This is a genomic window from Pseudaminobacter soli (ex Zhang et al. 2022) (genome assembly GCF_014595955.1).
Taxonomy (GTDB): Bacteria; Pseudomonadota; Alphaproteobacteria; order Rhizobiales; family Rhizobiaceae; genus Kumtagia; species Kumtagia pseudosoli.
In genome coordinates this window covers 1-113,317 of record NZ_JABVCF010000001.1, presented here as the reverse complement: position 1 = coordinate 113,317, position 113,317 = coordinate 1, and the positions used below count along the sequence as shown (strand labels likewise).

Annotated in this window: 104 protein-coding genes, 2 tRNA genes and 3 pseudogenes (1 of these 109 cut by a window edge); 44 read left to right on the top strand and 65 right to left on the bottom strand. The window is 63.2% G+C overall.

The window, feature by feature from the left end; all coding sequences use genetic code 11:
- The 3 genes from HUI96_RS00540 to mazG all read left to right on the top strand — a co-directional run.
- Positions 1-372, top strand: partial view of a TatD family hydrolase gene (locus HUI96_RS00540; RefSeq protein ID WP_188252679.1) — the final stretch only. 423 nt of this gene lie to the left of the window's left edge; only the last 372 of its 795 coding nucleotides appear in the window; its start codon lies beyond the left edge, outside the window; its stop codon occupies positions 370-372.
- 3 nt (positions 373-375) lie between these two features.
- Positions 376-1,194 (top strand): MBL fold metallo-hydrolase, encoded by an 819-nt coding sequence (locus tag HUI96_RS00535; protein WP_188252678.1) that lies wholly within the window; start codon positions 376-378, stop codon positions 1,192-1,194.
- A gap of 72 nt (positions 1,195-1,266) precedes the next feature.
- Positions 1,267-2,103 (top strand): nucleoside triphosphate pyrophosphohydrolase, encoded by an 837-nt coding sequence (gene mazG, locus HUI96_RS00530; RefSeq protein ID WP_188252677.1) that lies wholly within the window; start codon positions 1,267-1,269, stop codon positions 2,101-2,103.
- 102 nt (positions 2,104-2,205) lie between these two features.
- On the opposite strand, the gene hflX is transcribed toward mazG, so the two are convergent.
- The 9 genes from hflX to dusB form a co-directional block, all read right to left on the bottom strand.
- On the bottom strand, positions 2,206-3,603 hold the full coding sequence (gene hflX, locus HUI96_RS00525; protein ID WP_188252676.1) for a GTPase HflX: 1,398 nt from the start codon (positions 3,601-3,603) through the stop codon (positions 2,206-2,208).
- Positions 3,604-3,852, bottom strand: a complete 249-nt coding sequence (gene hfq / locus HUI96_RS00520) for an RNA chaperone Hfq (protein ID WP_188252675.1) — start codon at positions 3,850-3,852, stop codon at positions 3,604-3,606.
- 140 nt (positions 3,853-3,992) lie between these two features.
- Positions 3,993-4,856 (bottom strand): D-amino-acid transaminase, encoded by an 864-nt coding sequence (locus HUI96_RS00515; protein WP_188252674.1) that lies wholly within the window; start codon positions 4,854-4,856, stop codon positions 3,993-3,995.
- A 100-nt stretch (positions 4,857-4,956) separates the two neighbouring features.
- Positions 4,957-6,333 carry a Trk system potassium transporter TrkA gene (gene trkA / locus HUI96_RS00510; RefSeq protein WP_188252673.1) on the bottom strand — a complete coding sequence of 459 codons (1,377 nt, stop codon included), beginning with the start codon at positions 6,331-6,333 and terminating at the stop codon, positions 4,957-4,959.
- Positions 6,334-6,367: 34 nt separating this feature from the next.
- The gene (locus tag HUI96_RS00505) at positions 6,368-7,729 is read right to left on the bottom strand and encodes a sigma-54-dependent transcriptional regulator (RefSeq protein WP_188252672.1); all 1,362 of its coding nucleotides are present in this window, start codon (positions 7,727-7,729) and stop codon (positions 6,368-6,370) included.
- Entirely contained in the window at positions 7,719-10,004 is a 2,286-nt protein-coding gene (locus tag HUI96_RS00500; RefSeq protein WP_188252671.1) for a sensor histidine kinase NtrY-like, read from the bottom strand. Before HUI96_RS00500 ends, HUI96_RS00505 begins: the two co-directional genes overlap by 11 nt.
- 122 nt (positions 10,005-10,126) lie before the next feature.
- Positions 10,127-11,584 carry a nitrogen regulation protein NR(I) gene (ntrC, locus tag HUI96_RS00495; protein ID WP_188253160.1) on the bottom strand — a complete coding sequence of 486 codons (1,458 nt, stop codon included), beginning with the start codon at positions 11,582-11,584 and terminating at the stop codon, positions 10,127-10,129.
- Between the two features lie 8 nt (positions 11,585-11,592).
- On the bottom strand, positions 11,593-12,720 hold the full coding sequence (locus HUI96_RS00490) for a two-component system sensor histidine kinase NtrB (protein WP_425299176.1): 1,128 nt from the start codon (positions 12,718-12,720) through the stop codon (positions 11,593-11,595).
- Positions 12,717-13,733 (bottom strand): tRNA dihydrouridine synthase DusB, encoded by a 1,017-nt coding sequence (gene dusB, locus HUI96_RS00485; RefSeq protein WP_188252670.1) that lies wholly within the window; start codon positions 13,731-13,733, stop codon positions 12,717-12,719. Before dusB ends, HUI96_RS00490 begins: the two co-directional genes overlap by 4 nt.
- 138 nt (positions 13,734-13,871) lie before the next feature.
- On the opposite strand from dusB, the gene HUI96_RS00480 reads away from it, so the two are divergent.
- Together HUI96_RS00480 and HUI96_RS00475 are read left to right on the top strand one after the other, a co-directional pair.
- The gene (locus HUI96_RS00480) at positions 13,872-15,086 is read left to right on the top strand and encodes a bifunctional 2-C-methyl-D-erythritol 4-phosphate cytidylyltransferase/2-C-methyl-D-erythritol 2,4-cyclodiphosphate synthase (RefSeq protein ID WP_188252669.1); all 1,215 of its coding nucleotides are present in this window, start codon (positions 13,872-13,874) and stop codon (positions 15,084-15,086) included.
- Between the two features lie 3 nt (positions 15,087-15,089).
- Entirely contained in the window at positions 15,090-15,593 is a 504-nt protein-coding gene (locus HUI96_RS00475; protein WP_188252668.1) for a CinA family protein, read from the top strand.
- Here HUI96_RS00475 and HUI96_RS00470 read toward each other — a convergent pair.
- The 3 genes from HUI96_RS00470 to HUI96_RS00460 all read right to left on the bottom strand — a co-directional run bounded on the left by HUI96_RS00470 (position 15,569) and on the right by HUI96_RS00460 (position 17,864).
- Positions 15,569-16,030, bottom strand: a complete 462-nt coding sequence (locus HUI96_RS00470; RefSeq protein ID WP_188252667.1) for a type II toxin-antitoxin system RatA family toxin — start codon at positions 16,028-16,030, stop codon at positions 15,569-15,571. The two genes, HUI96_RS00475 and HUI96_RS00470, sit on opposite strands and share 25 nt — an antisense overlap.
- Before the next feature lie 6 nt (positions 16,031-16,036).
- Complete coding sequence (gene lipA, locus HUI96_RS00465; RefSeq protein ID WP_337917782.1) at positions 16,037-17,017, bottom strand: lipoyl synthase; 981 nt, start codon at positions 17,015-17,017, stop codon at positions 16,037-16,039.
- Between the two features lie 97 nt (positions 17,018-17,114).
- Positions 17,115-17,864: a cytochrome c biogenesis CcdA family protein gene (locus HUI96_RS00460; RefSeq protein ID WP_188252666.1), complete on the bottom strand. Its 750-nt coding sequence runs from the start codon at positions 17,862-17,864 to the stop codon at positions 17,115-17,117.
- A gap of 297 nt (positions 17,865-18,161) precedes the next feature.
- Here HUI96_RS00460 and HUI96_RS00455 point away from each other — a divergent pair.
- Positions 18,162-18,237: transfer RNA gene (locus HUI96_RS00455), tRNA-Lys, on the top strand.
- Positions 18,238-19,511: 1,274 nt separating this feature from the next.
- On the opposite strand, the gene HUI96_RS00450 is transcribed toward HUI96_RS00455, so the two are convergent.
- Complete coding sequence (locus HUI96_RS00450) at positions 19,512-20,093, bottom strand: NUDIX domain-containing protein (RefSeq protein WP_188252665.1); 582 nt, start codon at positions 20,091-20,093, stop codon at positions 19,512-19,514.
- Positions 20,094-20,255: 162 nt separating this feature from the next.
- Here HUI96_RS00450 and HUI96_RS00445 point away from each other — a divergent pair, with 162 nt between their 5' ends.
- On the top strand, positions 20,256-20,738 hold the full coding sequence (locus tag HUI96_RS00445) for a BA14K family protein (protein ID WP_188252664.1): 483 nt from the start codon (positions 20,256-20,258) through the stop codon (positions 20,736-20,738).
- 58 nt (positions 20,739-20,796) lie between these two features.
- Here the strand turns inward: HUI96_RS00445 and glpK are convergent, their stop codons facing one another.
- The 12 genes from glpK to HUI96_RS00385 all read right to left on the bottom strand — a co-directional run bounded on the left by glpK (position 20,797) and on the right by HUI96_RS00385 (position 33,890).
- On the bottom strand, positions 20,797-22,290 hold the full coding sequence (gene glpK / locus HUI96_RS00440) for a glycerol kinase GlpK (RefSeq protein WP_188252663.1): 1,494 nt from the start codon (positions 22,288-22,290) through the stop codon (positions 20,797-20,799).
- Between the two features lie 459 nt (positions 22,291-22,749).
- Positions 22,750-24,471: an ABC transporter substrate-binding protein gene (locus HUI96_RS00435; protein ID WP_188252662.1), complete on the bottom strand. Its 1,722-nt coding sequence runs from the start codon at positions 24,469-24,471 to the stop codon at positions 22,750-22,752.
- Positions 24,472-24,548: 77 nt separating this feature from the next.
- Positions 24,549-24,956 carry a DUF2160 domain-containing protein gene (locus HUI96_RS00430; RefSeq protein WP_188252661.1) on the bottom strand — a complete coding sequence of 136 codons (408 nt, stop codon included), beginning with the start codon at positions 24,954-24,956 and terminating at the stop codon, positions 24,549-24,551.
- The gene (locus tag HUI96_RS00425) at positions 24,956-25,774 is read right to left on the bottom strand and encodes a carbohydrate ABC transporter permease (RefSeq protein ID WP_188253157.1); all 819 of its coding nucleotides are present in this window, start codon (positions 25,772-25,774) and stop codon (positions 24,956-24,958) included. Before HUI96_RS00425 ends, HUI96_RS00430 begins: the two co-directional genes overlap by 1 nt.
- Positions 25,775-25,871: 97 nt before the next feature.
- Positions 25,872-26,738, bottom strand: a complete 867-nt coding sequence (locus HUI96_RS00420; protein ID WP_188252660.1) for a carbohydrate ABC transporter permease — start codon at positions 26,736-26,738, stop codon at positions 25,872-25,874.
- A gap of 3 nt (positions 26,739-26,741) precedes the next feature.
- Positions 26,742-27,809, bottom strand: a complete 1,068-nt coding sequence (locus HUI96_RS00415; RefSeq protein ID WP_188252659.1) for an ABC transporter ATP-binding protein — start codon at positions 27,807-27,809, stop codon at positions 26,742-26,744.
- A 13-nt stretch (positions 27,810-27,822) separates the two neighbouring features.
- Positions 27,823-28,902, bottom strand: a complete 1,080-nt coding sequence (locus tag HUI96_RS00410; protein WP_188252658.1) for an ABC transporter ATP-binding protein — start codon at positions 28,900-28,902, stop codon at positions 27,823-27,825.
- A gap of 28 nt (positions 28,903-28,930) precedes the next feature.
- The gene (gene glpD, locus HUI96_RS00405; RefSeq protein WP_188252657.1) at positions 28,931-30,454 is read right to left on the bottom strand and encodes a glycerol-3-phosphate dehydrogenase; all 1,524 of its coding nucleotides are present in this window, start codon (positions 30,452-30,454) and stop codon (positions 28,931-28,933) included.
- 144 nt (positions 30,455-30,598) lie between these two features.
- Positions 30,599-31,387, bottom strand: coding sequence for a DeoR/GlpR family DNA-binding transcription regulator (locus HUI96_RS00400; RefSeq protein ID WP_188252656.1), 789 nt, complete (start codon positions 31,385-31,387; stop codon positions 30,599-30,601).
- Positions 31,388-31,466: 79 nt separating this feature from the next.
- A complete protein-coding gene (locus HUI96_RS00395; protein WP_188252655.1) occupies positions 31,467-32,897 on the bottom strand; it encodes a pyridoxal phosphate-dependent decarboxylase family protein in 1,431 nt (476 codons plus the stop codon).
- A gap of 168 nt (positions 32,898-33,065) precedes the next feature.
- Positions 33,066-33,344, bottom strand: coding sequence for a DUF1236 domain-containing protein (locus tag HUI96_RS29235; protein WP_188252654.1), 279 nt, complete (start codon positions 33,342-33,344; stop codon positions 33,066-33,068).
- 3 nt (positions 33,345-33,347) lie between these two features.
- Positions 33,348-33,890 carry a hypothetical protein gene (locus HUI96_RS00385; RefSeq protein ID WP_188252653.1) on the bottom strand — a complete coding sequence of 181 codons (543 nt, stop codon included), beginning with the start codon at positions 33,888-33,890 and terminating at the stop codon, positions 33,348-33,350.
- A gap of 157 nt (positions 33,891-34,047) precedes the next feature.
- Here HUI96_RS00385 and HUI96_RS30215 point away from each other — a divergent pair, with 157 nt between their 5' ends.
- The 4 genes from HUI96_RS30215 (at position 34,048) to HUI96_RS00365 (ending at position 39,832) form a co-directional block, all read left to right on the top strand.
- Complete coding sequence (locus tag HUI96_RS30215) at positions 34,048-34,440, top strand: BA14K family protein (RefSeq protein ID WP_425299175.1); 393 nt, start codon at positions 34,048-34,050, stop codon at positions 34,438-34,440.
- Between the two features lie 181 nt (positions 34,441-34,621).
- Positions 34,622-36,355 (top strand): type I secretion system permease/ATPase, encoded by a 1,734-nt coding sequence (locus HUI96_RS00375; RefSeq protein ID WP_188252652.1) that lies wholly within the window; start codon positions 34,622-34,624, stop codon positions 36,353-36,355.
- Positions 36,356-36,441: 86 nt separating this feature from the next.
- Positions 36,442-37,761, top strand: coding sequence for an HlyD family type I secretion periplasmic adaptor subunit (locus tag HUI96_RS00370; RefSeq protein WP_188252651.1), 1,320 nt, complete (start codon positions 36,442-36,444; stop codon positions 37,759-37,761).
- Positions 37,762-37,957: 196 nt separating this feature from the next.
- Entirely contained in the window at positions 37,958-39,832 is a 1,875-nt protein-coding gene (locus HUI96_RS00365; protein ID WP_188252650.1) for a DEAD/DEAH box helicase, read from the top strand.
- Positions 39,833-39,846: 14 nt separating this feature from the next.
- Here the strand turns inward: HUI96_RS00365 and HUI96_RS00360 are convergent, their stop codons facing one another.
- The gene (locus HUI96_RS00360; protein WP_188252649.1) at positions 39,847-41,469 is read right to left on the bottom strand and encodes an ABC-F family ATP-binding cassette domain-containing protein; all 1,623 of its coding nucleotides are present in this window, start codon (positions 41,467-41,469) and stop codon (positions 39,847-39,849) included.
- A gap of 512 nt (positions 41,470-41,981) precedes the next feature.
- Here HUI96_RS00360 and HUI96_RS00355 point away from each other — a divergent pair.
- The 4 genes from HUI96_RS00355 to HUI96_RS00340 all read left to right on the top strand — a co-directional run bounded on the left by HUI96_RS00355 (position 41,982) and on the right by HUI96_RS00340 (position 45,773).
- A complete protein-coding gene (locus tag HUI96_RS00355) occupies positions 41,982-42,968 on the top strand; it encodes a sulfate ABC transporter substrate-binding protein (protein WP_188252648.1) in 987 nt (328 codons plus the stop codon).
- Positions 42,969-43,040: 72 nt separating this feature from the next.
- Entirely contained in the window at positions 43,041-43,862 is an 822-nt protein-coding gene (gene cysT / locus HUI96_RS00350; protein ID WP_188252647.1) for a sulfate ABC transporter permease subunit CysT, read from the top strand.
- A gap of 1 nt (position 43,863) precedes the next feature.
- On the top strand, positions 43,864-44,760 hold the full coding sequence (cysW, locus tag HUI96_RS00345) for a sulfate ABC transporter permease subunit CysW (protein WP_188252646.1): 897 nt from the start codon (positions 43,864-43,866) through the stop codon (positions 44,758-44,760).
- The gene (locus tag HUI96_RS00340; protein WP_188252645.1) at positions 44,757-45,773 is read left to right on the top strand and encodes a sulfate/molybdate ABC transporter ATP-binding protein; all 1,017 of its coding nucleotides are present in this window, start codon (positions 44,757-44,759) and stop codon (positions 45,771-45,773) included. The genes cysW and HUI96_RS00340 overlap by 4 nt, the downstream gene beginning before the upstream one ends.
- A gap of 58 nt (positions 45,774-45,831) precedes the next feature.
- On the opposite strand, the gene HUI96_RS00335 is transcribed toward HUI96_RS00340, so the two are convergent.
- Entirely contained in the window at positions 45,832-46,293 is a 462-nt protein-coding gene (locus HUI96_RS00335; protein WP_188252644.1) for a nuclear transport factor 2 family protein, read from the bottom strand.
- 292 nt (positions 46,294-46,585) lie between these two features.
- Between HUI96_RS00335 and HUI96_RS00330 the strand changes: the two are divergent.
- Positions 46,586-46,795 (top strand): annotated as a pseudogene (locus tag HUI96_RS00330) (Orn/Lys/Arg decarboxylase N-terminal domain-containing protein); the annotation flags it as partial.
- A 121-nt stretch (positions 46,796-46,916) separates the two neighbouring features.
- Here HUI96_RS00330 and HUI96_RS00325 read toward each other — a convergent pair.
- From HUI96_RS00325 to HUI96_RS00315, 3 genes are all read right to left on the bottom strand, one after another.
- Positions 46,917-46,992, bottom strand: a tRNA-Val gene (locus HUI96_RS00325).
- 209 nt (positions 46,993-47,201) lie between these two features.
- Positions 47,202-49,085 (bottom strand): L,D-transpeptidase family protein, encoded by a 1,884-nt coding sequence (locus HUI96_RS00320; protein ID WP_425299174.1) that lies wholly within the window; start codon positions 49,083-49,085, stop codon positions 47,202-47,204.
- Positions 49,086-49,282: 197 nt separating this feature from the next.
- Entirely contained in the window at positions 49,283-50,194 is a 912-nt protein-coding gene (locus HUI96_RS00315; protein ID WP_188252641.1) for an alpha/beta hydrolase, read from the bottom strand.
- Positions 50,195-50,241: 47 nt separating this feature from the next.
- On the opposite strand from HUI96_RS00315, the gene HUI96_RS00310 reads away from it, so the two are divergent.
- Positions 50,242-50,694, top strand: a complete 453-nt coding sequence (locus HUI96_RS00310) for a MarR family transcriptional regulator (RefSeq protein WP_188252640.1) — start codon at positions 50,242-50,244, stop codon at positions 50,692-50,694.
- Positions 50,695-50,733: 39 nt separating this feature from the next.
- Here HUI96_RS00310 and HUI96_RS00305 read toward each other — a convergent pair whose 3' ends face one another.
- The 4 genes from HUI96_RS00305 to HUI96_RS00290 all read right to left on the bottom strand — a co-directional run bounded on the left by HUI96_RS00305 (position 50,734) and on the right by HUI96_RS00290 (position 54,820).
- Positions 50,734-51,351, bottom strand: coding sequence for an ABC-type transport auxiliary lipoprotein family protein (locus HUI96_RS00305; RefSeq protein ID WP_188252639.1), 618 nt, complete (start codon positions 51,349-51,351; stop codon positions 50,734-50,736).
- Between the two features lie 89 nt (positions 51,352-51,440).
- Complete coding sequence (locus HUI96_RS00300; protein ID WP_188252638.1) at positions 51,441-52,814, bottom strand: MlaD family protein; 1,374 nt, start codon at positions 52,812-52,814, stop codon at positions 51,441-51,443.
- A 13-nt stretch (positions 52,815-52,827) separates the two neighbouring features.
- On the bottom strand, positions 52,828-53,649 hold the full coding sequence (locus tag HUI96_RS00295; protein ID WP_188252637.1) for an ABC transporter ATP-binding protein: 822 nt from the start codon (positions 53,647-53,649) through the stop codon (positions 52,828-52,830).
- Between the two features lies 1 nt (position 53,650).
- A complete protein-coding gene (locus HUI96_RS00290) occupies positions 53,651-54,820 on the bottom strand; it encodes an ABC transporter permease (protein WP_188253155.1) in 1,170 nt (389 codons plus the stop codon).
- Positions 54,821-54,897: 77 nt separating this feature from the next.
- On the opposite strand from HUI96_RS00290, the gene dgcA reads away from it, so the two are divergent.
- Positions 54,898-55,881, top strand: a complete 984-nt coding sequence (dgcA, locus tag HUI96_RS00285) for an N-acetyl-D-Glu racemase DgcA (protein ID WP_188252636.1) — start codon at positions 54,898-54,900, stop codon at positions 55,879-55,881.
- Positions 55,882-55,893: 12 nt separating this feature from the next.
- Here the strand turns inward: dgcA and tgt are convergent, their stop codons facing one another.
- From tgt to coaD, 6 genes are all read right to left on the bottom strand, one after another.
- Complete coding sequence (gene tgt, locus HUI96_RS00280) at positions 55,894-57,072, bottom strand: tRNA guanosine(34) transglycosylase Tgt (protein WP_210319979.1); 1,179 nt, start codon at positions 57,070-57,072, stop codon at positions 55,894-55,896.
- A complete protein-coding gene (queA, locus tag HUI96_RS00275; RefSeq protein WP_188252635.1) occupies positions 57,065-58,147 on the bottom strand; it encodes a tRNA preQ1(34) S-adenosylmethionine ribosyltransferase-isomerase QueA in 1,083 nt (360 codons plus the stop codon). Before queA ends, tgt begins: the two co-directional genes overlap by 8 nt.
- Positions 58,147-58,596: a DMT family transporter gene (locus HUI96_RS00270; protein WP_188252634.1), complete on the bottom strand. Its 450-nt coding sequence runs from the start codon at positions 58,594-58,596 to the stop codon at positions 58,147-58,149. The genes queA and HUI96_RS00270 overlap by 1 nt, the downstream gene beginning before the upstream one ends.
- A gap of 18 nt (positions 58,597-58,614) precedes the next feature.
- Positions 58,615-59,127 (bottom strand): peptidylprolyl isomerase, encoded by a 513-nt coding sequence (locus HUI96_RS00265; protein ID WP_188252633.1) that lies wholly within the window; start codon positions 59,125-59,127, stop codon positions 58,615-58,617.
- Positions 59,128-59,192: 65 nt separating this feature from the next.
- On the bottom strand, positions 59,193-59,774 hold the full coding sequence (locus HUI96_RS00260) for a peptidylprolyl isomerase (protein ID WP_188252632.1): 582 nt from the start codon (positions 59,772-59,774) through the stop codon (positions 59,193-59,195).
- Positions 59,775-59,797: 23 nt separating this feature from the next.
- Positions 59,798-60,298: a pantetheine-phosphate adenylyltransferase gene (coaD, locus tag HUI96_RS00255; protein WP_188252631.1), complete on the bottom strand. Its 501-nt coding sequence runs from the start codon at positions 60,296-60,298 to the stop codon at positions 59,798-59,800.
- 203 nt (positions 60,299-60,501) lie between these two features.
- Between coaD and HUI96_RS29795 the strand changes: the two genes are divergently transcribed.
- Positions 60,502-60,636: a hypothetical protein gene (locus HUI96_RS29795; protein ID WP_273032179.1), complete on the top strand. Its 135-nt coding sequence runs from the start codon at positions 60,502-60,504 to the stop codon at positions 60,634-60,636.
- Positions 60,637-60,798: 162 nt separating this feature from the next.
- On the opposite strand, the gene HUI96_RS00250 is transcribed toward HUI96_RS29795, so the two are convergent.
- From HUI96_RS00250 to gyrA, 3 genes are all read right to left on the bottom strand, one after another.
- Positions 60,799-62,130 carry a tetratricopeptide repeat protein gene (locus HUI96_RS00250; protein WP_188252630.1) on the bottom strand — a complete coding sequence of 444 codons (1,332 nt, stop codon included), beginning with the start codon at positions 62,128-62,130 and terminating at the stop codon, positions 60,799-60,801.
- A gap of 140 nt (positions 62,131-62,270) precedes the next feature.
- Positions 62,271-62,741, bottom strand: a complete 471-nt coding sequence (locus HUI96_RS00245) for a GNAT family N-acetyltransferase (protein WP_188252629.1) — start codon at positions 62,739-62,741, stop codon at positions 62,271-62,273.
- 7 nt (positions 62,742-62,748) lie between these two features.
- Positions 62,749-65,529 carry a DNA gyrase subunit A gene (gene gyrA / locus HUI96_RS00240; protein WP_188252628.1) on the bottom strand — a complete coding sequence of 927 codons (2,781 nt, stop codon included), beginning with the start codon at positions 65,527-65,529 and terminating at the stop codon, positions 62,749-62,751.
- Between the two features lie 259 nt (positions 65,530-65,788).
- On the opposite strand from gyrA, the gene HUI96_RS00235 reads away from it, so the two are divergent.
- Positions 65,789-66,433 carry a MarC family protein gene (locus HUI96_RS00235; RefSeq protein ID WP_188252627.1) on the top strand — a complete coding sequence of 215 codons (645 nt, stop codon included), beginning with the start codon at positions 65,789-65,791 and terminating at the stop codon, positions 66,431-66,433.
- A 247-nt stretch (positions 66,434-66,680) separates the two neighbouring features.
- Positions 66,681-67,109 (top strand): nucleoside diphosphate kinase regulator, encoded by a 429-nt coding sequence (gene rnk / locus HUI96_RS00230; RefSeq protein ID WP_188252626.1) that lies wholly within the window; start codon positions 66,681-66,683, stop codon positions 67,107-67,109.
- Between the two features lie 472 nt (positions 67,110-67,581).
- Here the strand turns inward: rnk and ssb are convergent, their stop codons facing one another.
- On the bottom strand, positions 67,582-68,106 hold the full coding sequence (gene ssb / locus HUI96_RS00225) for a single-stranded DNA-binding protein (RefSeq protein WP_188252625.1): 525 nt from the start codon (positions 68,104-68,106) through the stop codon (positions 67,582-67,584).
- A 1,164-nt stretch (positions 68,107-69,270) separates the two neighbouring features.
- On the opposite strand from ssb, the gene uvrA reads away from it, so the two are divergent.
- The 3 genes from uvrA to HUI96_RS00210 all read left to right on the top strand — a co-directional run bounded on the left by uvrA (position 69,271) and on the right by HUI96_RS00210 (position 74,096).
- A complete protein-coding gene (gene uvrA, locus HUI96_RS00220; RefSeq protein WP_188252624.1) occupies positions 69,271-72,198 on the top strand; it encodes an excinuclease ABC subunit UvrA in 2,928 nt (975 codons plus the stop codon).
- A 316-nt stretch (positions 72,199-72,514) separates the two neighbouring features.
- Positions 72,515-73,120, top strand: coding sequence for a BRCT domain-containing protein (locus HUI96_RS00215; RefSeq protein ID WP_188252623.1), 606 nt, complete (start codon positions 72,515-72,517; stop codon positions 73,118-73,120).
- A 214-nt stretch (positions 73,121-73,334) separates the two neighbouring features.
- Complete coding sequence (locus HUI96_RS00210) at positions 73,335-74,096, top strand: three-Cys-motif partner protein TcmP (RefSeq protein ID WP_337917774.1); 762 nt, start codon at positions 73,335-73,337, stop codon at positions 74,094-74,096.
- On the opposite strand, the gene HUI96_RS00205 is transcribed toward HUI96_RS00210, so the two are convergent.
- Positions 74,093-74,845, bottom strand: a complete 753-nt coding sequence (locus HUI96_RS00205) for a DUF5131 family protein (RefSeq protein WP_188252621.1) — start codon at positions 74,843-74,845, stop codon at positions 74,093-74,095. The two genes, HUI96_RS00210 and HUI96_RS00205, sit on opposite strands and share 4 nt — an antisense overlap.
- A 348-nt stretch (positions 74,846-75,193) precedes the next feature.
- Here HUI96_RS00205 and HUI96_RS00200 point away from each other — a divergent pair, with 348 nt between their 5' ends.
- The 3 genes and pseudogenes from HUI96_RS00200 (at position 75,194) to HUI96_RS00190 (ending at position 78,425) form a co-directional block, all read left to right on the top strand.
- On the top strand, positions 75,194-76,153 hold the full coding sequence (locus HUI96_RS00200) for a hypothetical protein (protein ID WP_188252620.1): 960 nt from the start codon (positions 75,194-75,196) through the stop codon (positions 76,151-76,153).
- 178 nt (positions 76,154-76,331) lie between these two features.
- Positions 76,332-77,138 (top strand): DUF72 domain-containing protein, encoded by an 807-nt coding sequence (locus tag HUI96_RS00195; protein ID WP_188253153.1) that lies wholly within the window; start codon positions 76,332-76,334, stop codon positions 77,136-77,138.
- Positions 77,139-77,273: 135 nt separating this feature from the next.
- Positions 77,274-78,425 (top strand): annotated as a pseudogene (locus HUI96_RS00190) (GGDEF domain-containing protein).
- A 25-nt stretch (positions 78,426-78,450) separates the two neighbouring features.
- Here the strand turns inward: HUI96_RS00190 and HUI96_RS00185 are convergent.
- Positions 78,451-78,714 (bottom strand): hypothetical protein, encoded by a 264-nt coding sequence (locus tag HUI96_RS00185; protein WP_188252619.1) that lies wholly within the window; start codon positions 78,712-78,714, stop codon positions 78,451-78,453.
- A gap of 161 nt (positions 78,715-78,875) precedes the next feature.
- Here HUI96_RS00185 and HUI96_RS00180 point away from each other — a divergent pair, with 161 nt between their 5' ends.
- The 3 genes from HUI96_RS00180 (at position 78,876) to HUI96_RS00170 (ending at position 81,776) form a co-directional block, all read left to right on the top strand.
- Positions 78,876-79,931, top strand: coding sequence for a LacI family DNA-binding transcriptional regulator (locus HUI96_RS00180; protein WP_188252618.1), 1,056 nt, complete (start codon positions 78,876-78,878; stop codon positions 79,929-79,931).
- 154 nt (positions 79,932-80,085) lie between these two features.
- Positions 80,086-80,421 carry a Grx4 family monothiol glutaredoxin gene (gene grxD, locus HUI96_RS00175; RefSeq protein WP_188252617.1) on the top strand — a complete coding sequence of 112 codons (336 nt, stop codon included), beginning with the start codon at positions 80,086-80,088 and terminating at the stop codon, positions 80,419-80,421.
- Between the two features lie 101 nt (positions 80,422-80,522).
- Positions 80,523-81,776, top strand: coding sequence for a multidrug effflux MFS transporter (locus tag HUI96_RS00170; protein ID WP_188252616.1), 1,254 nt, complete (start codon positions 80,523-80,525; stop codon positions 81,774-81,776).
- Positions 81,777-82,104: 328 nt separating this feature from the next.
- Here the strand turns inward: HUI96_RS00170 and HUI96_RS00165 are convergent, their stop codons facing one another.
- From HUI96_RS00165 to rpsD, 4 genes are all read right to left on the bottom strand, one after another.
- Positions 82,105-82,932 (bottom strand): inositol monophosphatase family protein, encoded by an 828-nt coding sequence (locus HUI96_RS00165; protein WP_188252615.1) that lies wholly within the window; start codon positions 82,930-82,932, stop codon positions 82,105-82,107.
- Positions 82,933-82,947: 15 nt separating this feature from the next.
- Positions 82,948-83,787, bottom strand: coding sequence for a tRNA 2-thiocytidine(32) synthetase TtcA (ttcA, locus tag HUI96_RS00160; RefSeq protein WP_188252614.1), 840 nt, complete (start codon positions 83,785-83,787; stop codon positions 82,948-82,950).
- 265 nt (positions 83,788-84,052) lie between these two features.
- Positions 84,053-84,655: a hypothetical protein gene (locus HUI96_RS00155; RefSeq protein WP_188252613.1), complete on the bottom strand. Its 603-nt coding sequence runs from the start codon at positions 84,653-84,655 to the stop codon at positions 84,053-84,055.
- A gap of 268 nt (positions 84,656-84,923) precedes the next feature.
- Positions 84,924-85,541, bottom strand: a complete 618-nt coding sequence (gene rpsD / locus HUI96_RS00150) for a 30S ribosomal protein S4 (protein WP_188252612.1) — start codon at positions 85,539-85,541, stop codon at positions 84,924-84,926.
- A gap of 423 nt (positions 85,542-85,964) precedes the next feature.
- Here rpsD and HUI96_RS00145 point away from each other — a divergent pair, with 423 nt between their 5' ends.
- Complete coding sequence (locus tag HUI96_RS00145; protein WP_188252611.1) at positions 85,965-86,150, top strand: hypothetical protein; 186 nt, start codon at positions 85,965-85,967, stop codon at positions 86,148-86,150.
- A gap of 125 nt (positions 86,151-86,275) precedes the next feature.
- Here the strand turns inward: HUI96_RS00145 and HUI96_RS00140 are convergent, their stop codons facing one another.
- From HUI96_RS00140 to HUI96_RS00120, 5 genes are all read right to left on the bottom strand, one after another.
- On the bottom strand, positions 86,276-86,464 hold the full coding sequence (locus tag HUI96_RS00140) for a DUF3008 family protein (RefSeq protein WP_188252610.1): 189 nt from the start codon (positions 86,462-86,464) through the stop codon (positions 86,276-86,278).
- A 62-nt stretch (positions 86,465-86,526) separates the two neighbouring features.
- On the bottom strand, positions 86,527-87,345 hold the full coding sequence (murI, locus tag HUI96_RS00135) for a glutamate racemase (RefSeq protein WP_188252609.1): 819 nt from the start codon (positions 87,343-87,345) through the stop codon (positions 86,527-86,529).
- A 101-nt stretch (positions 87,346-87,446) separates the two neighbouring features.
- Positions 87,447-88,298, bottom strand: a complete 852-nt coding sequence (locus tag HUI96_RS00130) for an RNA methyltransferase (RefSeq protein ID WP_188252608.1) — start codon at positions 88,296-88,298, stop codon at positions 87,447-87,449.
- Positions 88,299-88,388: 90 nt separating this feature from the next.
- Complete coding sequence (locus HUI96_RS00125; RefSeq protein WP_188252607.1) at positions 88,389-88,694, bottom strand: type II toxin-antitoxin system RelE/ParE family toxin; 306 nt, start codon at positions 88,692-88,694, stop codon at positions 88,389-88,391.
- Entirely contained in the window at positions 88,691-88,978 is a 288-nt protein-coding gene (locus tag HUI96_RS00120) for a type II toxin-antitoxin system ParD family antitoxin (RefSeq protein WP_188253152.1), read from the bottom strand. The genes HUI96_RS00125 and HUI96_RS00120 overlap by 4 nt, the downstream gene beginning before the upstream one ends.
- Positions 88,979-89,170: 192 nt before the next feature.
- Between HUI96_RS00120 and HUI96_RS00115 the strand changes: the two genes are divergently transcribed.
- Together HUI96_RS00115 and HUI96_RS00110 are read left to right on the top strand one after the other, a co-directional pair.
- On the top strand, positions 89,171-90,382 hold the full coding sequence (locus HUI96_RS00115) for an NADP-dependent isocitrate dehydrogenase (protein ID WP_188252606.1): 1,212 nt from the start codon (positions 89,171-89,173) through the stop codon (positions 90,380-90,382).
- 5 nt (positions 90,383-90,387) lie between these two features.
- Positions 90,388-91,026, top strand: a complete 639-nt coding sequence (locus HUI96_RS00110) for a glutathione S-transferase family protein (RefSeq protein WP_188252605.1) — start codon at positions 90,388-90,390, stop codon at positions 91,024-91,026.
- A 19-nt stretch (positions 91,027-91,045) separates the two neighbouring features.
- Here HUI96_RS00110 and HUI96_RS00105 read toward each other — a convergent pair whose 3' ends face one another.
- The gene (locus tag HUI96_RS00105) at positions 91,046-92,248 is read right to left on the bottom strand and encodes an MFS transporter (RefSeq protein ID WP_188252604.1); all 1,203 of its coding nucleotides are present in this window, start codon (positions 92,246-92,248) and stop codon (positions 91,046-91,048) included.
- 157 nt (positions 92,249-92,405) lie between these two features.
- Positions 92,406-93,221, bottom strand: a complete 816-nt coding sequence (locus tag HUI96_RS00100; protein WP_237683895.1) for a UDP-2,3-diacylglucosamine diphosphatase — start codon at positions 93,219-93,221, stop codon at positions 92,406-92,408.
- A gap of 118 nt (positions 93,222-93,339) precedes the next feature.
- Between HUI96_RS00100 and HUI96_RS00095 the strand changes: the two genes are divergently transcribed.
- The 3 genes from HUI96_RS00095 to HUI96_RS00085 all read left to right on the top strand — a co-directional run bounded on the left by HUI96_RS00095 (position 93,340) and on the right by HUI96_RS00085 (position 97,718).
- Positions 93,340-94,119, top strand: coding sequence for an SDR family oxidoreductase (locus HUI96_RS00095; protein WP_188252602.1), 780 nt, complete (start codon positions 93,340-93,342; stop codon positions 94,117-94,119).
- A 56-nt stretch (positions 94,120-94,175) separates the two neighbouring features.
- Complete coding sequence (locus HUI96_RS00090; RefSeq protein WP_188252601.1) at positions 94,176-96,488, top strand: NADP-dependent malic enzyme; 2,313 nt, start codon at positions 94,176-94,178, stop codon at positions 96,486-96,488.
- Positions 96,489-96,587: 99 nt separating this feature from the next.
- The gene (locus tag HUI96_RS00085) at positions 96,588-97,718 is read left to right on the top strand and encodes a DUF2865 domain-containing protein (protein WP_188252600.1); all 1,131 of its coding nucleotides are present in this window, start codon (positions 96,588-96,590) and stop codon (positions 97,716-97,718) included.
- On the opposite strand, the gene gltX is transcribed toward HUI96_RS00085, so the two are convergent.
- Complete coding sequence (gene gltX, locus HUI96_RS00080) at positions 97,681-99,054, bottom strand: glutamate--tRNA ligase (protein ID WP_188252599.1); 1,374 nt, start codon at positions 99,052-99,054, stop codon at positions 97,681-97,683. The two genes, HUI96_RS00085 and gltX, sit on opposite strands and share 38 nt — an antisense overlap.
- A 125-nt stretch (positions 99,055-99,179) precedes the next feature.
- Here gltX and HUI96_RS00075 point away from each other — a divergent pair, with 125 nt between their 5' ends.
- The 3 genes and pseudogenes from HUI96_RS00075 (at position 99,180) to HUI96_RS00065 (ending at position 100,499) form a co-directional block, all read left to right on the top strand.
- Positions 99,180-99,494, top strand: coding sequence for an ArsR/SmtB family transcription factor (locus tag HUI96_RS00075; protein ID WP_188252598.1), 315 nt, complete (start codon positions 99,180-99,182; stop codon positions 99,492-99,494).
- Complete coding sequence (locus HUI96_RS00070) at positions 99,491-99,865, top strand: SRPBCC family protein (protein WP_188252597.1); 375 nt, start codon at positions 99,491-99,493, stop codon at positions 99,863-99,865. Before HUI96_RS00075 ends, HUI96_RS00070 begins: the two co-directional genes overlap by 4 nt.
- Positions 99,866-99,901: 36 nt before the next feature.
- A pseudogene (locus HUI96_RS00065) lies at positions 99,902-100,499 on the top strand (ATP-dependent Clp protease proteolytic subunit).
- A 24-nt stretch (positions 100,500-100,523) separates the two neighbouring features.
- On the opposite strand, the gene HUI96_RS00060 reads toward HUI96_RS00065, so the two are convergent.
- Together HUI96_RS00060 and HUI96_RS00055 are read right to left on the bottom strand one after the other, a co-directional pair.
- Entirely contained in the window at positions 100,524-102,218 is a 1,695-nt protein-coding gene (locus HUI96_RS00060) for an NAD+ synthase (protein WP_188252596.1), read from the bottom strand.
- Positions 102,219-102,366: 148 nt separating this feature from the next.
- Positions 102,367-103,080, bottom strand: a complete 714-nt coding sequence (locus tag HUI96_RS00055; RefSeq protein WP_188252595.1) for a DNA-3-methyladenine glycosylase I — start codon at positions 103,078-103,080, stop codon at positions 102,367-102,369.
- A gap of 202 nt (positions 103,081-103,282) precedes the next feature.
- Between HUI96_RS00055 and HUI96_RS00050 the strand changes: the two genes are divergently transcribed.
- Entirely contained in the window at positions 103,283-103,891 is a 609-nt protein-coding gene (locus tag HUI96_RS00050) for a DedA family protein (RefSeq protein ID WP_188252594.1), read from the top strand.
- Between the two features lie 14 nt (positions 103,892-103,905).
- Here the strand turns inward: HUI96_RS00050 and HUI96_RS00045 are convergent, their stop codons facing one another.
- From HUI96_RS00045 to HUI96_RS00035, 3 genes are all read right to left on the bottom strand, one after another.
- On the bottom strand, positions 103,906-104,265 hold the full coding sequence (locus HUI96_RS00045; protein WP_188252593.1) for a diacylglycerol kinase: 360 nt from the start codon (positions 104,263-104,265) through the stop codon (positions 103,906-103,908).
- Positions 104,266-104,380: 115 nt separating this feature from the next.
- A complete protein-coding gene (locus HUI96_RS00040) occupies positions 104,381-105,178 on the bottom strand; it encodes a dioxygenase family protein (protein WP_188252592.1) in 798 nt (265 codons plus the stop codon).
- A gap of 98 nt (positions 105,179-105,276) precedes the next feature.
- Positions 105,277-105,696, bottom strand: coding sequence for a GFA family protein (locus HUI96_RS00035; protein WP_188252591.1), 420 nt, complete (start codon positions 105,694-105,696; stop codon positions 105,277-105,279).
- A 389-nt stretch (positions 105,697-106,085) separates the two neighbouring features.
- Here HUI96_RS00035 and HUI96_RS00030 point away from each other — a divergent pair, with 389 nt between their 5' ends.
- The gene (locus HUI96_RS00030) at positions 106,086-107,111 is read left to right on the top strand and encodes a GGDEF domain-containing protein (RefSeq protein ID WP_337917766.1); all 1,026 of its coding nucleotides are present in this window, start codon (positions 106,086-106,088) and stop codon (positions 107,109-107,111) included.
- Between the two features lie 53 nt (positions 107,112-107,164).
- On the opposite strand, the gene HUI96_RS00025 is transcribed toward HUI96_RS00030, so the two are convergent.
- Both HUI96_RS00025 and HUI96_RS00020 read right to left on the bottom strand, forming a co-directional pair.
- Positions 107,165-108,538, bottom strand: a complete 1,374-nt coding sequence (locus HUI96_RS00025) for a class II 3-deoxy-7-phosphoheptulonate synthase (protein ID WP_188252589.1) — start codon at positions 108,536-108,538, stop codon at positions 107,165-107,167.
- 180 nt (positions 108,539-108,718) lie between these two features.
- Entirely contained in the window at positions 108,719-110,731 is a 2,013-nt protein-coding gene (locus HUI96_RS00020; protein ID WP_188252588.1) for an acetyl-CoA carboxylase biotin carboxylase subunit, read from the bottom strand.
- Between the two features lie 246 nt (positions 110,732-110,977).
- On the opposite strand from HUI96_RS00020, the gene HUI96_RS00015 reads away from it, so the two are divergent.
- From HUI96_RS00015 to HUI96_RS00005, 3 genes are all read left to right on the top strand, one after another.
- Positions 110,978-112,171 carry a hypothetical protein gene (locus tag HUI96_RS00015; protein ID WP_188252587.1) on the top strand — a complete coding sequence of 398 codons (1,194 nt, stop codon included), beginning with the start codon at positions 110,978-110,980 and terminating at the stop codon, positions 112,169-112,171.
- Positions 112,168-112,659, top strand: coding sequence for a M15 family metallopeptidase (locus tag HUI96_RS00010; RefSeq protein WP_188252586.1), 492 nt, complete (start codon positions 112,168-112,170; stop codon positions 112,657-112,659). Before HUI96_RS00015 ends, HUI96_RS00010 begins: the two co-directional genes overlap by 4 nt.
- 179 nt (positions 112,660-112,838) lie before the next feature.
- On the top strand, positions 112,839-113,317 hold a 479-nt coding region (locus HUI96_RS00005), incomplete at its 3' end, for an alcohol dehydrogenase catalytic domain-containing protein (protein WP_188252585.1).

Here is a 113,317-nt window from a genome sequence, read left to right as displayed (position 1 = left end):
GACGAAATGGGGAAGGGGGCCTTCCCCTTCGTTCTCCATTGCTTCTCCTCGGGCCGCGAACTGGCGCGGACGGGTGTCGAACTCGGAGGTTTCATATCCTTCTCAGGGATTGTAACCTTCAGGAATTCCGAGGAAATCCGTGAAATCGCACGCGAAATCCCGCTCGATCGCATTCTGGTGGAGACCGACGCACCGTATCTGGCGCCGGTGCCGCATCGCGGTCGCAGCAACGAGCCGGCCTTTGTGGCTGATACCGCACGTTCGCTTGCCGCGACGCTCGGCATCGACCCCGCCGAACTGGCGGCTCTGACGACCCGCAACTTCTTTCGGTTGTTCAGCAAGATGCCGGCGCCGGCGAATGTGAGCGGGTAAGGCGTGGGAGCGCGGCTGCGGTTTACAGTCCTTGGCTGCGGTTCCTCGCCCGGAACGCCGCGCATCACCGGCGACTGGGGCAATTGCGACCCTTCCAATCCGAAGAACCGGCGCATGCGTCCGGCGGCCATGGTCGAGCGGATCTCTGCCGACGGCCATGTGACCCGCGTGGTGATCGACACCGGGCCGGATTTCCGCGAGCAGATGCTGATGACGGGGGTCACCCGGATCGACGGCGTGGTCTATACGCACCCGCATGCCGACCACATCCACGGCATCGACGACCTGCGCGGCTTCGTGCTGGAGCAGCGCAGGCTGATGGACATTTACGCCGATGCGCCGACACTCGAGCGGCTGAAGCAGGCCTTCGGCTATTGCTTCGAGACGCCGCCCGGAAGTTCGTATCCGCCAATCCTGCTAGGGCGCAGGATCGATCATGCACGGCCGGTCGTCATCGAAGGCAGCGGCGGCGCGATCTCGCTGCAGCCATTGCCTCAGGTCCATGGCGACATTATCTCGCTCGGCTTCCGGATCGACGGCATCGCTTATTGTCCGGACGTCAGCGACTTTCCGCCGGCGACCGCCGAACGGCTTGGTGGCCTCGACTTGCTGGTCGTCGACGCGCTTCAGTATCGAACGCATCCGAGCCATTTCTCGCTGGAGGAAGCGCTGGCGTGGATCGAGCGGCTGAAGCCCAAGCGGGCCATCCTGACCCACATGCACATACCGTTGGACTACGACGTCGTGTCGGCCGAGACGCCGGATCATGTGCAGCCGGCATATGACGGCATGATAGTTGAGATCCCATTGGAAGACGGATGACGCCGCCCCTCGCAACCGCACGTCAGTTCAGTTCCATAATCTATCTTATGCGACTTTCGGATCGAGGCCCCCATGCAGCCCTCACGTGACATACAGCGCCTCATCGAGATCATGGCCGCGCTGCGGAATCCCGAGACCGGCTGCCCCTGGGACGTCGAGCAGAACTTTCGCTCGATTGCGCCCTATACGATCGAAGAAGCCTACGAGGTGGCCGACGCGATCTCGCGTGGCGATTTCGACGAGCTTCGCGACGAGCTCGGCGATCTGCTGCTCCAGGTTGTCTATCACGCCCGAATGGCCGAGGAGATCGGCGAGTTCGCATTCGGCGACGTCGTCGAGGCAGTCACGCGCAAGATGATCCGCCGGCATCCGCACGTCTTCGGGGACGCCGAGGCCCGCAGCGCCGGCATGGCGAAGGGCCAGTGGGAGAAGATCAAGGCCGAGGAGAAAGCGGAGAAGCGCCGGGCGGCGGAGGCGCGCGGACGAGACGGCGACGTGCCGGAGGGCTTTCTCGACACGGTGCCCGTCGCCCTACCCGCTCTGACCCGCGCGCTGAAGCTGCAGCAGCGCGCTGCGAAGGTCGGCTTCGACTGGTCGGAGGCCGCGCCGATCCTCGACAAGATCGAGGAGGAAATCGGCGAACTGCGCGAGGCCATGGCCGTTAAGGACCGCGCGGCGATCCAGGACGAATTCGGCGACGTGTTGTTCGCGCTCGTCAATTTCGGCCGACATCTCGGGATCGATGCAGAAGCCGCGCTCAGCGGCACGAACGACAAGTTCCGCAGCCGCTTCCACACCGTGGAGCGGGAGTTGCGTGCACAAGGCAGGGCGCTGGACGACGCCACCCTCGATGAGATGGAAGAGCTGTGGCAGCAGGCCAAACGCGCCAGGCGATCTCAGGAAACCTGAGCCGAGTTCAGGTGCGTCCTTCGAGGCTCGCCCGCCAAGGTTTACGCCTCTATTCCAACGCCGTGCGGGCTCGCACCTCAGGATGAGGAACGTTGTGGCTGCTCAGTGATGCTTTGCCCGGCCGGCATGGAGCCTGTGCTCAAGCTCATCTTTCGCCGCACTGGTCAGCGTCATTTCAAAGCTGACGCTGCCGTCCTCGTTGTCCTTACGTGCCAGCACGTCGCCGTTGCCGTATATCCAGTCGACGAGACCGGCTTGCTCGGGCTTCAGAGTCACTTCTACCGTGCTGAGGGCGCCGGAGAGACGCCCCTCGATCGCGGCGGCAAGTTCATCGAGTCCTTCACCGGTGATTGCCGAGACCGGAATGGGAGCACCCTCCCCGTTGGCATGGGCATCTGAGGTCAGCCGGTCGTGGGTCGTTTCGTCGAGTTGATCGATCTTGTTCCAGACCTCGATGATGTGGCTGCGATCGGCGGTGTCGACGCCGAGTTCCTTCAGGATGCGCTCGACATCTTCGGCCTGGGCAGCGGTGTCCGGGTCGGAGATGTCGCGCAGGTGGATGATGAGATCCGCCTCCAGAACCTCCTCGAGCGTGGCGCGGAAGGCCGCGACCAGATGGGTCGGCAGGTCCGAGATGAAGCCGACGGTGTCGGACAGGATGATTGGCGTGCCGTGTGGCAGCCGCACGCGCCGCAGCGTCGGGTCCAGCGTGGCGAAGAGCATGTTCTCGGCGAGCACCCCTGCCCCTGTCAGCCGGTTGAACAGCGTCGACTTGCCCGCATTGGTGTAGCCGACGATTGCAACGACTGGGAACGGCACCTTGCGCCGCTTGGCGCGATGCAGGTCGCGCGTGCGGCGTACCTTTTCGAGCTCGCGCTTCAGCCGGACGATCTTGTCCTGCAGCGCCCGGCGGTCCGCCTCGATCTGCGTTTCGCCGGGGCCGCCGAGGAAGCCGGCGCCGCCGCGCTGGCGCTCAAGGTGGGTCCAACTGCGGACCAGACGGCCTTTCTGATAAGTCAGATGGGCAAGGTCAACCTGCAGCGTGCCTTCCTTGGTGCGCGCCCGGCGGCCAAAGATCTCGAGGATGAGTCCGGTCCGGTCGAGGACCTTGGTGTCCGTCTCCTTCTCCAGGTTCCTTTGCTGCACCGGTGTGAGCGGGTGGTCGACGATGAGCAGACCCGCCTTCGTCTCCTTCACGAGATCGCCGAGTTCCTTGACCTTACCGCTGCCGAGCAGAGTGGACGGGCGTGGCTCGTTGACGGTGACGACTGATGCGTCCACGATCTCGAGGTCGATCGCCCGCGCCAGTCCGACGGCTTCGTCGAGCCGCGCCTGGGGCGACCGGGAAAGACGCGGTCGGCTGCGGTCATCGTCGCCTCCGCTCGCGGGTAGAAGCGGGACGACGACGAGCGCCCGCTCCGTCGTCCCGGCTGCAGCCTGGCTGGTGGAAACATGCCCGGTGCCGGGCGCCCCGTCGCCCGTCGAATTGCTTCGGGTCAATTAGGAGCCTTGCGAATTCTCTTCGGCGTCGAACATCTGAACCGGCTGGCTCGGCATGATCGTGGAGATCGCATGCTTGTAAACAAGCTGCGAGTGCCCGTCGCGCCGCAGGAGCACGCAGAAATTGTCGAATGACGTTACGACACCGGTCAGTTTCACGCCGTTGATCAGGAATATTGTGAGCGGATTCTTGCTCTTGCGAACCGAGTTCAGGAATAAGTCCTGAAGATTTTGCGATCGTTCCGCCATTTTCTTTTCTTTCGCCGGTCCCCTCAATTGCGAGCCAGTGCGCCAAATCTAGACGCAAGTGTCAAGCACGCAAATTCACCCTGCCCCACCGAACGGGGCAAATCAATTGGGCTCTTCATACAACCACAAGTGTCGCGGTATCAGGCAAGCCGTTTTTCCGCAATGTCAAAAAATGCTTCCCGCAGCGAAAGAGCCGTCGACCCCGGGTGGCCATTCGCCACTGGTTCGCCGTCGATCTCCACCACCGGCATCACCACCATACTGGCGGCCGTGATGAAGGATTCGCGCGCGATCTTGGCTTCGTCCACGGTGAAGGCTCGCTCTTCTATGCGCAGTCCGAGCGTGTCCGCCACCTTGAACACGGTGCTGCGGGTGATCCCTCGCAGAATTCCGCGGTCCGCTGGCCGCGTGACAAGCACGCCGTCTGGCGTAACGATCCAGACGTTCGTGGCAGCACCTTCCTTGACCGTGCCGTCCGGATCCACGAACCACGCTTCGTAGGCGCCAGCCTCACGCGCCTTCTGGCGGGCCAGCACATTGGGCAGAAGACCGACGGTCTTGATATCGACTCGCTCCCAGCGATTCTCCGGCAAGGTGATGACTTTCACGCCGGATTCCGCGCGCCTGGCTCCGAGTTCCGGGTTCGTCTTCTTGGCCGTGACCACCAGAGCCGGGGGAACCGGCTTGGCTGGAAAGAAGTGGTCGCGCGGCGCGACGCCGCGGGTCACCTGGACGTAGACGATCCCGTTGCGCACGCCGTTGCGGCGGACCACCTCGCCCATCACGATCTCCAGAGCGGCGCGATGCATCGGCCAGCCTATGGACAGTTCACTAAGCGAGCGGTTGAGGCGGTCCAGGTGACCCGGCATGTCGATGATGAAGCCGCGCGCTACTTCGCAGACCTCGTACACGCCGTCTGCGAACTGATACCCGCGGTCCTCGATGTGAACGGACGCGCGGGAATGGGGCACATAGCGACCGTTCACGTAAGCGATACGGGGCATCTTCGTTTCCTTCAGTCGTGACTACCTAGCCGATTCCCCCTTGTCTCAACAGGCACGGAAGGGATTGCGGAAGGCGCCGAGTGGGCAGGTGCCAGACGGTTCAGAAGAACTCGAGGCTGACGCGGAACATCTGCTCGACCTGTTTGACTGCCTTTTCGAGGGCGAAGATCACCACCCTGTCCTTCGCCCTGACCCTGAAGGATCCACTAGGCTTCAGGACCACGCCGTCGCGATAGATGGCACCGATGCGGATCCCGTCCGGCAATTCCAGGTCGCGCAGCGCGCCGCCCACGAGCGGTGACGTCTCGAGCGCCTCGGCTTCTATGATCTCAGCGCCGCCCCTCTGCAGCGTCTGGACGGCGCGGATGCGCCCTCGCCTCACATGCTGCAGCACACGCGAGACCGTGACCGAGCCGGGGTTCACCGTGGCGTCGATGCCGACGCTCTGCGCTATGTCGAGAAAGCTGGGGTTGTTGATGAGCGCGAGGCTCGCTTTGCAGCCCAGTCGCCTCGCCATCACGCAGGAGAGGATGTTCACCTGGTCGTTGTTGGTCAAGGCGACCATCAGTTCGGCATTGTGAATGTCGGCTTCCTGCAGAAGCCGCTGGTCGAGCGCGCTGCCGTTGAGCACCACGGTGCGGCGAAGAATATCTGCGGCTGCGACGGCGCGTTCGCGGTTTGATTCGATGATCTTGATCTTGGTGCGGCTCTGCTTCTCCTCGATCGTGTGCGCCACGTAGAGGCCGACATTTCCGCCGCCGGCGACCACGATGCGTGTCGCCTCCGGCTCCTCATGGCCGAATAGCCCCATCGTCCGGCGAACCTGATCGGTCGTGCTGACCACATAGGCGAGATCGCCCACCAGCAACTGGTCGGCGGAGCGCGGGATGAAGAGGTTTCCGCCGCGACTGACGCCGACGACGGTCGCGGGCAAGTCGGGAAAGAGCTGACTGAGCTGCGCCAGCGGCGTGTTGACGACCGGACAATCCTCGAGGCATTCGAGCGCCACGGCGGCGATCTTGTTGTCCCCGAAGCGCATGACGTCGGTCGCACCTGGAAGCGCAATGCGCCGCAATACGACGTCTCCGACCTCCATTTCCGGCGAGATGATCACGTCGATGGGCAGGTGTTCGCGGGAAAACAGGTCCTGGTAGTGGGGCTGCAGGTAGGAACGCGCACGGATCCGCGCGATCTTCATCGGTACATTAAACAATGCATGCGCCACCTCGCAGGCGACGATGTTGACCTCGTCGTGCAGGGTCACGGCGATGATCATGTCAGCCTGCTGCGCACCGGCGCGTTCCAGCACGTCCGGATGGGAGCCATGGCCGACGAAGCCGCGCACATCGAGCGCGTCCCGGATTCTCTGGATGAGTTCCGGAGACGTGTCGATGATGGAGATGTCGTTCTTCTCGGCGGCCAGGCGCTCGGCTATGCCGTAGCCGACCTGGCCCGCACCACAGATGATTACACGCATTCAGGTGCCGCCGTGGCAGGAAGATCTTCTATCATCAAACGCCTAGTGACTTGAGCTTTCGGTGGAGCGCCGAACGCTCCATGCCGATGAATTCCGCGGTGCGGGAAATGTTGCCGCCGAATCGGTTGATCTGCGCCACGAGATATTCCTTCTCGAACATTTCGCGCGCCTCTCGAAGCGGCAGAGCCATGATGTGATGGTCCGACTGCGTCGGCGTGCGCGGCATGACGTCACCGATCTCGGACGGCAACAGGTCGGCCGTGATCGGTGCATCGGCGTCGTCGCCCTGTACCAGGATCATCAGCCGCTCGATGTTGTTGCGCAACTGACGAACATTGCCGGGCCAGCCGTGCGCCTGCAGGACCGCCATGGCGTCGTCGGCGATCCTGCGCGGCCTGATGCCGGCATTGCGGGCATACTGCTTCATGAAGCTGTCGACCAGATAGGGGATGTCCTCCCGACGATCGGCGAGCGCCGGCACCATGACGGGTACGACGGCGAGGCGATGATACAGGTCCTCCCGGAATCGCCCTTCCGCGATCATCCCCTCCAGGTTCTGGGCGGTTGACGAGATGATGCGGACGTCGACCTTGACCCGCTTCGTCCCCCCTACCCGCTCGAACTGCTGTTCGACCAGCACTCGAAGGATCTTCGCCTGCGTCTCCTTCGGCATGTCCGCCACCTCGTCGAGGTAGAGCGTTCCGCGGTGAGCCTCCTCGAGCGCGCCAACCTTGCGCTCGCCACCGTTCGATTCCGTACCGAAGAGCTCGATCTCCATGCGCTCGGGGGTGATAGTCGCGGCATTCAGCGAGACGAAGGGGCCGGCCTTGCGCGCCGAACCGCCATGGATTGCCCGCGCCACCTGCTCCTTGCCGGATCCGGACGGGCCGATGATCATGATGCGGCTGTTGGTCGGCGAGACGCGCTCGATGGTCTGGCGAAGCTGGCTCATCGCCGACGACATGCCGATGAGTTCGAAGGTATCGGCGCTTCGGCTGCGCAATTCGGTCACTTCGCGCTTCAGCTTGGAGGTTTCGAGCGCACGCTCTGCGATAAGGATCAGCCGATCGGCCTTGAACGGCTTCTCGATGAAGTCGTAGGCGCCCCGGCGGATCGCCGATACGGCCGTCTCGATATTGCCGTGGCCCGAGATCATCACGACCGGAAGATTGGGATGCAGAACCTTGATCTCGTCCAGCAGGGCCAGCCCGTCGAGGCGCGACCCCTGCAGCCAGATATCGAGGAAAACCAGACGCGGCACGCGATCGGCGATCGATGCGAGCGCGCTGTCCGCGTCGCGGGCGGTGCGCGTCTCGTGTCCCTCATCGCTTAGAATGCCTGCAACCAGTTCGCGGATGTCTTCTTCGTCATCAACGACCAGAATATCAGATGCCATGCCCGACCTTTTCAGCCTCTTGTAGTGTTTCCCTATTCGGGCCCCTCTCTCCTGAGGCCTCATCACCGGCTGGAAGGAACAGGCTTACCATTGCCCCCCTGCCGTCGTAAAAATCTCGCGGTGCGTCGTGGAGTTCGAGATGGCCGCCATGGTCCTCGCAGATCTTCTTGACGATCGCCAAGCCGAGCCCGGTGCCTTTCTCGCGTGTGGTCATATACGGTTCGAGCAGCCGCTGGCGATTTTCGCGCGGCAGTCCCTTGCCGTTATCCATCACGTCGACCCGGATCATTCCGCCCTGCGGGCGCGAGACGATCCGCACGACGCCCGCCTCGCCTCCGCCACGCTCGGCCGTGTCAATGGCTTCGGTGGCATTCTTGATGACGTTGCCGAAGGCCTGTGCCAGCAATCTGCTGTCGAATTTTCCCATCAGCGGAAGGCTACCGTAGTCGCGCTCGAAGGAGATCTCGGATCGGCTGACCTCCACGAGGAAGGAGGCTTCGCGCAATGATTCGCGCAGATCGATCTCCCGCATCTCCGGCTTCGGCATGCGCGCGAAGGCGGAGAACTCGTCGACCATCCGGCCGATATCCCCCACCTGCCTGATGATGGTATCGGTGCATTGGTCGAAAACCTCACGGTCTTCGACGATGACCTTGCCGTAGCGCCGCCGTATGCGCTCGGCCGAAAGCTGAATCGGGGTCAGCGGGTTCTTGATTTCGTGGGCGATGCGACGCGCAACGTCCGCCCAGGCCGAGGAACGCTGCGCCGTTACCAGGTCGGTGATGTCGTCGATGGTGACCACGTAGGAGTTGTCGACGTCCTGATCGCCCTGCTCTATGGTGACCTGAACGTCGAAGGTACGTTCCGAACCGCCTCGGTAGAATGTGACTTGGTCGCGGTAGACCGGTCTGCCTGACGAGCGGCCCACCTCGAAGACCTGGCCGACCTGCGGCAGCAGTCTCGAGAGATTCTCCCCGACGGTCTCTTTCGCCGAGAGCGCCAGCATGGTTTCTGCTGAGCGGTTGACGATGGTGATCGTGCCGTGTCTGTCGACGCCGATAACGCCAGCGCTGACGCCGGCAAGGACCGCCTCCGAGAAGCGGCGGCGCTCGTCGATCAGGTCCTTCGCCGAGACCAACTCGTTGCGCTGCGACTTGAGTTCCAGAAGCATCTTGTTGAAGGTATCACCGAGCGATGCGACGTCGCCGTCCGAGGCCCTGACTGGAACGGAGACATCGAGGTTTCCGGTGGCGACCTCGTCGGCCGCCCCGATCAGTTGGCGGATCGGCCGCACCAGCCTGTCAGCGACGGCAATGCCGGTCCAGATCGCGGCAAGTACGATCACCAGGGTCACGCCGAGATAGAGAAGTCCGAAGGCAAGTTGCGTCGGTCGGCGATTGTTCTCCAGGCCACGATAGGCATCGCTGTTCGCCGTCACGATTTGGCGGGCCTTGATCACCTCCGGATCGACAAGGCGGATCGTGTAGAGATAGGTGTCCTCGAACTCCTGAAGCTTCACCACCGCACCGACGATGTTACGTGTCCGCGGCTCTATCAGCACCGGCTTGCCGTCCGCGGCGGTCGCTACCGCCTGGATGGGCGGCTCCGGCATTTCGAAGTCGGCCGGCGTCTCCGCGGACATGATGAACGAGCCGTCGGAGCGGATGAGGGCAGCATGCGCGAGCGCCCTCCCAACCGCCTGCTGGCTCAGGAAATCGCGAAAACCGGTCCTGTCCAGGTTGTAGAGCGTGCGCGCATTGGCGAGGTCGTACGCCATGGAAAGCGTAGTGCCCTGAAGGTTGCGCGCATTCTCCAGGACATAAGCCTCGGCGATCGACAGCGACGAGTTGATGATCGTCTTCGTCCTGATCTCGAACCAACGGTCGAGGCCGACGTCCAGCGTGATCGATGCGAACACGGCTACGAAAATGGCCGGAATCGCCGCCACCGCTGAAAACAGAGCGACAATCCGCACATGCAGGCGCGACGCCGCCTTGCCATGCCTGCGCGCCGTGAGGATGCGCCGAATCTCCCGCGCGATCAGGCCGATTAGGAAGATCACGAAGGCCGCATTGATGCCGATGATGGCGGCGAGCGTGGTGGTGCTGTCAGGCGACAGGCGGGTTGCACCCACCAGGACCGCGAAGGACAGCGCAGCGGTGACCAGTGCGCCGACGACGGCGACGATACCCGTGAGCGCAAGCAGGCGGCGCCCCTCGAACGCACGTGCGTTCTGGAACATGACAGGGGGAGCCGGTGGAACTTCGATGGCCATGATCCGCCGCGGTTGTGGTCGCACTCGCTCTATGCAACGCATTGTGGCGATTATGCAACAAAACCGCGAGAGCAGGAATCAATGTTCCGCCGAGGGTAGAAGAATCCTGTGATCTTCGGGATTCAGCCCTGCTTGGCGCCCCGGTAAACGTTCACGCCGAGCTCGCGGATCTTCTTGCGCAGCGTGTTGCGATTGAGCCCCAGAAGGTCGGCTGCCTTGATCTGGTTGCCGCGAGTCGCGGTCATGGCCGCCAGAACCAGCGGAAACTCAACCTCGGCGAGCACACGCTGATAGAGGCCGGCCGGGGGCAGGTCGCCCCCGAATGCCGAGAAGTAGCGCTGAAGATAGTGCTCGACCGCTCGACCGATCGAAAGATCGTCGGGCAGCAGACGACCTTCAGAAGACTGCGGCTGCTCGCCGGTCTTGAGCTCTGCGTCGATGATCTCTGCCGAGATCTCGTCCTGCGCATAGAGCGCGGCGAGCCGGCGCACGAGATTTTCGAGTTCGCGCACGTTCCCCGGCCAGGGATAGCGCTTCATCAACTCGATACCGCCACTGGCGATCCGCTTGGCCTGCAGGCCCTCCTTCTCGCCCTGCTTGAAGAAGTGCCGGACGAGGTCGGGGATGTCTTCCGTCCGCTCGCGCAAAGGTGGAAGACGCAGCGGTACGACATTGAGTCGGTAGAACAAATCCTCGCGGAACAAGCCTTGGTTGATGAGCGCTCGAAGGTCCTTGTTCGTCGCTGCGACAATGCGCACGTCCGTCTTGATCGGAGTGCGTCCGCCGACGGTCGTGTACTCGCCCTGCTGAAGCACGCGAAGCAGACGCGTCTGCGCTTCCATCGGCATGTCGCCGATCTCGTCCAGGAACAGCGTGCCGCCCTCGGCCTGTTCGAATCGCCCACTCGAACGGTTCTGCGCGCCGGTGAAGGCCCCCTTCTCATGGCCGAACAGCTCAGATTCGATCAGGTCGCGCGGAATGGCTGCCATGTTTATGGCCACGAATGGCCCGTTGCGGCGGCGGCCATATTCGTGGAGCGCGCGCGCAACGAGTTCCTTGCCGGTCCCTGATTCGCCCATGATCATCACCGTCAGGTCGGTCTGCATCATACGGGCGAGCATGCGGTAGATGTCCTGCATGGCCGGCGAGCGGCCGATCAACGGCATCGCCTCGGGCTGTTCGTCAGCCCCACGGTCCGGGGAGGATCGTTTCGGCTCGGATAGTGCTCGATTGACGATGCCCAGCAACTCGTTGAGGTCAAAGGGCTTGGGCAGGTACTCGTAGGCGCCGGCTTCCGAGGCGCGAATCGCCGTCATGAAGGTGTTCTGCGCGCTCATGACGATGACCGGGAGGTCGGGGCGGGCCTTCTTGATTCGCGGCAGGATGTCGAAGGCATTCCCGTCGGGCATCACCACATCGGTTATGACGATGTCGCCCTCCCCGGCCGATACCCAGCGCCAGAGCGTTGCCGCATTCGAGGTCACACGGACCTCGTGGCCGACTCGCGAAAGCGCCTGGTTGAGCACAGTGCGAATGGCGGCATCGTCATCCGCTACAAGGATGTTGCCGCGCGGCCTCATCTCGCCTCTCATTCGCCACTCCCTTCTTGTGGAGGAGCCGCCTGCTTCCAGGCGGGCATGAGGACGCGGAACGTAGCGCCACGCGAGTTCGAATCGCATTCGACGATGCCGCCGTGCTCGCCGACGATCTTTGCGACCAGCGCGAGCCCCAGTCCCGAGCCGTTCGGCTTCGTGGTGATGAAGGGATCGAACAGGATGGGCAAAAGATCGTCGGGTATGCCCGGCCCGTTGTCACGGACACAGAATTCCATTGGCAGCGATACCCGGTCTTGCGAGCCCGGAACGGAAACGCGGATGCCGGGCCGGAAAGCCGTGGACAGCGTGATTTCGGCCGACGAAAGGTTGCCGGTCGCCTCGGCGGCGTTCTTGACGAGGTTCAGAAACACCTGAACGAGTTGGTCACGGTTCGCGTAGACCGAAGGAAGCGAGGGGTCATAATCCTCGATGAGCTTGATCTTGCTAGCAAACCCATTGCGGGCGATTGCCTTCACATGGTCCAGCACGACATGGATGTTCACCGGATAGCGATCGATCGGCCGCTCGTCGGAAAACACCTCCATGCGGTCGACCAGCGAGACGATCCGGTCCGTCTCGTCGGTGATCAGACGCGTCAGTGCCCGATCCTCATCCGACACGACACTCTCAAGGATCTGCGCCGCCCCTCTGATCCCGGACAGCGGGTTCTTGATTTCGTGCGCAAGCATGGCCGCAAGGCCGGTGACTGAACGGGCAGCGCCCCGGTGAGTCATCTGGCGGTCGATCTTGTCGGCCATTGACCGTTCCTGGAACATGACGACCACCGACCCCGGCAACTCCGGCACGGGAGCTACGTAGAGATCGACGATCTTCTCCACGCCGAGCCGCGGCGAGGAAATGTCGACGCGGTATTCGTTCACGGGCGCATTGCGCTCGCGAACCTGATCGATCAGAGTCAGAAGCGGGCTGCCGAATGGAACGAGCCTGTCGAGTGTGTAGCGCGACAGCACCGCCGTGCTCGACAGGAAGAAATCCTCCGCGTCGGCGTTGGCATAAGTGATCAGGCCATCCGGCCCGACCATAACGACCGGCCGGCGGATCGTGTTGAGCACGATCTGCGCGGCGGCATCCTGCGCCGAAGAAGGTGCCTTCATCTTCATGCCGCGCTCCGAAGCTCGGCGGCCACAAAGGCGCGCCGCAGCGCGTCCTTCACGTCGCTCGGATCGAGGGATCGCATGACGGCGGACCGCGACTCCGGGTCCGTGCTCGGGGCGTGCTTGTCGAGATACCAGCCGAGATGCTTGCGTGCCTGGCGCAGCCCGCTCTCGGCGCCATAGAAGCTAAGCATGTCCTCGTAGTGGCCGATGACGTAGTCGGCCAGAGCCGACAGGGTGGCAGCCTCGCTGCTCTCCTCGCAACCCGACGCCATGCGGGCGATGCTGCCTGCCGTCCATGGCGCACCATAGCCCGCGCGCCCCACCATCACTGCGTCGGCCGCGGACTGCTCCAAAACCTCCTTAGCGTCCGCAAGGCTTGCCACATCACCGTTCGCAACGACCGGGATCGAGACGGCTTCCTTGACGCGACGGATTGCCCGCCAATCCGCCCTGCCCTCGTAGAACTGGCAGCGCGTGCGCCCATGCACGGTCACCATCGCCACCCCTGCGGCCTCCGCCCGGCGCGCCAGGCTCGGCGCGTTCAAGGCGGCGTCGTCCCAGCCTAGCCGCATCTTCACGGTAACCGGAACTTCCACGGCACTCACCACCGCCTCGATCAGCGCTTCGGCGTGGTCGAGGTCGCGCATCAAGGCTGACCCGGAGTAGCCGCCTGTCACCTTCTTGGCCGGGCAGCCCATGTTGATGTCGATGATGTCCGCCCCCTCGCCCGCGGCGATCCGCGCTCCCTCGGCCATATGCATGGCCTCGCGACCGGCGAGTTGAACGACATGGATGTCCTCGCCGGAACGGTGGATGCGGCGCCGCGATTCGTCCCGGCCCTTCGCCAGTTCACCGCTTGCCACCATCTCCGACACGACGAGCCCAGCGCCATGCTCGTAGGCGCGCCTCCGGAAAGGGAAGTCCGTGATGCCCGACATGGGCGCCAGGAACACGCGATTGCGGATCGTCAGCCCTCGCAAGGTCAGGGGGTCGGAAAGTCTGGTCGTTCCACTCATGCACAAAAACAAAGCAGATTATGGCGATGCCTATTGCCTAGACAGATTTGCTTCGCACCGCAACGCTGGAGTTGTGTGAAAGCCTTGCAGCCAAGGAAATCGCTGGCCCCCGGACGACCTTGCGACTAAGCGTCTGGCATGCCTACCGACAGCCGACATACTGCCAACGACAGCGTAGCCGCCATCATCGTCGCCGCCGGCCGGGGCGAGCGCGCCGGCAGGGAGGGCGGTCCGAAGCAATACCGGCAGATCGGCGGCAAGGCCGTCATCGCCCGATGCCTGGAAGTGTTCCTTTCGCATCCCCGCATTTCGCATATCGTGGCCGTGATCCACCCTGATGACCACGAACTGTTCCGAGCCGCGGTGGGAGACCTTGCCGACAGGATTGTCACCGTAGAGGGTGGCGCCACACGACAGGAATCGGTGCTTGCCGGGCTCGAAGCGCTTAAGAACGCCGCCCTGGCAGCCGTGCTCATCCACGATGCGGTGCGCCCGTTCGTCACTGCCGACCTTATAGATCGCGTTTCGGCGACCGCCTTGAAAGGCACCGCGGCCCTGCCGGCGATTCCCCTGGCAGACACGGTGAAGCGCGCGGACGAGCGACTTTTCGTGACAGCGACTGTCTCCCGCGAGGACCTCTACGCCGCGCAGACACCGCAGGGCTTCCCCTATCGCACGATCCTCGATGCTCATCGGCGCGCGGTCGCGGAGAGGCTGCTGGATTTCACCGACGATGCGGCGATCGCCGAATGGGCCGGGCTCCCGGTCAGGATCGTCGAGGGCTCGCCGGACAACCGTAAACTCACCTGGACGAGGGACATCGAGATGGCCGATCGGCAGCTTGCGGGAAATAGCTTTCCCGACGTGCGTACCGGAAACGGGTATGACGTGCATGCCTTCGAGCCCGGCGAGCACGTGACGCTCTGCGGCGTCGCGATCCCGCACGACCGCCGTCTGATGGGGCATTCCGACGCCGATGTGGGGCTGCACGCGCTCACCGACGCGTTGCTGGCGACCTGTGGTGCCGGCGACATCGGTACGCATTTCCCGCCCTCCGACCCGCAATGGAAAGGGGCGGCGTCGCACCTGTTCGTCGAGCATGCGGCGAGCCTCGTCCGTTCCCATGGCGGCCGGATCGCCAATGTCGACGTGACCCTCATCTGCGAGGCGCCCAAGATCGGTCCGCACCGGGAGGCGATGACCGCAGTTCTTGCCGGAATACTGGGAATCCGGGAGAGTCGCATCTCGGTCAAGGCGACCACAAACGAGCGTCTCGGCTTCATCGGCCGGCAGGAGGGCATCGCCGCCATCGCCACGGCGAGCGTCGTCTTCCCCGGGCAGTTGGAGGACTGAGCGATGCGAGGACTAGCGGTGCGGTTCCTCAACGCTTGCGACGCTCGCGGCATCATGGCGGTCACTGCGGAATCCTGTACCGGCGGTTTGATTGCCGGCGTGCTGACCGACGTTCCCGGCTCGTCCTCGGTGGTCGACCGCGGTTTCGTGACCTACTCCAACGAGGCAAAGACGGAAATGCTCGGCATTTCGGCCGAGACATTGGCCGCCCATGGGGCGGTGTCGCGCGAGACCGCGCTGCAGATGGCGGAAGGGGCGCTCGCCCGCTCACGCGCAGGACTAGCTTTGTCGGTGACAGGTATAGCCGGTCCCGAAGGCGGCTCGGCCGACAAGCCTGTTGGGCTCGTCTGGTTCGGGGTTGCCGTGTCGGGCGGGTCGACACAGGCGGAACGGCGGGTGTTCCCGAACCGCGGACGCGCCTTCATCCGGCGCGAGGCGGTGCGGACGGCGCTTGAACTCGGGCTCGCCGCCCTCGGTGAAGCTCAAACCTCGGCCGGCCGTCCGTAAATCTGGTCCGCCCGCTTCTCGAACGCTTGCGAGAACATCCGGAACGCACGATCGAACATGGTGCCCATGACGGCGCCGAGCATCCGGCTGCGGAACTCGTATTCGATGAAGAAGTGGATGTCGGAGGATGCAGGCCCAGTCGCCTCGAAGCACCATCTGTTGGTGAGATATTTGAACGGGCCGTCGATGTATCTCACATCGATTCGATTCTCTTCAGGCTTGAGATGTACCTGGGTCGTGAAGGTCTCGCGGATGGCCTTGTAGCCCACCGTCATGTCCGCGACGAGGATGCTCTGCCCGTCCCGGTCACGGCGCGATCGCACCGTGAGCGCCTCGCAAAGCGGCACGAACTCGGGATATTTTTCGATGTCGGCCACCAGCGCGAACATGTTCTCTGCTGAGTGGCGGACATGTCTGACCGTCTCGAACTGCGGCATGAAACGTCAGACTGCCCTGTTCAGCATCGCCTCGCGCGCAGCCCTGAGGCGGGCGAAATCGTCGCCGGCATGGTGCGACGAGCGTGTCAGCGGGCTCGAGGCGACGAGGAGGAAGCCTTTCGACAAGCCGACCGTTTCGTACGACTTGAACTCGTCTGGCGGCACGAACCGTATCACCGGATGATGCTTCTTTGACGGCTGCAGGTACTGACCGATGGTCATGAAATCCACGTCGGCCGAGCGCAGGTCGTCCATGAGTTGCAGGACCTCGTTCCTCTCCTCGCCGAGGCCGACCATGATGCCGGACTTCGTGAAGATCGAAGGATCGATTTCCTTCACACGCTGCAGCAGCCGGACCGAATGGAAGTAGCGGGCGCCGGGCCGCACCGTGAGGTAGTTCGACGGCACCGTCTCCAGATTGTGGTTGAAGACGTCAGGCTTCGCCTCGACCACCACCTCCAGCGCTCCATCCTTGCGCAGGAAATCGGGCGTGAGGATCTCGATCGTTGTACCAGGATTCAGCGCGCGAATGCTGCGGATCACCGCCGCGAAATGGGCGGCACCGCCGTCGGATAGGTCGTCGCGGTCGACCGAGGTGATCACCACGTGGGACAGTCCCATCTTGTGCACGGCGCGCGCCACGCTCTCAGGCTCGGCCGGATCGAGCGGACCGGGAAGGCCGGTGGCGACATTGCAGAAGGCGCAGGCGCGCGTGCAGATCTCGCCCATGATCATGAAGGTGGCGTGCTTCTTGTCCCAGCACTCGCCGATGTTGGGGCAGCCCGCCTCTTCGCAGACTGTGACGAGATTGTGCGAACGCACGATCTCGCGCGTCTCGGCATAACCTTTGGAGTTCGGCGCCTTGACCCGTATCCAGTCCGGCTTGCGCAATACCTCCTGGTCCGGCCGATGCGCCTTTTCAGGGTGTCGCGGCCGGGCTTGGCCCAGATTGCGTGGATCCTTGTTCAAGAGGTCGATGGTGACCACTGCGGCTGTCTCCTCGGTGACTCTCGACTTAGTCACCGGCTGGCGATTGAGCAAGCCGAAACCCGCAGGAGAGGCCTGCGCGCGGCGCAGTTCGGATTCAGCCGAGCCTGCCGAGCACCGGAAAGGTTTCCAGCAGCCAGTAGGACATGCTCTGCACGCCTCCGGTCATGAACAGCACGCCGGCCACGACCAGGAGCGCGCCGATCGCCTTCTCGACGAGGCCGAGATGGACCCGGAAGCGCCCCAGGAAACGCATGAACGCGCCCGAGAAGAGCGCCGCCACCAGGAACGGGATGCCCAGGCCCACGGAATATGCCGCCAGCAGCAGTGCCCCCTCGCCCACCGTCGCGCTGCCGCCGGCCAGCGTCAGGATCGGACCGAGCACGGGCCCGATGCAGGGCGTCCAGCCGAAGGCGAAAGCCAGGCCCATTACATAGGCGGCGACGGCGCTGGCAGGCCTGCCCTGCGCCTGGAAACGGGCCTCGCGGAACAGCAGCGGGATTCTTATCACGCCCAAGAAGTTGAGGCCCATCAGGATGATGACGATACCAGCCGCGATTGCCAGCGGCTCCTGCCAAATCCTCAGCAACCGTCCGATGGTGGAGGCGCCGGCGCCGAGCGCCACGAACACGGTTGAGAAGCCGAGCACGAAGGCGAGCGATGTGACCAGCAGAAGTTTTCGCGTGCGAGTCGGTGCGAGGGGGCCATCTGTGCCCTTGCCGAAGTCGTCCACAGAAACCCCCGCCATGTAGCAGAGATAGGGGGGAACCAGCGGCAGCACGCAGGGAGACAGGAACGACAGCGCGCCTGCCCCCAGCGCGGTGAGATATCCTACGTCCAGTGCCATCCCTGCCCGAGCCCGTTTGAATTTCGGGCATATAGCCGCCCTTTCGTGCCTACTCCAATCACCTTGCCGTGGCGGATCGTCGCCGCCGAAGCGCCCAGATAGCGGATATGCTCCTATTCGAGCCGGTCGAATGACGCTTCACGCGGCGGGCAATGGTAGTGAATCGCCGATCGTGGTTCGGACGGAATACGGGAATGGAACGATACTGTTCGATCACGGATTCAGCGATTGACCCGCCATGCCGCTGCCCCTATGTTCCGCCGCACTTTCCGGGGCAGCGCAAACATGCCCCCCTGAGAGCGCGTAGCTCAGCCGGTAGAGCAACTGACTTTTAATCAGTAGGTCCTGGGTTCGAATCCCAGCGCGCTCACCAAAAAAATCAAGAGTTTGTTGAAATTCCGATTGCTACACGAGAGCAACCGGCGTTGCCGCAGGTGGTCGATGTAGCCGGCCAGCACGGTTCAGGGAAATATGACGTCGAGCAGGATCATCGGGCCAAATCTGCGGCCGGCCTAGTGGTTGAGTACGATCCGATACTCGCGACCGTAAGATTTCGCCTCCAGCGCCGTAGCTCAGTTGCCGACATTCCCCGGCTCGGATTTACCTCCGCCAACATGAGGGACCGGCCGGGGTTGATGATTTGCGGACTTCAGGCGCTAGGCCATGTCAAGGCGACCGTCCCTCAGTAGGACGCCGGGCAATCGACATACCGGCCGAGTCCGGTTCCGTCTTGGTGGCCGCCCCTCCAGCATAGACCGCTATCGGGCGCCCCCCTGTAATAGGAGCGTTCGCCCAGGGTCGGTGGCATGGAGGTGTAGTCGCCGCCATACGTATCGAAATTAGGCGGAGGGTCTCCGCCTCCGCCGGCAGACGGGCCCATGCCGCCCTGGCCGCCTATTCCGCCGCTGCTCTGCACCTGTATGACCGGGGACCGTCCGTCTGACGCCTGGACAGAGTCCGACGGGGATTGGGACATCGAGAGGCCTTTCAGTGGCGCAGCAACTACGCTGCCCGTAAAAGCCGTCATCATGCCGAGCGCCATTACGCCCGCGCGTGTTAGCTTCGAGAAACGCGTTTTCATTATTCGAACTCCAGTAGCGAGGTCAAACCTCTCCTGGATGTTCCGACCCTAGAACCGGTATCGTCATACCAGGATCACCCCCGCGCTTTGATCCATGTCAGTGACGCCGGAATTCTGCCCTTTGAGATAGGCGCACTTTGCTGTCCGTTTGCTCCTTAAGCCTTTCGGTGAAAGGGCCCACTCTACCGCACTTCCTTCAGTGTCACGCGGCGGAGGGTCTCCCCGCCTTTGAATGCCTGTCCCTGTGCTGCCGGCTATGTACGGGCAAAAAAAGCCGGGCTCGAATGCGGCCCGGCAAGATTGAAGGTCAAAACCTCCAGAGGGGAACACCATCCGGCGAAAATGGGAGGAGAACCGCCGGATGATAAACCCTATATGGGGCCTGCGGCGGGGATTTCAAAACCCCAGTTTTCCTAAAAAGCCGGATTCCAAGGAAAAGTCCTCCGCCTTTAGTCTAAATCGTGGGTTGCAGTCGCTGAATGGGACGATTGTACAGGGTGCTGTGGGTATGCGGTGCCCCGGCAATCGCTCGCGAAGGCACTGAGATCAATGCCCGATGATTCGGGCTATTCGCCTCGCGCCTGATCGATCACGAGATGCTGGATCAGGACGATCGTCTTGGCATCGCTGATCCGGCCGTCGCGGGTCGCACGGTAGGCCTCCTCGAGAGTCATCTCGACCACCTCTATGTCTTCTCCTTCGTGGATATGGCCGCCGCCTGCGGAAACCCGGTCCTCCTGCGAGTAGCGCGCGACGAAACAGGCAAGGCGCTCGGTGACGCTGCCGGGGGTCATGAACGGCACGCAGATCAGTTCGAGGTCGTGCAGTTGATAGCCGAGTTCCTCCTGCGCCTCGCGGCGGGCACAGGTCTCCGGATCGTCCTCGTCGAGCAGACCGGCGCATGCCTCCAGCAGCGGCTCCGGATGGCCCTGGAGGTAGGCGGGGAATCGGAACTGCCTCACAAGCAGCACCGTGTTACGGGCCGGATCGTAGGGCAGAACCGCAGCGCCATTGCCGCGATCGTAGGTCTCGCGAGTCTGTCGCTCCCAGTTGCCGTCCAGCCGGCGGTAATCGAAGACCGTGCTCTTGAGGACGCCCCATGCGTCGGAGAGAACCTCGGAAGATATCACGCGCACGCGGTCGTCCATGGCCGTCTCCAATCGATCTGCCACGGGCGTCGGCATACACGATGAGAGACGATCGTACCACTCGCCACCCGGGCGCTGACGGAGCGTAAGTGGGAGGGAACCGAATTCGAGCCTGTTCGTTGCCGGGCCATAGGGACGAATACGTAAACCGAGGAGACCACCATGAGGAAAATGCTGACAGGGATCTGCGCCTCGGCGCTTGCTGTCTCGATGGGGGTTACGGGCCTGCTCCCAGCGCAGGCCGCGCCCGTCTATGTCCAGACCACGGCGCCTGAGGCGAGCAGCGATGTCGTCAAAGTGCAGTCACGCGAGGATTACCGGAAGTGGCGTCGCCACATGCGCCAGGATCGTCGCGAGGCGCGCCGTTGGGACAACGATCGGCCGGGCTACTATCGCGGTTATCGCGGCTCCCGCTACCATCGCCACGGCTGGCGGCGTCACGGCGACTACTGGTTCCCGGCGGCTGCCTTCGTTGCCGGCGCGCTGGTGACGGGTGCGATCGCAAATTCGCAGCCCCGCGTCGTCTATCGCAGTGGGAACGCCCACACCCAGTGGTGCGCCAATCGCTACCGGTCGTACCGGGCTTACGACAACACATTCCAGCCCTACAACGGCCCGCGCCAACAGTGCGTTTCGCCGTATTGATTGCTCGGCTGAGGTCAGGCATCGATGGAACCCGCGCTCCGGCGCGGGTTCTTCGTTTTCAGCTTTGCGTCAGTGTCCGGCGCACGGCGTCGTGCCAGCCCTGCAGCTTGGCCGCGCGCGTCTCATGATCCATCCGCGGTTCGAACCGCCGCTCCAAGGCCCAGCTCTTCGAAAACTCCTCCGGACCGGGCCAGACGCCGGCCTGGTGGCCGGCAAGCCACGCCGCGCCGAGGGCGGTCGTCTCCAGAACGATCGGACGATCCACCGGCGCATCGAGGATGTCGGCCAGCCGCTGCATCGTCCAATCCGAGGCGACCATGCCGCCGTCGACGCGAAGCACGGTGCCGCCGGCTGGCGCGCCCCAGTCCCTCCTCATGGCCTCAAGCAGGTCGCCCGTCTGGAAGGCCACCGATTCGAGGGCGGCGCGGGCAAACTCGGCGGGCCCCGTATTGCGGGTCAGCCCGAAGATCGCGCCGCGCGCCTCCGCGTCCCAGTGAGGTGCGCCCAGACCGACGAAGGCGGGGACAAGATAGACGTTCTGTGCCGGGTCTGCCTCGGCTGCGAGTTCGCCGCTCTGTCGCGCGGTGCTGATGAGTTTCATGCCATCCCGCAGCCATTGAATGGCTGCCCCGGCGATGAAGATCGACCCCTCGAGGGCATAGGTGGTCCGGCCCCCTATCCGGTAAGCCACCGTCGTCAGAAGGCGGTTCGTAGAAGCCACCATGTCGGTCCCGGTGTTGAGAAGCGCGAAGCAGCCGGTTCCGTAAGTGGATTTCATCATTCCCGGCCGAAAGCACGCCTGCCCGATCGTCGCCGCCTGCTGGTCGCCGGCGACCCCGCGGATCGCGATCGGAGCGCCGAATAGCGAAGCGTCCGTGATGCCGAAGTCGTCCCCGCAGTCCTTCACCTCGGGCAGAAGGCTGCGTGGAATGTCCAGTATCGAGAGAAGCTCGGAATCCCATTGCTGCGTGGCGATGTTGAAGACGAGCGTACGCGAGGCGTTGGTCGCGTCGGTCGCGTGCACCCTGCCGCCCGTGAGCCGCCATATGAGGTAGGTGTCGACCGTGCCGGCAAGCAGTTCGCCGCGTTCTGCTCTCTCCCGCGCGCCGGAGACATTGTCGAGCAGCCAGGCGATCTTGGTGCCGGAGAAATAGGGGTCGAGCAGGAGCCCGGTCCTCGCAGTGAACAGTTCCTCCAGCCCCTCGCCTCTCAGCCGCGCGCAGAGCGGCTCGGTGCGGCGGTCCTGCCAGACGATGGCATTGTGAACCGGACGGCCGGTGGATCTTTCCCAGATCACCACGGTTTCGCGCTGGTTTGTAATGCCGAGTGCCGCGATCTGCGAGGGCTGCAGCCCCGCCTTGGCGATCGCCTCCCCGGCGGTGGAGACCACAGTTTCCCAGATATCCTCCGGGTCATGCTCGACCCAGCCGGAAGCGGGATAAAGTTGCGTGAACTCCTTCTGACTGGTGGCGACGGGCTTCATGGAGCCGTCGAAGACGATGGCTCGCGTCGATGTCGTGCCCTGATCAATGGCGAGGATGCACTCGTTCATTCCCTGATCTCCTCGCGAAGCGCATGGAGAGCATTCGCCACCCGCGCCATTCCGCGATCAGTCAGGCTGAGAATTCCGGAATCGTGATCGAAGTTCATGTCACCGCTTCGAATGGATGCCCGAACCACAGAATGATCCGGGCGAAACCACCTGCAATCCTCTGTGGGAACGCCCCGGGGATGAATCCCGTCTCCAAATATCATCGAGTAAGCTGCGAGGAATGCGGTGGAGCGCGGCGTCTCCATCTTAATATCTTCTGGCCCTTCGAGCCACTTGGACCTCACCATAAGCTCATCGAAGGGTTGGTCCTGAATAGTACACGCGGACGCGCCGTCTCGAGCGCGGCTGTCGGGATTCAGGAGATATCCGAAGGAACGGACCAGCCGCTCGATATTTTCTGAGTGCATTGCCCATCTCGCGAAAAGGGGACCGGGTCGATGCCCGGTCCCCCTGTAGGTTCTACTGCCAGCTCTTCACCAGTTCGTCATAGTTGATGGTGATCGGCTGTTCCTTCTCGTTCGCGATCTTGAGCTGCGGCGCGAGGTTGCCCTTCGAGACGGCATCCTTGTTCCAGTATTCGAGATCGTGCTCCTCCGCGAGCTTCGGCCCGATGTCGCCCTGGACGCCGGCGCGCTCGAGGCGCTCCAGCACCTTCTCCTGCTGGGCGCAGAGCGAGTCCATGGCCTCCTGGGCGGTCTTTGCGCCGGAGGAGGCATCGCCGATCGCCTGCCACCAAAGCTGCGCCAGCTTCGGATAGTCGGGCACGTTGGTGCCGGTCGGCGACCACTGCAGGCGGGCCGGCGAGCGGTAGAACTCGATCAGGCCGCCGAGCTTCGGCGCGCGATCGGTGAAGGACTTGTGGTCCAGCGTCGACTGGCGGATGAAGGTAAGGCCGACATGGCTCTTCTTCACGTCCACGGTCTTGGAGGTGACGAACTGCGCATAGAGCCAGGCGGCCTTGGCGCGATCCTCCGGCGTGGACTTCATCAGCGTCCAGGAACCGGCGTCCTGATAGCCGAGCTTCATGCCGTCCTTCCAGTAGACGCCGTGCGGCGACGGAGCGAAACGCCACTTCGGCGTGCCGTCCGCGTTGACGACCGGCAGTCCGTCCTTGACGAAGTCGGCTGTGAAGGCCGTGTAGGTGAAGATCTGCTGGGCGATCTCACCCTGCGACGGAACCGGCCCGGACTCCGAGAATGTCATGCCCTGTGCGGCGGCCGGAGCGTAGGCCTTCATCCAGTCAAGATACTTCTGGATGGAGTAGACCGCAGCGGGTCCGTTGGTGTCTCCGCCTCGAGCGACGCACGAGCCGACCGGACGCGAGTTCTCGTCGACCTTGATGCCCCACTCGTCGATAGGCTTGCCGTTCGGAATGCCCTTGTCACCATTGCCGGCCATGGACAGCCACGCGTCGGTGAAGCGCCAGCCGAGCGAAGGGTCCTTCTTGCCGTAGTCCATGTGGCCGTAGACCTTTTTGCCGTCGATCTCGCGGCCGGTGAAGAACTGGGCAATGTCCTCATAGGCCGACCAGTTGACCGGCACGCCGAGGTCATAGCCGTACTTGGCCTTGAATTCGGCCTCGTTCTTCTCGTCGTTGAACCAGTCGTAGCGGAACCAGTAGAGGTTCGCGAACTGCTGGTCGGGCAACTGATAAAGCTTGCCGTCCGGTGCGGTCGTGAACGACTTGCCGATGAAGTCGTCGACATTGAGGTTTGGATTGGTGACGTCCTTGCCTTCGTTGGCCATCCAGTCCGTCAGGTTCCGGACCTGCTGGTAGCGCCAGTGGGTGCCGATCAGGTCGGAGTCGTTGATGTAGGCGTCGTAGATGTTCTCGCCCGACTGCATCTGGGTCTGCAGTTTCTCGACGACGTCGCCCTCGCCGATCAAATCATGAGTAAGCTTGATGCCGGTGATGGCGGTGAATGCCGGGGCCAGCGTCTTCGATTCATATTCGTGCGTGGTGATCGTCTCCGACACCACCTTGATGTCCATGCCGGCGAAAGGCTTGGCGGCGTCGATGAACCACTGCATCTCGGCTTCCTGCGCCGCCCGGTCGAGCGTCGATATGTCGCCGATCTCCGAGTCGAGGAATTTTTTCGCTTCATCCATGCCCGCCCACGCATTTCCTGCCGCGAGCAGCAGGGCAAGCGCGGTGCTTGTCGCAAATAGGTTCGGTCTCATGCGTAGTCCTCCCTGTTGATCAAGTTCCAGACATCGCCGATCCAGCCGATGGAGGCCGGAACGTTAGTTTCCTCTCCCTAGACATAGCGGAACACGCCGATCGCGTAGACCGCCGAGAGGCCGAGTGCCCACCACAGGTTGGGCCCGACCAGGCCCAGCCAAGCGAGATGGATGAAGGCGCTGCCGAGCAGCGAAATGAAAAGACGGTCACCGCGCGTCGTCTCGAAGCGCAATATGCCGACGCGGGGATTTCCCCCGGGCGAGGCGTATTCCCATACCGCCATGAGCGCGAGCAGCAGGGCGATGGTGAGGAAGAACAGCGCGGTCGGGAATGACCAGGCCATCCAGCCTCCCGCCCTGAGCGGCGCGAACCAGTCGATGGCGCCGTTCTTGAGCGGCAGCACACTGGCGAGCAGAGCGGCCGTCGCGAGATAGGCGATCAGCACCACGATCAGCGGAATCTGCCAACGGCGGGTTGCGGTCATCACACCCTCCCCAGGGCAAAGCCCCTGGCGATGTAGTTGCGCACGAACCAGATCACGAGCGCGCCAGGGATGATGGTGAGCACCCCGGCGGCCGCCAGCACGCCCCAATCGAGCCCGGAGGCTGAAACCGTGCGCGTCATGATCGCCGAAATCGGCTTGGCGTTCGTGGTGGTCAGCGTGCGGGCGATCAAAAGCTCCACCCACGAGAACATGAAGCAGAAGAATGCAGCGACGCCGATGCCCGACGCGATCAGCGGCATGAAGATCTTCGTGAAGAAGCGCGGAAACGAATAGCCGTCGATATAGGCGGTTTCGTCGATCTCCTTGGGCACGCCGGACATGAAGCCCTCGAGAATCCAGACCGCCAGCGGCACGTTGAACAGGCAGTGCGCGAGCGCGACCGCAATATGCGTGTCGATGAGGCCGAATGCCGAGTAGAGCTGGAAGAAGGGCAGCGCGAACACCGCCGGAGGGGCCATTCGGTTGGTCAGAAGCCAGAAGAAGAGGTGCTTGTCGCCAAGGAAGCGGTAGCGCGAGAAGGCGTACGCCGCCGGAAGTGCCACGGCAATGGAGATCACAGTATTCAGAACGACATAGATGATCGAATTGATGTAACCCTTGTACCAGGACGGGTCGGTGAAGATCACCATGTAGTTGTGAATGGTCGGATCGCGCGGCCAAAGCGAAAGCGTACCGAGAATCTCCTGGTTGGTCTTGAAGCTCATGTTGACCAGCCAGTAGATCGGCAGGATCAAGAAGGCGATGTAGAACGCCGGGATCAGCCACCAGAAGCGGGATTGATCTCCGCGACGGCGCATTGCCCGGGCGACGTCGCCGGAGCCTGCCTTGGTAACCGCCGGCCCCGGCGCAGGGAGGCTGCCGGCTCGGGGAGACGTAACGTTCGCGTCCGCCATCTCAGCGCTCCGAGCCCGAGTTGGTCATGACGGTGTAGAACACCCATGAGAACAGAAGGATGATCAGGAAGTAGATGATCGACATCGCCGCGGCGGGGCCGAGGTCGAACTGGCCGACCGCCATCTTGACGAGATCGATCGACAGGAAGGTCGTCGAATTGCCCGGCCCCCCACCGGTGACCACGAACGGTTCCGTGTAGATCATGAAGGAGTCCATGAAGCGCAACAGCACCGCGATCAGCAGCACCCGCCTGATCTTCGGAAGCTGGATATGGCGGAAGATCGACCAGCGGGAGGCGCCGTCGATCTTCGCGGCTTGGTAGTAGGCATCCGGGATGGAGACCAGGCCGGCATAGCAGAGCAGGACGACGAGGCTCGTCCAGTGCCATACATCCATGACGATCACTGTTACCCAGGCATCGAGCGGATCGTTGACGTAGTTGTAGTCGACGCCGAGCGCGTTCATGACGTAGCCGAGAAGGCCGATATCGACGCGGCCGAACACCTGCCAGATCGTGCCGACGACGTTCCACGGGATGAGCAGCGGCAGGGCCATCAGCACGAGGCACACCGGAACGCCCCAGCCTGATCGAGGCATGTTCAGGGCGATCACGATGCCGAGCGGGATCTCGATCGCCAGGATCACGAACGAGAAGATCAGACTCCGCGCCATGGCCTGCCAGAAGCGGTCGGAGTGGAGCATCTCCTCGAACCACTCCGTGCCCGCCCAGAAGAACTGGTTGTTGCCGAAGGTGTCCTGCACGGAGTAGTTGACCACCGTCATCAGCGGGATCACCGCCGAGAAGGCGACCAGCAGCAGCACCGGCAGGACCATGAACCAGGCCTTGTTGTTCCAGGTCTTGTCCATGGTTCAGACCCCCGTCTCTATGCGCCAGGAGTCCTGGTAGAGATTGATGCCGACCGGATCGAAGCTGACGCGCGCATCCGCCGGGAGGGTCTCGTCCTCCCCCAGGATTGCCGCGATCTCGCGCCCTTCCAGGCTGGCGCGCACGATCTTGTGCCGCCCGACATCCTCCACCTTGGTGACGCGGACCGGAAGCCCGCTTCGGCCGATGCGCACATATTCCGGCCGGATGCCGAGCTCTATCCGCCCGGAAGCGTTCGCAGGAGGAAAGGGCAATTCGATGATCTGCGATCCGAGACGTGCCCGCGCGCCTTCGAGTTCGACCGGCATCACATTCATGCCCGGCGAACCGATGAAATAACCGACAAAGGTATGGCTGGGCCGTTCGAACAACTCGTCCGGGGTTCCGATCTGCACGATCTCGCCGTCGTACATGACCACCACCGTCTCGGCGAAGGTGAGCGCCTCCGTCTGGTCGTGCGTCACATAGATCATGGTGTAGCCGAACCGCCGATGCAGCTGCTTCAACTGCGAGCGCAGCACCCATTTCAGGTGCGGGTCGATCACCGTCAGCGGTTCGTCAAAGAGGATTGCATTGACGTCGGAGCGCACGAGCCCGCGGCCGAGCGATATCTTCTGCTTGTCGTCGGCCGTCAGGCGGCGCGCACGCGAGCCGGCTCGCTCGGAGAGTCCCAGCATGGCGAGGGTCTCCCGCACCCTGCCGTCCACTTCCGCTTCCGGCACGCCCCGGTTCCGCAGCGGGAAGGCAAGATTGTCGTAGACCGTCATGGTATCGTAGACGACCGGGAACTGGAACACCTGCGCAATGTTGCGCTCCTGGGTCGACAGGTCCGTTACATCGTGGCCGTCGAAGAGCAGGCGCCCGTGTGAGGGATGGAGCAACCCTGATATGATGTTGAGCAAGGTCGTCTTGCCGCATCCGGATGGACCCAGGAGCGCATAGGCGCCCCCGTCCTTGAACGAATGGTTGACCTGTTTCAGGGCAAAATCCGACGGTGCCTTTGGATTGGGGCCGTAGGCGTGGCGAATATGGTCGAGATCGATGCGCGCCATGCCGTCCTCCCTCTCACGCAGCCGCCTTTGGTGCAGGCTGGACCGCCCTGCCCTCGTGGTCGAAGACCATGAGATGGCGCGGATCGATGAACACCTCGATCATCTCTTCCGGTTGGTAGCTGTGAATGCCGGATGCCAGCATCACCCAGCGCACGTCGGCGAACTGGACGTGGACGAAGCTTTCCGAACCGGTGATTTCGGTGACAAGGACCTTCGCTGGAAGGACGATCGCGTCGGCGTTCGGGCGTGTCGCCCGTAGATGATGAGGCTGGAATCCGATCGCATATGTTCCTTCGGGAATGGCCTTCATCCCGGCAGGAACCGGCAACGCTCCGCCGTCCAACTGGAAGCTATCACCCTGCTTGCGAAGGATGACGGTATTCAATGGCGGATCGGCAAAGGTTCTGGCGGTGACGAGATCCTTCGGCCGGCGGAACACCTCGATGGTCGGGCCGAACTGCGTCACCCGCCCCTCCGAGAGGGTCGCCGTATTGCCGCCCAAGAGAAGCGCCTCCTGCGGCTCCGTCGTCGCATAGACGAAGATCGCCCCCGTTTCGGCGAAAATCTTCGGCAGTTCGGCCCTGAGTTCCTCGCGCAGCTTGTAATCGAGATTTGCGAGCGGTTCGTCGAGAAGGACCAGGCCGGCGTTCTTGGAGATGGCTCGCGCGAGTGCCGTGCGTTGCTGCTGGCCGCCGGAGAGGCTGAGCGGCATACGGTCGAGATAGGGGATGAGCCTCAGCAGTTCGGCCGCGCGTTTGACTTCCCGGTCGGTGCGAGCGGCGTCCGCACCTGCGACTCGGAGCGGCGAGGCGATGTTCTCGTAGACCGTCATCGCCGGATAGTTGATGAACTGCTGGTAGACCATCGCGACATTGCGCTTCTGGACCGGCACGCCGGTCACGTCCCGACCGTCGAACCAGATTGATCCGGAGGTAGGAGCATCGAGGCCTGCCATCAGGCGCATGAGGCTGGTTTTGCCGGAAAGGGTCGGCCCGAGGAGTACGTTGAGTGAGCCGTGCTCGAGGGTGAGCGACACGTCGCGGATGTGGTCCGCGCCGGCGACCGTCTTGGTGACATTCCGAAGTTCCAGCATTCCGCCTCCTCCCAGGCTTATGCTTTCCCTATTCTGCGGCGGCCTTTTCCTTGTTGGCCGCAGCCATGTAGTCCTGCAGTCTCTCTGTCTCGTCCTCGCTGAAGCGCAGCCCTAGCTTGGTGCGCCGCCACAGCACGTCATAGGCCGTCATAGCCCATTCGTGCCGCATGAGATAGCGGAGCTCCGCCTCATGGAGATCGGCACCGAAATGCGCCCCGAGATCGGCCTCGCAACGAGCCGCCCCGAGCAGCGCCCGCGCCCGGGTTCCGTAGAGCCGAGCTAGCCGCCTCGAGTGAGATGGCTCAAGGAACGGATAGGACGCCCTCAATTGCGCCACCTGTTCTTCGAATCCGGTCACGGGGAAGTCGCCCCCTGGCAATGGTGGATCGGCGGTCCACGGCCTGCCGCGGTCTCCGAGGTGCTCCGAAACCTTCTCCAGCGCCGCCTCCGCCAACCGGCGGTAGGTCGTGATCTTGCCTCCGAAGATGTTAAGGATGGGCGGCCCGCCGGCACCACCGTCCAACTTCAGGACGTAGTCGCGGGTCGCTTCCTGCGCCTTCGAGGCACCGTCATCGAAAAGCGGCCGCACCGCAGAATAGGTCCATACGATGTCGGCGCGCCCAACCGGCTCGGCGAAATACTCGCTGGCCGCCTCACAGAGATAATCGACCTCGGCGTCGGTGATGCGGACATCCTTGGGATCGCCGACGAAGTCCTGGTCGGTCGTTCCGATGAGGGTGAAGTCCTCCTCGTAGGGAATCGCGAAGATGATCCGGCCGTCCCGGTTCTGGAAGAAATAGGCGCGCGGATCGTCGAACTTCTTCCTGACCACGATGTGGCTGCCGGCCACCAGCCGGACATTGCGGACCCGTTCCTGTCCGACAACACCGTCGAGCACCCGGTCCACCCACGGCCCGGCGGCGTTGACTAGAAGCCGCGCCCTCACCTCTTGCGTTTCCAGGCTTTGCAAATCGCGGATTGTGATCCGCCACTCCCCGCCTTCGTGCCGCGCGCTTTCCACTCTCGTTCGTGTGCGGATGACTGCGCCACGATCGGCAGCATCACGGGCATTCAGTACCACCAGCCGCGAGTCGTTGACCCAGCCATCCGAATATTCGAAAGCGCGCCTGAACAGCGGCTTCAGCGGCTTGCCGGCCGGATCGCTTCTCATGTCGATCGAACGGGTGGGCGGCAACAGTTTGCGACCGCCAATGTGGTCGTAAAGGAAAAGCCCGAGGCGCAGCAGCCATGCGGGCCGCAAACCCTCCGCATGCGGCAGCACGAAGCGCATCGGCCGGATGATGTGAGGCGCGATCCTCCACAGTACCTCGCGTTCCATCAACGCTTCGCGCACAAGACGGAACTCGTAGTGCTCGAGGTAGCGCAGGCCGCCATGGATCAGCTTGGTCGAACTGGATGACGTACCGCTCGCCAGATCGTCCATCTCGCACAGATAGACCGAGTAGCCACGTCCTGCGGCGTCCCGGGCGATCCCACATCCGTTGATGCCGCCGCCTATGATGAAAATGTCATGTATGGAGGCGTCGGCCACCGACCCGGTTCCACATTCGCACCACAGTATTTCTGCAGCTTTCGAAACTGTATCGCGATTATTCCGCGGTAAAAACGAATGTCAAATGAAAAGACAAAGGGGAGGTCTAGAGCCCTGGTGTCTTAGCGCCGCCGGGGCGCCTTTTCAGGCGGGCTCCGTCGCCGCACCCACGCGCGAGGTCTCGATGAGTTGGACTTCGCCCTCCTCGCAGACGCGGCGGATCGCCGGGATATCGCAGCGGTCGGTGATGAAGCTGTTGACTTGCGAAAGGTGCCCGATCCGGACTGGAGCGGTGCGCTCGAACTTGGTCGAATCGGCAACGAGGATGACGTGGCGGGCATTTGCGATGATCGCCTGGGCAACCTTGACCTCGCGGAAGTCGAAGTCCAGCAACGCCCCGTCCTCATCGATCGCCGAGGCACCAATCACCGCATAGTCCACCTTGAACTGCTTGATGAAATCGACCGCGGCCTCGCCCACCACACCGCCGTCCGAGCCGCGCACGATGCCACCGGCGATCACCACCTCGATGCCCGGATAGACGCGCATCCTGTTCGCCACGTTGATGTTGTTGGTGATGACCATGAGCCCGGTGTGGTCGAGCAGTGCGCGCCCGACCTCCTCGGTGGTGGTGCCGATATTGATGAAGAGCGAGGCGTTGTCGGGCACCATGCGCGCGGCGGCGCGGCCGATCGCCTCCTTCTCCGTAGCGGCGATCTTGCGGCGCGCTTCATATTCCAGATTGGCGATACCTGACGGGAACAGGGCGCCGCCGTGGATGCGGCTGAGTAGGCGCTGCTCGCAGAGGTCGTTCAGGTCCTTGCGGATCGTCTGTGGCGTCACGCCGAAATGACCGGCCAGATCGTCCACCAGCACGCGGCCATGTTCCTTCGCCATCTGCATGATCTCGGAATGGCGGGCCGAAAGGTACATGGCGTTGCTCCCGTATTTTCGTTTTTTCGCAGCTTAGCCGAAAACGAAAGTCCACGGAAGCGCGAATACGAAAGTTTCGCTATCGCCCCGATCCATAGCCGCCAAGCGCCTGAGCGCATCCGGTGATCGCGTCGTAGGCCACGTCGATGTCCCCGGCTGCGGTTTCGAATTGTCCCACCTGGAACCGTATCGCAACCTTGCCGTCCACCCGGGTCTGCGTGAGATAGATCCTGCCATCGGCATTGATCGCCTCCAGCAGAGCGAGATTGTGGGCGTCTTCGTCGACACCTGACGGCGCACCGTGACGGAAGGTGAACAGCGAGAGCATCGGTTCGGTGACGATCTGAAAGCCCTGCGCGCCCCGGAGCCGGTCGGCGAGGTTCTCGCTCCAGGCCACATGGTTGCGGATCATCTGCCGCAATCCGGAAAGACCATGGGCTCGCAGCAGAAACCAGAGTTTTAGCGCCCGGAAGCGCCGGCCGAGCGGTATCGACCATTCGGAATAGTTGATGATGCCATCCCGGCCATGCGTCTTCAGATATTCGGGGCGGATCGCCAGCGTCCTGACGAGATCGTCCGGTTCGGCCACGAACTGGATCGAACAGTCGAACTGGGCGCCAAGCCACTTGTGCGGATTGAAGACGATCGAGTCGGCATTTTCCACGCCCGCCCAGAAGTGGCGGAATTCGGGGCAGATCATCGCCGAGCCGGCCCATGCGGCGTCCACGTGGAGGTAAAGGTCGTGCCTGCGCGCCACGTCCGAGAGGGCGCCAACGTCATCCGTTCCGCCGACGCTCGTGCCGCCGACGGACGCGACGATGCCACAAGGCAGATATCCCGCACGCTTGTCCGCCTCGATCGCGGCCTCAAGGGCATCCGCTTCCATGCCGCGCAGCGGTCCGCTTCCGGGCAACTTGACGAGGTTCTCTTCGCCTATGCCGGCGATCCAGATCGCGCGATCGATGGAAGTATGCACTTGATCCGAACAATAGACCCTGAGCCGCCGATTGCCGGACAGGCCGGACTTGTTGCCCTCCCAGGAAAGCGCCCGCTCGCGCATTGTGAGGATCGCCGCCAGCGTTGCCGATGACGCCGAATCCTGAATGACGCCGGCAAAGCGTTGCGGCAGACCCAGCGCCTGCCGCATCCAGTCGACCATCCTCGTTTCGAGTTCGGTCGCCGCCGGCGAGGTCTGCCATAGCATGCATTGTGCCGCCATCGCGGACACGAGGTATTCCGCGATGACTGAGACCGGCGCGGCGTTCGCAGGAAAATAGGCGAAAAAGCGCGGATGCTGCCAATGGGTCATGCCGGGCAGGATCTTGGCCTCGAAATCGGCGAAGATCTCCTCCATCCGCTCCGGTGTCTCCGGAGGCGATGTGGGAATCTGCGAGGCGATCTCCCCCGGGCCCGCCTTCGGCCGCACCGGATGCTGGCGGATCTCCTCGCGATAGCGGGCCCCCCAGTCAGCGGCCTGGCGCGACCAGTCCCGGAATTCGTCGTGGTTCATGACAAGGCCCTCGGCAAAGCACCGAACCATTAGAAGCGGTCATCGTCGGTGCCAATGCGACAGAACCGCGATGATTGGCTGCCAGGCTAGAAGCGCGACGTCTGGTGAATGCTAGATGCTAGGCGGCCCCGCTAGGCGGGGCCGCGATGTAGTCGTTGCTTGTGACCGTCAGGCGGTCAGGACGTAGACAACCTTGTAGGTCTTCGGCTGCACGATGATGATCCGACCGTCCGCGAGCACGAAGAACTGGTAGCTTCTATACTGCGGCACGATCTCGATCACACGCGGGGGCAGCGGCCGCAGTTCCACGGTGCGGGGCACCTCCACGCCGACCGAGACATTGATGTCGAGATCGACGGGCGGAGGCGCGTCCTGGACGATGACCTCGTGGATTTCGGTCCTCTGTTCCGTGGTGATGTTCACGCTGGCTGTCGTCTCGTCGGACACATCCTATTCGTCGTTCGCCTGCGCCGCATTGTCGGTCGCGCTATTCTGGTCGTCCGATTGGGCCGTGTCAGCGTTCACCCTGTCCTGCTTGGACTCTGATGCGGTTCCGTTCTCGTCCCGCTGAGCTTCAGCCGCGTTCTGATCGTTGGGCTGTTCGGATGTCGAAGCGGCATCCTTCGAGGCATCGCCGTTCTGCTCATCGGAGTTGGATGCGGCGTTCTGGTTATCACTTTCCTTTTGCTTGACGCCCGCAGCGTCCTCGGCGTTCTCTTTAGGCTGATCCGCCGCGGCGGCATCGTTCGAGTTGTCCTCCTTCGGCTGCTCGGCGCCGGCAGTGTTCGACTGCTGGTTTTTCTGCTGCTCTGCAGCACCTTGCGCCTGGTCTTGGGTCGCATCCTGCTGCTTCGATGCAGCCTTGTTCGAGGGAGCGGCTCCGGTTTCAGGCTGGTTCAGCAGAGGCTGTTCGGAGGCCTCCTGTGCGTAAGCGGGCATTGCGAATACCGACGACAGCAGAGCCGCGGCAGCCAGGGGAAGTATCTTGCGCATGCTAGTTCACCTCTCACTCAGTTTGAGAATTGTCGTCCCGGGTTCGGAACTCCGAAGCATTGTTGTCTGTTCCCTAACCGAGTGAAGTGGACGCGCCGCGATACCAGACCCGGAAAGGCAACGGACGGATGCGGCGCGCGGGGCGGAGTTGAAGGTCGTGAGCTATCGTCGGAATGCAGATCCTGAGATCAGGGTGGGTGGCGGACTGGTATTTGCCTTCCTGATGATTGTCGCGGCCACAATCGCAGCCATCTACGCCAGTGGCGCTGGTGCATTTGACACAGCCGCGCAAGGTAAGTTGCAGTTGGGAGAGACGTTCCCGAAGTTCCTTAGCGCTGAGGAGATCGCCACTGCCAAGCCCAATACGAGCACAGCCGCCGATGCGAGTACAATGGTCGACATGACCGTCACCTCGTCCGTTTCGCCGAAGCCAAAGACTGCAACGCCTCAATGCAACTTCGACGCCTGCGCGGCGGCTTACCGCAGCTTTGATCCGTCGGATTGCACTTACCAGCCCTACGAAGGTCCGCGCCGGCAGTGTCGGCGGTAAGCCGGAACTGAGAAAGTAGAAGTTCCAGTTGGTTAACCGCGGCAAATTCGCGCGCTTTCTAGCCCAGCCGTATTGTCGCTCGATTTCATCACGAGTATTATCCTCATGTACCGCGGCGGGGGGAAACCATGCTGACTGCCCGGATGCATAAGATGAAAAAGAAAAACCGGACGCAGGAGTCATGGTGCCGAATAGTCAGGCAACGCCGAATATTTTTGGGCAAGCACTTCGGACTTACCGAAACATAGTGGGTTCCGTGCTGGTTTTCAGCGCGGCGATAAACGTTCTCATGTTCGTCGGCCCGCTCTACATGCTCCAGGTCTATGACCGGGTATTGCAGAGCCGCAGCGAGATGACACTTGTGGCGCTCACCGGCATCGCTGTCGCACTGCTTGCCGTGTTCGGCATTCTTGAGTGGATCCGGTCGCGAGTGCTGGTACGCGCGGGGTTACGTTTCGACAACATCCTCGCCGGCCCACTGTTCTCACGTGTGGTGTCTTCGATACTGGCTCAGCCCGGCAACAAGTCCGAATTTGCGCTGACTGACGTCGACCGGCTTCGGGATTTCCTCACCGGCGCCGGTCTGATCGCCATCTGTGACGTGCCGTGGGTGCCCGTGTTTCTGGTCGTCTGCTTCGTCTTCCATCCCTGGATCGGCTGGGTCGCCACAATCGGTGCCGTGGTCATCTTCGTGCTGACGATTCTCAATGAGATAACCACGAAGAAGACGCTGCAGGAGGCGAATGCCAGCGGCCAGGCGGCTCAGCATTTCGCCACCACTACCCTTCAGAACGTGGAAGTGATCCGCGCCCTGGGCATGGAACAGAGCCTGCGCGGCCGCTGGTCGGCGATGCACCGTCGCATGCTGGAACTGCAGGCCACGGCGAGCGACCGTGCGGGCGTGCTGCTGTCTACTTCGAAATTCTTCCGCATGGTGCTGCAGATTGCGATCCTGGGCGTCGGTGCCTACCTCGCTCTCAAGAACGAGATCACGCCCGGCGTGATGATCGCGGCTTCTATCATGATGGGCCGAGCACTCGCGCCGGTCGACCAAGTCGTCTCGCAATGGAAGCAGTTCGTCGGAGCCAGGCAGGCCTATGGCCGTCTGAAGGACCTGTTCGCCAGTGTCCCGGAGAATCTGGAGCGTACGAAGCTTCCGCGCCCCGAAGGTGCGCTTTCGGCTGACCAGATTGCGGTGGCCCCCCCGGGCACACGCACGCCCATCGTAAGCGGCGTGACATTTTCTCTCGAGCCGGGCGAGGCCTTGGCGCTGGTCGGACCGAGCGGCGCCGGCAAGTCGAGCCTGGTCAGGGCGTTAGTCGGGGTGTGGACGCCACTCGGTGGAGGGGTGCGCCTCGACGGCTCCGAACTGTCGCACTGGAACCTGGACGAACTGGGCGAACATGTCGGTTACCTGCCACAATCCGTGGAACTGTTTGCCGGTACGATTGCGGAGAACATTGCGCGGTTCAGGGAGGCCAAGTCGGAAGAGATCATCCTTGCTGCCCACCGGGCGGGTGTACATCACCTTATCCAATCGCTGCCGGATGGCTACGAGACGCAGATCGGCGTCGGCGGGCGACAGCTTTCCGGCGGTCAGCGCCAGCGCATCGGCTTGGCTCGTGCGCTGTTCAATGATCCCGCGTTGATCATCCTCGACGAGCCCAACTCGAACCTCGACATGGAGGGCGAGGAGGCGCTTTTGCGGGCGCTCAAGGATCTAAAGGCGCGCAAGCGCACCGTCGTCTTCGTCAGCCACAAGATCGGCCTGCTCGCATTGAGCGACAAGACGATGATCCTGGCCGAGGGGCGCATGCGTGCCTTCGGCCCGACGAGAGACGTACTGCAGCCGAAACCGGTTCCGCAGGCCCAGGTATCACAGAGCGCGCCGTCCAATATGGTCGCGGCCAAGTAACGAAAATGGCGTTTCAGTTGACTAAGTTCGATCTGTCCAGGCGTCTCAATCTGAGGACGCGGGTAGCCCCGATTATGGATGCCGCAATGAGCGACAACAAGAATCTTGAAGGGTCCGACAAGGCCTTCTCGCCCAGGCGCTACATCGCGCTCGGATACGCGACGATAGCCTTGACCTTCGGCGTGTTCGGCACCTGGGCGGCCACGGCGCCGCTTGCCAGCGGTGTCGTCGCGCATGGGATGGTCGTCGTGTCGAGCAATCGGAAGACGATCCAGCACCTGGAAGGTGGCATCATCTCCGAAATCGTTATCAGAGACGGCGATATGGTCGATCGCGGCGACGTCCTGGTGCGGCTGGACCCAACCCAGGCGGAGGGCAACTATACGGTCCTTATAGATCGGCTGGCGCTTCTGCGTGCGACCGAGGCGCGCCTGCAGGCCGAGAGCGTCGATGCCGACGAAGTCGCCTTTCCGAAGGACGCCCAGGCGGCCACTGCCGGCGAGGAGCCGGCCTATGTGGCTTTGCAGCGCCAGCAGTTCCGCGACCGCAAGGCCACCAAGGACGGTCAAATCGGTATACTGGAAGCGCGCGTGAAGCAGCTCGAAGGCGAGGTGTCCGGCCTGGATGCACAGGAGAAGTCCCTTACGGAGCAGCGCGATTCGCTGGCGGAGCAGACCGGCCGGATGGAAGCGGGCCAGAAGAAGGGCTACGTCTCGGCCAATCAGCTCGCTGAGTTGATGCGCGGCGGAATGGAGATCGAGGGCAATCTCGGACGCCTTCTGGCCGACAGGGCCAAGGCGAACGAGGCGATCACCGAGACGAAGCTGCGTATCCTGCAACTCGACCAGGAGTTCATCGAACGGGCAAGCACCGAATTGCGCGACATCCGCGACAAGATCAGTGAAGTGGCGGAACGGGTTAAGCAGGCGCAGGACGTCCTCGACCGAACCGTCATACGCGCCCCGGTGCACGGAATGGTCCAGAACGTGAAGATCCACACCAAATCCGGCGTCGTCCGCCCGGCCGAGCCTCTCATGGAGATCGTACCGCTTGATGACGAACTGATCATCAATGCCCGCGTGCGCCCGCTCGACGTCGACGAGGTGGCAGTCGGCGGCACGGCGGAGGTCCGCTTCCCGGCAATCTCGGGCAGGAAAACGCCGGTGATCTTCGGTTCCGTGCAGGTCGTGTCGCCGGATGTCATCCAGCCCGACAATCCGCAGATCGAACCGTACTACAACGCCCGCATCGCAGTCAGCGAGAAGGAGATACCGCAGGAAGTTCGCAAGCGTCTGCAGGCCGGCATGCCGGCTGAGGTGATCGTAGCCGGAGGCGAGCGCACGATGGTGCAGTACCTCGTCCGGCCGCTGACGGACGCCTTCTCGAAAGGCTTGCTGGAGAACTAGGCGGTCGGGCTCGATTCCAGCGAGCCGCTCTTGGCCGGCTCGCTGGTGAGCGATGCCGACATCTTTGCTCTAAGCGAGGAGCTTGGCGCTTAGAGCATTGATCGTTCTGGCCGCGGCTGACGCGTTGGTTCCTTTTCATTCCGGTTGGTGCCAAGCAGCGGCTGTGGTATGCGGCGCGCTCACAGAGACCGCCACCATGACGCCTACCGACGACGCAGCCAGCGCATCCCTGCCGGCTGCCATCCACCCCGCCCTCGCTTCGGCCCTCGCGGCCAAGGGCTACAGCCAGTTGACGCCGGTTCAGATCGAGATGGCAAGCGGGGGCCATGGCGAGGCTGACCTCCTCGTATCGGCACAGACCGGCTCGGGAAAGACGGTCGCCTTCGGCATCGCGATCGCATCGACGCTGCTCGGTGAGGGCGAGCATTTCGGAGCGGCCAGCCAGCCGCTGGGCCTCGTCATCGCTCCGACCCGCGAGCTAGCGATCCAGGTGCAGCGGGAACTCGACTGGCTCTACGCGGCGACCGGCATGGTGACCGCGAGCTGCGTCGGCGGCATGGACATGCGCAAGGAGCGCCGGGCGCTGGAGCGCGGTGCGCATCTCGTCGTCGGAACACCCGGACGCCTGCGCGACCACATCACCAGGGGCGGGCTGGACCTGAGCGCACTGCGCGCCGTGGTGCTCGACGAGGCCGACGAAATGCTGGATCTCGGTTTCCGCGAGGATCTCGAGTTCATCCTGGGCGCAGCCCCGCAAGAGCGCCGGACGCTGCTGTTCTCCGCGACCGTCCCGCGAGGCATCGCCGAACTGGCCAAGACTTTCCAGCGCGACGCGGTGCGCATCGCAACGACAGCGTCGACCGAACAGCATGCCGATATCGACTACCAGTTGATGCTGGTGCGGCGCGACGAGCGCGAACGCGCCGTCATCAACACGCTGCTCAATTCAGATTCCACTAGCGCATTGATATTCTGCCATACGCGCGAGGCGGTGCGCCACCTTACGGCGCGCCTCGCCAACCGGGGATTCTCGGTCGTCTCGCTTTCGGGCGAGATGGCGCAGTCCGAGCGGTCGAACGCGTTGCAGTCCATGCGTGACGGCCGGGCGCATGTCTGCGTGGCGACCGACGTCGCGGCGCGCGGCATTGACCTGCCGAACCTCGACCTCGTGATCCATGCCGACGTGCCGAGCAATCCGGCGACCCTGCTTCACCGCTCCGGTAGGACGGGGCGCGCGGGCCGCAAGGGCATCTGCGTGCTCATCGTCCCCGAGCATAGGCGCGGAGCCGCCCAGCGCGTCCTGGCATTGGCGAAGTTGGTGGCGACCGTTCGCGCGGCGCCCGGCATAGCCGAGATCGAAGCACGCAACCGCAGGGAGATTCTGGATACCGCCCTCTCCGCGGCCCCACCCGACGAGGCGGAAGCTGCCTTCGTGGCCGAGTTACTGGACCAGGTCGACGTGGAACGGCTTGCCGCAGCCTTCCTTCGCCAGCAGCTCGCCGCTCGCCCGGTTCCGGAGGACATCTTCCCCCTCCCCGTCGCCGACATGCAGACCAGAAAGCCCAAGCGCGACAGGCGGTTCGAAGAGGACGGCGTCCCGGCAGCGGTCCGCGAGCCGAGCGGCCCGCGCATGGAGGGCGGCGTCTGGTTCACCCTTTCACTCGGGCGCAAGCAACGCGCCGACCCGAAATGGCTGCTGCCGATGATCTGCAAGGCTGGCGGCGTGTCGAAGCGCGATGTCGGCTCGATCAGAATCGACGACACCGAGACCCGCTTCGAGATATCCACCGAGAAGGCCGCGGATTTCGCCACCCGGATCAGAGAGCCGGGCAACTCGGAGCGCGGCATCGTGATCGCGCCGGCCCGCGAGGCAGGCGAGCGGCAGTGGCAGGGCAAGCCGAAGTTCAAGGGCAAGTCCGACTCCAGGCCGGACTTCAAGGGCGGGCCGAAACCGTTCAAGAAGCCGCACCGCAAGGGCGGATCGCCGGACGGCAAGCCTTTCGCAGGGAAGCCGGCGAGCGGCAAGCCGTGGGGCAAACCCGGCGGCAAGAAGCCCAAGCGCCCAGAGTGATCCGGGCGTAGCGTCTAGCTGCGCAGGCCCGGCGCCTCCTGGCCGGTGCGCTCTACATATTCGGTATAGCCGCCGCCATAGGTGTGCAGACCGTCCGGGGTCAGTTCCAGCACGCGGTTGGACAGAGCGGCGAGGAAATGCCGGTCGTGGCTGACGAACAGCATGGCGCCCTCATAGCGGGAAAGTGCCTCGATCAGCATCTGCTTTGTCGCGATGTCGAGATGGTTGGTCGGCTCATCGAGAACCAGGAAGTTCGGCGGATCGAACAGCATTCTCGCCATGACGAGGCGCGCCTTCTCGCCGCCGGACAGAACCCGGCACTTCTTCTCGATCTCGTCGCCGGAGAAACCGAAGCAGCCGGCGAGCGCGCGTAGCGGTGCCTGGCCGGCCTGCGGGAACGAATCCTCCAGGAACTGCAGCACGGTGCGATCGCCGTCGAGCACTTCCATCGCGTGCTGCGCGAAATAGCCCATCCTCACGCTCGGACCGCGTGCGACGGAGCCCTGGTCGGGCTTCGACTCGCCTGCCACGAGCTTGAGGAGCGTCGACTTGCCGGCGCCGTTGACGCCCATCACGCACCAGCGCTCGCGTCGGCGGATCTGGAAGTCGAGGCCCTCATAGATTTTCCGGGCGCCGTAGCTCTTGTGGATGTTCTTCAGCGTCGCGACGTCCTCGCCTGACCGCGGCGCAGGCTGGAACTCGAAGCGCACCGTCTGCTGGCGTTTCGGCGGCTCGACCCTGTCGATCTTCTCTAGCTTCTTGACTCGGCTCTGGACCTGCGCGGCGTGACTGGCGCGCGCCTTGAAGCGCTCGATGAAGGCGATCTCCTTGGCGAGCATGGCCTGCTGGCGCTCGAACTGGGCCTGCTGTTGCACCTCGGCCACGGCACGCTGTTGACGGTAGAACTCATAGTCGCCGGAGTAGGAGGTGAGCGAACCACCGTCGATCTCGACGATCTTGCCGACGATGCGGTTCATGAACTCGCGGTCGTGCGACGTCATCAGCAGCGCGCCGTCGAAGCCCTTCAGGAAATTCTCCAGCCAGATCAGGCTCTCGAGATCGAGATGGTTCGACGGTTCGTCGAGCAGCATCACGTCTGGCCGCATCAGGAGTATCCGGGCTAGCGCTACGCGCATCTTCCAGCCGCCGGAGAGTTTCGCGACGTCGCCGTCCATCATCTCCGGGCTGAACCCCAGACCGCCAAGGATTTCGCGCGCGCGGCCGTCCAGCGCATAGCCGTCAAGCTCGTCGAAACGCCCCTGTACTTCGCCATAACGGGCCAGGAGATCGTCCATATCGTCGGCACAATCGGGATCGCCCATCGCGGCTTCCAGTTCGGCCATCGCCGCGGCAAGCTCGCTGACCGGCCCGACACCGTCAATGACCTCGAGCACGGCGCTCTTGCCGGACATGTCGCCGACGTCCTGGCTAAAATAGCCAATGCTCACGCCGCGATCGACGGAGACTTGCCCCTCGTCCGGCAGTTCCTCCCCGGTGATCATGCGGAACAGTGTTGTCTTGCCCGCACCGTTCGGCCCCACCAGGCCGATTTTCTCGCCGCGTTGAAGCGCGGCCGAGGCTTCGATGAAGACGATCTGCTTGCCGTTCTGCTTGCTGATATTCTCGAGGCGGATCATGGATTTCCGATGCGTTGAGGTTAGTGGACACCGACGAACCTGCCGCCGCTAAATCATCGCGACCGCACCAGCGCAAGGGTGTCGATGTCGCAATCGCGATTCCGCGTCAGTGACAACCTTGTCAGGCCGCGCACTGTTGTGCTCTTGAACTTACAGCGGCCCTTTATGTCCGCTATGGGCGTCAACTCGTCGCCCTGCGCACTCCTGCGGAAGCCCGCTCCGGAGACACGCCGGAAGCGGTCATACAGGCTTCGATTTCATCAATGGCGGCACCCAGAACGAGGAATGCGTCGTTGAGTGTCTTTGCCGCTAGCCTTGATGTGCGCCTCCCAAGCGTGCCGGGTAGACCGCCACCGGTGAGAGGAGCCACAACATCAGTCCCGAACCGGGTGGTTCAACGGAATGATGTTCTAAGATTGGAGGGAACACAGCGCGCCTGTTCCTCTCTTGGCACCGTGATCCCGAGTATCTTGCGAGCGATTGCACAGTGCACTATCGCTTGGGAATTCCAGATGAAGAAACTCCTCCTCGTCGGCGCCGCGCTCTATGCGCTTGTCGCCGCGCCCGCCTATGCCCAGTCGGCTGACAAGATCCTGAACGCGTCCTACGATATCTCGCGGGAGCTCTTTGCACAGATCAACGAGGCGTTCGTCGCCAAGAACCCTGGCAAGACGATCGACCAGTCGCATGGCGGCTCGTCGCGTCAGGCTCGCGCCATCCTGGAAGGCCTCGAGGCCGACGTCGTTACCTTCAACCAGGTCACCGACGTCGACGCACTCGTGAAGGGCGGCTTCGTTTCGGAAGACTGGCAAAGCGAATTCCCGAACCAGGCCTCGCCCTTCTATTCGCTGCCCGCCTTCCTCGTGCGCGAGGGCAATCCCAAGGGCATCAAGGACTGGGGCGACCTTGTCCGCGAGGACGTGAAAGTCATCTTCCCCAATCCCAAGACCTCCGGGAACGCGCGCTATACCTACCTCGCAGCCACGGCCTACGCGAAGGAAGTGTTCGGCAACGACCAGGCCAAGGTCAGCGAATTCATCGGCAAGCTGTTCGGCAACGTCCCGGTGTTCGACACGGGCGGCCGCGCAGCGACGACGACCTTCGTCGAGCGCCAGATCGGCGACGTGCTGATCACGTTCGAGGCGGAAACGCGCGGCATCGCCAAGGAGTTCGGCGAGGACAAGTTCGATACCGTCGTCCCCTCCGTCAGCCTGCTCGCAGAGTTCCCCGTTGCGATCGTCGACATGGTCGTCGACAAGCGCGGCTCCCGCGATCTGGCCAAGTCCTATCTCGATTTCCTCTACACCCCCGAGGGCCAGAAGATCGTCGCCGCCAACGGCAACCGTGTGAACGACGAGGCAGTCGCGGCCGAATTCAAGGATCAGTTCCCTGAAGTCCGTCTCGTGACGGTGGAGGACGTCTTCGGCGGATGGGAGAAGATCCAGGCGGAGCACTTTGCCTCCGGCGCCCTCCTCGACCAGATCTACGGCGAACGCTGAACCTTCCTCACTTAACCGCGGGCCGGCGGGTCTTGACTCGCCGGCCATCTCTGTTTGCGAAAGGTAGTCTGCGTGCGCCGTCGCGTCCTGCCGGGTCTCACCCTATCCCTTGGCATCACACTCTTATATGTCGGCCTGATCGTCGCGCTGCCGCTCGGCGCGCTGATCTTCAAGGCCGCGAGCCTCGGTCCCGAGGATTACTGGCGCATCATCTCGTCAGGCCGGGCCTTGGCCAGCTATCGGGTGACGGTCCTCTCCGCCGCCGCCGCGACCGTCTTCAACCTTGTCTTCGGACTGGCGCTCGCCTGGGTGCTGGTGCGCTATTCCTTCCCCGGCAAACGGCTCGTCGACGCCATTGTCGACCTGCCGTTCGCGCTGCCTACAGCAGTGGCGGGAATAGCACTCACGACGCTCTTCGCGCCGAACGGCTGGTTCGGGTCCTGGCTGTCGGAAGCCGGGATCCGCGTAGCCTATACCCCGCTCGGCATCATGATCGCGATGGCTTTTACGAGCCTCCCCTTCATCGTGCGGACCGTGCAGCCGGTGCTGGAGGATCTCGACCCGGCGCTTGAGGAAGCCGCCCAGTCTTTGGGCGGATCCGACGTTGCCATCTTCCGTAAGGTCATCCTGCCGCTGCTCGTCCCCGCACTCCTCGCCGGCGTCTCGCTGGCATTCGCCCGCAGCCTCGGGGAGTTCGGCGCGATCATCTTCATTGCCGGCAATCAGCCTTTCGAGACCGAGATCACGGCGCTCCTCGCCTTCATCCGTCTCGAGGAATATGACTATCAGGCGGCTGCCGCGATCGCTTCGGTCCTGCTGATCACGGCCTTTGCCATGCTCGCCGTGACAAACTTCCTGCAGGCGCGCGCCCTGCGCTACACGGCGAGGTCGTGACGTGAGCAAATACCTCCGGAAGGCCAAGCCGCCCCGCGTCGGGGACGCGCCGGCGGTCCGGCGCAGCCTCATCGCCTTCGTGCTCCTCGTGGGCGCGGTGCTCATTCTCGCACCGCTCGTGGTTATCTTTGTCCAGGCGTTTTCGCAGGGCTTTTCGACCTTCGCCCGGACAATTGCGCAGCCCGACACGCGTCACGCGATCTTCATGACGGTGGCGACGGCGTTGATCGCCGTTCCCATCAACACGGCGTTCGGCATCGCGGCCGCCTGGGCGATCACCAAGTTCGATTTCCCGGGCAAGCGACTGCTCACCGTGGTGATCGAGATTCCCTTCTCGATCTCGCCGATCGTCGCGGGCGTAGCCTATCTGTTCGTCTACGGGCTGCAGGGGGTGTTTGGTCCGGCGCTGCAGGCAGCCGACATCAAGATCCTCTTCGCGCTCCCCGGAATCGTGCTTGCCTCAATGTTCGTGACCGCGCCGTTCGTCGCGCGTGAACTGATCCCGCTGATGCAGGCGCAGGGACGCGACCTTGAAGAGGCCGCAACCTCGCTCGGCGCTTCCGGCTGGCGGACATTCTTCTCCGTTACGCTGCCCAATATCCGCTGGGCCATGCTCTATGGCGTGGTGCTCTGCAACGCCCGCGTCATGGGCGAGTTCGGCGCCGTCTCGGTTGTCTCCGGCAACATCCGCGGCCAAACCAACACGCTGCCGCTCCACGTCGAACTGCTCTACCACGACTACCAGACCGTCGGCGCCTTCGCCGCCGCATCGATCCTCACCGCTCTGGCTCTCGTCACCATCGTGGCGAAGGTGATCCTGGAGCACCAGGGTGCTGGCCGTGCCGGCCGGCCGATGCTCGCCGGTCCTGCAGTCGAGGCAAAGGAAACGCACCAATGAAGATCACGCTCGACACTGTCGTGAAGACCTTTGACACCTTCCGCGCCGTTCACGGGGTCTCGCTCGAGATCGAGAGTGGCGAACTGATCGCTCTGCTCGGGCCGTCCGGCTCGGGCAAGACGACGATCCTGCGCATGGTTGCAGGCCTGGAATATGCCGACAGCGGGAGCATCCTGTTCGGCGACAAGGATGCGACCGACATTCCCGTTCGCGACCGCGGCGTGGGCTTCGTGTTCCAGCACTACGCGCTGTTCCCCCACATGACGGTTGCGGAGAACATCGCCTTCGGCATGAAGGTCTCGAAGCGGAAGCGGAGCCGGGAGGAGATCGCCACTCGCGTGACGGAGCTTCTCGCCCTCGTCAGACTCGAAGGGCTCGGCGACCGGTTCCCGACGCAGATCTCCGGGGGCCAGCGGCAGCGCGTGGCGCTCGCCCGCGCGCTTGCCGTCGATCCGCGGGTGCTTCTCCTCGACGAGCCGTTCGGCGCGCTCGACGCCAATGTGCGCCGCGACCTTCGCCGCTGGCTGCGCGAGATCCACGACCAGTTGGGCATCACGACATTGTTCGTGACCCACGACCAGGAAGAAGCGCTCGACCTCGCTGATCGCGTGGTCATTCTCGAGCAGGGACGCATCGTACAGGAAGGGACACCCGAGGAGGTCTGCCGGCGGCCGAATTCGCCTTTCGTAACCAAATTCCTCGGCGACGCGCACCGTCTTGTCGGCCCCGTGACCTCCGGCTCGGCCCGGGTTGCCGGTGGAACGGTCGCGGTCCCCTCGCTGCCCGATGGCCAGGCGGAAATCTTTGTGCGCCCCGCGGATCTGAGCTGGGGCGAAGGAGACATTCCGGCGGAAGTGACCCGTGTCATCGATCGCCCCGACGGGCGGCGCGTCGTCGTGCGGCTCGAAGACGGCACCACCTTGGAGCTCGACATGCCGCCAGAGACGCGGATCGAGAAGGGCGACCGCCAAACCCTGCGCGTGCGCCGCGCCCACGCCTTCCCCCTCGCCTAGCAAGTTGTTGCTCCCGTCAGTGACGGCAATCGCACTTGAACTCTTGGAACGACATGGGTCAGTCCGGGGAGCAGGCCTCGGCGATCGACAGGCTGTTCTCGTAGAGGTGGTGTCGGGTGATCCGGCCGTCCTCGACGGTAAGGCGCAGTGCAAACGGGCCCTGGAAGGACTTTCCCGTCGCGCGCACGGTCCCCGACAGGTGCCCCATCAGGACCGCGTCGGCGCCGTCGACGAGGAAGCTGTCGACAGAGGCGCGCGCGTCCTCGGGCACGGTATACTCCATCAATTCCGTGAACTGGGCAGCACAGTCGGCGGCGGTGGACCGCGGGCGGATCCACGGCGCGGCGGGGTTCTCGGCGAGCATCCAGTCGACCTCATCGGCGAACAGCGCGACGAGCCGCTCGGTGTTCCCGGCCAGCCGCGCGGCGAGGAGCTCCTGCACGACAGCCCGAGTGGTTTTGGAGGTGGAACTCGCGGTTCTGGCTGAACTCTCCCTGACGGCGGTGAAATTGGCGGACATGGTGCTCTCCTCTTTGCGCCGGGTTCCCGGTGGGGGCGTCGATGTGTTTGCTTCTGCCAGGGAAGCGGAGAGCGGTCGATTACGTCGGAGGTAATGAGCACCAGACAGTGATCCGGCGCACCTTCTCATCTAAGTGCGCCGCTGCCGTCTAGCTTAGAGATCGACTTGCCCGGAAATCGCGATCACGTCTCGACCTCGATCCGGAGACATCGCACGGTGCTCTCCAGCTTCGTGTGCTCGAGCAACAACCGGACGGCCCGGGGTGCTCACCAGCGCCAGACGCCCCGACCGGTTGGGCGAGCCTCATAAATCCATCATAGACGAAGACTATGAGGGCAGGCATTCCGCCGGACGCGGCATGCAGCAATTGGCTGCCGCAATTGAGAAGGAAGGTTTCCGCATCGTCGGCGGCATCAATTACAAGGACGCCCGGCGGCTCGCCGAGATATTCAACAGCAAGTCCTGCTGGCTGATCTCGGTGGACGGCTCGGAAGACGAGAGCCCGTTCCCGCCGGAAGCCTAGGATGGCCGCACCCCGGCGTTTTCCGCGGCTTTCGGCCTGCCACGCCTTCAGGGGCACGTGGCGGCGTTCTTCCGCTGTCCCGCTAAGTTGTTGAAAAAATTGGTGGGCGATGACGGACTCGAACCGCCGACATCTTCGGTGTAAACGAAGCGCTCTACCAACTGAGCTAATCGCCCGACGCGTGCCGGAGCTTTAAGCACTTCCCTCCGGCAGCGCAAGGGCAGTCTGGCAGCTTCGCTGCGAGTTGTTCCCTCCCCCCTTCTCAGGTGCAGGGACCACCCGAAGCCTTCCGCCCGCCGATCAGTGACCGATCTTGCCGGGAGCAAGCCCGCGCGGAAGGAGCGGCAGTTCACGAGCGCCAGCCAATGGCGGGACGCTCGCCTGCTCAAGAAGTGGGTGCCCTCGTCTCAGCGGTGAGTTCCAGCGCCGTCTTCAGGTGTTCGTCCCGCTCATACACATCCGCGAAATACTCCACCTTGCCGGTCGCCGTCGGCCAGGCGGTGAAGTAGGCGACGTAGACCGGGATTCTCCCGGTCACCTTCTCCACCGAATGACCGTTCTTTAGCTTCTCCGCGACGTGATCGACCGATGTGCCGAGCACGGCAGCGGCCATGCCGCGCGGGTCCTCCAGACGGATGCAGCCATGGCTGAAGGCGCGCATGTCACGCTGGAAGAGATGCTTGGTCGGCGTGTCGTGCATGTAGATGGCGTGCTTGTTCGGGAACAGGATCTTCAGTTCGCCCAGAGCGTTCGCCTCGCTCGGTATCTGGCGTACCGAATAAGGAACCTTCGAGCCGAACCGGTCCCAATCGATGGCCGTGGACGGAATGCGCCGGCCCTTCGCGTCGAGCACCTCGTAGCCGGCCCTGTCGAGATAACCCGGATCGCTGCGAAGCCGCGGCAGCATCTCGTTGACGATGATCGACTGCGGCACGCCCCAATAGGGATTGTAGTCGACCTGTTCGATCTCGTCTGCGAAGAAGCTGGTCTGTGTGGAAGGGGCGCCGATGACGACGCGCATCTTAAGCTTCTCGTCGCCGCCGTCGATATAGCTCGCCGTGAAGGCGGGCTGGTTGACGAAAACGCGCGGGCTGCCGAGATCGGATGGCAGCCAGCGCAGTTGCTCCATCGCGAGCCGCACCTTTTCGATACGCTCCGGCGTCGGAGTCCCCGCAATTGCACGAACAGTGCGCGGCCCGATGACGCCGTCCGGCCTCAGACCGTGGCGCTTCTGGACAGCCTTCACCAGCGGCACGAGTTCCTTGGAATACTTCTCGCTTTGGCCGTGATTCGACAGAGTTTCGCCGAAGCCCCCGCCGAGGTCGCCGAGGTCTCCGGCAATCACGCCGAGCAGTTTCGGCAGTTCCGGGCTGCTTTCGCCGGGTTTCAGCAGAAGCTTGGGATCGACGGATATCTCGGTCTCGGCACTCGCCTCCAGCGCCTTCAGTTCGGCCTGAAGGGCTTGGAATTCCGGATTCTGCGGATGACGCGATTGAAGATAGGCGCGCAGGTCGTTGCTGTGCGCCACTATGTTAAGCACTCCCGCGAGCTTGAGCGGCTTGCGCGGCAGGTCATGGTAACCGGAGATTCGGTTGGGGTCGATGCGCCCCTGGGTTGCGTCTTGGACATAGCGCAGCAGGCGTGCCGAGAGTGCCATCTCGAAACGAATGAACTCATTGGCCCGGGCGTCAGGTGTCGACGCTAGTCCCCCAGGGTCCGGCAATGACACCGCATAGTCTGCCGGGTCCAGGCCATAGCTCGCTGCGTCGCTGAGAACTTGCAGCGCGTCTTTCGCGGCGGGGCTCGCTGCCCCCTGCTCGATCCAGATGAAGGCGCGATTGGCCGAATAGTAGCTGGTGAGAGCCTCGGCGATGTCGCGCTCAGCAAGCAGCTTGTAATCCTGCAGCCCCGGAAGCGAAGCGTCGAAGGAGGCCGGCTGCGCCGATACGCTATAGGCTGCTGGCACTGCCGCCTCGAGCAAAGGCGCGAAATCCACCTTCACCAGACGGTCCGGCTTGTAGGCATAGTAGACAGGTCCGGTGATCTTCTGCAGGGGAGCCGAGCGCTGCGCCTTCCTGGGCGCGGGGCGGCCTTGCCAGTACTGCTGCTGGTATTGTTCTCTGTAGAGCGGCCTGTATTCCGGACGATACACCGGCTGGCGGTATCGGTAGCCGCCGCCAAATATGAAATCAAAGATGTTGGCAGCTCGCGCTTCGGGCGCTGATACGGCGAGCGCAGCTGTGGCTGCCGTCAGCAGAAGGATTGACACCCATCGTGGCCTTGGCGTCATCGCTCTCCCCCATTCGCCTTTATGCCGCAATCGCGGCAGAACCAAGACTGGCGCCGCGGCTGTCCCCGTCGAAGCGCCGCTGCAGATAATACCCAGTCCGACTCACACCGTTTAACATGAAGTGAATGCGCGGCACTGTGGCTATGTTCCGCCTCGTTCTAAGAATCCACTCCGCGTCATCCGGCCAGCGCCAAAGGCGCCGGGCTGCTTACGAAGTTGACGATCCGCGAGATGACTGCTGCGTCCGACAAAATTCGCCGATGGCCGAGCCCGGCCGCCCAGTGCAGTTGAACGTGTTCGCCCGCGGCAGCGTAGGAGCGGGCCTCCTTCGCGGGCACCTCGCGATCGTCTGGCGCATGGATGACGAGCGTCGGCAGGCGACTGCGTGCGACAAGCCGCGAGCCGTCGAAGTCCTGAAGCGGGCGACCCGCCAGGCGCTCAATGCGCCCGGCCATTGCGGCTCGCGAGCGGTCGCCGATTCCAAGCTGACTCGAAAACCAATCGATGATGTTCGAGATCGAATCGGGCGCCGCAATCAAAACAAGTCTCGCTGCCCGCGTCGGCGGAACCGCATCCAGGGAGCCGGCTGTGGCATTCGCGGCAACCGCGCCGCCGAAGGAATGTGCCACGACCGCGGCAAACGGGCCGAACCATTGATCCACCTGCCCGACCACCTCCACCGCTTTCATCATCGTCAGCCGGCGGCCACCCGAACGCCCGTGGCCGGGCAGATCGATCGAGAATACACGAAAGCCGGCCGCCCTGAGGCCCTCTATGATCCCCATCATGAATTCAGTGCGCGACCGCCAGCCATGGAGGACCAGGACCCGACCGGCCTCGCGTGCAGAATTCTCCGGACGGAACTCATGTACGCAAACGCAGTCGCGCCCGACCGCGACGCGATGATGTCGCGCCGTCTGCATGAAGGCGTCGGCGCGTGCGATCGCCCGTCGCTCGCCTTCGGTCTGCCTGCGCGGGTCCGGTGTGCGGGCGAAGAGTGCGAATGCAGCGCGGCCAGCAAGTTCCGGTGAGAGCTTTTCCCCAATGCGGAAGGCTGCACGAATGACCTTCAAACCCATTGATGTCATAATCGGCACCCATCAGTTAGTTCAAGCATGAACAGGTTAGTTCAATCGTGAACAAAAGACAACAGCTGCCCTGGGACAACCCGCGATTCCGCAACTGGGTCGCGGTCGCTCGCGCCTGCCACGCCGTCGAGCGGGCGCTTGGCGCGGCCTTGCAGCCGCTCGAACTCAAACCGGCGCAGCTCGATGTCCTGATGAACCTCTACCGGCATCCGGGCATGGCGCAGAACGAGTTGGCCCGCAAATTGCTGGTGGGACGCTCCAACATAACCATGCTGGTACCACAGTTGGAGGAGCGCAGCCTCGTGAAGCGAGAGGGGGACGAGAAGGACCGCCGCGTCAACCGGCTGTCGCTGACCTCTCAAGGCGAGGCTTTGCTGATGAAGGCCCTGGAGGTCCACATGGCGCTGATCGAGAAGGCCATGAGTGCCGTCCCGCCTAACGAGTGCGATCTCGTCGGCGAACATATGCGCCGAATCACTGAAGTTCTCAGTGCGGATTGAGCTCTCTCAAACGCGCGCGATCGACCGGGCCATGCGAAGCTAGCTTGTGCTGGCTCCAACCAACTGTGACTCGACCCACCGCACGATCTCGGACCCGGCCTCGTTGAAGGCCGCGTCCAAGCCGAGCTTGTAAGCCTCGTTTCCGCTGCCGGACACGGGTGCCATCGCACTGAATACCTTCGACGACCGGACTGTACCGTTCCGGTCGTTCAGCACCTTCACGAACAGCTCGACCTGTGCCGCCCGCTGCCCGTTCACGCGGACGCTGAAGGTACGGATCTCGGTGACGATCTGATAGTCGATGGCCAGCCTCTGGCCGGGAAGCCCAACCCCCTTGAAGGCTTGCGACTCCTGGAAGGACTCCGCCAGCTTGGACTGCACGATCCGGGGCAGCCGGTCGGACCACTGCGCTCCTTTGAGGAACTGGATATCGCCCGGGCCGCTCTCAATCACGATGTTCTGCCCGTCGAGCGACTTGAGAGCTGCGGGCTCGGCGATGAGTATTTGGGTGCTGCTGCGGGTGCGCGCGATCGGCACTTCGGGAGCCGAAAGCTCGAACGTGTCTAGCGGGGCCGGGCCGCCGCCGGGGAGCAGCGCGCAGCCACCGATTGCGGTCGCCAACAGCAGGATCGCAGATGACGCGGTAAGGTACTTCAAGGAGTTCGCTACCCGCTAAAGGCGAATCGATCGAATAAGCAGGCGATTCCCCCGCCATTACGGTTTCTTGCGGCGTGGTGCCGCACAAGTCAACGCCTGGCCCGTCCGTCGTACTGGCGGACGGTTCCCTCTCCACCAGTGATTATCCGCTGCGGGTTGCGCTCCAGGTCGGTAATGGCCTGCTCGATACGTGTGATGGACGTTCGTGCGTCGCGGATGAGGCCCTCGGCATCCTTGAGGCCCTGCCCAGAGAACCGCGACAGGTTTTCCATGACGGTGCCAAGCCTCGAGTTCAACGTGTCGGCGACCTGACGGAAGGACTTCAGGGTTTCATTTGCGTTCGCGACCAAACTTCCCGTCTGGTCGGAGCCCAGCATCTTGTCCACCTTGACCAGTATGCCGTCGACCCGGACCGAGGCCGCGTTCAGCCGCTGCATCAACTGAGATGCGTCGCTCACCATCTGGTCGATGTCTCCCGAGCGGTTCCCGAACTTCTGGGTCACCTTGGCGACATCGGCAGCGGCGGCATTGGCGGATCGGCTGGCCTGCTCGATGTTCGAAAGCGCGGTACGGACCTTGTCGGGATCGACGCTGTCCAGCACGCCGTTGACCTTCCCAAGCGTCTGCTCGGTGTTCTTGGCGAACTCGTTGATGGAAGCGACCGTCTCCCGGACCTCGCGGATCGTGTCGTCGAACTGGTCGCTGGTCTTCGAGAGGTCGGTCGTGAATTTCTCGACATTCGCTATGACCGTCTCGACCTTCTTCGGATCGACGGCCTTCAGGATGTTCTCGGCGCTGTCCAGCGTGGTCTCGAGCTTGCCGGATACGCCGGCGATCTCCTGTGAAAGCTTGGAGACGCTCTCCAAGAACCTGTCGACGCCATCGGCATTTCGGGCGAGAGCCTGCGAGAAGGTCTGGGCATTGCGTATGGTCTCGGTCAGGGGTGTCCGCGCATCGCTGGCGAAGCCCTGCAACTCCGTGAGCACCGTGTCGGCCTTCTCGAAAATGTCCTGCGCGCGCTGCAGCAGGTTGGTGACCGCGGATGGTTCCGCCTCGATCTCCGCGACGGTTCCGTTGGCTTCGGCCTCGTCGAGCAGGTTCGGCTCCTGTACCTCCGAGCCCTTGATCTCGATGTTCGCCTGTCCGGTGAGCGTGGCGATGCCGATCGTCGCCGTCGTGGAGCGGGTGATCGGGGTGAGCCGGTCGATCTGTGTGTCTGCGATCGCCACGGTGGGATTGGTGACGTCGATATAGACGCGCTGCACATCGCCGACCCTGACGCCATTGAACAGCACAAAGCTGCCGCGCCCCAGCCCGGCGGCCGAACCCGGGATGCGCACGCGCAGCATCGCCGTTTCACCGCGCTCGCCGATGGCCGCCGTCCAGTACACGAAGCCAAAGCCGGCGAGGATGGCGACCAGCGTGAAAATGCCGACGATGACGTAGTTGGCTCTGGTTTCCATCAGTATCGCGCTTCTATGTCCGTGCGGAAAGGTCGAGCTGGCGGGCGCGCTTGCCGCGAAAATACGACTTCACCCAGGGCTCCTCGCTGGCCAGCATGTCCTGGATCGTCCCCTCGACAAGGACCTTCTTGTTGCCGAGAACGGCGACGCGGTCGCAGACGGAGAACAGGCTGTCGAGATCGTGCGTCACCATATAGACCGTCAGGCCCATAGTGTCCCGCAACTTGCCGACGAGTTCGTCGAAATCGGCCGCGCCGATGGGGTCCAGGCCCGATGTCGGCTCGTCGAGGAAGACGATATCCGGATCGAGCGCCAGCGCGCGCGCAAGCGCCGCGCGCTTGATCATGCCGCCGGAGAGTTCGGACGGGAATTTTGTTCCCGCATCGGGCGGCAGACCGACAAGTTCCAGCTTGAGTCGAGCAAGTTCATTCATCAGCGATTGCGAGAGGTCGAGATATTCGCGCATTGGCACCTGGATGTTCTCCAGCACCGTCAGCGCCGAAAACAGCGCGCCGTGCTGGAACAGCACGCCCATGCGCATGTCGATCGCCGTCCGCTCCTGCTCCGTCGCCTTGTCGACGTCGATCCCGAAGATCTCGATTCTGCCGGCGCGCTTCTTGTTGAGGCCGAGCACCGTCCTCAGCAGCACCGACTTGCCGGCGCCGGAAGCGCCGACAAAGCCCAGGATCTCGCCCCTGCGGATGTCGAGATCGAGATTGTCCAGAACGATACGGTCACCGAACCCCACTGTGACGCCCCTGACGGCCAGGACGATTTCGGCATCCGTTTCCAGGGGAGCAGGTCGTTGGGCAGTGATCAGATCAGGCACGGTCATTTCAGAACCCGATCTGCGCGAAGAAGATGGCGAACATCCCGTCGAGAATGATGACGACGAAAATCGACTTCACCACCGAAGCCGTGACGTGGAGGCCCAGAGACTCGGCACTGCCGCCCACCTTCAAGCCTTCCAGGGACGAGATGACGCCGATCACGATGGCCATGAAGGGCGCCTTGATAAGACCGGCGAGAATGGTGCCGGTGTCGATCGCCACGTGCAGCCTGTCGATGAAGCTGGCGGGAGATATGCCCGAGTAGGTCCAACTGATGAAAATGGCGCCGGCGAGTGCTGCGAAATCCGAGAGTATGGTCAGACATGGAAGAGCGATCAGAAGCGCCAACAGTCGCGGAAAGACAAGAACGCCGATCGGATTCAGCCCGATCACCTTCAGCGCATCGACTTCCTCGCGCATCTTCATCGAGCCGATTTCGGCCGTGATGGCGCTTCCGGAGCGACCGGCGATCATGATCGCGGTCAACAGCACGCCGAGTTCGCGCAGGACCAGGATGCCGACCAGGTCCACGACGAAGATCTCGGCTCCGAAGAAGCGCAACTGAAATGCGCCCTGCTGCGCGACGATCGCGCCGACGATCGTCGACATCAGGGTGATGACCGGGATGGCGCCGACGCCCATCCGGTCGATCTGATGGAAGATCGCCGCCAAGTTGATGGAATGGCCGCGCCCGAGCTTCATCTGCCCGCCGCGCAACGTTGCACCCAGAATGTGCATGGCGCCGAGGAAATCCTGGAAGCCGGCATAGACGAGCCGCCCGAGTCCCTCCAGCGCGCGGATAACGAAGTTCGGGCGACGCTCCGGCTCCGGCGGCTTCGCCCGCTCCGCAGCTTCCTGGATCGCGGAAAGCAGCACCTCCATCGATGCACTCTGGCCCTGGATGTAGACCTTTCGGCCACTTGCCGAGGCGCGCTGGACAAGACGGTCGACCAGCCAGGCGCCGGCGGTATCCATCCGCTCGATTCCGGAAAGGTCGAGCACGATCGGCCCGTCGGGTTCGCCGCCCAGGCGGTTCATCGACGCATCGACCTCCGCGACGTTGCGCGTCGTCCATGCCCCTGAAAGGCGCAGGATCAGCCGTCCCTCCTCTTCGACCTCCTCGATGGCAGGGCGGGAGGGAGCATTGCCTTGATCTCTTTGGAGATTGGTCAACATTGCCGAAGTATTAGCCGCCGAATCGGGACGTGTCACTTTGGGCGTCCCTTCTAACGCCCGCTGCGGAGCAGAAAAGCATGACCCGTGTCCTTTTAGCCCAACCCGAGAGCTTCCCTATCGCCGGCTCCTTCACGATTTCGCGCGGTTCAAAAACCGAAGCCGAGGTGATCTGCTGTACCATTGTCGAAAATGGCACCGCCGGCCGCGGCGAATGCGTACCATACCGGCGGTACGGCGAGACGATCGCTTCCGTGCTTGCCGCGATCGAGGAAAGACGTGCGGACATCGAGCGCGGCATCACACGGGAGGAACTGATCGAGGCCATGCCGGCCGGTGCCGCGCGAAACGCGCTCGACTGCGCCCTGTGGGACCTTGAGGCAAAGAGGAGCGGCAGGACGGTGGCGCAGATGCTTGCGATTGCCCGACCCGAGCCGATCACCACTGCATTCACCCTGTCGCTCGACACGCCGGAAAAGATGGCGGCTCAGGCGCGCGCCAATTCCGACCGGCCGCTTCTCAAGGTGAAGATCGGAGGCCAAGGGGACGTCGAACGCGTGCAGGCCGTCGTCGAAGCGGCTCCGCGAAGCCGGATCATCCTCGACGCCAATGAGGGCTGGACCGAAGCGGATCTCGCCGAGAACCTGGAGATGGCCGCCCGCCTCGGCGTCTCACTGGTCGAGCAGCCGCTTGCCGCGGGCCAGGACGAGGCTCTGCGGGGGATCTCTCGTCCCGTGTCCGTTTGCGCCGATGAAAGCGTTCATACCGCGGACCATCTCGAGCGCCTCGTCGGGCTCTACGACGCAGTGAACATCAAACTGGACAAAGCCGGCGGGCTGACGGCGGCGCTGCAGCTCAAGACGCGGGCACGCGAACTCGGCTTCGGCATCATGGTGGGTTGCATGGTGGGGACATCGCTCGGCATGGCGCCCGCCGTCCTGCTCGCGCAGGATGCCGACTTCGTCGATCTGGACGGGCCGCTGCTGCTCGCGCGTGACCGTGAGCCCGGGCTGATCTACGCAGGCTCGCTCGTCTCGCCGCCCTCGTCCGATCTTTGGGGGTAATCGGCCCCGAGCCTACACCGGCGGCAGGTCGCCGCGCGCCCATCCTGCGGTGATCAACGCCGCGCGCTCGGCGAAATTCCCGGCTTCGATCGCATCCCGGATCTGCTGCATGAGGCTCTGGTAGTAGGCCAGGTTGTTCCAGGTAAGCAGCATGGCGGCGAGCGCCTCCTGGCTGCGCACGAGGTGATGCAGATAGGCCCGCGAATAATCGCGCGAGGCGGGGCAGTCGCTTTCCTCATCTAGCGGACGCGGATCGTCGGCATGGCGCGCATTGCGCAGGTTGATCTTGCCCCTGCGCGTGTAGGCAAGCCCGTGGCGACCGGCTCGGGTCGGCATCACGCAGTCGAACATGTCGACGCCGCGCGCAACCGACTTCAAAATGTCGTCGGGCGTGCCGACGCCCATGAGATAGCGGGGCTTGTCGGCCGGCAGTTCTGGGCAGGTGATGTCCAGCATGTCGAGCATCACGGGCTGGGGCTCCCCTACCGCCAGCCCGCCGATCGCATAGCCCTTGAGATCCATCTGCCGCAACGCCTTCGCAGAGGCGATGCGGAGAGCGGCGATGTCGCCTCCCTGCACGATGCCGAACATCGCCTTGCCCGGCTGATCGCCGAAGGCGGTCTTGCAACGCTCCGCCCAGCGTAGCGAAAGCTCCATCGCGCGCTCGATCTCGCTCGGCTTTGCCGGCAGAGCGGTGCATTCGTCGAGTTGCATCTGGATGTCGGAATCGAGCAGCCCCTGGATCTCGATCGAGCGCTCCGGCGTCATCTCGTAGGGCGAGCCGTCGATATGCGAGCGGAAGGTGACACCTCGCTCGTCGAGCTTGCGCAGCTTGGCGAGCGACATGACCTGGAACCCGCCGGAGTCGGTGAGGATCGGGTGCGGCCATCGGGCGAAATGATGCAGTCCTCCCAGCCGCGCGACCCGCTCCGCGCCGGGCCGCAACATCAGGTGGTAGGTGTTGCCGAGGATGATGTCCGACCCCAGCGCCCGCACCTGGTCCATGTACATGGCCTTTACCGTGCCGCCGGTGCCCACCGGCATGAAGGCCGGCGTGCGGATCGTCCCACGCGGCATCGAGATCTCGCCACGACGGGCAAGGCCGTCAGTGGCGAGCACCTGGAAGCCAAAATTCTCCACCACGGGAGCCCCAGTGGCCAATCGGCGCACGCCGCCGAGATCGTCATTCATTTGGTTCGTTCCGGAACAGCAGGCTGGCATCGCCGTAGGAGTAGAAGCGATAGCCGGTCGAGATGGCATGGGCATAGGCGTCGCGCATCGTCTCCAGCCCAGAGAAGGCGGAAACCAGCATGAAAAGCGTCGAGCGCGGCAGGTGGAAGTTGGTCGTAAGCACGTCCACTGCGCGGAAGCGATAGCCGGGCGTGATGAAGATCGAGGTCTCGCCGGCCCAGGGCTGAAGGGTTCCGTCCTCGTCGGCTGCGCTCTCCAGCAGGCGCAGCGAAGTGGTGCCGACCGCCACGATGCGCCCTCCCCGCGCCCGAACCTTGTTCAGGGCTTCGGCCGTTTGGTTAGAGACGACACCGATCTCCGCGTGCATCTTGTGGTCCGTCGTGTCCTCGGCCTTGACCGGCAGGAAGGTGCCGGCCCCGACATGAAGGGTCACGAAATGTCGTTCGATGCCTTTGATATCAAGCGCCGCGAAAAGATCCTGAGTGAAATGCAGGCCGGCAGTGGGGGCCGCAACCGCGCCCTCCTCGCGGGCATACACGGTCTGGTAGTCCACGCGGTCCCGCTCGTCGTCGGCGCGCTTGGAAGCGATGTAGGGCGGCAGCGGGATATGGCCGACGGCATGCAGCGCCTCGTCGAGGAAGGCCCCCGAAAGATCGAAGGCCAGCAGCGCTTCCCCAGCCTCCCGCTTCTCGACGACTGTCGCGTCCAGGGTACCGAGATAGCAGGCGGAACCGTCATGCCCGAACCTGATGCGGTCGCCTTCGGCCACGCGCTTGGCCGGACGGAGAAAGGCCAGCCAGCGGTCCGGCGCCACCCGCATGTGCAGCGTGGCATCCACGTGGGACAGGTTCTCGCCGCGCCTGCGCAAGCCCCGGAGTTGGGCCGGGATGACTTTCGTGTCGTTGAAGACGAGCGCGTCGCCCGGGCGGAGCAGGTCCGGCAGGTCCTGTACCGTCCTGTCCTGCAGCGCCTCCCCGGGCCGAACGACAAGCAGGCGCGCGCTGTCGCGCGGCTCTACCGGGCGCAGCGCGATCCTGTCTTCCGGCAGGTCGAAGTCGAAGAGATCGACACGCATCAGGTGAACCGGACGAGAAGTGCGCCGGCCATCAGCAGCACAGCACCAGCTACTCGGCCAAGCGAAATCTCGCGGATCGCCATGCCGAGGAAGCCGATGCGGTCGAGCATCATGCCGGCAAGCAACTGCCCTGCCACCAAGAACGCCATCAGGGCGGCGGCTCCGATGCGCGGGGTCAGGATGGTCGACAAGGTCACATAGAAGCCGCCGAGCACGCCCCCGGCCACGAACAGCCAGGGGGCCGGCGCCTTCCAGTCGAGCGCAACGCCGTCAAGGCGAGTCACCGCGAGCGAGATAGCGCCGAGCACCACGGCGCCCGACAGGAAGGAGAAGGCCGCGGCCGCCACCGGAAGGCCGAGGCCGCGCGCAAGCTGCGAATTGATCGGGGCCTGCACGGCAATGAAGGCGCCCGACAAGATGCCGAGCAGCGACCAGACAAGCCCCATCATCGTCCCGAGCTACCTGCCTTACTGAACGTCCGCCGCAACTTTGAGGGAGACGATCTTGTCGGGATCCTGCACGGGCTCGCCGCGCTTGATCTTGTCGACATTCTCCATGCCCTCGATCACCTGGCCCCACACCGTGTACTGGCGGTTGAGGAAGCTGGCGTCCTCGAAGCAGATGAAGAACTGCGAGTTCGCCGAGTTCGGGTTCTGGGCGCGTGCCATCGAGCAGGTGCCGCGGCCGTGGTTCATGTTGGAGAACTCGGCCTTGAGGTCCGGCTTGTCGGAGCCGCCCATGCCGGCGCGCGAGGGATTGAACTCCGGCTTTGAGGAGTTGCCGAACTTCACGTCGCCGGTCTGCGCCATGAAGCCGTCGATGACGCGATGGAACACCACCCCGTCATAGGCGCCCTCGCGTGCAAGCTCCTTGATGCGCGCGACATGGTTCGGGGCGAGGTCGGGGAAGAGTTCGATGACCACCCTGCCCTTCGTCGTCTCCATGATCAGCGCCTGCTCGCGATCCTTGATCTCGGCCATTGTTCTTTCCTCTTCGGGTTTTTGTCCGCGCCGCCGCGGCGGCTGTGGGACGCTTGCGATTGCCGTTACTGGTCCGAGCCGATGCGGACCTTCACCATGCGATCCGGATCGGTGACAAGCCCGTTCTGATCGGGATTGCCCTTCTTGATGGTGTCGACGTGCTCCATTCCGCCCTCGACATTGCCGACGATGGTGTACTGCCCGTTCAGGCCGGGATTGGGCGCGAACATGATGAAGAACTGCGAGTTGGCGGAATCGGGGTCCTGCGCGCGCGCCATCCCAACGGTGCCGCGGACATACGGTTCGCTCGAGAACTCGGCCGGCAGATCCGGCTTTTTCGAGCCGCCGGTTCCGGCCTTCGCCGGATCGAAGCCGCTCGCCATGTTACCGAACTGAACGTCGCCGGTCTGGGCCATAAAGCCCTCGATCACGCGGTGAAAGGCGACATTGTCGTAGGCGCCCTCGCGTACCAGCGCCTTGATCTGCTCGACATGCTTCGGTGCGAGGTCGGGGCGGAGCGCTATCGTCACGTCTCCGTCCTTCAGCGTGACGATCATCGTGTTCTCGGGCTCGGCGGCCCAGGCGGGCAAGGCGGCCGAAAGCACACCCAGCATGGCCAGGGAGCAGGCAAGCTTCTTGATCTGCATGAAGTGAAATCTCCTCTTCGGGCTTACTTCGCGAACCTCTTCTCCAGTGCGGCAGCAGCCACTTCCGGTACGAAGGGACGTATGTTGCCGCCCATCGACGCAATCTGCCGCACCAATGTGGCGGTGATCGTTCTGACCGACGGGCTGGCCGGGAGAAACACGGTCTGGAGTTCCGGCGCCATGGTTCCGTTCATGCCCGCCATCTGCATCTCGTAGTCGAGATCGGTGCCGTCACGCAGTCCGCGGATCATGATCGAGGCCCCTAGCCTGCGCGCCGCGTCGATCACCAGGCCGTCGAACGAAACCACGCGGATGCGAGCGGCATCCGCGCCGAACTCGGAGCGGCTCGCGGCCTCGATCATCTCCAGCCGTTGCTCGAATGAAAAGAGCGGAGTCTTGGCCGGATGAATGCCGATTGCCGCATAGATGATGTCCGCAACGGCAAGCGACGCCTTGATGACATCGAGATGCCCGTTGGTCAGCGGGTCGAACGAGCCGGCATAGATCGCGATGCGTTGCGTCATGGCGGCGCTTCTAACGGCAGGACCGGCCAAAGGCAATTCGGCTGGCACTCTGCGGCCGATTTATCACCCTGGTTTGAAGCTGTTAACCACGACTCGAGCCCCGACCGCGCGTGAACGAACGGTTCATCACCTTGGCGTCAAGTGAGGACCGTCGATTGAAACCAAAGACAAAGTACGGCGTTAGCGGCACAGGAGACACTACCATGATCATCTACATGCTCGCCGCCGCAATGACGATCGCAATGCTCATCGGCACCGCATTCGGACTTCATGAGGAAGCACAGCGGGTGAAGTCGCCAGTCCGCAAACAGGAAAAGCGCGGCTTCGGACTCCACTGATCTTGGTTACTGCGGCGCCGTTCCTTTCCGCGCCGCACGCGAGCCGAATTGACGGGTTTCCTATTTGACGCGCAAGAGCAAGGCCTGGGTACAACTACGAGCGGCGATAACGAACAACCTACAAACGGGGTGATCTACTGTCGCCCTCTCGCCTGAGTAAGGCTATCTCCGTGCAGTCACCACGAGGCCGATCACGGGCTCTGCATTCTCGGTCCTCAGTTTCTCTCTAGGGGAGGAAACGACTTCGAAGCCGGCCTCCTCCAGGCAGCGGCGGACATAGGCTTCGCTGTGCGTATAGCGGCCATTCACCGCGAGTTGGAAATCCTCGGCGGAATTGTCCAGCGGCTCCACGGTGAACACGAGAACGCCGCCGGGCCGCAGCGCCGAGGCGGCCGCAGCGGAAAACTGCTCCAGCCGGCCGAAATAGCAAAGCGTGTCGGCAGAGGCGACGATATCGTAGGTTCGCGGACGTGACTGCAGGAAGTCCGTCAACTCACCGCACTCCAGCCGGTCGTAGATCCCCATCTTCTGCGCCTTGGCGATCATGCCCTTCGAAAGATCCACACCGTCGAGGACAGAAGCGTAGGGCTTCAGGTATTTGGCGCATTTTCCAGTGCCGCAGCCGGCATCCAGGATGACCAGGTCCCTCGCCACGCCTTGCGCGGCAGCCATCGCCAAGCCCACGATTTCCGGAGCGCGGTATTCAAGGCTGTCCAGCTTGGCGTCGAAAGAGTTGGCGAACTGGTCGAAGAGTTTTCGCACATAGACGTCCGATGCGCGATCGGGAACGTTCTCGCCCGTCATCGAGGCGCGCATGTGCTGGGCCTGTGCATCGTCGGGATTGGCGTCCGCCCACTTCCTCACGAAGTCGATCGCAAGGTCCTTGAGGCCAGCGAACCAGTAAGCCAGGGCGAGGAAATGAGCGGGCACCGCCTTGTCGGGCAGATGCACGGTGGCCTTCCAGAAGTAGTCGATCGCCTCGCGCGCCCGGCCGCTGTCGAGCAGGATCGAGGCAAGGTTCTGGTGCGCCACCCCGAATTCCGGATTGACGTCGATCGCCTTGCGAAGGAGCTTTTCTGCGAACTCCGGATTGCCGGCATACTTCATGATCGAGGCCAGGTTGCAGTAGGGATCCGCCAGGTTCGGGTCGATCTCGATCGCCTTCTCGTAGGCGTCCACCGCAGCGTGGATGTTTCCAGCCTCGACATAGGCGTTGCCGAGATTGTTCCGAATCCCAGCGTGCCGGGGAGCGCTTTCCGCAGCATGCTTCAGCGTCTCTATGCTCGCGTCGGGACCCTCGAGGTGGAAGTGTACGACGCCGAGATAATTCCAGGCGTCGGCATGGTCGGGAACATTCTCGACGATGTCCCCAAGGATTTCGGCTGCGGCCTTCAGTTCCCGTTTGCGGATGAGGCCGAGTGCCATCTCGATCGCCTGGTCGACGCTCAGGACCTCGGCACCATCCTCGTCCACTTCCGCAACCGGGTGGTCCATGGCGCGCCTCCCTGGCCAGCACTACCGCCGACCGCATCACGCAACGGTAGGCGGCTCATGTAACAAGCGCAATGCGACCGTCGCACGGTGCGTAACACATGGGTCGGCAATGCCGAAAATGATCGCTGGGCTCGGGCAGACTACTGGGTGTCCAGCACTTTCTCCATGTCGACGAGGACCCAACCTTCCCGTTTGGGGTTGGGGCGACGGTTGGTCTCGCGGTAGCCCAGAGATTCATAGAGCGCGATGTTCTTCTCCATCCGCTCGTTCGTGCAGAGGCGGAGCACGTCGATGCCCGCCCGCGAGGCCAGTTCCTCGGCGAAACCCAGCAGCCGCGCCCCGAGCCCCTGGCCCTGCCGCTCCGTCGCCACGGCGACGCTGAAGATCCAGAGATGGTCTGGATGGGTCTCAACGACCAGCACGCCGGCCAGTCGCCGCTCTTGCTCGGCCAGCCACACCTCGCCCTTCAGGATACGCGGGACGTAGTCCTCGGTGACCGGCAGAGGCGGCGCACCCAAAAACCGCGTCCAGCCGGCATATGCTCTTCCGGTGAATTCGGCGACCGCTCTTTCGTCGGCAAGGCTCGCCTGCCTGAAACGGAAGAGCGGCATTTTCCGCTTACTCTTCTGCTGCCGGCTGCTCGGCCTCAGGTGCCGCCAGTGGCTCGGCCTCAGGCAAGTCGCCTTCGGTCTGCGGTTCGGAGATCCGCTCGACCGAGACCACCTTCTCGCCGTCGGCGGTACGGAAGACCCTGACGCCCTTGGTCGCGCGGCTGGCAATGCGGATGCCTTCCACCGGCACACGGATCACCTGGCCGCCATCGGAGACGAGCATGAGTTGGTCCTTCTCCTCGACCGGGAAGGCGGCGACGAGTTCGCCGATCTCATTGGTCTTCGAGGTGTCGGTGGCGCGGATGCCCTTGCCGCCACGGCCTGAGGTGCGGAAGTCGTAGGAGGACGACCGCTTCCCATATCCGCACTCGCTCATCGTCAGCACGAACTGCTCGTGGGCGCGCAGGTACTGGTAGCGCTCCTCGGAAAGCTCCGCCTCCTCGACGACGTCCTCATTGGTGAGCGCGATGTCCTCGTCCTCGCCATCTGCCGTCGAGCGCCGCTCTGCGACGGATCGCTTGAGATAGGTCGCCCGTTCGGCCGGCGTGGCGTCGACGTGCTCCAGGATCGTCATAGAGATGGCACGGTCGTTTTCGCCGAGGGCCATTCCACGCACGCCCGTCGAGTTGCGACCCGCAAAGACCCGGACATCGCCGACAGAGAAGCGAATGCACTGGCCGGAATCCGCTGTCAGCAGCACGTCATCGTTCTCGGTGCATGTTTCGACGGCGAGGATCTCGTCGCCTTCTTCATCGAGCTTCATGGCGATCTTGCCGTTGCGCTTCACGTCGACGAAGTCCGACAGCTTGTTGCGGCGCACCGTGCCACGTGTGGTGGCGAACATAACGTCGAGATTGCCCCAGCTTTCCTCGTCCTCCGGCAAGGGCAGGATCGCGGTGATGCGATCGCCGCTCTCGATCGGCAGCATGTTGATCAGCGCCTTGCCGCGCGACTGCGGATTGCCGATCGGCAACCTCCAGACCTTCTCCTTGTAGACGATGCCACGCGAGGAGAAGAACAGGATCGGCGTGTGGGTATTTGCGACGAACAGGCGGGTAACGAAATCCTCGTCCTTGGTTGCCATGCCCGAACGACCCTTGCCGCCCCGGTTCTGCGCCCGGTAGGTGGAAAGCGGAACGCGCTTGATGTAGCCGGCGTGGGTCACGGTGACGACCATGTCCTCGCGCTGGATGAGGTCCTCATCATCCATGTCGGCGCCGCCTTCGGCCAATTCCGTACGGCGAGGCGTGCCGAACTCCTCGCGCACGGCGGCAAGCTCGTCCTTGACGATCTGCTGGATGCGCGCCCGCGAGGAGAGTATGTCGAGGTAATCGGTGATCTCGGCACCGATCTTGTTCAGTTCGTCGGCGATCTCGTCACGACCGAGCGCGGTCAGGCGCTGCAGGCGCAGGTCGAGGATCGCGCGGGCCTGCTCTTCCGAAAGGTTGTAGGTGCCGTCCTCGTTGATCCGGTGACGCGGGTCGTCGATCAGCCGGATCAGCGCTTCGACGTCGGCCGCCGGCCAGCGCCGCGTCATCAACTGCTCGCGCGCCGTGCTCGGGTCCGGCGCATTGCGGATCAGCCGGATCACTTCGTCGATATTAGCGACGGCAATGGCAAGGCCGACCAGCACATGGGCGCGTTCGCGAGCCTTGCGCAGCAGGAACTTCGTACGGCGGCTGATCACCTCCTCGCGGAACGCGACGAAGGCGCGCAGCATGTCGAGGAGAGTCATCACCTCCGGCTTGCCGCCGTTAAGCGCCACCACGTTGGCACCGAACGAGGTCTGCAGCGGAGTGAACCTGTAGAGCTGATTGAGGATCACATCTGCGTTGGCGTCCTTCTTCAGATCGATGGCCACACGGTAGCCCTGGCGGTCGCTCTCGTCGCGGATGTCGGCGATCCCCTCGACCCGCTTCTCGCGGACGAGTTCAGCCATCTTCTCGATCATCGCCGCCTTGTTCACCTGGTAGGGTATCTCGGTGACGATGATCGACTCGCGATCGCCGCGGGTCTGCTCGATATGCACCTTGCCGCGCATGACGATGGAGCCGCGGCCCGTCGAATAGGCCGAATGGATGCCGGACCGCCCAAGCACGATGCCGCCGGTCGGGAAATCCGGGCCGGGAATGATCTCCATCAACTCCGGCAGATCGATGGCCGGATTATCGATCAGCGCAATGCAGCCGTTGACGACTTCGCCAAGGTTGTGCGGCGGAATGTTGGTGGCCATGCCGACGGCGATGCCGCCCGACCCGTTGACGAGAAGGTTCGGATAGCGTGCCGGCAGGACGCGCGGCTCCCTCTCCGAGCCGTCATAGTTGTCCTGGAAATCGACGGTGTCCTTGTCGATGTCCTCGAGCAACTCGTGGGCGAGTTTGGTGAGGCGCGACTCGGTGTAGCGCATCGCCGCGGGCGGATCGTTGTCGATCGAGCCGAAATTGCCCTGCCCATCGACGAGCGGGGCGCGCATCGACCAGTCCTGCGCCATGCGCACCATGGCGTCGTAGATCGCCGCGTCGCCGTGCGGGTGATACTTACCCATGACGTCGCCGACGATGCGCGACGACTTCACGTATTTGCGGTTCCAGTGATAACCGCTCTCATGCATCGCGTAGAGGATGCGGCGGTGGACCGGCTTCAGGCCGTCGCGCACATCCGGCAGCGCGCGGCTCACGATCACGCTCATCGCGTAGTCGAGATAGGAGCGCTGCATCTCCTCGATGATGGAAACCGGCTCTATGCCGGAGGGGCCGTCTGGGCCACGCGGGACGGTCTGGTCAGTCAAAGTCGATCACGAGATAGGGGAATCACTTGCTCCTTATATAGGAGGAACCAGCAATATTCCAAATCGCGCGGGTACTTTCCTGCGCCCTTTTTTGTCGAATTATCAGGAGCTTGCGGGAGCGACGAAAAGTCCTTTGGAAAACTGGGCGGCAACATCGTCTTCGTGGCATCGAAGCCCCCTCAAAAAAGGACGGAACAATAGCAGGGCTGGAACGGCGAAGCGCTTGCGGCTAGCGTGCCGCCGCAAGGGGGAGCCGTTCATGCTCAGCTATGAAATCGTCTTCAACGCCTTCGTCACCCTGCTCGTGACGATCGACCCTCCCGGGCTGGCGCCCATCTTCCTGGCGGTGACGCGGGGCATGACCCGCGAGGAGCGCCGTCAAGTCTCGGTACGCGCAAGCGTCATCGGCTTCCTCGTGCTGGCCCTCTTCGCGATCGCCGGCACCGTGATCCTTGCGGTGTTCGGGATCACCTTGCCAGCGTTCCGGGTCGCCGGAGGCTTTCTGTTGTTCTTCATTGCCTTCGAGATGGTTTTCGAAAGGCGCAATGATCGGAAAGAGAAGATCTCGGACGTGGCGGTGCGGCGCGACCATATCCACAACATCGCCGCCTTTCCGCTGGCCATCCCGCTCATCGCCGGGCCTGGCGCCATCTCCGCCACGGTCCTGCTCTCCGGCGCCTTCAACGGCTTCACAGGCCAGGCGGCGCTCGTCGGAATCATCTTCGTCTGCCTGGTGCTGACCTATGTCGTTTTCCTGCTCGCCGACCGGATCGACAACGTGCTTGGCCAGACTGGGCGCTCTATCCTGACGCGCCTGCTCGGCGTGATCCTCGCCGCACTGGCCGTGCAGTTCGTAGCCGACGGCATCAAAGCTCTAATCTCGGCTCCAGGCGCGACGGGTTGACTTCACTCAGGACTCGGCGACAATCAAGCCATGAAGTCGGCTCTGAAAATCGCTGGCGTTTGCCCATTCCGGGTGTGTCCCATCGCGGGATGACAGCCCCCGGCTCGGTTGTCGCGTCCGAGTTCAGGGGTTTAAGGACATCTGATGTCCGATCAGGGCGATGGCCCTCCACCAAGCGGCACAATCAATCCACTCGATAAAACCGGTAGCTGCGCTCGGTGCGGCGTCGACATTTCTGGATCCTCCCATGACCAACAAAGCGGCCGGCCGCAAGCCGGCCATCACCATTGCGCGTTCCGAGCACCACAAGCTGCAGGTCTTTGCCACGAAGCTCGAACAGCGGGATCCGGAGTTGGCCGACAACCTCCTCGGCGAGCTCGATCGGGCACGGATCGTGGAGGACGACCACATGGCAGCCGGCGTCGTGCGGATCGGCTCGCCCGTTCGCTACGAGACGAACGACGGGGAGATCCGGATGGCCACGCTCGTCTATCCGGGCCAGGCGGACATCTCCTCCGGGCGGGTATCGGTGCTGACCCCGGTCGGAACGGCGTTGCTGGGGCTTCAGGCCGGACAGGCAATCGACTGGGCCGATCGCAGCGGCCGCCGGCACACGCTGCGCATCCTCGAAGTCGGGGCCGCCGAGCCGCAGGCGCTCGACACCGCATCGCCTTGAGCGGACATCCGGGTCTGCTGCCGCGACGTACTGCCCAGACGGGATACGCCGACGGGCATGGTTGATCGTTCATGCCCTTCGCCGCCTCGATGGGCATGACGAAAAGATCGGGTTTCGGCGACAGGAATTGGATCGATCAGTTGAAAGGCCGAGACCGGGTTCTGTTTGGCAGCACAGCCGACCGTCGGAGCGGCCTTAAGCCCTGCCTCACATGTGGGCGGCTTTGGCTGGCCGGTTTCCTATAGGTACGCTGCAAATTTGGCGTCATGGGAAGGGCTGGATCGCGCATGATCCGGCCCTCAGCGCGTGCAGAGCCGCCTGCCGCACCACGAGGGCTGCCGCGCAAGTCAGCGCGGCCGGCCGGCCAGCCCGAGCAGACCGTTCGATTACTATCCCGACGGTCTAGGAAAAAGGGGGCGTTGCACAGCAACGCCCTCACCAAACACCCTGAACCAGAGGTGATGCGTTCCGCTTAGAACGGGATCTCGTCGTCGAGGTCGCGCGAGGAGCCGCCTCCCCCTCCACGCGAGCCGCCTCCACCGCCGCCGCGGTTGCCGTAATCGTCCCCGCCCGAGTAGCCGTAGTCGGAGCCCCCGCTCCGGCCCTGTCCTCCGGAATAGCCGACCTGCGCGTCGCCACCCTGGCCGCGCGCATCGAGCATCTGCAACTCGCCACGGAATTTCTGCAGAACCACCTCGGTGGTGTAGCGGTCTTGGCCGCTCTGGTCCTGCCATTTGCGGGTCTGCAGCGCACCCTCGATATAGACCTTCATTCCCTTCTTCAGATACTGCTCGGCGACCTTCGCGAGATTATCGTTGAAGATCACCACGTTGTGCCATTCGGTGCGCTCCTTGCGCTCGCCCGAATTGCGGTCGCGCCAGCTCTCGGAGGTCGCGATGCGCAGGTTGACGACAGGCTCGCCGGAATTCAGCCGGCGGATTTCGGGATCGGCTCCGAGATTGCCGACCAGGATGACCTTGTTGACGCTACCCGCCATGGGACTACTCCGCTCGTCCGAAATTTACTCGACCGTCACCATAGACGAGCGGCACCGCCGCCGCGCGGCACAAGGGCCGTTCGTCCATGCTTTCCACAGCTTCTATGTACTCCATTTGTTCCGATCGCGCCAGTCCAGGCAAGCCGATTTGTTTCGGCGGCAGCACTGAACTATGCCTTGCAAATGCAAACCCGACGCCTTCTTTCCTGCGCAGCGGCCGCCATCGTTCTCGTGGGCTCTGCGACCGTTCCCTCCAAGGCGGATGATCAGTCGGGATCCTTGCCCGGCGTAAAGCCGCCGCCCCCAATCGTAAAGCCGGAAGGCGAACCCGAAAAGATGCCAGTCGCGGGCGAGAACGGCTTTGTCCGGATGGGAGATTGGGACGTCAAAATATCCGGCAGCGTGAGCGTGGATGTTGGCGCCGGCGATCTGTCGCTGCCACGGCGCTAGCTCGTTCTGTAATTCGAAATGCAACCCTCACATGCCTAGCGCCGATGAACTGGCGCGACGATCAATCCACGCAAAATTGAAGCCCTGCCGCCGATCTCATCGGCATCGCAGGGCTTCTCAAGGGAAATCAACCCTTCGAACTGGTATTTGCCTACCAGCTTCTTTTCGGGCGCTTCGCGGCATCGCCGTCGGCCCGACTATCGGTCTCTGATTGTAGGGTGAATAACGGTTCGTGTCCGGCCGGATTTCATCCCGGCCTTTGCGTCAGCCGCGGCTCAGCATGAAATGCCAAGCCATATTGAACAGTCCGGTGGAGTCATGGCTCCCTCCTCGCGTGTTCATCCAATGCCGGCCCGGGTGACGGTCCGCAGCGCACCGCGGAGGCCTTTGGCCGCTCCAACGGGACATGCCCGTCGTGGTCTTCCCGGCGACACTGGAATTGTGCTCCCCACAGCCGCGAAGGTCAACCGCTAATCCCCTTTCGACCGTTAAAAGTGTGAACGTTTGCACTGGGCTTCCCCTGCCAGAGTCGGATGTTTGTCAGTAGCGGGTTCGTCCTTTGTTCTTTGCGCTTGCCCCATCCTGCCAATGCCGGGTAAACCGCGACCAGCGGCCAAGAAGTGCTCGACTCCGGCCCAAGCGTACTTAAATAAGCGAGACGGCATCGAGGCGGGCCGATCCGGATCTCAACACAGTCAAGGCGGCAAAACGGCCATGGCCGATCATAAGTACATTTCGGTTCGCGGGGCGCGCGAGCACAACCTCAAGAATGTCGATCTCGATCTACCGCGCGACAGCCTGACCGTCATGACCGGGCTGTCGGGCTCCGGCAAGTCCTCGCTCGCCTTCGACACCATCTATGCCGAGGGACAGCGACGCTATGTCGAGAGCCTGTCGGCCTATGCCCGGCAGTTCCTCGAGATGATGCAGAAGCCCGACGTCGACCAGATCGACGGCTTGTCGCCCGCGATCTCGATCGAGCAGAAGACCACGTCGAAGAACCCGCGCTCCACCGTCGGCACGGTCACCGAAATCTACGACTACATGCGCCTGCTGTTTGCGCGGGTCGGCGTCCCCTATTCGCCTGCGACCGGCCTGCCCATCGAGAGCCAGACGGTGTCGCAGATGGTCGACCGCATCCTGGCGCTCGGCGAAGGCACCCGGCTCTACCTGCTCGCACCCATCGTACGCGGCCGCAAGGGCGAGTACCGGAAGGAACTGGCCGAGTTGCAGAAGAAGGGTTTTCAGCGCGTCAAGATTGACGGGTCCTTCTACGAAATCGCCGACGCTCCTGCCCTCGACAAGAAGTACACGCACGATATCGACGTGGTGGTCGACCGCATCGTGGTGCGCGGCGACCTTGCCACCCGGCTCGCGGATTCGATCGAGACCGCGCTGAAGCTGGCCGATGGGCTCTGCGTGGCGGAGTTCGCCGACCGGCCTCTGCCGCCGGAGGCAACCGCCGGCGGCGATGCCGCGCACAAGTCGAAAAACGAGACGCACGAACGCGTCCTGTTCTCGGAAAAGTTCGCCTGCCCGGTGTCGGGCTTCACCATCCCCGAGGTCGAGCCGCGGCTGTTCTCGTTCAACAACCCGTCGGGCGCCTGCTCGACCTGCGACGGGCTCGGCAGCCAGCGCGCCATCGATCCGGAGCTCATCGTACCGGACGAAAACGTCACGCTGCGCGACGGCGCGGTCAGCCCGTGGGCCAGATCGACCTCGCCCTATTATGCGCAGACGCTCGAAGGGCTGGGCAAGGTATACGGTTTCAAGCTGGGCGACCGCTTCAAGGAACTAAGCGCCGAAGCCAGGAAGGCGATCCTCTACGGCACCGGCGACCAGCAGGTCACCTTCAACTACGACGACGGCCTGCGCTCCTACAAGACGACAAAGACTTTTGAGGGCGTCATTCCGAATCTCGAGCGCCGCTGGAAGGAAACGGAATCGGCCTGGATGCGCGAGGAGATCGAGCGCTTCATGTCGTCGACCCCCTGCCCTGCCTGCCGCGGCTACCGGCTGAAGCCGGAGGCGCTGGCCGTCAAGATCGGCGGGCTTCACATCGGCGAAGTCGCCGCGATGTCGATCCGCAAGGCCGACCGCTGGTTCACCGATCTGCCGGGCGAGCTCAACGCCAAGCAGAACGAGATCGCGGTCCGCATCCTCAAGGAGATCCGGGAGCGTCTGCGCTTCCTCAACGATGTCGGCCTGGATTACCTCACCATGTCGCGCAACTCAGGAACGCTGTCCGGCGGCGAGAGCCAGCGCATCAGGCTGGCCTCGCAGATCGGCTCCGGGCTGACCGGGGTCCTCTATGTCCTCGACGAGCCCTCGATCGGCCTGCACCAGCGCGACAATGCCCGGCTGCTCGATACGCTGAAGCACCTGCGCGACCTCGGCAATACGGTGATCGTGGTCGAGCACGACGAGGACGCCATCCTGACCGCGGACTATGTCGTCGACATCGGCCCGGCCGCGGGCATTCACGGCGGGCAGATCGTCGCCCGGGGAACGCCGGCCGAGATCATGGCCAACCCGGACTCGATCACGGGCAAATACCTGACCGGCGAACTGCAGGTTGCCGTTCCCGGGGAGCGCCGGCGTATGAAGAAGGGCCGCCGCATCAAGGTGGTCGGCGCCCGCGGCAACAATCTGAAGAACGTCACGGCAGAGATCCCGCTCGGCACTTTCACCGCGGTGACAGGGGTGTCCGGCGGCGGCAAGTCGACGTTTTTGATAGAGACGCTGTTCAAGGCGGCCTCCAGGCGCATCATGGGCTCGCGCGAGCACCCGGCCGAGCACGACCGTATCGAAGGCCTGGAGTTCATCGACAAGGTGATCGACATCGACCAGTCGCCTATCGGGCGCACACCGCGCTCCAACCCGGCGACCTACACCGGCGCCTTCACGCCGATCCGCTACTGGTTCGCCGGCCTGCCGGAGGCCAAGGCGCGCGGCTACCAGCCCGGCCGCTTCTCCTTCAACGTCAAGGGTGGGCGCTGCGAGGCCTGCCAGGGCGACGGCGTCATCAAGATCGAGATGCACTTCCTGCCGGACGTCTACGTCACCTGCGACGTCTGCCACGGCAAGCGCTACAACCGCGAGACGCTGGACGTCACCTTCAAGGGCAAGTCGATCGCCGACGTGCTGGAGATGACCGTCGAGGAAGGCGTCGAGTTCTTCGCCGCCGTGCCCGGCGTGCGCGACAAGCTGGAGACGCTGGCCAAGGTCGGCCTGGGCTACATCCATATCGGCCAGCAGGCCAACACGCTTTCCGGCGGCGAGGCGCAGCGCATCAAGCTCGCCAAGGAGCTTTCGCGCAAGGCGACCGGCAAGACGCTCTACATCCTGGACGAGCCGACCACCGGCCTGCACTTCCACGACGTCGCAAAACTGCTGGAGGTGCTGCACGAACTGGTCGAGCAGGGCAACACCGTGGTGGTGATCGAGCACAATCTCGAAGTCATCAAGACCGCCGACTGGATTCTTGATCTGGGACCGGAGGGCGGCGACGGCGGCGGCGAACTGGTTGCGGCCGGCACGCCGGAGGACATCGTCGCCGAACCGCGCAGCTATACGGGCCACTTCCTCAAGGAACTGCTGGAGCGCCGGCCGCAGGACAGGAAGCGCGAGGCGGCGGAGTAGCGGAGACGCAAAAGCGCAAGTGCGCCGGCAAGGGGCGGTCGATGTGCCGCTTCCCGCGTCGTCATCCTCGGGCTTGACCCGAGGATCCATGCCTGAGCGGCAGCGGCCGGCCGCAGCGGCGACGGCACCCGCAGATGTAACCGCATAGCGACGTCTCCCCGGATGCGAGAGCCGCCACTTCGTCAAGTCCGAGTACGGCGAACGGAGGTTTCGTCTCGATACAATCGCGAATTGAGCAATGTCATTGTTCGCGCAAGAGACTGTTGACAGCTTGCAAGTTCAGCAGGAAATTCCCTTTGGACGAGGGAAATCTTCTATGGATGAGCAGTTTTACAACCGGGTCGGCAGAGACCGGATTACTTCACGGCAAATAGACGAATTGATCGGAATTGCGCGCGGTCTTGCCGCTGACAATCGCATTAATGGCACCGAGGTTGAGTTTCTGCAGAAGTGGCTCGCGGCCAATGCCGATATCAGCAACCAGCCTCTCATTCACACGCTGTACCGGAGGGTGAACGAGATCCTCGCGGATGGTGTGGTGGACGAGGAAGAGCACGGCGAGTTGCTCGACACGCTCGAGCGATTCAGCAGCCGCGATTTCGAACTGGGTGAGGTATTGAAGGCGACCACGCTCCCCTTGTGCTCGCCGGCGCCAACACTGACGTTCGCCGACAAGTTCTATTGCTTCACCGGCACATTCACTTATGGCCAGCGCAAGCATTGCGAGCAAGCTGTGGCTGATCGCGGCGGTCGGGCTGGCGGCCTGAGCCAAAAAGTGGATTTCCTCGTCATCGGCGCTTACGCCACTGAATCCTGGAAGCACTCTGCGTTTGGCAACAAGATCCTTCAAGCGTGCGAATGGCGCGAGCGAGGGTTACCTATCCGGATCGTATCGGAACAGCATTGGGTACGGCATTTGTGAATACGAACTTCCGACGGGGCCATATGCGTGAACGCCGCCTTGTAGCCCTTTGTCCAGACCTGGTACGGCTCGTTTCGCCCGAGATTATCGCACGGCCAGGTGTGCGGATAAGTCACCTTCGCCAAGCTCCCTACAGCAAGTGCGAGATAGTCGCTTGGGGAGCTTGATCGCCGGAGATGACGGGCTACCCGCCGAAGAGGTGGGAGGCTGGGCGGTGGAGAAGCACAATCTTCTTCGGCGCTACATCGACATTTCCCGTGCGGTACGACGTCGATGGATAGGTCCAACGAATGCAGGGGCGACCTACATCGACCTATTCTGCGGTCCCGGCCGCGCCAGAGTGCGAAAGACCGGAGAATGGATCGATGGCAGCTGCGTCGCGGCTTGGAAGAAGAGTGTCGAAGGAGGCGCTCCCTTCTCCACGGTCTTTATCGCGGACGCGGACAATGAGAAGTTGGAGCACGCGGCGGAGCGGCTGCGCCGCTTAAAGGCGCCGGTCGTTCCCGTCCACGGCAAGGCAGTCGACACTGTAAAGCAAATTGCCGCGCGCCTGCATCCCAACGGGCTACATTTCGCTTTCATAGATCCGTTCAACCTTGGAGCCTTCGATTTCGAGGTGATGCGGACGTTGTCGCGACTCCGACGCATCGACATGATGGTCCATGTAAGCAAGATGGACCTCCAGCGAAACCTCGGCTTTAATGTAGCCATGCAACAGAGCGCATTCGAGACATTCGCTCCCGGATGGCGCGCTTCGGTCAATCTCAAGCAATCTCAGCCGAACATTCGACGTGACGTGTTCGAGTATTGGCGTAACTTGGTTGCCAATCTCGGCATCGACGCATCGGCCGACATGAGGCTCATTACAGGGGACAGGAGTCAGCCCCTATATTGGCTCCTTCTCGTGGCTAAGCACGATCTGGCCCATAGATTCTGGGCGTCAGCTACTGAAACCGCACAGGGTTCGCTGTTTTAAAGCGCTGCTTCGGCCGCGGGCATTTCGTCGTATGTTCGACCGTTGAGTAAGCGGCCCGTCGACTTCTTGTTTCGACCGCCCCACTGCTTGAAGAAAAAGGCGGCACCCGCGCGACGGCACATGGCTTCCACTTCATCGACCCACGCCGGATCCATGTGTCGAGCCTTGGGGCCGGACTCGCCGCCTACAATCGCCCAATGGATGTCAGTGAGATCGGCTGCGGCGACCGATCCGATTAGCGGCTCGAAGGAGATAAAGCGGACCACCGCAGGAACTCGCCGGAGTTCATCGATCCTATGCAGCACCCGGTTATCCTCGACGCTTGTCCCAAGCCAAACGTTCGGCAACTTGCGCAGCAATGGTACGATCTCGTTCATCCGGTCGGGTCGTTTAGTAAGAATCTGGTATGTGTGCCGCGGTGTATCGGCCATTACCTGCCAGACCTCAGCGATAAAGTCCGCCGGAACGTCAGCATGGAACAGGTCTGACATCGAGTTTACGAACACCCGCCGAGGCTTCGACCAGGTTGCAGGAATAGCAAGCGACTTGCGATCAAGAAACAGCTTGCCAGTCCACTTTGCGCGCCCCCCGGATTTCCGTGTGAGCCCCGCGTACTTGTCGACCCCCATAGCTTCGAGCCGCGCCGCCATCCGCATCGCATAGCAGTTCGTGCAACCCGCAGTCAGGATCATGCAACCCGCCACGGGGTTCCATGTCGCGTCGGTCCATTCGATCGAGGTTTCAGCCATAGGGCGATCTACCTATTGCACGAATATGGGCAGAATATGCGACGAAGCTGGAGCGGGCGTTACCTACCTCCCCCAAACCACCTCCGCGCCCAACTCCCCAGCCACCTGTCCTTCGACACTAGCGCCAGCCCTTCACCCGCCGCCTGAACGGCGTGGATCCGGTCCAAGGTGGCGATGCGTCCAAAACCAGTGCTTTTTCCACCACGCCCGCCAGAGCGTCTTCGCCCCCCAACACCGATAAGGGGAAGCGCAACGACTGTCAGCATGTTTCAGGATTGTTTTCCTATCTCTATACCCGCCGTTCCGATCGGTGCGACGATCCCGCCGCCTGTGTTCGAAGGAGGCGGGATGGACGGAAGTGCGGCAATCGAGCGGAATCGCCAGTGGCTGAAGCGCATCGTCACGACGCTCCTGGCCATGGCCGGGCTCGACGGCGAAGCCGCGTTCACCTCCCCCTTGTGGGGAGGTCGACGCGAAGCGTCGGGTGGGGGTCGCGACGCCGAAAATACCCCCACCCCGCGGTCTGACGGCCGCCGACCTCCCCACAAGGGGGAGGTGAAACTCATCCTGCCCCGCCGACTCCACCGCGCCATACTGCGGCTGTTGTGGCCGGCCGAAGCGGCGGCGCGGCGGCTGATCATCGCGGCCGCGCGTGGTTTGATCGTCGCCCTCCCACCCCAGCGAGAATCCAAGCCGAAGCCCGCAACCATGGAGCCGGTGCTGCGCAGGCTCGGCATTGCCGTCGTGATGTCGCCCGCCGATCTTGCTGGGGCGGCCGCCGCAACCGGTCGAGGCGCCCTCGCCGGCCGTCCGCGCCCCTTGAGCCTGCCGCTCATCGACCGGCCGCGCCGCATCCTGAGCCTGTCGAAGGAGAGCTTGTCGAAGCAGAGCCTGTCGAAGGACTGCGGCTACCGCCCCTATGCGTCCGCCTACGGCGCCCCGCGCATCCTGTTTCCCGGCCTAGTCGAGCCGTCTTCCTTCCCGGCGCCGCCCTCGCCCGACGACCCGATTGACGCGTCGCGTCTCGGCCGACGCCTCGCCGCGCTGGCTGCCGCGCTCGACGACCTGCCGGGACAGGCAAAACGCTTTGCCCGCTGGAAGGCGCGCCGCGATGCTATGCGGGAAGCGCGCGCCACCGGTCGTATCAGGCGCATCTCGCCGTTGCGGGCCGGGCGTCCACCCGGCGGCCGTCTGCCTCGCTTTGATCCATCCGCCAGCCGTCCGCGCAATGTCAGGGAGGTTGACGAGGTGCTGGCTCACGCCCATGCGCTGGCCATCTACGCGCTGGAGCGGCCGGATACGTCATGACGCGCGGATGCCCGTGCGGCGGTTCTCAGAAAGCCAAGCATTCCAACGAGCTCAATGGCCAGACGGTTAAAACCCGGGCGTGGCAACGGGAAGTGCTGTCAGGAGCCGTAAATCCCCGGGTGGACAAAGCAGCGTGACAAACGCATTTTCGGCGCACAATCCGGGAAACGAGGCGAAGATGACATCAGGCACGATCCGAGCGGGCATGGGCGGCTGGACCTTCGAGCCCTGGGAAGGCACCTTCTACCCCGAGGACCTGCCGAAGAAGCAGCAGCTTCACTACGCCTCGCGGATGGTCCCCACCATCGAGATCAACGGCACCTATTATCGCGGCCAGACGCCGGAGACTTTTGCGAAATGGGCTGCCGATACGCCGGACGGGTTCGTGTTCTCGGTCAAGGGCAACCGCTTCGTCACCAACAAGAAGGTGCTCGCCGAGGCCGGCGAGTCCATGAAGAAATTCTGGGACACGGGCGTCCATGAACTCGGGGACCGCCTCGGGCCGGTCGTTTGGCAGTTCGCTCCGACCAAAAAGTTCGAGCCGGACGACTTTGAAGGCTTTCTGAAGCTGCTGCCCGCCAAGACCGGCGGAGTTCCACTGAGGCACGTGCTGGAGGTGCGGCACGGCTCGTTCGCCGTGCCGGAATTCGTCGCGCTGGCCCGCAAATACGGGGCAGCGATCTGCTACGCCCAGCATCACGAATACCCCGAGATCGCGGACGTGACAGCGGACTTCGTCTATGCGCGCCTGCAGAAGGGAGAAGATACCATCCCGACCGCCTATCCGGCCGAAGAGTTGGAGCGGTGGGCCGAACGCACGCGAGTGTGGTCCGAGGGTGGCCAGCCTCGCGATCTGCCGCTCGCCGATCCTTCGTCAGCCTCTCCGGCCAAGCCACGCGACGTGTTCGTCTACATCATCCACGAAGGCAAGATCCGAGCGCCACAGGGCGCAATGGCGCTGATGACGTTGCTCCAGAAGGCTTGAGGCAAGGGAGGGCGTTCTCAAGATCGCTTCACTCCCCTGATCAGGCAATTACACCGTCAAATGTAACGATGTGGTCACGCCTCCCCTGTAGCATGTGACGCAGGGTCGTGAGTTGCCCTGGATCGGGGAAGGGGCATGGCAGTCGACTACAATTCTCTTCTGCTGGCGCTCGCAATATCGGGTGCTTGCCTGATGATGACGCTCGTCATGAACTGGTCAGTTGCCCCTTCGGAGAGCTTCCTGCTGACATGGGCGTGCGGAGTGCTCCTCATCGTCGTCTATGCACTGGCCTACGGCCACTATGTGGACTTTCCCCACCCGCTACTGGCCGCAGCTTGTTTCGTCATCCTGATGTTGGGCCTCACCGCCCTGTTCGGTGCCGCGCGTCAGTTCCGAACCGGACAGGCGCCGTGGAGCCGTATGATCGTCGCTGCGGCCGCCACATCGACGATATCGGCAATGCCGCTCCTGTTTGAATTGGATGGGCTCGGATTCATGCTTTAGAACGGCATGGCAGCCGCGTTGCTGGCCGGCCACTGCTTGGGAGTATTGGCGCGGCCGCGACGAGGCACCCGGACCCATCCTGGCCCTGTGCCTGCTCTACGGCGTCGTATCGGCGAGCTTTCTTATGTGCGTGGGCGCACTTGTGGCGAGTGGTAGCCTCGTGCTCGGCCATGCCCCGCAAAACTGGGCCGAGGATGTTTCACTTGCGCTCAGCCTCGCCGGCATGACCGGCATTGGCGCCCTGTCCCTGGCCCTAAACCACTGGCGTGCCGCGGCGCGGCATCGCCGGGAGGCGATGACCGATCCTCTGACCGGCCTAGCAAACCGCCGAGCCGTCTTCGAGAGATTTGGCACCGTCGCACTGGATCGGTTCTCGGCTGTGCTCGTCTTCGATCTGGACAGCTTCAAGTCCGTCAACGACCGATGCGGGCACTCCACCGGCGATGCCGTCATCCGTGTGTTCGCCGGGGTGATCGCGGAATGCGCTGGTCAAAACGCCTGTGCGGCACGTCTCGGCGGCGAAGAGTTCGTCGTTGTCATCCCACGCTGCCTTCCCGAGCGTGCCGAGCGTATGGCCGATCACATCCGCACGCGCTTCGCTAGCAGGCCGATCACAACGGACAGAGGCAGCCTCTATTGCACCGTCAGTTGGGGATCGCATTCGGCGACAAGCAGGGCCTGAGCTTTGAAGAGGTGCTTCTCGCGGCCGACAAGGCGCTCTACGCGGCCAAGCACGCCGGACGAAATCGTGTTTCCATGCAAGAGCAGCGGCTCGCCGGGTAACGCTCCGGTTTCGAACTCCGAGTGTCTAGTGGCATTCGACCACACGGAGCGATGGCGCGATGGCTGCACGTGATCGCATCGCCTTCAGCCTCTCCGCTGCGGCCAGGCAAAAGTGGCCAGAACTCTCCAGCGTACGCTCCGTCCAACTGATGATCACTTCCCGAACCGGTACGGTCAGTCCGACAGGGAAGGGCGTGGGTAGATAACCTTCAACCTTCCCCGAGTGACGGCGCGGCATCCCCCAGTAGTCATCGTAGATCTCGTCGAAGAGGAAGTGGACAGGATGCACGGATCTGCTCCTGGCAGGTTGTATCGATTCAAGGTTCACACCCAAGAACACTCTTGTATCGATTCAAGAGTAGCTCTGTCCCAAGTCGGAGTCAATGAAATTTGAACCGATCCAAGCCCTATGCTAGGCAGTCGACGATTGTTGAGTAAGAGCCACATGAGATGGTCCAGGTAAAGCTTGCCGATGTTGCGAGGGAGGCAGGCGTGTCGCACGGCACGGCTTCCAACGCCTTTGCCCGCCCGGGGATCGTGCGCGAGGAAGTCCGCGAGCGCGTCTTTGCCGCCGCCCAGAAACTGGGCTACGCCGGCCCTGATCCGAAGGGCCGTCTGCTGCGGGCCGGCAAGGTCAACGCGATCGGCGTGGCGACTGCAGAGCCCCTCTCCTACTTCTTCGACGACCCGTTCGCGCGCGTGGTGATGACAGGCATAGCCGAGGCCTGCGACGCGACCGGTGCAGGCATATCGCTGGTCTCGGCGGCCAACCAGGAACAGCTCTCCTGGAACATTAGAAGCGCCCTGGTCGACGGTTTCATCGTATTCTGCGTGGACGGCGGCTCCAGGCTGGTGGAACTGACCCGGGAGCGAAAACTGCCGTTCGTGGCTCTCGACTTCGGCTTCGATGACGAAAGCATTTCGGTGATCGGGATCGACGACCTCGCCGGAGCGCGGCTGGCCGCGCAGCATCTGGCTGAACTGGGCCACCGGCGCTTCGCCGTGCTCTCCATGCCCTTCTCCGACGAGCCGCCAAACGGACCCGCGAGCTACGAGCAGGCGGCGCAGGCGGTCTATTCCGGAACCCGTCACCGCATCATGGGCTATTTCGAAGAACTCGACGCATACGGCATCGACCGCTCGAGCGTCGCCATCCATGAAACCGACAACGATGTACCGAGCGTTGAGGCAGCGCTGGCAAGCCTCTTCTCCGACGCCGTAGTGCCGACGACCGTTCTCGCCATGTCCGATAAGATGGCGCTGATCGCGCTCGACTGGCTCAGGGACCGCGGCATCTCAGTACCCGATCAGGTTTCGATCGTCGGCTTCGACGGAGTTCCCGAAGGTGCTGTTTCCGAGCCGCCGCTGACCACCATCGCGCAGCCGATGAAGGAAATGGGGCGTCGAGCGGTGCAGGCGATCCGCGGTTTCGACGGAACTCTGCTGCGCGAGACGATGAACGTCGAACTGGTACTGCGGGGATCGACGGCGAACCCGCCGGCCTAGGCGGTCCTGAACCGTAGGCGCGGCATCCGAGTGTCAGCAGGGATCGACCCAGTCTGGCCGAAACCGGGGTCCAACACTTGTTTCACGCGTCCGTTGGGTTTATCTCAGGACCAAGTTTGAGCCTGTCTCGATCAGGCGTGAAAGGATTCTCCTCATGAGCGGTATCAGCGACTACATCGACAGCGAAGTGAAGAGCAATGACGTGGTGCTCTTCATGAAGGGAACGCCCGGATTTCCGCAGTGCGGCTTTTCGGGTCAGGTCGTGCAGATCCTGGACTATCTCGGCGTCGATTATAAGGGCGTCAACGTGCTCACCTCGGACGAACTCCGTCAGGGAATCAAGGAATATTCGAACTGGCCGACGATTCCGCAGCTCTATGTGAAGGGCGAGTTCGTCGGCGGCTGCGACATCGTCCGCGAGATGTTCCAGGCGAGCGAGTTGCAGGGCTTTTTCGAGGAAAAGGGCGTCAGCGCGCGCGGCGCGGCCTGACGGTCGGCCCGGCGACCGCCGGGCTCAATTCAAAATTCGGATGACAGAATGCGCCGGGCCACCGGCGCATTTCGTTTTGCCGTCGATTCTGGAGAGGCTGGATGGATCAGCAGCAGATCGCGCCAAAGAGCACCCTCGGATTCCCCATTTCCAAGTGGGAGTTCATCGCGCTCGCCGCGGCCCTGATGGCCCTCAATGCGCTTGCCATCGATATCATGCTGCCCGCCCTGCAGGAGATCGGCGCCAGCCTCGGCGTGTCGGACGAGAACCATCGGCAATACGTCATCACCGCCTATTTTGCGGGCATGGCATTTGCCCTGCTTGCCTACGGCCCCGCATCCGACCGGTTCGGCAGGCGGCCGCCGCTGCTCTTTGGCCTGCTGATCTACCTGGTGGCAGCTTTCGCCGCCGCCTTCGCGCCGAGCTTCGAGATACTGCTCGCCATGCGCTTCATACAAGGGATAGGCGCTGCTTCGACCCGCGTCATCACCGTCTCGATGGTGCGCGACCGCTTCGGCGGAAGGCAGATGGCCGAGACCATGTCGCTGATCTTCATGGTCTTCATGATCATCCCGGTCATCGCCCCCGGCATCGGCCAGATCGTAATGCTGTTCGCCGAATGGCACATGATATTCATCTGCATGGGGGTCATCGCTCTAGCCATCACGCTTTGGGCGGTGATGAGACTGCCCGAGACCCAGCATCCGGAAGACCGGCGGCCCTTCACGCTGGCCTCGATCGGCCAAGCCTTCGGCATCGTGCTGACGACGCGGGTCTCGCTCTTCTACACGCTGGCCTCGACCGTGGTCTTCGGCGCCCTCTTCGGCTTCATCAACTCGGCCCAGCAGGTCTATGTCGGGATCTATGGCCTGGGCGTCTGGTTCCCTGTGGTGTTCGCCGCGATAGCCGGGCTGATGTCGCTCTCGTCGTTCCTGAACTCGCGGCTGGTGATACGCTTCGGCATGCGCCGGCTGTCGCATACAGCGCTGGTGGGCTTCCTGACGGTGAGCCTGATCTGGTTCGTCTGGTCTCTGTTCGGCCAGGTGCCGTTCGTCGGCTTCGTGCTCCTCTTCGCCGCCGCCATGTTCCAGTTCGGCTGGATCGGCTCGAACTTCAATTCGCTGGCGATGGAGCCGCTGGGACATATCGCAGGCTCTGCTTCTTCCGTGCAGGGTTTTCTGCAGACGCTCGGCGGCGGTGTACTGGGAGCGGCGATCGGCCAGGCTTTCGACGGTACGACCACGCCGTTGGCCGCCGGTTTCCTGACAGTCGGTGCGCTCGGGCTGGTGATGGTGCTTATTGCCGAGCGTGGGAAGCTTTGGCGCGCACAACATGATCCGGTGCGGAAGGTTTAGGGCGATCTTATTGTGGGTCCTTCGAGGCTCGCCCACGATCGTTTGCGCAAATTCTCCAATAGCTAAGAGGGCTCGCGCCTCAGGATGAGGGAGGCTGGCGCTGCCCCCTCATCCGCGTGCCGGCCTGCTTCTCTCTGTAACGACGTGGAGGAGGCCGGCCGCGACGCTGGCGCCCCCTCCCGAGTTCTCCACGGCGTGAGGGTAAGGGTGAGGGCCAGCACCGACGACCTTCATCCTGAGGTGCTCGCTGGAAGGGAGCCTCTCAAGATGGAGGCGTCAATGTCTGGCGGGCGTTCCTCGAAGGACGCACCGCACTGAAGCCACCGGCTCACTCCGACCAGAGCGCGCGTTTTATCTCGTGCCAGCTTTCCTGGTCCGGCGCGGCGAGCAGACCGCCTTCCAAGGTGGAGGGCAGATAGGGCGAGCCGTCCAGCCGCGCCGTGTAGCCGCCTGCTTCCGCATGGATGAGCACGCCGGCCAGATGATCCCACGGCATCAGTTTCAGGTAGACGATGAAATGCGCGTTTCCGGTCGCCAGCAGCCGATACTCGTGCGCGGCGCAGCGGAAGTTGAACGGCGCACGGAACTTCGTGTGGTTGCGCGCCAGCATCGAGCGTGTGGGCTCGCTCGCATAGTGCCACGAGACAATGCCGCTCATCTCGGCGATCGGCGCGGCCGCAGCTACTCGGCACGGCTCGAGATCGCCGCGGGCGTCCTTCACGAAGGCTCCGGAACCTCTCGAGGCCAGCAGGAAATCGTTCCCGACAGGGTCGTGAATGATGCCGGCGACGGTTTCGCCCTTGGCGACGACCGAAAGCATGACGCCGAAAAGCGGCATCCCGGCGGCGAAGTTGAACGTCCCGTCTACGGGATCGATCACAAAGGCCAGGTCCGCGTCGGCCAGGCCTTCCAGAATGGAAGGATCGGCCGCATGCGCCTCCTCGCCCACGACGACCGCCCCCGGGAAGCGCTCCTTCAGGCGCGCGGTGATGAAGCGCTCGGCCTGCTCGTCGGCCTCGGTCACCAGATCGATCGCGGACGATTTTCGACGGATGTCGTCCGCGCCGAGACGGCGCCAGCGTGGCATGATTTCCGCCTTGGCCGCCTCCGTAAGAAGCGCGGCCAGCCAGTCGACCGAGGTGTCGTCAAAGCGCATTTGAATTCCGTTCTGTCAGATGGCGGCGAAATCGAAGATGCGGCGATCAAGCAGATGCGACGACCGCACGTTGGTCAGCGCCCGGATCATCGTGTCCTTGCGACCAGGCATGCGCCGCTCGATGTCGTCGAGCATCGCCTTCATGGCGTTGCGCTGCAGGCCTTCCTGGCTGCCGCACAAGTCGCAAGGGATGATCGGGAACTTCATCGCCTCTGCGAAGCGGGCGAGATCCGCCTCCGCACAGAAGGCGAGCGGCCGCAGCACCTTCACATCGCCGTCGTCGTTCATCAGCTTCGGCGGCATGGACGCCAGCCGCCCGGCATGGAAGAGGTTCATGAAGAAGGTTTCCAGCACGTCCTCGCGGTGGTGGCCGAGCACCAGCGACGAGCAGCCCTCCTCCCGGGCGATGCGGTAGAGATGCCCGCGCCTTAGGCGAGAGCAGAGCGAGCAATAGGTGCTGCCTTCGGCGACCTTGTCGGTCACCACCGAATAGGTGTCCTGGTATTCGATCCGGTGCGGGATCCCGTTCGTGGTCAGATAGTCGGGCAGGATGTGTTTTGGAAAGTTGGGTTGGCCCTGGTCGAGATTGCAGGCCAAGAGGTCGACCGGGAGCAGACCCCGCCACTTCAAGTCGAGCAGGATGGCGATCAGGCCGTAAGAATCTTTGCCTCCGGACAACGCCACAAGCCAGCGTTCGCCGGGCTTCACCATCGAATACGCTTCCAACGCCTCTCGGGTCTGGCGCACGAGGCGCTTGCGCAGCTTGCTGAACTCGACGGATGAGGGCACGTCGCGAAACAGCGGGTGGCAGCCTTCGATCTCCGGCAATTCTGGTGACGGGACGGCGACATTCATGAAGAGTGATCCGAGGCCTTTGTAGACCACGCTTCTCTACCCGCCGCTGCGGCTCGGAACAACACTGTTGACGCCGCCCCGTACCGGCTTGCGTGTCCGAAGTGCCAGAAGGCTTCCGCGGGCGGCGGCCATAGTTCGTAAACCGGCGTTCCCAAGATATCGCCCACAAACTGCCTGCCGCGTATCCGCCCAGGCTTGCAAAAGGCCGCCGTTGATGCGGCGGCCTTCAATGCGCAATGCGGCCGTAGCCACAGACCGGCATGCACTAGAAGCCGACGCCGGCGGAAGCACCGAAGAACGGAACGCCTACGGATACGCCTGCCCCACCGACAAAGCCGGGGTTGTAATAGCCGGGATAGCCACCCCAATAGCCGGGCCACACATAGGAGGGTCCGCCCCAGCCACGGTAGACGACGCGACGCGCATAGTACGGCCCGCCGCCATAGTAGCGGCGATGCACGACCCGACGCGCGCCGTATGGGCCGCCGCCATAGTAGCGGCGGTGGACAACGCGGCGCGTATAGTGTGGCCCGCCATAGTATGTGCGGTGGACAACGCGGCGCACACCGTATGGACCGCCGTAGTAACTGCGGTGGACTACCCGACGCGCACGGTATGGACCGCCGTAGTAGCTGCGGTGGACGACGCGACGCGCATGATACGGGCCACCAACCCGCCTATGGACGGTACGATGGTAGGCGCGCTGAGATTGCACCTGTGCAGGGATCGGAGCTCGAGTATTGGCGTCCGAAAAACCCGGCCTGATCGCCAAATCTGTTGGTGCGGCAAAAGCTGGTGCCGATAGAACCACCATCAGGCCGGCTGTCAGCGCGCTCTTGAATGACAGCGATAGGGAACGAGGTGCCATTGCAGTCTCCATCGTCCCCCGAGGGAGTAGATACTATAGCGCAGTCTTCTGGCTTTTCGTGATCAAAACAGACGTTATTTCAAATTTGTAAGGAAACATCTGCCGCCTCTGCTTCAATCGCAAGTGCTGAACTGGGCAGGCATCGACAACTGGCTGGCGACGCCAAAAACTCCCCACCCTGGGCAGAGGCAGCGCCAAAGGTCCTGTCAGCAACGAAAAGGCCGCCAGTGCGGCGGCCTTTCCTAAAACCAACAGAAATTCCGATCGATCAGCGCGAGTAGAACTCGACCACCAGGTTCGGCTCCATCTGCACCGCATAGGGAACGTCGGCCAGGGCCGGCACGCGGGAGTAGGTCGCGGTCATCTTGTTGTGGTCGACGTCGATGTAGTCCGGCACGTCGCGCTCGGCGAGTTGCACCGCTTCCAGAACCATTACGAGTTGCTTCGACTTCTCGCGCACTTCGATCACGTCGCCCGGCTTGCAGCGGTAGGAGCCGATGTTGACCCGGCGGCCGTTGACGTTGACGTGGCCGTGATTGATGAACTGGCGCGACGACCAGATGGTCGGCACGAACTTGGCGCGATAGACGATGGCGTCGAGGCGCGACTCGAGCAGGCCGATCAGGTTCTCGGAGGTGTCGCCGCGACGGCGGTTCGCTTCCTCGTAGGTCTTGCGGAACTGCTTCTCCGAAACGTCGCCGTAGTGGCCCTTCAGCTTCTGCTTGGCACGCAACTGAATGCCGAAGTCCGACAGCTTGCCCTTGCGCCGCTGGCCGTGCTGGCCCGGGCCATATTCACGCTTGTTGACCGGGGACTTCGGGCGGCCCCAGACGTTTTCGCCAAGACGGCGATCGAGTTTGTACTTTGCGGATTCGCGCTTGCTCATCGCATTCCCTTTCAACATGTTGTACCTGCGAGCTCACGCTGCAGGCGAAGGAAACGCGCCCTCCTCTGGCCTCCGTTTTCGAGACCTGACAGGGCTCTCCACGCACGCATTGCGGAAAAGCCCACGGGACACGTCAAATGAAACACCGGACCTTTCGGCCCGGCGCTGTGCGTCGCATAGAGGGATGGTTCGAAGCTGTCAAGCGTTTGCGGCTGCTTGTGTCAAACCCAGCGTCCTGGACCGCACTGTTCGATTGAGAAACCGGGCTGCGTGGGGGCTCAGTCGCGACGTCTAACATTACAGCCCACATTACAAAAAGGATCATATTGATTCTGCGCAAACGGCTACAGAACCAAGCCGTTAGAATGGTGAAGCCTCCCCAAGACCCTCATTGGACGAGGGCAGACAAAGGAGTTCAGCACCATGAAGAAGATCGTCCTCGGGCTCCTCGGCGCCACTTTTCTGGCCGGCGCCATTCCTGTCATTACCGCCGATCCGGCCTCCGCTCGCGAGGTCTGCCGCCGTGTCGTGACCAATAGGGTGGTCTGGCGCAATGGCCATCGTCACGTGACCCCGGTGAGCCGCGTCAGCTGCCATCGTGTCTATTGACGGCCGATGGCGTAGCTGCCCGCCGCCTTCCCGCGGCGGGCTCTAGCCGTTGCGACGCTGGTGATGGCTCCTCATGGCGGTACCTCACTAAGTGCGCTTAGCGATGTTAGGCAGGACAATCCCCGTCAATGCTTCGAAACGTGCTCGGGTTTCCCCTTGCGCTTTGTGGAAGCGAGTTCCTCGAGTTCCTTCTCGCTCATCGACTGGACCATCTGCTTCGAAGCGCCTTTCAGTTCGCTCTTCTTAGTCTCGCCCCGCTTGGCCGACAGAGCTGCCCCGGCGGCCTTCTGTTGTGCTTTGGATTTGGCAGGCATGATCGCTTCTCCTCTGCGTTGTGAGGGAGAAATGCACGTGCGCGCCTTGCCGTTCCGAAGCGTCAGGCGATGGCGAGCCCAAAACCCTGCATCAGCCGCGTTGCGGCGAAGTCCGCCTTGCCGGACGTGAACACGGCGAGGTCGTCTCGATCGCCCGCGCCTGCCGGCACCTGATGCAGGTCTCTCGGAGCGAGAAGAGACAGCGCGCGGCGCGCGATCGCCTCGGCCGGATCGATCCAGTCCACCGGCCATGGCGCGGTCTTGCGCATCCGGTTCACCAGGAAGGGATAGTGCGTGCAGGCGAGCACGACGATGTCAGTGCGCCGTCCGTCCTGCTCGATGAAGCATGGCGCGATCTCTGCCCGGACCGCGTCCTCGTCGACGAAGCCGCCGCGCATGTAGGTCTCGGCAAGCGACGCCAGCCTGTCGCTGCCGACCAGCCTGACATGACACTTCGCCGCCCAATTGGTGATCAGATCGCGCGTGTACTGCCGCCGGACCGTACCCGGCGTTGCCAGCACGGAAACCAGGCCGGAGCGGCTGCGCTCGGCCGCTGGCTTGATCGCCGGCACGGTGCCGACGAAGGGGTGGTCCGGGAAAGCCTGCCGAAGGGCATCGATGATCAGGGTCGATGCGGTGTTGCAGGCGATCACCGAGATCTCCGGCTCGAAGCGGCCAAGCAGCCGGTCGAACAGGGCCAGGATGTGATCCCTCAGCGCCGGCTCCTCCCACGCCCCGTAAGGGAAGGCTGCATCGTCGGCGACATAGATGAAGCGCCGATCCGGCATCAGCACCCGCGCCTCGCGCAGCACGGTCAATCCTCCGACACCGCTGTCGAAGAAGAGGATCGGACGGTCGCGGTCCTGCAGATCTGAGGCCATGTCACCCCGCCTTCTCAAGCCTGAATGCATCGGCCTTGAAGCAGAATTGTGTCTATCCGGTAAGTGACCGCTCACTCCTTGGCGAGCGTCCGGCCGCCCCTTTACTCCTTCTTCTGATCGTCGTCGGCTTCGCCATGCGCCAGCCGGTCCACCTTGGCCTTGCGCTCGGGGTAGCCGGCGCCGCGCGGCTCCTTAGGCGAGAAGAAGTCGAGCGAGGAAACAATCCCGCGGAGCACCTTGATCTCGCCCGCACTGAAGGCGGGGCGCGTGAGCACAGCGCGCAGCTTGTCCGCCATCTTGGCCCTTCGCGATGGCGGCCGGAAATAGCCGCGCGTTTCCAGTGCCGATTCGAGGTGCTCGAATAGGCCGTGCAAATCCTCCTTCGGCGCCGGCACCATTTCTGGCCCGGTGAACGGAATGTCGGTCTCGCGCTCAAGTCCTGTTTTGCGCCACTCATAAGCCATCAGCAGCACCGCCTGCGCGACATTCAGCGACGCGTAGGCCGCATCGACGGGAAAGGTGACGATCTCGTCCGCCAGGCTGATCTCGTCATTGTCCAGACCGAATTTTTCGCGGCCGAAGAGCACGCCCGTCCGGCTTCCTCCAGCCTCGTGGCTGTGCAGCATGCGGGCCGCCTCGACCGGCCCGCGGACCGGCTTGAAGCTGTCGCGCTCGCGCGCCGTCGTGGCGAAGACAAAGGTGAGGTCGGAGACTGCGGAGCGCAGATCGTCGTAGACCTTGGCACTCTCAACGACATGGGTCGCGCGGCTCGCGGCGGCGTTCGCCTTCTCGTTCGGCCAACCATCGCGCGGTGCGACGAGCCTCAGTTCCGAGAGCCCGAAATTGGCCATCGCGCGCGCCACCATGCCGATGTTCTCGCCCAACTGGGGCGCGACGAGGACGATGACCGGGCCCTCCGCCGCAGTGATTGCTGATGCTTGGCTGACTTCCATGGCTGCAGTAGGACGGTTTCGAGTTCTAGCGCCTCGTGCCACATTCGCTTGTGGAATTGAAGCTGTTCAGCAGCGGAAGCGAGCTTTTGGCTATTCCTCGTCCAATAGGCGCGATAGGTCACGACCGCCATAAAGAATGCGCAGGATGATCACCCGATCAGCCTCCACCCGAAAGGCTATGGTCGCTTGGCGCCGGTACCCCACCGTGCGCAGGCCAGGACTGATGTCGTCACGTCGAGTGCCACGCTCAGGGAACAGCGAAAATCCCTCACAAAACCCGATCAGCCGGTCGACATAAGCGCGCGCCACCGACTCTCCGGCCCGAGGCACCAGAAACTCCAGCAACTCCGCGATATCGTCCCAAGCCGCGCCGCTCAAAAGAACGGTGTGGGTCATGAACGTTTGTGCTTCGCGCCAAGGGCCTCGATGTGATGGTGCAACCGCTGCTTGGCTTCATCCAGGGTCATCAACTGCGTTGTACCCTCGTCCACGCCCGCGATTGTCTGTACGACCTCCTCACGGAGCCAGCGCTCTATCGCGGCATCTCGTTGGGCGAGCGAGCGCAGCCCGTCTCGGATAACCTCGCTCTCGCTGGCATACTCGCCAGACGCAACTTTGTCCTTCACCATCTGTGCCATGTCGCTCGGCAAGGTGATGGTCAGCGCTCGAGTGGTGCGCACGTCGTTTTCCTTCCTGCCTTTTTGTACCACAGAGTATGACAAAATCATACTCATCCAACCTATGCTGAACAGGTGAGTGCGGCGTCCCCCGGGGCGGGGCCACGGCGTTTGCGCCACTAGATACCCTTTGGTATAGGGCGGCATCTTCCGCGTACGCGCGGCACCTCCCATTCAGGCACGAGGCAGTTTCCCATGGCGAAGATCAAGGTGGCCAACCCCGTCGTCGAACTCGACGGCGACGAGATGACCCGCATCATCTGGCAGTTGATCAAGGACAAGCTGATCCACCCTTATCTCGACCTCCCGCTGCAGTATTTCGATCTCGGCATGGAGAACCGCGACGCCACCAACGACCAGGTCACCATCGACGCCGCCAACGCTATCAAGGAGGTCGGCGTCGGCGTGAAGTGCGCGACGATCACTCCCGACGAGGCGCGCGTTCAGGAATTCGGCCTCAAGAAGATGTGGAAGTCGCCTAACGGCACGATCCGCAACATCCTGGGCGGCGTGATCTTCCGCGAGCCGATCATCATGCGCAACGTGCCGCGGCTGGTGCCCGGCTGGACGCAGCCGATCATCGTCGGCCGTCACGCCTTCGGCGACCAGTACCGCGCGACCGACTTCCGGTTCCCGGGCAAGGGCAAGCTGACCATAAAGTTCGTCGGCGAGGACGGCCAGACGATCGAGCACGAGGTGTTCGATGCGCCGTCCTCCGGCGTGGCGATGGCCATGTACAATCTTGACGACTCCATCCGTGAGTTCGCCCGCGCCTCCTTCAACTACGGCCTGATGCGCGGCTATCCGGTCTATCTCTCGACCAAGAATACGATCCTCAAAGCCTATGACGGGCGCTTCAAGGACCTCTTCCAGGAAGTGTTCGACGCCGAATTCGCCGCCGCCTTCAAGGAGAAGAAGATCTGGTACGAGCATCGCCTGATCGACGACATGGTGGCCTCCAGCCTGAAGTGGTCCGGCGGCTATGTCTGGGCCTGCAAGAACTATGACGGCGACGTGCAGTCCGACACCGTCGCGCAAGGCTTTGGCTCGCTCGGCCTGATGACGTCGGTGCTGATGACGCCGGACGGCAAGACCGTCGAGGCCGAAGCCGCCCACGGCACCGTCACACGCCACTTTCGCCAGCACCAGAAGGGCGAGGAGACCTCGACCAATTCGATCGCCTCGATTTTCGCCTGGACGCGCGGACTGGCGCATCGCGCCAAGCTCGACGGCAACGAGGAACTGAAGCGCTTCGCCGAGACGTTGGAAAAGGTCTGCGTGCAGACGGTCGAAGCCGGCTTCATGACCAAGGACCTGTCGCTGCTGATCGGCCCCGACCAGCCCTGGCTGTCGACCACCGGCTTCCTCGACAAGATCGACGAGAACCTGCAGAAGGCGATGGGCTGACCCGCATGGGCCGGCCTCTTGTTTACGGTGCGGACTATAGCGTCTACGTCCGCATCGTGAGGCTGGCCCTCGAGGAAAAGCAGGTCGGCTACGAACTGGTGCCGGTTGACGTCTTCGCAAAGGACGGTCTGCCGGCCTGGTATCTCGAGCGCCAGCCGTTCGGCCGCATTCCGGCCTTCGAGCACGACGGTTTCCGGCTGTACGAGACCAGCGCCATCTGCCGCTACATCGACGAAGCCTTCCCCGGACCGGCCTTGCAGCCGTCCGAAGTGCGGAAGCGCGCGGTAATGAACCAGCTTATCGCGTTGATCGACGCCTACGCCTACCGGGCAATGGTCTGGGACATCTATGTCGAGACGGTCTCCAGACCCAAGGAAGGATTGGGGATAGACCAGTTTAAGCTGGATCGTGCACTGACGATCGCCGCCACATGTCTGGCTGAGCTCTCGCGTCTGAAGGAAGAAAGCGAGTGGCTTCTCGGCGATGCCATCACCCTGGCGGATCTCTATCTTGCCGCTGTATTCGGATATTTCCTGCGAGCGCCGGCGGCGGGGCCATTGCTGGCTAAGCATTCCAGCCTGACCTCTTGGTGGCAGCGGATGAGCGAGCGCAACTCCTACATAACGACTGAACCCACCACCTAGGCGCCCTGCCCCGATCTACTCATGCCGGTCGCCCAAGTCTCCGTGCCGCCCAGATCAGGCCGGTTCCCGCCATCGCGACTGCAGCCATCGGATAAAATCCTCCGACCCCGAAGCTGGCGTAGAGCGGGCCCGAGATAAGCGTGAATGCTGCCATCGACAGGCCGTTGGCGAAGAAGGCGATGCCCTGCGCAGTGCCGGTGCGCTCTTCGGGAACCGCCTCTCCAATCAGCTTCTGAACGCCGATGATCACGAGCGCCGTCGAAAGGCTGTGCAGCGTCTGCGTGGCCGCGAAGCCGACCACCCCTGCCCCGGACGGCCACACCAGCGGAAAGGCGATCCAGCGGACGGCAGCGGCAATGCCCGCGGCTGTCAGGCTGGTCGTAGCAGGACGGTGCGCCAGCAGCCGCGTGAACAGCATGAACATGGCGACCTCGGCGACCACTGCCCAGGCCCACAGAATGCCGATCACGGTGTCGTTCAGGCCGATCGACTTCCAGTAGATTGAGCCGAAGCTGAACAGGAAGGCATGGCTGCCGTTGATGATGCCCGCTCCGGCGACGAATAGAAGGAAGTAGGCGTTGAACAGTTTTGGGCCGGCCTTGTGCATGTCCGCAGCCGAAAGCGGCGACGCGCGGCGGGGCCTTCCCAAACGCGGTGCGAACAGCGCGGCAATCAGCGCCATTGCGAGGCCTGCGCTGAGCATCGCCGGGACGGCGTAGCTGCTGGTGAGGGATAGAACGATGCCGCCGACGAGATTGGCCGAGAGATAGGACATCGAGCCCCACATGCGCATGCGCGTGTAGTTGGACCCGAAGCGCCGCACGCCGGAAAGCGCGAGCGAGTCGGCGAGCGGCGAGTGTGGCGTCCAGAATACGACAAATCCCAGGGAAACCAGCAGAACCAGCAGGTAGGTGGGCGGAAGGAAGTAGGCTAAGGACGCGACGAGCGCTGCCGCGGTGAGCAGGATGAGAATGTTGGCGCGGTCGCGCGCCTTGTCTGCCCAAGCCGTGATCAGCGGAGTGGTTACGACCCGCAGGAAAAGCGGTGCCGAAAGGATGACCGCGATCTGCTCGGCGTCGAAGCCGTGCGCTTCAAGCCAGAGCGGAAAATAGGGGACGTGCGTCCCCATCGACACGAATACGGCCGCGAAGAGCAGCGAAATCCGCAGTTCGAAATGTCGCGGCTTGATCGACTGTTCAGGCGTGAGCGGGGGCAGTGACATGGGCGGTCCGCCGACGTTCGGGCGGCGCCGCCCGCTTGTTACGAAGCGCGCATATCACGGCGGACCCAAGTCGCCTAATCTGGCGTGCCTCTTCAGCCGTGAACCCACTATCGCATGTTGTGGAACGGCCACGCCGCGCGAATCGGAGAGCTTTGGCTCAAGCCGCTTCGGCCGCAGTTGCATCGATAACGCGCGGCCTGAACGCCGTTTTCGCGGGGATTTCGGCCATCATCTGTGGCCAATGGAGGATTTCCAGCCTGCCGTCGAAATGCTCGACGACCGCCGTACAACTCTCGACCCAGTCGCCGGTGTTCACATATGTGACGTCGCCGAACTCCTCCAACTCGGCATGATGGATGTGTCCGCAGATCACGCCATCCACCTCGCTGCGGCGCGCCTCTTCGCTCAGCACCTCGCGGAAGGCGCCGATGAAATTCACCGCCTTCTTCACCTTAACCTTCGCCCAGGAAGAGAACGACCAATACGGCAGCCCCAGCAGGTGGCGAACGCGGAACACCAACCGATTCACGGTGATGGCAGCCCCGTAGGCGTAGTCGCCGAGATAAGCGAGCCAGCGTACGTTATGGACGATGGCATCGAACTGATCGCCGTGGATGACGAGGAAGCGCCGGCCGTCGGCCGTCTCATGGATCGCGCGGTCGCAGACTTCGATTCCGCCGAAATGCGTTCCCTGGAACATGCGCAGGAACTCGTCATGGTTGCCTGCGATGTAGAGGACCCGGGACCCCTTGCGGGCCTTTCGGAGCAGCTTCTGGACGACGTCGTTGTGCGCCTGCGGCCAATGCCAGGACCGACGAAGCCGCCAACCGTCGACGATGTCTCCCACCAGATAGATCGTCTCGGCATCATGAAGGCGCAGGAAATCGATCAGGAACTCGGCCTTCGCCTGCTTCGATCCCAGGTGCACATCGGAGATGAAGAGAGTTCTGTATTTGCGGGTCGCTTCGGGCATGCAGTGTGATCCATGAACCGGATCAGGCATGCCCAGATTCATGCAACGCCCGTATGACGGTTGCCGATTGCCGTGAGCGGGTTATAGGCTGATGCGCAATCAGAGGAGATGTTGGCGGATGGATCTTGGAATACGCGGGCGCAAGGCGATCGTCTGTGCTTCCAGCAAGGGAATCGGCAAGGGCTGCGCCATGGCGCTGGCGGAAGCCGGCGTGAGCCTTGTCGTGAATGCCCGGAACCAAGACGTGCTTGCGCGAACGGCCGCCGAAATTCGCGAAAGACACGCTGTCGAGGTGCAGGAGGTCGTCGGCGATGTTGCCGATCCGGCGATCCAGAAGAAACTGCTCGCCGCCTGCCCGGAGCCGGACATCCTGGTCAACAACAATGGCGGACCGCCCTATCGGGATTTTCGCGAGCTTGACCGCGCCGCGATCATGAAAGGCCTGACCAACAACATGATCGCGCATTTCGAGCTCATCCAGGCCGTCATAGACGGCATGGCGGCCCGCAACTTCGGGCGCATCATCAACGTCACGTCGCTTTCCGTCTACGTGCCGCTTTCCGGCCTCGACCTGTCGTCGGCGGCGCGAGCAGGTCTGACCTCCTTCGTCTCAGGCATTGCGCGCACCGTCGCCGACAAGAACGTCACCATCAACAATCTTCTGCCGGGAAGCATCGACACGGATCGCCTACGCCGCGATATCGATCCGTCCGTCCCGGAGGACCCGGAAGCCGCGCGCCAGCGTAAGGAGCAGCAGGCCGCGGATATCCCCGCCAAGCGCCTCGGCACGCCCGAGGAGTTCGGACAGATCTGCGCCTTCTTCTGCTCCGTGCACGCCGGCTACATGACGGGTCAGAACATTCCGATCGACGGCGGAAAGTATGTGAGCGCGTTCTAGTCCCGATCGATAACTCAGCCAAATGCCGGCCTGAACCCAAGCAGGGAGGATCCGCAATGCCCGGAGACAACGTGACGGCTGTCCGCTCCGACCTGGAGGAGGCGGCGCTTTACTTCCACAAATATCCCAAGCCCGGAAAGCTCGAGATCCAGTCGACCAAGCCTCTGGGCAACCAGCGCGACCTCGCGCTTGCCTATTCGCCAGGCGTGGCCGCACCATGCCTGGAGATACGCGACGATCCCGACACCGCTGCGGACTACACGGGGCGCGCCAATCTTGTCGCCGTCATCTCCAATGGTACCGCCGTGCTCGGCCTCGGCAATATCGGCCCGCTCGCCTCCAAACCGGTGATGGAAGGCAAGGCGGTGCTCTTCAAGAAGTTCGCGGGCATCGACGTCTTCGACATCGAGATCGACGCCCCGGAGATCGACCGCATGGTCGATACGATCGCGGCGCTGGAACCGACCTTCGGCGGCATCAACCTGGAGGATATCAAGGCGCCGGAGTGCTTCGAGGTCGAGGAGCGTCTGAAGGCCCGGATGAGCATCCCTGTCTTCCATGACGACCAGCACGGCACCGCGATCATCGTGGCGGCGGCGGTGATCAACGCGCTCGAATTCGCGGGCAAGAATCTGCCCGATGTGAAGATCGTCACCTCAGGTGCCGGAGCGGCGGCGCTCGCCTGCCTCAACCTGCTGGTCTCGATGGGTGCTCGAATCGAGAACATCTGGGTCACCGACCGTCACGGCGTCGCCCACAAGGGCCGTGTCGAAGAGATGGACCGCTGGAAGGACCCCTACGTCAAGGATACGGAGGCCCGTACGCTGGCCGACGTTATCCCCGGCGCGGACGTGTTCCTGGGGCTTTCGGCGGCGGGCGCACTGAACCCGGAACTGCTCCAGCACATGGCGCAGAAGCCGCTGATCCTGGCGCTCGCCAACCCCACTCCGGAGATCATGCCGGACGTGGCCCGCGCTGTCCGACCCGACGCCATGATCTGCACCGGCCGGTCGGATTATCCGAACCAGGTCAACAATGTGCTCTGCTTCCCCTACATCTTCCGTGGGGCGCTGGACTGCGGTGCACGCGCCATCAACGAGGAGATGAAGATGGCGGCCGTGCGCGCCATCGCTGCGCTCGCACGTGAGGAGCCGTCCGACGTCGCCGCCCGCGCCTATACCGGGGAGACGCCAACCTTCGGTCCCGACTTCCTGATCCCCTCGCCTTTCGATCCGCGGCTCATCCTGCGCATCGCGCCGGCAGTGGCGAAGGCGGCGTGCGACAGCGGCGTCGCGAGCCGGCCGATCACCGATTTCCCGGCCTATCTCGACCGGCTGAACCGCTTCGTCTTTCGCTCGGGCCTGGTGATGAAGCCGGTGTTCTCCGCTGCGAAGACCTCCACCGCCAAGCGGGTCATCTACGCAGACGGCGAGGAGGAGCGGGTGCTGCGCGCCGCGCAGGTGGTGCTCGATGAGGACATCGCGCGGCCCATCCTCATCGGCCGGCCGCATGTCGTGGAGGTGCGCCTCAAGCGCTACGGACTGCGCATCCGGCCGGGAACCGATTTCGAACTGATCAACCCGGAGGACGACCCCCGCTACCGGAACTATGTCGACCTGCTGATCGAACTGACCGGCCGCCGCGGCGTCACCCAGGAAGCGGCGCGTACGATCGTGCGAACGGACACGACCGTGATTGCAGCGCTGGCGCTCCGCCGGGGCGATGCCGACGCCATGATCTGCGGCCTGGAGGGCCGCTTCGAACGGCACCTTCGCCATGTATCGCAGATCATCGGCGCGCGCCCGGAGGTGCGCGATCGCGACCTCTCCGCATTGTCGATGCTGATTTCCACCCGCGGCGTGGTCTTTCTCACCGATCCTTATGTCACGGTCGATCCAACAGCCGAGGAAATTGCCGAGATGGCTGTGCTCGCGGCCGAGGAGATCAGGCGGTTCGGCATCGAGCCCAAAGCTGCACTGGTCTCGCATTCCAACTTCGGCTCGCGCGACTCGCCGAGCGCGCTGAAGATGCGTCGTGCCGCCGAGATCCTGCGCGAAACCGCTCCCGAACTCGAATGCGACGGCGAAATGCATGCGGACTCCGCGCTTTCCGAAGCGCTGAGGCAGCGCATCTATCCGCATTCGCGGCTGAAGGGAGAGGCGAACCTGCTGGTCTTTCCGAACCTCGATTCGGCGAACATCGCGCTTACCATGGTCAAGCAGATGATGGACGCGCTGCATGTCGGCCCGATCCTGATGGGAACGAACCAGCCCGCGCACATCCTCACACCGTCGGTAACATCCCGCGGCATCGTCAACATGACGGCGCTGGCGGTGGTGGAGGCGGCGCAGCAGCGGACCGAGGCGTAGTAGTCACATTGGCGGCCGAGGTACCTGGGTGTAAGGCTTTGACTTGCGGCTTGAACGAGTGATCGGGCCGCGATCGGTGCCGGGGGACGGATGAGGACATTGCGGAGCAGACTGGAAGCGGCCGCGTTTCTCACTACCATCGCGATCTTCGCCACGCTGTTGCCCGGGCCGTCCGAGGCAACGCCGCGCCTCTGCCGTCAACTCGAGGCGGAGCTTGCCTCCGCCGGACAAGGCGGTAGTTCGCCTAGGGTTCAACAGTACGAAGAGGCCATCGCGCGCCAGCGGGAGCAGATCGTCATCGCCCGCAGCCAGGCGCATGAGGCCGGCTGCGGCTTTGCGCTGCGCGGAGGCAGCATCAGGCAATGCGCACGTATCAACGCAACGCTCGAGCGGATGGAGCGCAATCTCGAGGTCCTGCAGCGCAACCGCAGCAGGATCTCCGGACACGACGACAGATCGGAGACCCAGATTTTCGCTGCGCTGGAGGCGAATGGCTGCCGGGACGAGGAACGAATTGCCGAACGTCCGCCAGAGGAGTTTCCGACGACGTCTGCCCTCCCCGAAACCTATCCCCCATCGGATTGGATACCGGACGAAGTCCTGGACGGGGCAGATCGGGACGACGCATTGCTGCCGGACTCCGAAACAGAGCCGACCTTTCGGACGATGTGCGTGAGGACCTGCGACGGCTTCTTCTTTCCCATGTCCAACACGGCATCAATGGGCGATTTCGAACGCGACCAGAAGAACTGCGAGGCCGCCTGCCCGGGGACTGAGGTACGGCTGTTCTTCGGTCAGTCCGGCAGCCACGATGCCTCGGACATGACCTCGACATCGACCGGCCGTCCCTATTCGGAACTGCCGACTGCGTTCCTTCACCAGAAGACTTCATCGCCCCGGCCAGCAAGCTGCGGCTGCGGGGCCAAGAAGGATTTCGAGGTTATCGCTGGGACGAAGCGGCCGACGGAACTCACGCGCCGCCCGCTCGACCCGCCCACCGAATCGGCCGAGTCTCCGGTTGTGCCAAATCAGCAGAGCCCCGCGCCCACTCAGACGCAGTCGAGCATCGTCACCGTACCTGCGCCAGAGCCGACACCCTCAACGAACAAGCCTGCCCAAAAGACGACAACGCCTGCGGGGACGAAGAGGAGCAGTGCATCCGATTCCAGCGAGAAACCCGTAGGCCGAAGGGTCAGGGTCGTCGGGCCAGCATTTCTTCCCGACCAATAAGCGGAAGCAATTCGGCGAGTTCCGGCCCGGAAGAACGGCCGGTCATGGCGAGTCGAAGGGGCAGGAACAACTGCTTACCCTTGCGACCGGTCGCCTCTTTGACCGCAGCGGTCCACTGCTGCCAGGTCGAACGGTCCCACGGCTCTTCGGGCAGAAGATCGAAAGCGCCCCTGACGTATTCGCGATCCTCGTCGTCCAGATCGGGGGCCTCGGGCAGCGGCTCGTTGATGATCCGCCACCAGGTCACTGCATCCTGCACCTTGTCGATGTTGCCGCGAACAGCGAGCCAAAGGGGCTCCGCCTTGTCCCCTGTCACGCCAAGAACGGCCAGGCGGTCCTGCGCCTCGGAGAAGGGCATGGCATGCAGCAGGCTGTGATTGAGTGTCAGCAGTTCCGCCGGATCAAACTTCGCCGCTGATTTGGAAACGGCGGCCGGGTCGAAGCGATCCGCCAACTCGGACATGGTGCCGACAGCCTCGATGTTCTCCGACGTGCCCGTCAGGACGGCGAGCGATGCCACTGCCATCGGCTCGATCCCGTCATCCCTAAGGCTGGCGATGGAAAGGGCGCCGGTGCGCTTTGACAAACCCTCGCCGGAAACGGTGGTGAGCAGGTTGTGATGGCCGAAGGTTGGCGGCTCCGCTCCGAGCGCGCGGAAGAGCGCGATCTGTACGCCGGTATTGGTCACATGATCGTCGCCGCGGATGACGTGCGTGACGCCCATCTCGATGTCGTCGACGACGGAGGGAAGCGTATAGAGGTAGGTGCCGTCCTCGCGCACCAGCACGGGGTCGGATAGTGAGGCCAGATCGACCGTCTCGTCCCCCCGCACGATGTCCTGCCAGCTCAATTCGGTACGAACGGGGTTGGCCGGATCATCGGCGAAATTCGGCAGGAGGAAACGCCAGTGCGGTTTGCGACCCTCCGCTTCGAACGCGGCGACCTCATCGGGCGTAAGCGCCAGCGCCTCGCGGCCGTAGACGGGCGGCAATTTCTGGGACAGCCGGATCTTCCGGCGCAGTTCCAGTTCCTCCGGCGTCTCGTAGCAAGGATAGAGCACGCCCGCCGCTTTCAGGCGCTCGACGGCCGCGTCGTAACGGTCGAAGCGCCGCGACTGGTATTCGGTCTGGTCGGGATAGATGCCCAGCCAGTGCAGATCGTAGAGGATCGCGTTGGCGTATTCCTGCTTGGACCGCGCCAGATCGGTGTCGTCGAACCGCTGTATGAACCGGCCCTTGTGCTTCATAGCAAAGAGCCAGTTGAAGAGTGCGGTGCGCGCGTTGCCGATGTGGATGTTGCCCGTCGGCGACGGGGCGAAGCGAACTGTCACGGTCATGGAGCGCCCGGTTAACGGAACGACGAGTTCATTTCAAGGCACGCGCCTTGAGCCGCCGCAAGACGGCTGCACGCGTCAATCTTTTCGACTTGCGCTTTGAATAAGCATGCGCTTATGTATTTCACATGAACGAGATGGAGATCTTCCGCGCCCTGTCCGATTCGACCCGCCGAGCAGTGTTCGAGCGGCTGGCGTCCGGCGAGAAAAATGCGACCGAACTGCGCGAAGGATTGAACGTTTCCCAGCCAGCAATCTCGCAGCATCTCGCCATATTGAAGGAGGCCGGGCTGATCCGGGTCCGCCGGGAAGGCCGCAACGCCAACTATAGCGTCGCTCCCGACGGGCTCGAGCCGCTGTTTGCCTGGCTCGAGCGGTACCGCTCGTTCTGGCCGGCGCGCGTCGAGAGATTGCAGCATCTTCTCAAGGAGATGGATCAATGACGGAGACGACGGTCGAGGACGGAAATGTCGTGGTCGAATGCGAGTTCGACGCGCCGCCCGAGCGGATATGGCGGGCTCTCAGCGTTGAGGAACTCGCTGCCGACTGGCTCGACTCCGTACCCGCCGGAAGCGAACGGGCCGAGGCGCCCTCCCCGCAGCACGCCCGGCGCAGCTTCGAAATCATCGACCGACAGCCGCCAACGCGCATCACCTATCGCTGGCAGGAAGGTGCTGGCCGGAATGAGAGCTTTGTGACTGTCGAGCTCTGTCCGCAAGAGAGCGGCCGGACCTTGTTCCGCCTCACGCACAGTGCACCCGCAACCGTGCTGGTGGCGGCGAACGCCAACGCGCCGCGCGCGCTAGCCGCCTAGCCCCGGAAGTCTCACAGTAAGGAAGGAGATCGCGCCATGAGCGCCACGAACCAACTCGTCCCGATGGTTATAGAACAGTCGCCGCGGCGAGCGTTCGTTCGACATCTTCTCGCGCCTCCTGAGAGAGCGCATCATCTTCCTGAACGGCATCGTCGACGACAATTCCGCCGCCCTGATCTGTGCGCAGATGCTATTCCTGGAGGCCGAGAACCCGACCCGCGAAATAGCTTTCTACATCAACTCCCCCGGCGGCGTGGTCACCAGCGGATTTGCGATCTACGATACGATGCAGTTCATAAAATGCCCGGTGGCGACGCTCTGCATGGGCACGGCGCGATCCATGGGATCCTTCCTGCTGATGGCGGGGGAGCCCGGGCGGCGGGTGGCTCTACCAAACGCCAGCATTCTGCTGCACCAGCCGTCAGGCGGGTTCCAGGGCCAGGCGTCGGACATCGAGCGGCACGCCGAAGACATTATCAAGGTCAAGCGCCGGATGATCGCGCTCTATGCAAAGCACTGCGGCCGCTCGGAAGAGGAGGTCGAGCGCACGCTCGACCGCGATTTCTTCATGACGGCCGAGGAAGCTCGGGCGTGGGGGATCGTTGACGAGGTGCGGTCGGTCCGAAGCGAATGAGGTGCGCCAGCAGGCGTCACACCACTAACCCCTGTCCCGGAACCGGTTGGTGATCGGATAGCGCCTGTCGCGGCCGAAGTTCTTTTTGGTGATCTTCACGCCCGGCGCGGCCTGCCGCCGCTTGTATTCGGCGATATAGAGCAGGTGCTCGATCCGGTGCACCATCTCGCGGTCGTGGCCGCGCGCGACGATCTCGTCCACACCCATCTCGTTCTCGACCAGACATTCGAGGATGTCGTCCAGCACGGGATAAGGCGGCAGGGAATCCTGGTCCGTCTGGTCGGGCCTAAGCTCGGCCGAAGGTGCCTTGTCGATGATGTTATGCGGGATCACCTCTCCCGACGGCCCCAGCGCGCCCGCCGGGACATGCGAATTTCGCCAGCGCGACAGCGCATAGACCTGCATCTTGTATAGGTCCTTGATCGGATTGAAGCCGCCGTTCATGTCGCCGTAAAGCGTGGCGTAGCCCACCGACATCTCGGACTTGTTGCCGGTGGTCACCACCATCGAGCCGAATTTGTTGGAGATCGCCATCAGAATCGTGCCACGCGCCCGGCTCTGCAGGTTCTCCTCGGTGATGCCCTCCTTCGTTCCCTCGAAGAGCTGGGTCAGGGCATGGGAGAAGCCCTCTACCGGCTCGAAGATGGGCACGATGTCGTAGCGGCAACCGAGCGCCCGCGCGCAGGCTTCGGCGTCCTTCAGCGAATCGCCGGAGGTGTAGCGGTAGGGCATCATCACGGTGCGGACGCGCTCCTCGCCGAGGGCATCGACGGCCAGCGCTGCGCAGATCGCCGAATCGATCCCCCCGGAAAGGCCGAGCACGACGTTCTTGAAGCCGTTCTTGTTCACGTAGTCGCGCAAGCCCAGCATGCAGGCCCGGTAGTCCGCTTCCTCCCTGTCGGGCAGCCTGGACATCGGACCTTCGACACAGGCCCAGACGCCATGGCCGTTCTCGCCGTCCGGCTGCCTTTTCCAGGTTGTTGTGGCGACGAATTCCTCGAACTGGCTCATCTGGCTGGCAAGGGAATGATCGGCGTTGATGGCGAACGACGCGCCGTCGAAGACCAGTTCGTCCTGGCCGCCCAGCTGGTTGGCCCAGAGCAGGGGCAAACCCGTCTCGATCACCTGCCTCAGCACGACCTGCTGTCGAATGTCGGTCTTGCCGCGATAGTAGGGCGAGCCGTTGGGAACGAGCAGGATCTCCGCTCCGCTTTCGGCAAGCGTCTCGCAGACGCCGTGCTCGCCCCAGATGTCCTCGCAGATCGGGATTCCGAGGCGCACGCCGCGGAAGTTCACCGGTCCCGCAATCTCCGGCCCCGCTTGGAAGACGCGCTTCTCGTCGAATTCACCATAGTTCGGCAGGTCGACCTTGTAGCGCTCGCCGAGCACCTTGCCGCCGTCCGCGACGATGACCGAATTATGGACACCGCTCTTGCGCTTCAGCGGCGTGCCCACGATCACGCCTGGCCCGCCATCCGCAGTGTCGGCCGCGAAATCGAGGGCGGCCTTCTCACATGCGGCGACGAAGGCGGGCTTCAACACGAGGTCTTCGGGCGGATATCCCGCAAGGAAGAGTTCGGTGAAGAGGACGAGGTCCGCGCCCTGCCGTGCGGCATCGGCGCGGGCTTCTCGCGCCTTTGCGAGGTTACCCGCGACGTCGCCAACGATCGGGTTGAGCTGCGCGACCGCGATGCGCAGAACGTCTGGCGCGCCATTCATGACAGTGACCCGCCTTTGCACCAGACGGAAAGATCGGCATGGACTGACGGCTTGCTGTTCATTTGTCTCAATGGGTCCCCGCGAACGAGTTGTAGCTAGCGCCGCTCCGCCTGCCCGGCAATGCCCGCTGCCGGCGGATCAGAGGCTTCTACTCGCTTACATAATGCCTGAGTTGGTCCGGGGTTCGGTTCTCGCCCGTCGACATGGCGAGTATGCGCGAGATGTGGGTGCGGCTGAGCCCCGTATCGTGCACCCATGCATTGATCTGGTCCTGGATCTTGCGCATGTCCTTCTGAGAACTGGGTGCCTCGGCAATGTCTAGGCCGGCGCCCCGCAGGGCGGCCGCCATGTCCTTGGAGAGGATGAAGGTGTCCCAGCCGAGCCAGCGAAGCAGGTACTGCCCAGTGTTTCCGCCCAGCCGGTTGCCGTTCTTGGCGAGCCAGGCGGTGAGGCCGACCTGGTCGTCGGCCGGCCACTCGGCGAGGAATTTGCCGAAGCCGCCATGCTCGCGCGAGACCTTGTCGACGAAGGCGGCGTTCTCGCGCACCGATTTGATCTTCTGCGGGTTGCGCACGATCCGCGCGTCGGAGGTGAGGTCATGCCAGAAGTCGTCGGACTGGAACAACAGTCGCTTCGGCTCGAATCCGAGGAAGGCTTCCTCGAACCCGGGCCACTTCTGTTCGATGACGCTCCAGACGAAGCCTGCGGAGAAGATGCGCTGCGACATATTGGCGAGGACGCGGTCGTCGGTCAGCTTTGCAACCGCTGCATTCTGCGGCGAGGGACCCAGCAGGCTCCGCAAAACCGCGTCTCCGCCCTTGCGTTCGGCCGCACGAGACCTGATCGCATCGAAATCGGCCACTAGTTTTCTCCCGTATCGCGTTTCGCCGAGCAGCCGGCAGCAATGGCGCGGACACTTTCCGGCAGTCGAGCGCGGTTGCCAAGAGCCAGCATCCGCAGTGGAGGCCCCGAATGGAGAACTTCATTGAGGACAACACGCCGAGGGTGAAGGAACTTGCCGCTCCTCCGCCTCACGTCGATCTCCGGTCGGCTGGTGCCGGCGAATGACCGACCTGCTGCACGCGTTCATCGAGCGTTTCGGGTTGGTCGCCGTCTTCATCGGCTGTCTGGCGGAGGGCGAGAGCGCGGCCATTTTCGGCGGCTTCTTCGCTCACCAGGGCGTCTTCGACCCACGCACCACAGCCCTGGTCGCCTTCTGCGGAGCCTGGCTGGGGGATACCGTCCTCTTCCTGCTCGGGCGCCGTTTCGCCGATAACCGCTGGGTACGGGCAGTCAAGGCGAAGCCCGGCTTCAGCAAGGCGGAAGAGCTGATCCAGCGCCATCCGGACCTCTACATTCTCGGCAATCGATACGTCTACGGCCTTCGAGCCGTTGGCGGAGTGGCCGCAGGCTTGTCGAAGGTCTCCATCATGCGTTTCGTCGTGCTCAACGCGATATCGGCCGCGGTCTGGGCGGTCCTGTTCGTCTGCCTAGGCTATTTCCTCGGCCTGGGCGCCGAACATCTTCTGGGCAAAGCGCTGTTCAAGCACGAACGTCTGATTTCAGGTATTGTGCTCACGATAGCAATCGCGCTGGCTACCTACCTGCTGTCGCGCAAGTCCTCCCGGCGATATGATCCCAGCCGCCAGAAGGCCGACCGGCGGGCACAGTAATCCGAAACGCTAGTTCATCCGGCGATCAGTGCGAAGCGGTCCGCGATCACAAAACCCCACACTCCCAGGACCAGAATGATGGCGATCAGGACGGCTAGCGACCCGCAGTCCTTGGCAAGTTGGATTTCCTTGTTGAATTCGCGGGAATAGGCGTCGCATGCCGCCTCGATGGCTGTGTTGAGCACCTCCACCAGCATCAGCACCAGGATGGACCCGACAAGCAGCGCATAGGCGGTCCAGGAGGTGGACAGGAACCAGCCAACCGGCAGCGCCAGCAGCAGAAGCACGAGTTCCTGCTGGAACGCTTTCTCAGCGAGCGTCAGCCTCCGAAGCGCCCGCATGGAATTCCAGAAGGCGCTGACAATACGTTCCATCGCCCGGCACACCCGCCCTTGCTGATTGCTGCGTGTGGGCCTTTGCAGGCCCGCGATCCGGACCCGGCGCATTCGTGCGCCGACCCGACCCGGCGCTCATAGCGAAAAGCGGGCCCTACTGGAACAGGTAGGAGTCGTTCGCGAAGAAGCCGTCGTCGACCGAATCGTGTGTACGGGTGCCGCGGCCCTTCTCTCCTGCCGCCCCGTAGGCGAAGAAGATCGGCATGAGATGCTCATCTGTCGGATGGTTCTCCGCCGGGTATGGAGCCCTGCGCTTCCAGTCGAGCAGCGCTTCGGTATCTCCTGCCGCCAACTTGTCGGCGAACCAGTCCGTGAAGGCCTTGACCTTGCCGGCCAACGCCGGATCGGGATTTGCGCCCTGACGAAGCACCGAGAAGTAGGCGCGCAGATTGTGCGTGATGTGTCCGGAGCCGATGACGAGCACACCTTCCTCGCGCAATGGCGCAAGGGCGCGGCCAATCGAAAGATGCCATGCCGCATCGCGCGTGGGATCGATCGAAATCTGCACGACCGGAATATCCGCATCCGGATAGGCGAGCTTCAGAGGGGTCCAGGTGCCATGATCGTAACCTCGCTGGGATATGCGATGCGGAGCAAGACCGGCCTGATCGAGCAGGCCGAGGACCTGCTTCGCGAGCGCCGGATCGCCAGGCGCGGGATATGTCATCTGGTAGAGTTCAGGAGCGAAACCGCCGAAGTCGTAGATCATGCCGGGCGCCGGATCGGTGACGACAGCGACCCCGTCGGTCTCGAAATGCGCAGAGTTGATGACGATCGCCCGTGGCCTCGGCAGCAGGGACGGAATTTGCTCGAGATAGTGGCGGGCCGGGGTGTCGGCCAGAACGATGTTCGGGCCGCCGTGAGAGATGAATAGGGTGGGCATCACAGTCATCGCAGTTCTCCTCCACCCTACTTAGTCGCTCGAATCTCCCCGTGCAGGTCGAGTTGCGGAGACGGATCGTTCACCGGACCGCGTCTGCAACCCCAAGATCAGTCACCAGCGACTTTGAAATCCGGCGTGGATCGAGGGAATTGCGGTAGGTCGTCGTCGATCTCGTAGTAATCGCCCTTATCAGCGACGAAGATGTGTTGGCCGGCCCGCAGTCTGGTGGCCCCGTCAAACATCCCTGCCCCGATCGAAGTATTGGCGTCGCCATTCCGCTTCCAGAACAAGGCCGAACCGCAATGCCGGCAGAAGCCGCGCCGGGCGAAATCGGAGGACCGGTACCACGTGACGTTGTCTTCCCCGATGACCTCAAGATCGCGGTCCGCGACGTCCGTGGCCGCGTAGAAGTGCCCGCCCTGCTTCCGGCATTGGCCGCAGTGGCAGAAAATGACGTCGCGCAATCGCCCTCTCGCCACGAACCGAACGGCGCCGCAGTTGCATGATCCGGAATGTTGTTCGCTCATCCGTTTCCTCGCTTCGATATGAAAGTAAGACTATTTCGGACGGCATCGTGTCAGCAGACACAATTGCGGCGTGCGATGGCGTTCCGCCGCAGGCGTTTTCGCATACTCGCCTCCTCAGCCAGAACTCTTTACAAATATCACGCGTAAGTTGCGTGGGACAGTCCGGATAAATTAAACAAACCTTCAGAAACACTGCAGCATCTTCGCCGCCACGGGAAAGCAGCGGCCAACAACCCGCCCTTTGCCATGTCCGCGCGGCGCTTGCCGCGTTGACTTGGCAAGGGCGCCTTCAAAAGGGAGTTCGCCGTCTTCCTCCTGACCGATCTGAGGGGATCGACACATAGATGCATCCGGCCACGGCGCCCGTTGAGAAAGCATACGATATTGCCATGAGCGTGGTGACCACCATGCGCCAGATGGGCGTCATGGGTCTGCCGCGCAATTATGAGATCTTCTACGAGGCCCTGACGGGTTCGAATCCGGACCTCACGCTCGAAGTCGTTTCGATGAACCACCGCCCCTCGCAGGAGGAACTCGACCGCATCGGACAGAAGTATTTCGCCCGAAATCATGAACATGCGATCGTCGAAACGGCGCGCGAGACGCTCGCACGTGAGTTGGAGGATGTAGCCCGACTGCTCAGGCGGGAGCGCGGCCACATCGAGAAGTACGGCGAAGCCCTCACGCAGACCTCGCAGGGCCTCGAGAACCGCCATGCGATGAGCCGGGAACTCCTGCAGAAGATCGTGGGCGTCATGTCCGTCGCCACCACCTCCACCTTGGATCGCGGCCTGCAGGTCGCTGCGACGCTCAGTGAGAAATCGGCGGAACTGGAATCAGTGAAATCCGCCCTCGAGGAGTACAAGCTACTCGCCGATACGGATCCGCTCACCCGCATCTGGAACCGCCGCGCCTTCGACAAGCGATTGGCGGCCATATACGACAACAAGCGGAGCATCATGTTCAGCGCGCTGATCCTGGCCGACATCGACCGCTTCAAGGAAGTCAACGACCGTTTCGGTCACCCTGTCGGCGATAAGATCATCCAGAATGTGGCCGAGGTCCTGCGCAGAAACGTGCATGAGGCCGTGTTCGTCGCCCGAACCGGTGGCGAGGAATTTGCCATCATTCTCGAGGGCGCCACCGAGCAGGCGAACTACGAATTGGCCGATCGCTTGCGCGCGACAATCGAGCAGATGCCCTTCGTTTCGCCAACGACCGGTGTGCGGCACGGGCCCGTGACGATCTCGATGGGCATCTGCATGGCCACCGACGCGGACAGCCCTGACGACCTCTACGCCAAGGCCGACCGCGCGCTCTACCGGTCAAAGATCGCCGGCCGCAACCGAGTCACGAAGTTCTCGACCATCCGCGACCAGCCGCTGAAGAGTTGGATGCTGTACCAGAAGGGGTGAGCGCAAATAGGCGGGCGAGCCTCGAAGGACGCACCCGCCTCTATGCATTCCACTCAGGCGTTGACCGCCTTGCGCTCGATGACGTGGCTCTGCTTCTTGAGAAGCTCGGCCACCAGGAAGGCGAGTTCGATCGCCTGATCCGCGTTGAGGCGCGGGTCGCAATGGGTGTGATAGCGGTCGCGCAGATCCTCAGCGGTAATTGCGCGGGCGCCGCCGGTGCACTCGGTGACGTTCTTGCCCGTCATCTCGACATGAATGCCGCCGGGATGCGTGCCCTCGGCGCGATGGACCTCGAAGAAGGCCTGCACTTCCTTCAGCACGCGATCGAACGGCCGCGTCTTGTAGCCGGCAGCGGTGATCGTGTTGCCGTGCATGGGGTCGCACGACCAGACCACGTTGCGCCCTTCCTTCTTCACCGCGCGAACGAGCTTCGGAAGGTACTCGCTCACCTTGTCCGCGCCGAAACGGCCGATCAGGGTCAGACGGCCCGGCTCGTTCTCGGGGTTGAGCAGATCGATCAGTTGCAGCAGCCCGTCGGGCGTGAGGGAGGGACCGCATTTCAGGCCGAGAGGGTTCTTCACGCCGCGGCAGTACTCAATGTGGGCGTGATCCGGCTGGCGGGTGCGGTCACCGATCCAGATCATGTGTCCGGACGTGGCGTACCAGTCGCCCGAGGTCGAATCGATGCGCGTCAGCGCCTCCTCGTAGCCGAGCAGGAGCGCCTCGTGGCTGGTGTAGAAGTCGGTCTCGCGCAGCGCGTAATTGGTCTCGGACGTGATGCCGACGGCGCGCATGAACTCCATCGTCTCGGTGATCCGGTTGGCCAGCGCCTCGTAGCGCTCTCCCTGCGGGCTGTCCGAGACGAAGCCCAGCATCCACTGATGGACGTTCTCGAGGCTGGCATAGCCGCCCTGCGCGAAGGCGCGCAGCAGGTTGAGCGTCGCCGCCGACTGGCGATAGGCCATTTCCTGGCGCGCCGGATCCGGCACGCGCGACTTCTCGTCGAAGCTCGGCCCGTTGATGATGTCGCCGCGGTAGGAGGGCAGTGTGACGCCGCCGACCGTCTCGGTATCGGACGAGCGCGGTTTTGCGAACTGCCCGGCGATACGGCCGACCTTCACCACCGGCTGGGCGCCGGCATAGGTCAGCACCACCGACATCTGCAGGAAGACGCGGAAGAAGTCGCGGATGTTGTCCGCGCCGTGCTCGGCGAAGCTCTCGGCACAATCTCCGCCCTGCAGAAGGAATGCGTCTCCGGCAGCGACGCTTGCAAGCTGCTTCTTCAGCTTGCGTGCCTCACCTGCAAAAACCAGCGGCGGAAAGGTGGCGAGCATGGCCTCGGTGTCGGCAAGCGCCGCCGGATCCGGATAGGCCGGAACCTGCTGGATGGGCTTCGCCCTCCAGGAATTCGGAGACCATTTCGTCATCGTCGCACCCAACCCGTCACGTGCGGGACGCCCCGCTACCGCCTTTCTGGACGGCGGCTATACAGCAACGAAGTCGGCTATTCTACCCTGGAGTTGGAGCGGGAGCGAGCCGGATATCTGCTCAGAACATGCGGCGTCGCGTAGCTAGGCATGGTGGACGACAGCACTTAGCGAATTCGCTCAAGCAAACTCCATGATCACGGCGTCGACCGCAAGACTGTCGCCCGGTTTGGCGTTGATCTTCGCCACCGTCAGGTCTCGCTCGGCGCGCAGTACGTTCTCCATCTTCATCGCTTCGACGACGGCGAGCGTCTCGCCTGCCTTGACATCCTGCCCTTCGCTGACGGCGAGCGAAACCATCAGGCCGGGCATCGGGCAGAGCAGCAGCTTTGACGTGTCGGGCGGAACCTTAACGGGCATGAGCCGGGCGAGTTCGGCGGTTCGCGGCAGCATGGCACGCGCCGTGACGGAAATCCCCTTCCAGGCTATGCGCACGCCGTTCTCGAAGGGCCGAAGCTGCGCGACCACGTTCCTGTCGCCAACGGCGCCGCGCCACAGAACGTCGCCGGGGCGCCAGTCCGAAGAGACCGTCACCGACGGCTCGCCGTCAATGCTCATGTCGACCTCGAGCGGGACGGAGACCATGCCTTCGCCGAGTTGGACCGGAACGTACTCGCCACCGATCTTCACCACCCACTCCGGCTTGGTGATGCCCGAATGCGGCGCCAGCCTGCCAGACAAGCGGTCCAGGCGATCGCGGCGCACCAGTTCTACCGCAGTCGCGATCGCGGCGAGCACCGCCTTCTCTTCCTCGACCGGAACCAGGGGCTTGAAGCCGTCAGGAAACTCCTCGGCGATAAAGGCCGTCGACAGCCTGCCTTCGCGCCAACGCGGATAACGCATCAGCGCGGCGAGGAAGGCGATGTTGTGCTCGATGCCGTCGACGACGAACTCATCCAGCGCTTCCGACATGGCGTCGATGGCGGTCAGCCGGTCCGGCCCCCAGGTGCATAGCTTGGCGATCATCGGGTCGTAGAACATCGAGATCTCCGACCCCTCGGTGACACCGGTGTCGTTGCGCACGACGATGTCGCCGAAGTGCCCTTCCGCCGGCGGCCGGTAACGCGTCAGTCGGCCGATAGAGGGCAGGAAGTTGCGCGTCGGGTCTTCGGCGTAGAGGCGGCCCTCCACCGCCCAGCCCTTCAGCTCTACATCGCTCTGGCGAATCGCCAGTTTCTCGCCCGCCGCGATCCGGATCATCTGCTCGACAAGGTCGATGCCGGTCACCAGTTCGGTCACCGGATGCTCGACCTGGAGCCGGGTGTTCATCTCGAGGAAATAGAAATTCTTGTCGTTGTCGACGATGAACTCGACCGTGCCGGCGCTCTCGTAATCGACGGCTTTGGCCAGCGCGACCGCCTGCTTTCCCATTGCCGCCCGTGTTCGCTGATCAAGAAACGGTGACGGCGCCTCCTCCACCACTTTCTGGTTCCGCCGCTGGATCGAGCACTCGCGCTCACCCAGATAGATGACGTTGCCGTGGCCGTCGGCCAGCACCTGGATTTCGATATGGCGCGGTTCGACCACGAACTTCTCGATGAAGACGCGGTCGTCGCCGAAAGAGCTCCGGGCCTCCGAGCGGGCGCGCTCAAAACCGTCCCGCACTTCCGCAGGTGTCCACGCGACGCGCATGCCCTTGCCACCGCCGCCCGCCGAGGCCTTGATCATCACCGGGAAGCCGATCGAGGCGGCGATCCGCTCGGCATGGTCGGCGTCCTCGATGACGCCGAGGAAGCCGGGCACGGTGTTCACCTTCGCCGCATTCGCGAACTTCTTGGACTCGATCTTGTCGCCCATCGCCTCGATGGCGCGGGGTTTGGGGCCGATGAAGACGATCCCCTGCTCCTCAAGCGACGCGCAGAAGGAGGCTCGCTCGGAGAGAAAGCCGTAGCCCGGATGGACAGCCTCCGCACCGGTCGCCTTGCAGGCTTCGATGATCCCGTCGGCGTCGAGATAGCTTTGTGCTGCGGCAGCCGGCCCGATATGCACCGCGTCGTCGGCCATCTCGACGTGCATGGCATCGCGGTCCGCGTCCGAGAAGACCGCGACGGTCGCGATCCCCATTCGCTTCGCCGTCCTGATGACCCGGCATGCGATCTCGCCACGGTTGGCGACCAGGATCTTCTTGAACATGAACGGCGATTTCTCCCGCGAACAGCCTAAGCCTTCATATGGCGGGGAAGCGGAGCGCTCAAGCGAGCGTTGCACGCGGCGAGTTTCATACGGGCAGTAACGCAGGTGGTGGAGGGCCCTTAATGATCAAAACACGAACGGAGAGGGTAATACAACCTAGGGATACATGACCTATTTTATGCCACTTGACGTTGTGGACAAACTTTTGTTTAACATCAAGGTGCCGCTATGTCGGAGGGCAAAGCGATGTTCGACTTCGACGTACTCGAGGTGGGAATAGGTCTGGCGCTTCTTTTCGCCTTCATGAGCCTCATTGCTACGGCATTTTGCGAAGTCATCGAGAACTTCGCCAAGGTGCGCTCGAAAGAACTCCTGAACGGCGTCGCCGAACTGCTCGGCGACAAGACGGATTCCACCCTGGTCCGCAGCTTCTACGAGCATCCCATGATTGCGGCGCTCTACAGGGGCAGGTTCGATCCCGAGAAGACGAAGCATTTGCCATCCTACATACCCCGGCAAAGCTTTTCGCTCGCCGCGCTTCGCCTGGTCACCGGCCCCGACGCTACGCTTTCCATCGAGTCGCTTCGCGACGCGCTCATCAACGTAAAAAGGCCGAACCGAATACAGGAGGCGGTGAAAGCCGCGCTCGACGTTGCGGACAACGATATCGCGAAAGTGCGACAGACCCTGGAGGAATGGTTCGACGGCTCCATGGACCGCGTTTCGGGCTGGTACAAGCGACGGACCGGCTACACGCTCCTCGCCATGGGTCTCCTCGCCTCGGCTTTGTTCAATGTCGATACCGTTTTAATTGCCGAGCGGTTGAGCAATGACGCCAAGCTACGAGAGGCGGTTGTTGAGCATGCCGGAACAATCCTGGGCTCCAACAACCCAACGAAGGTCGACTCAGCCGCCCAGGCAGCCGTCGAACAAAACGCTGAAGAAGACGATCCCAAAGCCCGTATTGAAGGACTCGCCAGGGAACTCTCGGCGATCGGCTATCCAATCGGTTGGACTTTGGAAAACGAGCTTAAACCTGCGGCCTGCTCGCAGCCCTGGGGTGGTGAATACGCGCGCTGTTCGAACTGGCGCCTCGCTATCCTCTTTAGTATTCCCGGCTGGATCATCAGCGCGCTCGCCGTAACCCTCGGAGCGCCCTTCTGGTTCGACATGCTGAACAAGCTGATGGTGATCCGCTCGACCGTGAAGCCACGTGAGAAGAGTCCCGATGAGAGCGACACGTCTCCCGTGCGTCAGGCTGCGACCCTCGGCGGCGCCCAACGAAAAAACAACTTCGCGCCGGGCATGGAGGACTCGGAGGAGCAGGAGGAGCGGGCTGCGGCAACAACTGCCACACTGATCGCTCTAGGTGCTGCGGGAAATGATGCGACATTCGAGCCGCATGCCTGGAGGGATGGCCAGGAAAGGGGTTCGATATGAGCGCGGGAGCAGGCAATCAGTCGACGAAGGTGAGTAAGGACCTCTCATTGCTGGCGCCCAAGTTCGCAGAGGCCGTCCGGGAGGCAATTGAAGAATGTCGCGCAAGCGGACTGGATGCGATGGTGTACGAAGCCTATCGCAGCCAGGCACTACAGGCGCTCTATTATGCGCGGGGCCGCACCATCATACCGCCGAAGCACACGGTCACCAACGCGACGACCAATCTGCACAGTTGGCATGGATATGGGCTCGCGGTCGATGTCGTACATCGCACGAAATTCTGGAAACCTGAGGGCGGCGAGCACTGGTTCCAGAGAGTGGCCGAAATTTTCAAGCAGCATAGCTGCAGTTGGGGTGGCGACTGGACGAAACCCGATACGCCGCATTTCCAGTGGCACCGGTGTAAGGCGAGCCCGTCGGTGAAGGCTCGGAAACTCATAATGACTGGTGGGCCCGAGGCGGTCTGGAGAGCAGTAGGCGCGGATTGAGCTGGAGTTCAGCCCTCACCGTGGGGAACGCGGCCGAGACTGCCTTTTTTGTGCGCCTGAACCGCGGAAAATATCGATCTTTTCTTCTCCAGAAGTTTCACTTGTAAAGGTCGGGCTGGGGCTTGCCACTTCGATGGTTTCCTGAAAGCTTGCCGCGCTTTCTAAGAGGAGACCATTTCATGAAAACCCGTGCCGCCGTCGCCGTCGCCGCCGGAAAACCGCTCGAGATCATGGAGGTGGATCTCGACGGCCCGCGCGAGGGCGAGGTCCTGGTTGAAGTCAAGGCGACCGGCATCTGCCACACCGACGAGTTCACGCTGTCGGGCGCCGACCCGGAAGGCATTTTTCCCGCCATTCTCGGCCATGAGGGCGCTGGCGTCGTCGTCGACGTCGGCAAGGGCGTGACCAGCCTGAAGAAGGGCGACCACGTCATCCCGCTCTACACGCCGGAATGCCGGTCCTGCCCGTCGTGCCTGTCGCGCAAGACCAATCTCTGCACCGCCATCCGCGCCACCCAAGGCCAGGGCGTGATGCCCGACGGCACCTCGCGCTTCTCCGTCGGCGGCGAGAAGATCTTTCACTACATGGGCTGCTCGACCTTCTCCAACCACACGGTGCTGCCGGAGATCGCGCTCGCCAAGGTCAATCCGGACGCGCC

What these genes read in the sequence shown, in the direction of transcription:
- mazG (WP_188252677.1), top strand. Translation starts at nt 1,267, where the DNA reads ATGCAGCCCTCACGTGACATACAGCGCCTCATCGAGATCATGGCCGCG.
- hfq (WP_188252675.1), bottom strand. Translation starts at nt 3,852, where the DNA reads ATGGCGGAACGATCGCAAAATCTTCAGGACTTATTCCTGAACTCGGTT.
- HUI96_RS00515 (WP_188252674.1), bottom strand. Translation starts at nt 4,856, where the DNA reads ATGCCCCGTATCGCTTACGTGAACGGTCGCTATGTGCCCCATTCCCGC.
- trkA (WP_188252673.1), bottom strand. Translation starts at nt 6,333, where the DNA reads ATGCGTGTAATCATCTGTGGTGCGGGCCAGGTCGGCTACGGCATAGCC.
- HUI96_RS00505 (WP_188252672.1), bottom strand. Translation starts at nt 7,729, where the DNA reads ATGGCATCTGATATTCTGGTCGTTGATGACGAAGAAGACATCCGCGAA.
- HUI96_RS00500 (WP_188252671.1), bottom strand. Translation starts at nt 10,004, where the DNA reads ATGGCCATCGAAGTTCCACCGGCTCCCCCTGTCATGTTCCAGAACGCA.
- ntrC (WP_188253160.1), bottom strand. Translation starts at nt 11,584, where the DNA reads ATGAGGCCGCGCGGCAACATCCTTGTAGCGGATGACGATGCCGCCATT.
- HUI96_RS00490 (WP_425299176.1), bottom strand. Translation starts at nt 12,720, where the DNA reads ATGAAGATGAAGGCACCTTCTTCGGCGCAGGATGCCGCCGCGCAGATC.
- dusB (WP_188252670.1), bottom strand. Translation starts at nt 13,733, where the DNA reads ATGAGTGGAACGACCAGACTTTCCGACCCCCTGACCTTGCGAGGGCTG.
- HUI96_RS00480 (WP_188252669.1), top strand. Translation starts at nt 13,872, where the DNA reads ATGCCTACCGACAGCCGACATACTGCCAACGACAGCGTAGCCGCCATC.
- HUI96_RS00475 (WP_188252668.1), top strand. Translation starts at nt 15,090, where the DNA reads ATGCGAGGACTAGCGGTGCGGTTCCTCAACGCTTGCGACGCTCGCGGC.
- HUI96_RS00470 (WP_188252667.1), bottom strand. Translation starts at nt 16,030, where the DNA reads ATGCCGCAGTTCGAGACGGTCAGACATGTCCGCCACTCAGCAGAGAAC.
- HUI96_RS00460 (WP_188252666.1), bottom strand. Translation starts at nt 17,864, where the DNA reads ATGGCACTGGACGTAGGATATCTCACCGCGCTGGGGGCAGGCGCGCTG.
- HUI96_RS00450 (WP_188252665.1), bottom strand. Translation starts at nt 20,093, where the DNA reads ATGGACGACCGCGTGCGCGTGATATCTTCCGAGGTTCTCTCCGACGCA.
- HUI96_RS00445 (WP_188252664.1), top strand. Translation starts at nt 20,256, where the DNA reads ATGAGGAAAATGCTGACAGGGATCTGCGCCTCGGCGCTTGCTGTCTCG.
- glpK (WP_188252663.1), bottom strand. Translation starts at nt 22,290, where the DNA reads ATGAACGAGTGCATCCTCGCCATTGATCAGGGCACGACATCGACGCGA.
- HUI96_RS00435 (WP_188252662.1), bottom strand. Translation starts at nt 24,471, where the DNA reads ATGAGACCGAACCTATTTGCGACAAGCACCGCGCTTGCCCTGCTGCTC.
- HUI96_RS00430 (WP_188252661.1), bottom strand. Translation starts at nt 24,956, where the DNA reads ATGACCGCAACCCGCCGTTGGCAGATTCCGCTGATCGTGGTGCTGATC.
- HUI96_RS00425 (WP_188253157.1), bottom strand. Translation starts at nt 25,774, where the DNA reads ATGCGCCGTCGCGGAGATCAATCCCGCTTCTGGTGGCTGATCCCGGCG.
- HUI96_RS00420 (WP_188252660.1), bottom strand. Translation starts at nt 26,738, where the DNA reads ATGGACAAGACCTGGAACAACAAGGCCTGGTTCATGGTCCTGCCGGTG.
- HUI96_RS00415 (WP_188252659.1), bottom strand. Translation starts at nt 27,809, where the DNA reads ATGGCGCGCATCGATCTCGACCATATTCGCCACGCCTACGGCCCCAAT.
- HUI96_RS00410 (WP_188252658.1), bottom strand. Translation starts at nt 28,902, where the DNA reads ATGCTGGAACTTCGGAATGTCACCAAGACGGTCGCCGGCGCGGACCAC.
- HUI96_RS00400 (WP_188252656.1), bottom strand. Translation starts at nt 31,387, where the DNA reads ATGTACCTTTCGGCCCGCCATTCCGAGATCATGCAGATGGCGAAGGAA.
- HUI96_RS00395 (WP_188252655.1), bottom strand. Translation starts at nt 32,897, where the DNA reads ATGAACCACGACGAATTCCGGGACTGGTCGCGCCAGGCCGCTGACTGG.
- HUI96_RS00385 (WP_188252653.1), bottom strand. Translation starts at nt 33,890, where the DNA reads ATGCGCAAGATACTTCCCCTGGCTGCCGCGGCTCTGCTGTCGTCGGTA.
- HUI96_RS00375 (WP_188252652.1), top strand. Translation starts at nt 34,622, where the DNA reads ATGGTGCCGAATAGTCAGGCAACGCCGAATATTTTTGGGCAAGCACTT.
- HUI96_RS00370 (WP_188252651.1), top strand. Translation starts at nt 36,442, where the DNA reads ATGAGCGACAACAAGAATCTTGAAGGGTCCGACAAGGCCTTCTCGCCC.
- HUI96_RS00365 (WP_188252650.1), top strand. Translation starts at nt 37,958, where the DNA reads ATGACGCCTACCGACGACGCAGCCAGCGCATCCCTGCCGGCTGCCATC.
- HUI96_RS00360 (WP_188252649.1), bottom strand. Translation starts at nt 41,469, where the DNA reads ATGATCCGCCTCGAGAATATCAGCAAGCAGAACGGCAAGCAGATCGTC.
- HUI96_RS00355 (WP_188252648.1), top strand. Translation starts at nt 41,982, where the DNA reads ATGAAGAAACTCCTCCTCGTCGGCGCCGCGCTCTATGCGCTTGTCGCC.
- HUI96_RS00340 (WP_188252645.1), top strand. Translation starts at nt 44,757, where the DNA reads ATGAAGATCACGCTCGACACTGTCGTGAAGACCTTTGACACCTTCCGC.
- HUI96_RS00335 (WP_188252644.1), bottom strand. Translation starts at nt 46,293, where the DNA reads ATGTCCGCCAATTTCACCGCCGTCAGGGAGAGTTCAGCCAGAACCGCG.
- HUI96_RS00315 (WP_188252641.1), bottom strand. Translation starts at nt 50,194, where the DNA reads ATGACATCAATGGGTTTGAAGGTCATTCGTGCAGCCTTCCGCATTGGG.
- HUI96_RS00300 (WP_188252638.1), bottom strand. Translation starts at nt 52,814, where the DNA reads ATGGAAACCAGAGCCAACTACGTCATCGTCGGCATTTTCACGCTGGTC.
- HUI96_RS00295 (WP_188252637.1), bottom strand. Translation starts at nt 53,649, where the DNA reads ATGACCGTGCCTGATCTGATCACTGCCCAACGACCTGCTCCCCTGGAA.
- HUI96_RS00290 (WP_188253155.1), bottom strand. Translation starts at nt 54,820, where the DNA reads ATGTTGACCAATCTCCAAAGAGATCAAGGCAATGCTCCCTCCCGCCCT.
- dgcA (WP_188252636.1), top strand. Translation starts at nt 54,898, where the DNA reads ATGACCCGTGTCCTTTTAGCCCAACCCGAGAGCTTCCCTATCGCCGGC.
- tgt (WP_210319979.1), bottom strand. Translation starts at nt 57,072, where the DNA reads ATGAATGACGATCTCGGCGGCGTGCGCCGATTGGCCACTGGGGCTCCC.
- queA (WP_188252635.1), bottom strand. Translation starts at nt 58,147, where the DNA reads ATGCGTGTCGATCTCTTCGACTTCGACCTGCCGGAAGACAGGATCGCG.
- HUI96_RS00270 (WP_188252634.1), bottom strand. Translation starts at nt 58,596, where the DNA reads ATGATGGGGCTTGTCTGGTCGCTGCTCGGCATCTTGTCGGGCGCCTTC.
- HUI96_RS00265 (WP_188252633.1), bottom strand. Translation starts at nt 59,127, where the DNA reads ATGGCCGAGATCAAGGATCGCGAGCAGGCGCTGATCATGGAGACGACG.
- HUI96_RS00260 (WP_188252632.1), bottom strand. Translation starts at nt 59,774, where the DNA reads ATGCAGATCAAGAAGCTTGCCTGCTCCCTGGCCATGCTGGGTGTGCTT.
- coaD (WP_188252631.1), bottom strand. Translation starts at nt 60,298, where the DNA reads ATGACGCAACGCATCGCGATCTATGCCGGCTCGTTCGACCCGCTGACC.
- HUI96_RS29795 (WP_273032179.1), top strand. Translation starts at nt 60,502, where the DNA reads ATGATCATCTACATGCTCGCCGCCGCAATGACGATCGCAATGCTCATC.
- HUI96_RS00250 (WP_188252630.1), bottom strand. Translation starts at nt 62,130, where the DNA reads ATGGACCACCCGGTTGCGGAAGTGGACGAGGATGGTGCCGAGGTCCTG.
- HUI96_RS00245 (WP_188252629.1), bottom strand. Translation starts at nt 62,741, where the DNA reads ATGCCGCTCTTCCGTTTCAGGCAGGCGAGCCTTGCCGACGAAAGAGCG.
- HUI96_RS00235 (WP_188252627.1), top strand. Translation starts at nt 65,789, where the DNA reads ATGCTCAGCTATGAAATCGTCTTCAACGCCTTCGTCACCCTGCTCGTG.
- rnk (WP_188252626.1), top strand. Translation starts at nt 66,681, where the DNA reads ATGACCAACAAAGCGGCCGGCCGCAAGCCGGCCATCACCATTGCGCGT.
- ssb (WP_188252625.1), bottom strand. Translation starts at nt 68,106, where the DNA reads ATGGCGGGTAGCGTCAACAAGGTCATCCTGGTCGGCAATCTCGGAGCC.
- uvrA (WP_188252624.1), top strand. Translation starts at nt 69,271, where the DNA reads ATGGCCGATCATAAGTACATTTCGGTTCGCGGGGCGCGCGAGCACAAC.
- HUI96_RS00215 (WP_188252623.1), top strand. Translation starts at nt 72,515, where the DNA reads ATGGATGAGCAGTTTTACAACCGGGTCGGCAGAGACCGGATTACTTCA.
- HUI96_RS00205 (WP_188252621.1), bottom strand. Translation starts at nt 74,845, where the DNA reads ATGGCTGAAACCTCGATCGAATGGACCGACGCGACATGGAACCCCGTG.
- HUI96_RS00200 (WP_188252620.1), top strand. Translation starts at nt 75,194, where the DNA reads ATGGACGGAAGTGCGGCAATCGAGCGGAATCGCCAGTGGCTGAAGCGC.
- HUI96_RS00195 (WP_188253153.1), top strand. Translation starts at nt 76,332, where the DNA reads ATGACATCAGGCACGATCCGAGCGGGCATGGGCGGCTGGACCTTCGAG.
- HUI96_RS00180 (WP_188252618.1), top strand. Translation starts at nt 78,876, where the DNA reads ATGGTCCAGGTAAAGCTTGCCGATGTTGCGAGGGAGGCAGGCGTGTCG.
- grxD (WP_188252617.1), top strand. Translation starts at nt 80,086, where the DNA reads ATGAGCGGTATCAGCGACTACATCGACAGCGAAGTGAAGAGCAATGAC.
- HUI96_RS00170 (WP_188252616.1), top strand. Translation starts at nt 80,523, where the DNA reads ATGGATCAGCAGCAGATCGCGCCAAAGAGCACCCTCGGATTCCCCATT.
- HUI96_RS00165 (WP_188252615.1), bottom strand. Translation starts at nt 82,932, where the DNA reads ATGCGCTTTGACGACACCTCGGTCGACTGGCTGGCCGCGCTTCTTACG.
- ttcA (WP_188252614.1), bottom strand. Translation starts at nt 83,787, where the DNA reads ATGAATGTCGCCGTCCCGTCACCAGAATTGCCGGAGATCGAAGGCTGC.
- HUI96_RS00155 (WP_188252613.1), bottom strand. Translation starts at nt 84,655, where the DNA reads ATGGCACCTCGTTCCCTATCGCTGTCATTCAAGAGCGCGCTGACAGCC.
- rpsD (WP_188252612.1), bottom strand. Translation starts at nt 85,541, where the DNA reads ATGAGCAAGCGCGAATCCGCAAAGTACAAACTCGATCGCCGTCTTGGC.
- HUI96_RS00145 (WP_188252611.1), top strand. Translation starts at nt 85,965, where the DNA reads ATGAAGAAGATCGTCCTCGGGCTCCTCGGCGCCACTTTTCTGGCCGGC.
- HUI96_RS00140 (WP_188252610.1), bottom strand. Translation starts at nt 86,464, where the DNA reads ATGCCTGCCAAATCCAAAGCACAACAGAAGGCCGCCGGGGCAGCTCTG.
- murI (WP_188252609.1), bottom strand. Translation starts at nt 87,345, where the DNA reads ATGGCCTCAGATCTGCAGGACCGCGACCGTCCGATCCTCTTCTTCGAC.
- HUI96_RS00130 (WP_188252608.1), bottom strand. Translation starts at nt 88,298, where the DNA reads ATGGAAGTCAGCCAAGCATCAGCAATCACTGCGGCGGAGGGCCCGGTC.
- HUI96_RS00125 (WP_188252607.1), bottom strand. Translation starts at nt 88,694, where the DNA reads ATGACCCACACCGTTCTTTTGAGCGGCGCGGCTTGGGACGATATCGCG.
- HUI96_RS00115 (WP_188252606.1), top strand. Translation starts at nt 89,171, where the DNA reads ATGGCGAAGATCAAGGTGGCCAACCCCGTCGTCGAACTCGACGGCGAC.
- HUI96_RS00110 (WP_188252605.1), top strand. Translation starts at nt 90,388, where the DNA reads ATGGGCCGGCCTCTTGTTTACGGTGCGGACTATAGCGTCTACGTCCGC.
- HUI96_RS00105 (WP_188252604.1), bottom strand. Translation starts at nt 92,248, where the DNA reads ATGTCACTGCCCCCGCTCACGCCTGAACAGTCGATCAAGCCGCGACAT.
- HUI96_RS00100 (WP_237683895.1), bottom strand. Translation starts at nt 93,221, where the DNA reads ATGCCCGAAGCGACCCGCAAATACAGAACTCTCTTCATCTCCGATGTG.
- HUI96_RS00095 (WP_188252602.1), top strand. Translation starts at nt 93,340, where the DNA reads ATGGATCTTGGAATACGCGGGCGCAAGGCGATCGTCTGTGCTTCCAGC.
- HUI96_RS00090 (WP_188252601.1), top strand. Translation starts at nt 94,176, where the DNA reads ATGCCCGGAGACAACGTGACGGCTGTCCGCTCCGACCTGGAGGAGGCG.
- gltX (WP_188252599.1), bottom strand. Translation starts at nt 99,054, where the DNA reads ATGACCGTGACAGTTCGCTTCGCCCCGTCGCCGACGGGCAACATCCAC.
- HUI96_RS00075 (WP_188252598.1), top strand. Translation starts at nt 99,180, where the DNA reads ATGAACGAGATGGAGATCTTCCGCGCCCTGTCCGATTCGACCCGCCGA.
- HUI96_RS00070 (WP_188252597.1), top strand. Translation starts at nt 99,491, where the DNA reads ATGACGGAGACGACGGTCGAGGACGGAAATGTCGTGGTCGAATGCGAG.
- HUI96_RS00060 (WP_188252596.1), bottom strand. Translation starts at nt 102,218, where the DNA reads ATGAATGGCGCGCCAGACGTTCTGCGCATCGCGGTCGCGCAGCTCAAC.
- HUI96_RS00050 (WP_188252594.1), top strand. Translation starts at nt 103,283, where the DNA reads ATGACCGACCTGCTGCACGCGTTCATCGAGCGTTTCGGGTTGGTCGCC.
- HUI96_RS00045 (WP_188252593.1), bottom strand. Translation starts at nt 104,265, where the DNA reads ATGGAACGTATTGTCAGCGCCTTCTGGAATTCCATGCGGGCGCTTCGG.
- HUI96_RS00040 (WP_188252592.1), bottom strand. Translation starts at nt 105,178, where the DNA reads ATGACTGTGATGCCCACCCTATTCATCTCTCACGGCGGCCCGAACATC.
- HUI96_RS00035 (WP_188252591.1), bottom strand. Translation starts at nt 105,696, where the DNA reads ATGAGCGAACAACATTCCGGATCATGCAACTGCGGCGCCGTTCGGTTC.
- HUI96_RS00030 (WP_337917766.1), top strand. Translation starts at nt 106,086, where the DNA reads ATGAGCGTGGTGACCACCATGCGCCAGATGGGCGTCATGGGTCTGCCG.
- HUI96_RS00025 (WP_188252589.1), bottom strand. Translation starts at nt 108,538, where the DNA reads ATGACGAAATGGTCTCCGAATTCCTGGAGGGCGAAGCCCATCCAGCAG.
- HUI96_RS00020 (WP_188252588.1), bottom strand. Translation starts at nt 110,731, where the DNA reads ATGTTCAAGAAGATCCTGGTCGCCAACCGTGGCGAGATCGCATGCCGG.
- HUI96_RS00015 (WP_188252587.1), top strand. Translation starts at nt 110,978, where the DNA reads ATGTTCGACTTCGACGTACTCGAGGTGGGAATAGGTCTGGCGCTTCTT.
- HUI96_RS00010 (WP_188252586.1), top strand. Translation starts at nt 112,168, where the DNA reads ATGAGCGCGGGAGCAGGCAATCAGTCGACGAAGGTGAGTAAGGACCTC.